Annotated in this window: 85 protein-coding genes; 48 read left to right on the top strand and 37 right to left on the bottom strand. The window is 70.3% G+C overall.

The genetic code is table 11. The annotated features are described in order from the left end of the window. The first annotated feature begins 533 nt into the window (after nucleotides 1-533). Nucleotides 534-1,259 carry a metal-dependent hydrolase gene (locus ACMCNK_RS00005; protein WP_412734268.1) on the top strand — a complete coding sequence of 242 codons (726 nt, stop codon included), beginning with the start codon at nucleotides 534-536 and terminating at the stop codon, nucleotides 1,257-1,259. 167 nt (nucleotides 1,260-1,426) lie between these two features. Beyond that, nucleotides 1,427-4,024, top strand: a complete 2,598-nt coding sequence (locus ACMCNK_RS00010; protein ID WP_412734269.1) for a LuxR C-terminal-related transcriptional regulator — start codon at nucleotides 1,427-1,429, stop codon at nucleotides 4,022-4,024. A 218-nt stretch (nucleotides 4,025-4,242) separates the two neighbouring features. Here ACMCNK_RS00010 and ACMCNK_RS00015 read toward each other — a convergent pair whose 3' ends face one another. Next, nucleotides 4,243-5,475, bottom strand: a complete 1,233-nt coding sequence (locus tag ACMCNK_RS00015) for a hypothetical protein (RefSeq protein WP_412734270.1) — start codon at nucleotides 5,473-5,475, stop codon at nucleotides 4,243-4,245. A 334-nt stretch (nucleotides 5,476-5,809) separates the two neighbouring features. On the opposite strand from ACMCNK_RS00015, the gene ACMCNK_RS00020 reads away from it, so the two are divergent. From ACMCNK_RS00020 to ACMCNK_RS00050, 7 genes are all read left to right on the top strand, one after another. Beyond that, nucleotides 5,810-6,247 (top strand): hypothetical protein, encoded by a 438-nt coding sequence (locus ACMCNK_RS00020; protein WP_412734352.1) that lies wholly within the window; start codon nucleotides 5,810-5,812, stop codon nucleotides 6,245-6,247. After that, the gene (locus ACMCNK_RS00025) at nucleotides 6,244-6,609 is read left to right on the top strand and encodes a hypothetical protein (protein WP_412734271.1); all 366 of its coding nucleotides are present in this window, start codon (nucleotides 6,244-6,246) and stop codon (nucleotides 6,607-6,609) included. The genes ACMCNK_RS00020 and ACMCNK_RS00025 overlap by 4 nt, the downstream gene beginning before the upstream one ends. Next, on the top strand, nucleotides 6,606-8,252 hold the full coding sequence (locus ACMCNK_RS00030) for a hypothetical protein (protein ID WP_412734272.1): 1,647 nt from the start codon (nucleotides 6,606-6,608) through the stop codon (nucleotides 8,250-8,252). Before ACMCNK_RS00025 ends, ACMCNK_RS00030 begins: the two co-directional genes overlap by 4 nt. Before the next feature lie 107 nt (nucleotides 8,253-8,359). Next, nucleotides 8,360-9,673 (top strand): hypothetical protein, encoded by a 1,314-nt coding sequence (locus ACMCNK_RS00035; protein WP_412734273.1) that lies wholly within the window; start codon nucleotides 8,360-8,362, stop codon nucleotides 9,671-9,673. Beyond that, a complete protein-coding gene (locus ACMCNK_RS00040; protein ID WP_412734274.1) occupies nucleotides 9,670-10,569 on the top strand; it encodes a PfkB family carbohydrate kinase in 900 nt (299 codons plus the stop codon). Before ACMCNK_RS00035 ends, ACMCNK_RS00040 begins: the two co-directional genes overlap by 4 nt. 97 nt (nucleotides 10,570-10,666) lie before the next feature. Continuing rightward, on the top strand, nucleotides 10,667-11,362 hold the full coding sequence (locus tag ACMCNK_RS00045) for a PadR family transcriptional regulator (protein WP_412734275.1): 696 nt from the start codon (nucleotides 10,667-10,669) through the stop codon (nucleotides 11,360-11,362). An 81-nt stretch (nucleotides 11,363-11,443) separates the two neighbouring features. Further along, nucleotides 11,444-12,307 (top strand): DUF6042 family protein, encoded by an 864-nt coding sequence (locus ACMCNK_RS00050; protein ID WP_412734276.1) that lies wholly within the window; start codon nucleotides 11,444-11,446, stop codon nucleotides 12,305-12,307. A 62-nt stretch (nucleotides 12,308-12,369) separates the two neighbouring features. On the opposite strand, the gene ACMCNK_RS00055 is transcribed toward ACMCNK_RS00050, so the two are convergent. After that, on the bottom strand, nucleotides 12,370-12,717 hold the full coding sequence (locus tag ACMCNK_RS00055) for a hypothetical protein (RefSeq protein WP_412734277.1): 348 nt from the start codon (nucleotides 12,715-12,717) through the stop codon (nucleotides 12,370-12,372). Then, a complete protein-coding gene (locus ACMCNK_RS00060; RefSeq protein WP_412734278.1) occupies nucleotides 12,714-12,986 on the bottom strand; it encodes a hypothetical protein in 273 nt (90 codons plus the stop codon). The genes ACMCNK_RS00055 and ACMCNK_RS00060 overlap by 4 nt, the downstream gene beginning before the upstream one ends. Nucleotides 12,987-13,200: 214 nt before the next feature. On the opposite strand from ACMCNK_RS00060, the gene ACMCNK_RS00065 reads away from it, so the two are divergent. Next, nucleotides 13,201-14,208 (top strand): ATP-dependent DNA ligase, encoded by a 1,008-nt coding sequence (locus ACMCNK_RS00065; protein ID WP_412734279.1) that lies wholly within the window; start codon nucleotides 13,201-13,203, stop codon nucleotides 14,206-14,208. A gap of 290 nt (nucleotides 14,209-14,498) precedes the next feature. Here ACMCNK_RS00065 and ACMCNK_RS00070 read toward each other — a convergent pair whose 3' ends face one another. The 7 genes from ACMCNK_RS00070 to ACMCNK_RS00100 form a co-directional block, all read right to left on the bottom strand. Next, a complete protein-coding gene (locus ACMCNK_RS00070) occupies nucleotides 14,499-14,984 on the bottom strand; it encodes a hypothetical protein (RefSeq protein WP_412734280.1) in 486 nt (161 codons plus the stop codon). A 34-nt stretch (nucleotides 14,985-15,018) separates the two neighbouring features. Next, nucleotides 15,019-15,702, bottom strand: a complete 684-nt coding sequence (locus tag ACMCNK_RS00075; protein WP_412734281.1) for a hypothetical protein — start codon at nucleotides 15,700-15,702, stop codon at nucleotides 15,019-15,021. 223 nt (nucleotides 15,703-15,925) lie between these two features. Continuing rightward, nucleotides 15,926-16,972 (bottom strand): hypothetical protein, encoded by a 1,047-nt coding sequence (locus ACMCNK_RS00080; RefSeq protein WP_412734282.1) that lies wholly within the window; start codon nucleotides 16,970-16,972, stop codon nucleotides 15,926-15,928. Between the two features lie 249 nt (nucleotides 16,973-17,221). After that, a complete protein-coding gene (locus tag ACMCNK_RS00085) occupies nucleotides 17,222-17,767 on the bottom strand; it encodes a hypothetical protein (protein ID WP_412734283.1) in 546 nt (181 codons plus the stop codon). After that, on the bottom strand, nucleotides 17,764-23,139 hold the full coding sequence (locus ACMCNK_RS00090; RefSeq protein ID WP_412734284.1) for a hypothetical protein: 5,376 nt from the start codon (nucleotides 23,137-23,139) through the stop codon (nucleotides 17,764-17,766). Before ACMCNK_RS00090 ends, ACMCNK_RS00085 begins: the two co-directional genes overlap by 4 nt. A 232-nt stretch (nucleotides 23,140-23,371) precedes the next feature. Continuing rightward, entirely contained in the window at nucleotides 23,372-23,587 is a 216-nt protein-coding gene (locus ACMCNK_RS00095) for a hypothetical protein (RefSeq protein ID WP_412734285.1), read from the bottom strand. A 225-nt stretch (nucleotides 23,588-23,812) separates the two neighbouring features. Next, complete coding sequence (locus tag ACMCNK_RS00100; protein WP_412734286.1) at nucleotides 23,813-24,067, bottom strand: hypothetical protein; 255 nt, start codon at nucleotides 24,065-24,067, stop codon at nucleotides 23,813-23,815. A gap of 676 nt (nucleotides 24,068-24,743) precedes the next feature. Here ACMCNK_RS00100 and ACMCNK_RS00105 point away from each other — a divergent pair. The 3 genes from ACMCNK_RS00105 (at nucleotide 24,744) to ACMCNK_RS00115 (ending at nucleotide 26,525) form a co-directional block, all read left to right on the top strand. After that, nucleotides 24,744-24,971 (top strand): hypothetical protein, encoded by a 228-nt coding sequence (locus ACMCNK_RS00105; RefSeq protein ID WP_412734287.1) that lies wholly within the window; start codon nucleotides 24,744-24,746, stop codon nucleotides 24,969-24,971. A 125-nt stretch (nucleotides 24,972-25,096) separates the two neighbouring features. Beyond that, nucleotides 25,097-25,945 (top strand): helix-turn-helix domain-containing protein, encoded by an 849-nt coding sequence (locus tag ACMCNK_RS00110; RefSeq protein WP_412734288.1) that lies wholly within the window; start codon nucleotides 25,097-25,099, stop codon nucleotides 25,943-25,945. A gap of 13 nt (nucleotides 25,946-25,958) precedes the next feature. Further along, complete coding sequence (locus ACMCNK_RS00115) at nucleotides 25,959-26,525, top strand: DUF6879 family protein (protein WP_412734289.1); 567 nt, start codon at nucleotides 25,959-25,961, stop codon at nucleotides 26,523-26,525. A gap of 145 nt (nucleotides 26,526-26,670) precedes the next feature. Here the strand turns inward: ACMCNK_RS00115 and ACMCNK_RS00120 are convergent, their stop codons facing one another. The 6 genes from ACMCNK_RS00120 to ACMCNK_RS00145 form a co-directional block, all read right to left on the bottom strand. After that, nucleotides 26,671-27,270, bottom strand: coding sequence for a hypothetical protein (locus tag ACMCNK_RS00120; RefSeq protein ID WP_412734290.1), 600 nt, complete (start codon nucleotides 27,268-27,270; stop codon nucleotides 26,671-26,673). 258 nt (nucleotides 27,271-27,528) lie between these two features. Beyond that, nucleotides 27,529-27,870: a hypothetical protein gene (locus ACMCNK_RS00125; protein ID WP_412734291.1), complete on the bottom strand. Its 342-nt coding sequence runs from the start codon at nucleotides 27,868-27,870 to the stop codon at nucleotides 27,529-27,531. Between the two features lie 538 nt (nucleotides 27,871-28,408). Then, nucleotides 28,409-29,122: a helix-turn-helix domain-containing protein gene (locus ACMCNK_RS00130; protein WP_412734292.1), complete on the bottom strand. Its 714-nt coding sequence runs from the start codon at nucleotides 29,120-29,122 to the stop codon at nucleotides 28,409-28,411. Then, nucleotides 29,115-30,626, bottom strand: a complete 1,512-nt coding sequence (locus ACMCNK_RS00135) for a hypothetical protein (protein ID WP_412734293.1) — start codon at nucleotides 30,624-30,626, stop codon at nucleotides 29,115-29,117. Before ACMCNK_RS00135 ends, ACMCNK_RS00130 begins: the two co-directional genes overlap by 8 nt. After that, the gene (locus ACMCNK_RS00140; protein ID WP_412734294.1) at nucleotides 30,623-31,381 is read right to left on the bottom strand and encodes an AAA family ATPase; all 759 of its coding nucleotides are present in this window, start codon (nucleotides 31,379-31,381) and stop codon (nucleotides 30,623-30,625) included. The genes ACMCNK_RS00135 and ACMCNK_RS00140 overlap by 4 nt, the downstream gene beginning before the upstream one ends. Then, nucleotides 31,381-32,970, bottom strand: coding sequence for a Mu transposase C-terminal domain-containing protein (locus ACMCNK_RS00145; protein ID WP_412734295.1), 1,590 nt, complete (start codon nucleotides 32,968-32,970; stop codon nucleotides 31,381-31,383). The genes ACMCNK_RS00140 and ACMCNK_RS00145 overlap by 1 nt, the downstream gene beginning before the upstream one ends. A 186-nt stretch (nucleotides 32,971-33,156) precedes the next feature. On the opposite strand from ACMCNK_RS00145, the gene ACMCNK_RS00150 reads away from it, so the two are divergent. Genes ACMCNK_RS00150 through ACMCNK_RS00165 form a run of 4 tightly spaced genes read left to right on the top strand, consistent with a single transcriptional unit; the run spans nucleotide 33,157 to nucleotide 35,525 of the window. Continuing rightward, nucleotides 33,157-33,729 carry a recombinase family protein gene (locus ACMCNK_RS00150; protein WP_412734296.1) on the top strand — a complete coding sequence of 191 codons (573 nt, stop codon included), beginning with the start codon at nucleotides 33,157-33,159 and terminating at the stop codon, nucleotides 33,727-33,729. A 59-nt stretch (nucleotides 33,730-33,788) separates the two neighbouring features. Continuing rightward, the gene (locus ACMCNK_RS00155) at nucleotides 33,789-34,352 is read left to right on the top strand and encodes a hypothetical protein (protein ID WP_412734297.1); all 564 of its coding nucleotides are present in this window, start codon (nucleotides 33,789-33,791) and stop codon (nucleotides 34,350-34,352) included. Further along, nucleotides 34,349-34,567 (top strand): hypothetical protein, encoded by a 219-nt coding sequence (locus ACMCNK_RS00160; protein WP_412734298.1) that lies wholly within the window; start codon nucleotides 34,349-34,351, stop codon nucleotides 34,565-34,567. The genes ACMCNK_RS00155 and ACMCNK_RS00160 overlap by 4 nt, the downstream gene beginning before the upstream one ends. Further along, nucleotides 34,551-35,525, top strand: coding sequence for a helix-turn-helix domain-containing protein (locus tag ACMCNK_RS00165; RefSeq protein ID WP_412734299.1), 975 nt, complete (start codon nucleotides 34,551-34,553; stop codon nucleotides 35,523-35,525). The genes ACMCNK_RS00160 and ACMCNK_RS00165 overlap by 17 nt, the downstream gene beginning before the upstream one ends. A gap of 137 nt (nucleotides 35,526-35,662) precedes the next feature. On the opposite strand, the gene ACMCNK_RS00170 is transcribed toward ACMCNK_RS00165, so the two are convergent. The 6 genes from ACMCNK_RS00170 to ACMCNK_RS00195 form a co-directional block, all read right to left on the bottom strand. Further along, nucleotides 35,663-35,992: an STAS domain-containing protein gene (locus ACMCNK_RS00170; protein WP_412734300.1), complete on the bottom strand. Its 330-nt coding sequence runs from the start codon at nucleotides 35,990-35,992 to the stop codon at nucleotides 35,663-35,665. Nucleotide 35,993: 1 nt separating this feature from the next. Further along, nucleotides 35,994-36,590 carry a recombinase family protein gene (locus ACMCNK_RS00175; protein WP_412734301.1) on the bottom strand — a complete coding sequence of 199 codons (597 nt, stop codon included), beginning with the start codon at nucleotides 36,588-36,590 and terminating at the stop codon, nucleotides 35,994-35,996. 136 nt (nucleotides 36,591-36,726) lie between these two features. After that, nucleotides 36,727-37,356, bottom strand: a complete 630-nt coding sequence (locus ACMCNK_RS00180; protein ID WP_412734302.1) for a hypothetical protein — start codon at nucleotides 37,354-37,356, stop codon at nucleotides 36,727-36,729. After that, entirely contained in the window at nucleotides 37,349-38,197 is an 849-nt protein-coding gene (locus ACMCNK_RS00185) for a hypothetical protein (RefSeq protein ID WP_412734303.1), read from the bottom strand. The genes ACMCNK_RS00180 and ACMCNK_RS00185 overlap by 8 nt, the downstream gene beginning before the upstream one ends. Continuing rightward, nucleotides 38,194-38,736, bottom strand: coding sequence for a barstar family protein (locus tag ACMCNK_RS00190; RefSeq protein WP_412734304.1), 543 nt, complete (start codon nucleotides 38,734-38,736; stop codon nucleotides 38,194-38,196). Before ACMCNK_RS00190 ends, ACMCNK_RS00185 begins: the two co-directional genes overlap by 4 nt. Further along, nucleotides 38,733-39,347 carry a recombinase family protein gene (locus ACMCNK_RS00195; protein WP_412734305.1) on the bottom strand — a complete coding sequence of 205 codons (615 nt, stop codon included), beginning with the start codon at nucleotides 39,345-39,347 and terminating at the stop codon, nucleotides 38,733-38,735. Before ACMCNK_RS00195 ends, ACMCNK_RS00190 begins: the two co-directional genes overlap by 4 nt. Nucleotides 39,348-39,633: 286 nt before the next feature. Between ACMCNK_RS00195 and ACMCNK_RS00200 the strand changes: the two genes are divergently transcribed. The 4 genes from ACMCNK_RS00200 to ACMCNK_RS00215 all read left to right on the top strand — a co-directional run bounded on the left by ACMCNK_RS00200 (nucleotide 39,634) and on the right by ACMCNK_RS00215 (nucleotide 43,788). Further along, on the top strand, nucleotides 39,634-40,704 hold the full coding sequence (locus ACMCNK_RS00200) for a hypothetical protein (RefSeq protein WP_412734306.1): 1,071 nt from the start codon (nucleotides 39,634-39,636) through the stop codon (nucleotides 40,702-40,704). 109 nt (nucleotides 40,705-40,813) lie between these two features. Beyond that, nucleotides 40,814-42,304 (top strand): Mu transposase C-terminal domain-containing protein, encoded by a 1,491-nt coding sequence (locus ACMCNK_RS00205; protein WP_412734307.1) that lies wholly within the window; start codon nucleotides 40,814-40,816, stop codon nucleotides 42,302-42,304. 3 nt (nucleotides 42,305-42,307) lie between these two features. Then, entirely contained in the window at nucleotides 42,308-43,204 is an 897-nt protein-coding gene (locus tag ACMCNK_RS00210) for an AAA family ATPase (RefSeq protein WP_412734308.1), read from the top strand. Further along, on the top strand, nucleotides 43,201-43,788 hold the full coding sequence (locus ACMCNK_RS00215; RefSeq protein WP_412734309.1) for a recombinase family protein: 588 nt from the start codon (nucleotides 43,201-43,203) through the stop codon (nucleotides 43,786-43,788). Before ACMCNK_RS00210 ends, ACMCNK_RS00215 begins: the two co-directional genes overlap by 4 nt. Nucleotides 43,789-44,028: 240 nt before the next feature. On the opposite strand, the gene ACMCNK_RS00220 is transcribed toward ACMCNK_RS00215, so the two are convergent. Together ACMCNK_RS00220 and ACMCNK_RS00225 are read right to left on the bottom strand one after the other, a co-directional pair. After that, nucleotides 44,029-45,099, bottom strand: coding sequence for a hypothetical protein (locus ACMCNK_RS00220; RefSeq protein ID WP_412734310.1), 1,071 nt, complete (start codon nucleotides 45,097-45,099; stop codon nucleotides 44,029-44,031). Nucleotides 45,100-45,700: 601 nt separating this feature from the next. Further along, nucleotides 45,701-46,969, bottom strand: coding sequence for a PP2C family protein-serine/threonine phosphatase (locus ACMCNK_RS00225; protein ID WP_412734311.1), 1,269 nt, complete (start codon nucleotides 46,967-46,969; stop codon nucleotides 45,701-45,703). Nucleotides 46,970-47,843: 874 nt separating this feature from the next. Between ACMCNK_RS00225 and ACMCNK_RS00230 the strand changes: the two genes are divergently transcribed. The 8 genes from ACMCNK_RS00230 (at nucleotide 47,844) to ACMCNK_RS00265 (ending at nucleotide 55,286) form a co-directional block, all read left to right on the top strand. Further along, nucleotides 47,844-48,272 (top strand): hypothetical protein, encoded by a 429-nt coding sequence (locus tag ACMCNK_RS00230; protein WP_412734312.1) that lies wholly within the window; start codon nucleotides 47,844-47,846, stop codon nucleotides 48,270-48,272. Beyond that, complete coding sequence (locus ACMCNK_RS00235) at nucleotides 48,236-49,237, top strand: tyrosine-type recombinase/integrase (protein WP_412734313.1); 1,002 nt, start codon at nucleotides 48,236-48,238, stop codon at nucleotides 49,235-49,237. The genes ACMCNK_RS00230 and ACMCNK_RS00235 overlap by 37 nt, the downstream gene beginning before the upstream one ends. After that, nucleotides 49,234-49,563, top strand: a complete 330-nt coding sequence (locus ACMCNK_RS00240) for a hypothetical protein (RefSeq protein ID WP_412734314.1) — start codon at nucleotides 49,234-49,236, stop codon at nucleotides 49,561-49,563. The genes ACMCNK_RS00235 and ACMCNK_RS00240 overlap by 4 nt, the downstream gene beginning before the upstream one ends. 240 nt (nucleotides 49,564-49,803) lie before the next feature. Then, nucleotides 49,804-50,229, top strand: coding sequence for a hypothetical protein (locus ACMCNK_RS00245; RefSeq protein WP_412734315.1), 426 nt, complete (start codon nucleotides 49,804-49,806; stop codon nucleotides 50,227-50,229). 51 nt (nucleotides 50,230-50,280) lie between these two features. Next, a complete protein-coding gene (locus ACMCNK_RS00250; RefSeq protein ID WP_412734316.1) occupies nucleotides 50,281-50,406 on the top strand; it encodes a hypothetical protein in 126 nt (41 codons plus the stop codon). A 190-nt stretch (nucleotides 50,407-50,596) separates the two neighbouring features. Further along, nucleotides 50,597-52,201, top strand: coding sequence for a methyl-accepting chemotaxis protein (locus ACMCNK_RS00255; RefSeq protein WP_412734317.1), 1,605 nt, complete (start codon nucleotides 50,597-50,599; stop codon nucleotides 52,199-52,201). Between the two features lie 614 nt (nucleotides 52,202-52,815). Beyond that, entirely contained in the window at nucleotides 52,816-53,199 is a 384-nt protein-coding gene (locus ACMCNK_RS00260; RefSeq protein ID WP_412734318.1) for a response regulator, read from the top strand. Beyond that, on the top strand, nucleotides 53,196-55,286 hold the full coding sequence (locus ACMCNK_RS00265; RefSeq protein ID WP_412734319.1) for a sensor histidine kinase: 2,091 nt from the start codon (nucleotides 53,196-53,198) through the stop codon (nucleotides 55,284-55,286). The genes ACMCNK_RS00260 and ACMCNK_RS00265 overlap by 4 nt, the downstream gene beginning before the upstream one ends. 155 nt (nucleotides 55,287-55,441) lie before the next feature. On the opposite strand, the gene ACMCNK_RS00270 is transcribed toward ACMCNK_RS00265, so the two are convergent. Then, nucleotides 55,442-55,915, bottom strand: a complete 474-nt coding sequence (locus ACMCNK_RS00270; RefSeq protein WP_412734320.1) for an NUDIX domain-containing protein — start codon at nucleotides 55,913-55,915, stop codon at nucleotides 55,442-55,444. A 465-nt stretch (nucleotides 55,916-56,380) separates the two neighbouring features. Here ACMCNK_RS00270 and ACMCNK_RS00275 point away from each other — a divergent pair, with 465 nt between their 5' ends. Next, the gene (locus tag ACMCNK_RS00275; protein ID WP_412734321.1) at nucleotides 56,381-56,686 is read left to right on the top strand and encodes a hypothetical protein; all 306 of its coding nucleotides are present in this window, start codon (nucleotides 56,381-56,383) and stop codon (nucleotides 56,684-56,686) included. Nucleotides 56,687-56,887: 201 nt separating this feature from the next. Here ACMCNK_RS00275 and ACMCNK_RS00280 read toward each other — a convergent pair whose 3' ends face one another. Together ACMCNK_RS00280 and ACMCNK_RS00285 are read right to left on the bottom strand one after the other, a co-directional pair. Next, nucleotides 56,888-57,022: a hypothetical protein gene (locus ACMCNK_RS00280; protein WP_412734322.1), complete on the bottom strand. Its 135-nt coding sequence runs from the start codon at nucleotides 57,020-57,022 to the stop codon at nucleotides 56,888-56,890. Nucleotides 57,023-57,315: 293 nt separating this feature from the next. Then, on the bottom strand, nucleotides 57,316-57,795 hold the full coding sequence (locus ACMCNK_RS00285; RefSeq protein WP_412734323.1) for a hypothetical protein: 480 nt from the start codon (nucleotides 57,793-57,795) through the stop codon (nucleotides 57,316-57,318). A 204-nt stretch (nucleotides 57,796-57,999) separates the two neighbouring features. Between ACMCNK_RS00285 and ACMCNK_RS00290 the strand changes: the two genes are divergently transcribed. Then, nucleotides 58,000-58,305 carry a hypothetical protein gene (locus ACMCNK_RS00290; RefSeq protein ID WP_412734324.1) on the top strand — a complete coding sequence of 102 codons (306 nt, stop codon included), beginning with the start codon at nucleotides 58,000-58,002 and terminating at the stop codon, nucleotides 58,303-58,305. A 24-nt stretch (nucleotides 58,306-58,329) separates the two neighbouring features. On the opposite strand, the gene ACMCNK_RS00295 is transcribed toward ACMCNK_RS00290, so the two are convergent. Next, a complete protein-coding gene (locus tag ACMCNK_RS00295) occupies nucleotides 58,330-59,070 on the bottom strand; it encodes a hypothetical protein (RefSeq protein ID WP_412734325.1) in 741 nt (246 codons plus the stop codon). A gap of 223 nt (nucleotides 59,071-59,293) precedes the next feature. Next, nucleotides 59,294-60,328, bottom strand: a complete 1,035-nt coding sequence (locus tag ACMCNK_RS00300; protein WP_412734326.1) for an HNH endonuclease — start codon at nucleotides 60,326-60,328, stop codon at nucleotides 59,294-59,296. A gap of 361 nt (nucleotides 60,329-60,689) precedes the next feature. On the opposite strand from ACMCNK_RS00300, the gene ACMCNK_RS00305 reads away from it, so the two are divergent. Continuing rightward, entirely contained in the window at nucleotides 60,690-61,628 is a 939-nt protein-coding gene (locus ACMCNK_RS00305) for a hypothetical protein (protein WP_412734327.1), read from the top strand. Here the strand turns inward: ACMCNK_RS00305 and ACMCNK_RS00310 are convergent, their stop codons facing one another. Further along, nucleotides 61,629-62,156 (bottom strand): NUDIX domain-containing protein, encoded by a 528-nt coding sequence (locus ACMCNK_RS00310; RefSeq protein WP_412734328.1) that lies wholly within the window; start codon nucleotides 62,154-62,156, stop codon nucleotides 61,629-61,631. 237 nt (nucleotides 62,157-62,393) lie between these two features. Here ACMCNK_RS00310 and lexA point away from each other — a divergent pair, with 237 nt between their 5' ends. The 3 genes from lexA (at nucleotide 62,394) to ACMCNK_RS00325 (ending at nucleotide 64,808) form a co-directional block, all read left to right on the top strand. Then, nucleotides 62,394-63,014 carry a transcriptional repressor LexA gene (gene lexA, locus ACMCNK_RS00315; protein ID WP_412734329.1) on the top strand — a complete coding sequence of 207 codons (621 nt, stop codon included), beginning with the start codon at nucleotides 62,394-62,396 and terminating at the stop codon, nucleotides 63,012-63,014. 228 nt (nucleotides 63,015-63,242) lie between these two features. Continuing rightward, nucleotides 63,243-63,743, top strand: coding sequence for a restriction endonuclease (locus ACMCNK_RS00320; protein ID WP_412734330.1), 501 nt, complete (start codon nucleotides 63,243-63,245; stop codon nucleotides 63,741-63,743). Nucleotides 63,744-63,878: 135 nt separating this feature from the next. Next, nucleotides 63,879-64,808: a hypothetical protein gene (locus ACMCNK_RS00325; protein WP_412734331.1), complete on the top strand. Its 930-nt coding sequence runs from the start codon at nucleotides 63,879-63,881 to the stop codon at nucleotides 64,806-64,808. A 105-nt stretch (nucleotides 64,809-64,913) separates the two neighbouring features. Here the strand turns inward: ACMCNK_RS00325 and ACMCNK_RS00330 are convergent, their stop codons facing one another. Further along, nucleotides 64,914-65,285: an NUDIX domain-containing protein gene (locus tag ACMCNK_RS00330; RefSeq protein WP_412734332.1), complete on the bottom strand. Its 372-nt coding sequence runs from the start codon at nucleotides 65,283-65,285 to the stop codon at nucleotides 64,914-64,916. A gap of 162 nt (nucleotides 65,286-65,447) precedes the next feature. Between ACMCNK_RS00330 and ACMCNK_RS00335 the strand changes: the two genes are divergently transcribed. Beyond that, nucleotides 65,448-67,013 carry an NAD(P)H-hydrate epimerase gene (locus ACMCNK_RS00335; RefSeq protein WP_412734333.1) on the top strand — a complete coding sequence of 522 codons (1,566 nt, stop codon included), beginning with the start codon at nucleotides 65,448-65,450 and terminating at the stop codon, nucleotides 67,011-67,013. Nucleotides 67,014-67,060: 47 nt separating this feature from the next. Here the strand turns inward: ACMCNK_RS00335 and ACMCNK_RS00340 are convergent, their stop codons facing one another. Beyond that, nucleotides 67,061-68,302 (bottom strand): helix-turn-helix domain-containing protein, encoded by a 1,242-nt coding sequence (locus tag ACMCNK_RS00340; protein WP_412734334.1) that lies wholly within the window; start codon nucleotides 68,300-68,302, stop codon nucleotides 67,061-67,063. Nucleotides 68,303-68,472: 170 nt separating this feature from the next. Here ACMCNK_RS00340 and ACMCNK_RS00345 point away from each other — a divergent pair, with 170 nt between their 5' ends. Genes ACMCNK_RS00345 through ACMCNK_RS00365 form a run of 5 tightly spaced genes read left to right on the top strand, consistent with a single transcriptional unit; the run spans nucleotide 68,473 to nucleotide 71,557 of the window. Further along, on the top strand, nucleotides 68,473-68,712 hold the full coding sequence (locus ACMCNK_RS00345; RefSeq protein ID WP_412734335.1) for a hypothetical protein: 240 nt from the start codon (nucleotides 68,473-68,475) through the stop codon (nucleotides 68,710-68,712). Beyond that, nucleotides 68,709-68,984, top strand: a complete 276-nt coding sequence (locus ACMCNK_RS00350) for a hypothetical protein (protein WP_412734336.1) — start codon at nucleotides 68,709-68,711, stop codon at nucleotides 68,982-68,984. The genes ACMCNK_RS00345 and ACMCNK_RS00350 overlap by 4 nt, the downstream gene beginning before the upstream one ends. Before the next feature lie 59 nt (nucleotides 68,985-69,043). Continuing rightward, nucleotides 69,044-70,150 (top strand): radical SAM protein, encoded by a 1,107-nt coding sequence (locus ACMCNK_RS00355; protein ID WP_412734337.1) that lies wholly within the window; start codon nucleotides 69,044-69,046, stop codon nucleotides 70,148-70,150. After that, on the top strand, nucleotides 70,147-70,755 hold the full coding sequence (gene tmk / locus ACMCNK_RS00360) for a dTMP kinase (RefSeq protein WP_412734338.1): 609 nt from the start codon (nucleotides 70,147-70,149) through the stop codon (nucleotides 70,753-70,755). The genes ACMCNK_RS00355 and tmk overlap by 4 nt, the downstream gene beginning before the upstream one ends. Nucleotides 70,756-70,759: 4 nt before the next feature. Continuing rightward, nucleotides 70,760-71,557 carry an endonuclease/exonuclease/phosphatase family protein gene (locus tag ACMCNK_RS00365; protein WP_412734339.1) on the top strand — a complete coding sequence of 266 codons (798 nt, stop codon included), beginning with the start codon at nucleotides 70,760-70,762 and terminating at the stop codon, nucleotides 71,555-71,557. Here ACMCNK_RS00365 and ACMCNK_RS00370 read toward each other — a convergent pair. Then, a complete protein-coding gene (locus ACMCNK_RS00370; protein ID WP_412734340.1) occupies nucleotides 71,554-72,114 on the bottom strand; it encodes a class IV adenylate cyclase in 561 nt (186 codons plus the stop codon). The genes ACMCNK_RS00365 and ACMCNK_RS00370 overlap by 4 nt on opposite strands. A gap of 308 nt (nucleotides 72,115-72,422) precedes the next feature. On the opposite strand from ACMCNK_RS00370, the gene ACMCNK_RS00375 reads away from it, so the two are divergent. The 3 genes from ACMCNK_RS00375 (at nucleotide 72,423) to ACMCNK_RS00385 (ending at nucleotide 76,055) form a co-directional block, all read left to right on the top strand. Continuing rightward, the gene (locus ACMCNK_RS00375; protein WP_412734341.1) at nucleotides 72,423-74,393 is read left to right on the top strand and encodes an ABC transporter ATP-binding protein; all 1,971 of its coding nucleotides are present in this window, start codon (nucleotides 72,423-72,425) and stop codon (nucleotides 74,391-74,393) included. Next, a complete protein-coding gene (locus ACMCNK_RS00380) occupies nucleotides 74,390-74,983 on the top strand; it encodes an AAA family ATPase (protein WP_412734342.1) in 594 nt (197 codons plus the stop codon). The genes ACMCNK_RS00375 and ACMCNK_RS00380 overlap by 4 nt, the downstream gene beginning before the upstream one ends. Before the next feature lie 115 nt (nucleotides 74,984-75,098). After that, entirely contained in the window at nucleotides 75,099-76,055 is a 957-nt protein-coding gene (locus tag ACMCNK_RS00385; RefSeq protein ID WP_412734343.1) for an MBL fold metallo-hydrolase, read from the top strand. On the opposite strand, the gene ACMCNK_RS00390 is transcribed toward ACMCNK_RS00385, so the two are convergent. After that, complete coding sequence (locus ACMCNK_RS00390; protein ID WP_412734344.1) at nucleotides 76,056-76,892, bottom strand: helix-turn-helix transcriptional regulator; 837 nt, start codon at nucleotides 76,890-76,892, stop codon at nucleotides 76,056-76,058. A 284-nt stretch (nucleotides 76,893-77,176) separates the two neighbouring features. On the opposite strand from ACMCNK_RS00390, the gene fabG reads away from it, so the two are divergent. Continuing rightward, complete coding sequence (fabG, locus tag ACMCNK_RS00395) at nucleotides 77,177-77,881, top strand: 3-oxoacyl-ACP reductase FabG (RefSeq protein WP_412734345.1); 705 nt, start codon at nucleotides 77,177-77,179, stop codon at nucleotides 77,879-77,881. A 52-nt stretch (nucleotides 77,882-77,933) separates the two neighbouring features. Continuing rightward, nucleotides 77,934-78,209 (top strand): helix-turn-helix domain-containing protein, encoded by a 276-nt coding sequence (locus ACMCNK_RS00400; protein WP_412734346.1) that lies wholly within the window; start codon nucleotides 77,934-77,936, stop codon nucleotides 78,207-78,209. A gap of 412 nt (nucleotides 78,210-78,621) precedes the next feature. Here ACMCNK_RS00400 and ACMCNK_RS00405 read toward each other — a convergent pair whose 3' ends face one another. After that, a complete protein-coding gene (locus ACMCNK_RS00405; RefSeq protein WP_412734347.1) occupies nucleotides 78,622-81,153 on the bottom strand; it encodes a fibronectin type III domain-containing protein in 2,532 nt (843 codons plus the stop codon). A 541-nt stretch (nucleotides 81,154-81,694) separates the two neighbouring features. Then, on the bottom strand, nucleotides 81,695-82,033 hold the full coding sequence (locus ACMCNK_RS00410) for a response regulator transcription factor (RefSeq protein WP_412734348.1): 339 nt from the start codon (nucleotides 82,031-82,033) through the stop codon (nucleotides 81,695-81,697). A 123-nt stretch (nucleotides 82,034-82,156) separates the two neighbouring features. On the opposite strand from ACMCNK_RS00410, the gene ACMCNK_RS00415 reads away from it, so the two are divergent. Beyond that, complete coding sequence (locus ACMCNK_RS00415; RefSeq protein WP_412734349.1) at nucleotides 82,157-82,513, top strand: hypothetical protein; 357 nt, start codon at nucleotides 82,157-82,159, stop codon at nucleotides 82,511-82,513. 48 nt (nucleotides 82,514-82,561) lie between these two features. On the opposite strand, the gene ACMCNK_RS00420 is transcribed toward ACMCNK_RS00415, so the two are convergent. Next, a complete protein-coding gene (locus ACMCNK_RS00420; RefSeq protein WP_412734350.1) occupies nucleotides 82,562-83,851 on the bottom strand; it encodes a S1 family peptidase in 1,290 nt (429 codons plus the stop codon). A gap of 229 nt (nucleotides 83,852-84,080) precedes the next feature. On the opposite strand from ACMCNK_RS00420, the gene ACMCNK_RS00425 reads away from it, so the two are divergent. Further along, nucleotides 84,081-84,625 (top strand): hypothetical protein (locus ACMCNK_RS00425; protein WP_412734351.1); only part of this gene is annotated, 545 nt, incomplete at its 3' end.

Consider the following 84,625-nt stretch of genomic DNA (forward strand, 5'->3'; position numbering starts at 1 on the left):
CGGCCCGCCGGAGCCCATCCGGGCTCGCCGCTGAAGCGGCTCGCGGAATCTCTATTGTGGATTCTCCACAATAGAGACGAGGCGTAGATGCGTTGCTGCGCAACGCTTTCGTGTTCGCTGAGACGCTTCGCGTCTCGCTATGCGGGCGAGGGAAGACGCCGAGGGGAGGCAACCTCACTCCCCCAAGATCCAGATCAGGCGCCGGCAGACCCACCGTCCTATGACGATGCCCTCCACGGTGGGAGGTCAACCGCGGGCTTGCGCCGGCGCGGGCTCCTCGTACCGAACCTATAACCCACTCTACCAGCCAAAACAATCAAAACAAAGCCATCTAGCAACAACATATACACAGGCAAACATCGCCACCTAGGCGCCCCCACACACCCCGCCCACCCTCCCCCACCCCTCACAGACTATGAACGAAAACCACCATAGCAATAGGTTGAATGCAGCCACGTAACTTGGCTAGCGTCAGAATCGCTCCCGCGACGTGGCCCGCCGGATCTTCCCCACATCACAGAGGACGGCACCCCATGCTCGGAACCACCCACGCCCTCACCGCCGCCACTGGCACTCTCACCGCCTGCACCCTCACCACCCTCGCCGGACACCCACCCACCGCAAAAACCCTCATCCTCGGCACCCTCATCACCGCCGGCGCCGCCTACCTTCCCGACATCGACCACCCCAACAGCACCGCCACCCGCCTCCTCGGCCCTCTCACCCGCACACTCCACTGGGCCACCACCGCAGGCTGCACCGCCGTCCACCGGCACACCCGTGCCACTGCCGACCCCCGCACCACTGACGGACATCGCACCCTCACCCACACCATCCCCGCAGCCCTCACCGCCGGCGCCATCACCGCAGCGGCCTGCGCACTCGCCGGCAAACCCGCAGCCCTCACCGTCCTGTTCCTCACCATCGCCCTGGTCGCCCGCAGCATCCTGCCCACCCGCCGCGGCATCACCGCCCTGCTGCTCGCCGCCCTGATCACCGCGGTAGCCGGCGCCACCGTCTCCGACTGCAACTGGACATGGCTCGGGGCAGCCATCACCTGGGGATGGCTCTCACACTGCCTCACCGACGCCCTCACCACCGCGGGAGCACCCCTGCTCTGGCCCCTCCCCATCCACGGACGACGCTGGCACCCCATCGCCCCACCCTGGAAACTCACCACCGGCAGCACCTGCGAACGCTGGATCATCACGCCGACACTGGCACTCACCGCAGCCGCACTCACCTACCACCTGTACTAAACAGACCTAGGCTCGTGTGCGGCGGGCCGCGACGTCGTCGGTCAGCGGTCCAGCGGGGGGCCTCTCTGAGTGGGAGTGGTCGATGATGGCTGCTGCCGGGGCAGCCTTCCGCCCAGGCCAATGGGAGGCATGAGTAACGAAATATCCATTTCGGTAGGATTCATGGCATGTCCCCTACCCGACGTAGCACGTTGGTCGGCCGAGATGAGGAGCTGGCCGCCGTGCTCAGCTACGCCGCCAGTCCCGGCAACGTGGTTATCGCCGGTGCAGCGGGAATGGGCAAGACCGAGCTGGGAAGGGCTGCGGTTAGCAGGCTGAGCCGCGGCGAGGCGACCGTAGTGCCGGTGCTGGCGACGCGATCGTCCGCGGGCTTGCCGTACGGGGCATTCGCACATCTGCTGCCCGCAACCCCGCAGGTCGCCCCAGGGGCACAAAGGTGGGTCGCGGACGCCTTGATGCAACTCGGTCACGGGAACCGTCCCTTGTTCTTCGTCGATGACGCCCACCTGCTGGACCCTGCGTCTGCCGTGCTGGTGTACCAGCTCGTCGCGGCAGGTCGGGCCCGGGCCATCCTGACGATCCGCACTGGTGCACGGGTGCCTGACCCGATCACAGCCCTGTGGAAGGCGGAACTGGCCAGCCGAGTCGACCTCGGTGCGCTGAACCGGCGCGGCACGGGCCTCATGCTGGGCACGTTGCTGGCCGGGACGGTGACCCCGGCGACGGCCCGACAGTTTCATGAACTCAGCGAGGGCAACCCCTTGCTCGTGCGGGAGCTGGCCCACGCGGCCACATCGTCGGGCACATTGACCGGACCACCTTGGCGCCTGACTAAACCGCCACCGTCCACCACCCCGCGCCTGCTCGAGCTGATCGACGATCGAATCGGCGACCTGGACGCGGCTCAGGTCGAGCTACTGGAGCTGGTCGCCCTCGGCGAACCACTCCACCTGGACCACCTGCTTGCACTCAGCACCGAGGAGGTCATTGAAGGGTGCGAGCGCCGCGAGCTTGTACGCATCAACGACACAGAGACCGGGCCTGAAGTGCGCCTCGCCCATCCGATCTTCGGAGACGTAGTCCGGCGCCGCTGCGGCAAGATGCGGACCCGGCGCCTGTATCGGGAGCTCTGCCGGACGATGCTCGTCCGGCGCGGTCCGCGCGACGTACTCAGTTGTGCGGTGTGGCAGTTGGAGGCAGGTCTTGCCGACGACCCGATCTCCTTGCTCGACGCCGCGCGCATCGCCTGGGTGGCCCACGATCACGGACTCGCCGCGCGCCTCTCCCAGGCCGCCATCTCTGCCGGCGCTGGCCCCCAGGCGGCAATTCTGCTCGCGGCCACGCACAACTATCGCCAACAACCGGACTCCGCGTGCCGAGTTCTCGATGCCGTCGAGAGCACCGTTAGCACCGAGCGGGACTTCGCCGAGTACACACTCACACGAGCCTTCGCCCTGGCCCAGCAGCCGGACGGGCTGGCCGACGCTCTGAACACACTTGATCGGGCCGCGTCCCGGGTCACCGACATTGAGTGGCAGCAGAACCTGGCTGTCTTGCGGATGAACCTCCTGACCCGACAGATCTCCGCTGTCGCTCTACTGGAGATGGCGGACGGGATCCTGGCGGCCGGGCCCTCGACGGCGGCGGTCCGGGCGCAGGCGTTGAGTAGCCGCGCCGGCGCGGCGCTCGGTCTGGGCCGATTCGACACCGCGGTGGCATCCGCCCAGACCGCGATTGCGGATCTGCCCGCCTGGCATGACGTCGTCCCAGTGCTGGTCATGCCCGTATTCATGAACTGGATATGGGCCGCGATGTTCGGCGGTCACCTGGACGCCGCGGACGCCGCGCTCGATTCACTGGTCGACGTCTACGCTGGCAGGGTCGATGTTCCCGATCTTGACAGTGCCCAGCGGCTGGCGCGCAGCCAGACCCTGCGGCTGCGAGGACGGCTGTCCGAGGCCCTGGACACCCTTGACCCGCCCATCGAGCAACGGCCCTTCGCCGCTGGACTCCATGCCCAGCATGCCCATCTACTCGCGCTGCGGGGCGACGCGGGCGCCGCAACCCAGGCGTTGACGGCGGCACAGCAGGTCGGGACGATGCGATATGTCGTGATCGAAGCGGCTTGGATCATGCTGGCAACCCCCTGGGTAGTCGCCGCCTCGGCTGGCGCCGCCGCGGGTGTCCATGCAGCCCTGGCCGCTGCAGACAACTGCGCCGAGAAAGGCATACCAGCGCTGGAACTCAACCTCTGCCACGATGTCGTACGGCTCGGCGGAGCCGAACTGGTGGTCGACCGAACCAAATCCCTGGCCGCCGATGCCGAAGGTGCACTGCCGCCGCTATACGCACAGCACGCCGCCGCGATTGTGGCCGGTGACGGTGACGAACTGAAGCGGCTCGCGGCCTGCTACCACCAGCTCGGCTACCTTCCGGACGCAGCCGATACCGCCGCCCAGGCCGCGGTGATCTACCACCGCAACCAGAGAACGAGCCAGGCACTACGTGCGGAACGACTCGCCCAGCAGTGGGCCGATCTGTCCCCGGGCCTTCGGACGTCGGCACTGGCGGCCCTTCGAACTCCCACGCTTACGTTGCGTCAGATCGAGGTCGCCAGGCTCGCATCCGATGGCATGACTAGCAAAGAGATCGCGGACCACCTCAGTGTCAACGTCCGCACCGTCGACAACCACCTTCGCTCGATCTACGAAAAGATGCACGTACCGAATCGGCGTGCGCTCCGCGACCTCTTCCACGACAGCTAGTGATACGGCAGGCATATCGATTTGGCAGACAGCTGTCGTCGCGGGCTCGAAACCGGGTGCTGGCCCAGATGACCGCCGTCAGGTGAGCGCCGACCAATCACACTGCTTGGGCCGCACCTAGGCAGCCCGTCAGAGCCATCGACCTGACCAACGACGGCGAGGCCGACCACGCTGCGCGCGGCCGGCCTCGCTGGTCTACTCCTTCAAGTCCGAAGTGGCTAGCTGCAGCAGCTGATCTCGTGGACCCGGCCGCCCGATCCGACGTAGACAACTCGGGCAGCCTGTCCCTGGCCGACCAAGTCGGTGGTGAACGCCGCCGGTGGGGTGGAGGCACCGGGGGCACCCGTGATCTGGGAGAGGTCGGCGGTCGACCAGCGCGCCGTCCGACCGAAGCTGATCTCCTGGATTCGGCCTGCGGCAGTGCGGTACACGACCCGGGCGGCGGGCACGTCGCCGCTCAGGCGGGTGGCGTAGCCGACGATCACCGCATCCTGGACCGCTGGCGCACCGGTCAACGCCGTGAGGTCCGCGGAGTGCCACCCGCCGGCGGCGTTGACGGCACTCAGTTCCTGGATGTGCCCGGTGGCGGTGCGGTAGACGACACGTGCGGCGGGGCCCTGCCCATTCAGGCTTGTCGTGTAGCCCCACGGCGATCCCGCCGCGGCCGGTGCGCCCGCCATCGCGGTGAGGTCCGCGGAGTGCCATCCGCCCGCGACCGTGACGCTCAGCTCCTGGATCCGATTGGCGGGCGTTCGGTAGACCACCCGGCCGACCGGCCCTTGCCCAGCGAGATTGGTCGTGTACGCCTGCGGCGCGGACACGCCCATCGGTGCGCCGGCTAGCGCGGTGAGGTCGGCGCTGTGCCACCCGCCCGCGACCGTGACGCTCAGTTCCTGGATGCGATTGTTCGCGGTCAGGTACACCACGCGGCCGACCGGGCCCTGCCCGGTGAGGCTGGTGGTGTAGCCGTACGGGGCGGAAGCGGCGGGCGGAGCACCGGTCAGGGTGGTCAGGTCGGTGCTGCGCCAGCGTCCGTCGGAGCCGACGCTGAGTTCCTGGATCCTGCTGGCCTGGGTTCGGTACACCACTCTGGCCACCGGCCCCTGACCGGTCAGATCAGTGGTGTAGGCGGCGAGAATGCCGGCGGCGGGTGCGGGCGCGCCGGTGATCGCGCGCAGGTCGGCGGTTCGCCATCCGGCGGAGGTGGAGACGCTGAGCTCCTGGATGCCGCCCGCCGCGGTGCGGTAGATGACGCGTCCGACGGGGCCCTGGTTCGTCAGGTTGGTGCTGTACCCGAACGGTACGCCCGCGGCCGGAGGCGAGTTAGTGAGGCTGCTCAGGTCGGCGTCGCTCCACACGCCGGCGGCCTGCGCCGACCCGGGCGACAGGAGCAGCGCCGCGGAGGCAATCGTCGCGGCTGCTCCCCGGCGGGTAAGAAGCGCTCTGGTCATGTCCGTTCTCCCTTACATGGCTGGGGTGGGGCAATTCCGTGGGAATCAGCCTGTCGAGAGCACGAAGCCAACACCTGAGTAGGAATTACTCATTTCGGAAAGGCGATCTCAGCTCACGGCCCCAGGAACGACAGGCCAGCCCGGCGATCGTCGGGCTGATCAAGCTCGGAGGTGGCCGAGCTGGGCAACCTCCCGTTCGCGTCGGGGTCAGCTCCGGCGGCGCAAGGTCGGACAAAGTTGATGCTGGGCTCGCCCATCGCAACTCAGCACCACATGCACTGTATTGCATTTTCTGCACTGCGGCGCATATGCTGTACTCATGAGTTTGTTCGATGTGGTGGCTGCGATCCGGTTTCCGATGCCTGACCGCAAGGGCTTCGCCGCGGCGAACTCCCACTTGGACGACGCCGACCTGGACCTGGTCTACAGCGATGTCTGCCAGCAAGCCTTGGATGACCGGCAGTCCTATCTCGCCCATCTGGAGCAGCTGGCCGACGCCGCGCACGAGCACGATGAGGAGTTTGACCCGCTGCTGGCCGAGCTCGAGGACTGTCGCGCGCAGATCGACGAGGCCGAACAGCGGATGCGGCTGCTGTTGGCGTACGGCCGCGAGTTCGTGCGGCCCCAGCCGTACCAGCTCAAGGACCTGGCGCGCGCGGCGGGCGTGTCGATTTCCGGGGTGCGTATCGCGTACGGCGAGGACGAGATCACCGAGGCGGCGCAGGTGACCGGCGACAAGCCGCGCCGCCCGGCACCGGGGGCCGCGCGGTGACCGGCGCTCCCGCCCCGGAGGGGCGGATACAGCTGCGGACCGAGCTGGCCCAGCTGCGTCGGCAGCGGATCGTCGACGAGCGGGAAGGTGCCCGCCTCGACGGGCTGCTGCGCGCCATCGCGGCCGTCCGCAGTGACCAGGATGCGGGTGTCAGCCCGCGCATGCGCGATCAGCGCGCCCATCTGGAGCGGGTGTGGGCCGACGCCGAGGACGTGCTGATGCTGGCGCTGCGGGTCCAGCTGCACATCGCCCAGCGCGGCGGTGACGACAGCGACCCGGCTGTCCATCGGGCACGGCGCGCCTGCGCGCAGGCCGGCCAGGCACTGGAGCAGCTGAGCGAGGCGATGGGAGGGAAGCGGTGAGGGGCAAACACCAACTTGCTCAGCAGCGGCGGCGCGAGCGGGCCGCCGCCGCCGAACTGGAGCAGCTGCGCGCGGAGGTCGCCGCCGAGGCCGCCCGGGCGACCGCCGCGCGCGACGCGGCCGGGCAGACCGAGGCAGCCGTCCGGCGGCTGGCCCGCGAACAGGCAGCTACCCGGCCGCGGTTGCGCCCCCAGGAGCAGGCGACGGCCCGGCTGGTCGCCCGCGTCGGCCCCGCCCACACCGCCCTGCTCGCTGCCCGAAGTGAGCTGGAGGCCGCGATGAAGGCGCTGCTGGCGGTCCCGGCCGCGACCGCGATCGAGCAGGCCACCCAGGCCGGGGTCATCTTCCGGCTGCCCGAGGTGCACCGCGGCTCCTCCACCCGTTACGCGAAGGCGTGGTACCGCAAACACACCGGCAGCGATCTGACCACCGATCGCCCGTTGACCATGGACGGCTGGGTTCCCGACGACGCCGGCGACGAACGGTCCGTACTGGCCCGCTACGTGCTGAGCACCGCCGCCGACCGGAGCCCCGCAGCCGCCCGGACATGGACGATTCCACCCTGGCTGCGCCACCCCGACGATCGGGAAGACGCCGCCGAGCTGCGCACCGCGCTGGGCGCCACCACCACCGACGCCCTGCAGCCACCGGCCCGCAACCAGGCGCAGCCTGGCCTGCGCCGCGATGCCACGATCACCCTGCCCTGGCGGCACTTCCCGCTGATCCCGCATGCCGCTGACGCCGCCGACCTCGGCCACTGGTACCAGCGCAGCATCGCCAGCCAGCACTGGCACCCGGACACGACGCCGGTGCCGTTCTGGCTGCCCATCGAGCACAGCAGCGCCTACCCCCAGGCCCGGGCGCTACCCGCCGGCATCGACCTGCGCCTGCCCTTCCCCCTGGTGTTCGCCGCGTTCGCCGCCCCCTGGCAGCTGCCACCCACTACCGACCCGATGCCGGACACGCTGCGCGCCCTGCTGGGACCGATGCTGTACGCCCGTGGTCACGCCGCCGACACCACCACCCCGACTCTGGAGCAGGTGCTGTTCCGGCTCCAAGGGGTTGGTGTCACCGACCGGGATCTGCTGCCGACCCCGCTGGAGGCCCTGCACCACTTCGGCGGTGCCGTGGAGGGTTTGCTGCTCACGGCCGACGCGGACGGCCGGCCCGGCGACGAGTTCGCCTGGTGCCTGCGCATCGACCACCCGTGGGGCCTGCCGCTGGCCCGCATCACCGTCCCCGCCCGCCGCAGCCGTACCCAATGGCGTCGCGAGGTGGACGCCATCATCGCCGGTGTCGCCCTGTCCAGCTGGCACGAACCGCGCCGCCTGCCGAGCCGGGCACCGATCCCCCGCCAGGCTGGCGATTCCACCCTAGACAGCGGCGTGCACATCCTCGACGTCGACGCCACCTCACCGCGCGCCGCCGGCCGCCGCACCGGTACCGGGCGCAGCCCGCGCGCGCACCTGCGCTGCGGACACTTCCGCCGGTACCCCGGCCGGGCCGACGACCCGCAAGCCCCGTGGTGCTGGGTGCGCCCCACCACCGTCAACGGCACCCCGGGCATCATCAACCAGGTCTACACCCTGTCCCGCACGAGCCGGCGCACCGACCGTGGCCTGGCCACGGGCAGCTCCACCTGACCCGCGAGAACACCAGCGACACCCGCTGACGGCGCTGACATCGCCGGCGATCTCGGGCACGATGACATCGGTCACCATCAAGCTGTGCAAGGGAGGTGGCACGCGTCGTGACACCGCTGCGCCAGGCCCGCCGGGCGATGGGACCGCACGGCTGGTCGCAGCTGCAGCTCATCGGAGTCATGCGCCGCATCGCCGCGCAATACGGCGAACAACTGCCCGGCGACACCAGCCTCAAGACCATGCTGTCGAAATGGGAGAACGGCCGGCGCAGCCCCGATGAGCGCTACGGATGGCTGCTGTGCCAGGCCCTGCGCTCCACCCCCGAGGCCCTGGCCATCCCGGCCGCCACACCGCTGCGGCCCCAGACCCACAGGACTACCGCGGGTCTGGCACTGGCCGGATCCGGCGACGGCTCGATAATCGAGGTGACCGCGATTGTCGACGGAAACGTGGTGACGATGCCGATGGAGCGACGCACGCTGCTGCAGGCCCTGCTCGCGGTCGGTGTCGGCGGGCCCACCGGACTGCCTGCCGTGGCGGAGCGTCAGCGGGTCGACCCGGCCGTGGTGCAGCACTTCGCCCGCCTGCGCGCGGTGCTCGTCGACGCCGACAACACGATGGGGCCGCGTCACCTGCTGGCCACCGTCACCCAGCAGGTGACCGCGATCGACCAGTACCGGCGCGCCGCCGCCGGCCGGCTGCGGACCGTACTGCTGGCCACCCAGTCGAGGTGGGCTGAATTCGCCGGCTGGATCGCGGACGACGTCGGTGACCGGTCCACCGGCACCCGCTGGACCGGCCTGGCCCTGCAGATGGCCACCGAGGCCGACGACGCCGCGATGGTCGGCTACATCCACGCCCGGCACGCGCAGCGCGCCCTCGCCCGCCGCGACCCCGCCCGCATCCTCGCGCACGCCGACGCCGCCCTGCACCAGCACCACATCTCACCGCTGACCCGGGCGTTCGGGCTGTCCCTGCGCGCCCACGCCCAGGCCATCACCGGTGATCTGACCGGCTGCCAGGCCAGCCTCGAACACGCGCACCAGCTGGCGCAATCAGGGCAGGACCCCCACGACCTCGGAGGCTTCTGTGTTCCGGCCTACCTGCGTATGCGCGAGGCCGACTGCTGGCTCGACGCCGGCCAGCCCAGCCGCGCCGGCCAGGTGCTGCAGACCGCGCTGGACACCTGGCCGGCCGCCTTGACCCGCGACCGCGGCATGGCCCTGGCCCGGTTGGCCACCGCGCATCTGGCCGCCGCCGAACCCGAGCAGGCCGCCGCCGCGGCACTCGGCGCCCTCGAGGTGGTCACCGCCACTGGCTCGGCCCGCATCCACGATGACGTGGTGGTCCTGGCCGCCCGGCTCTCGCCCTGGCAGGGCCGGACCGGGGTCGACGCGTTGCTCACCGCCGTGGCCGCATGAGCAGCCGCACCGACGCCGCGCAGACCGGCACCGAGCCGGTCGACGTGTGCATCGTCGGCGTCGCCTGCATGGACCTGCTGGTCCAGGTGCCCGCCCTGCCCGGCGCCGGCGAGACCGTCTTCGGCGAGCTGCAGGCCCGTCCGGGCGGTAAGGGCTTCAACCAGGCGCTCGCCGCCGCCGCTGCGGGCGCCCGCACTGCGCTGGTCGCCCAGGCGGGCGACGACGACTGGGGCCACCAGCTGCGGCAGGCCCTGCACGCACACCACGTGGACACCAGCGGTCTGGTCCAGCTGCCCGGCGCGACCGCGGCTGTCGTGGTGCAGGTCCCGCCGGATGGCGACAGCGCGGTCACCGTGACCCGTACCCCGACCACCCTGCACCGTCCCGCCACCATCGTCGCCGCCGCGGCCCTGCTGGCGCGCGCCACCGTCACCGTCATCCAGCTCGAACTCGACGCAGAGGTCATCGCCGCCACCATCGCCGCGGCGGGCGGCCGCACCATCGGCACCCTCGCCCCACCCACCGCACTGCCCGAGCAGCTGCTGGCCGGCCTCGACATCCTCATGGTCAACGCCGTGGAGGCCGCAACCCTGCTCGGCGACGCTACCGGCGAGGTCCACCGCGATCCCACCGCGGCCGCGCTAGCCCTCGCCCGGAAGGGGCCCGCAGCGGTGATCACCCTCGGCGCGGCGGGTGCCGTCTATGCCACGCCCGACGGCCACACCGGACAGGTCGCCTCCCCACCCACTCGGGTGGTGGACACCACCGGTGCCGGAGACGCCGCCCTCGGCCACCTCGCGGCCGCCCTCGCCCGCGACCTGCCGCTGGCCGACGCCGTGACCGCCGGTGTCGCCGCGGGCAGCCGAGCGGTCAGCCGGCTCGGCGCCACCGACTGACCCGACCGAATCCGCAGGCCTGCCTTCGGGGGCGGCTCCTGCCGCCGTGTCAGTGGTCCCGCGTAGTGTCAGCTGCGCACCTCGACCAGGAGTTCGGATGCCCCAGCGCCCCGAGTACCACGTCAACCTCACCGTCATGCTCCTCGTCGCCCTCGCCGACGGCGAGCCACGCCACGCCTACCGGCTCTGCGACGAGCTGATCGACCTGGCCGGGTGGCGACCCTCCGCATCCTCTGTGAACGACGTGCTCGCCCGCCTGCACCGCGACGGCTTCATCGAACCGGTACCGGCCCGCGGCCGGCAGAAGCCGTACCAGCTGACCGAACAAGGCCGCGAAGAACTCAACTGGGCGGCCGCGTTGCTGCACCGGCTGGCCCGGCTGGGCCGCGGCCGGATCCAGCAATGGCGCGAAGACACCGGCAGCACCGGTGACATCCCCGCCCGCCGGCGGCCCCGCGTCGGCGCCGACGTCACCCGCGACCTGGCCGCGTTGGTCACCGAGAAGGCCGAAGCCGCCGACCTACCCAAGTCGGCCGTCCTCCGCGAAGCCCTCGTGCAGCAGCTCGTCCTGCCCGCGCAGAAGAACGCTCGGCAGCCGGTAGAGCGCGCCACCTGTACCCAATGCGGCCGCTCCCAGCGGCTTACGCGGGACGGCCAGCGGTTCTACCGTCACATCGACCCCCGCACCGGCGAACCGTGCACCGGTGAACCGGTCGCCCTCGACACGGTGCCTGGTAAGACCGCAAAGCGAGAGAGCCGACGGGTAGGTGCTCCCAGCGGCGCGACACGATGAAGGCTCGAGCTCACAGCGGACTCGCCCGCCTTCCCTGCGCTGCTCCGATACGCGTGAAGGCGGCGACGCTACCATTTCGCAGTGAGCGACCCAGAACCCTCGACGATCAGGGTGCCGGCGCTATTTCAGCTCGGCTGGTTCCGATGGCTGCCGTCGGCCGCCATCGACGTCGAAGGCCTTCTGCACGCCTGCCCTGGCGAGCCCCGAGAAGAAGCAGCGCAGGCCCTCGCGTTGCTGCATGCGCGCAGGGGTGGCCTGGAGATCAAGGCAGGCGACGGCCCTCGGGCGCTGGCCGATCTTGAGGAGTTGTCGGCGACTCTGCCGGCCGCCCCGGCGTGGCACGACCCGACCGGTGACATCGACCTCACCACCGTTGACGACCCCGCCGAGGCGCTAGCGGAGCAGGCCGAACACGTCGAACGCGTCGCCCAATATGACGCCATGCTCGTCAAGTCAGGGCTCGAACCGGCCCGGACCGTCGATGACGTGATCGGCTTGATGATCCGGTTTGGGCTTGTCACAGCCACAGGTAACGACCAGCGTTTGACTCTTGCGGCTGACCCGCCGTTGCCGACGGAGATCCTTCCGCTCAGCGACGAGGAAAGGCAACGTGAGGACTCGCTGCGCTGGCACTCTCGATTCGGTCGTCTGTCTCAGCGAGTGCTCAGGCTCTTCCTGACCGAGGATGGCGATCTGACCCAGTCGCGGATCACCACCACAGCGGACCGGCTCGCCGCGACGTTAGATGCAGACCCGGACAGCATTCGGCAGGCGATCCTGGTGCTGATCGACGAGGGAGACTTCACCGTCGAACGGCAAGGCGCTACCGCGGATATCGAACGGCTCGCTGGCCACCAGCGGTTCGACCTGGTGGTCGATCCGGCAAAGTTCGCCGAGCGCGGGTCGTACCGATTGAACGCGACGATCGAACGCGACGAGGCCTGAAGGCGCCGGCCTTCGTCTTGCCACCGGTCGACGGCCCGGCTCGCCGAGCCCGACCGCAGTCGCTACGCCGCGGGCGGGTGCTGCACCACGTGCGCGATGGCGCGGCGCAGGTGCGCCAGCGAGACCGACTGGTCGTCCTCACTCTCGGTCAGGCCCAGCTCGATCCACTGGCGAATCAGCGCGGAGAACGGAATGCCGGCCCGGTCGGCGGCGGCCTTGATCCGCCGGTCCATCTCGGCGGGGATCCGTACTCCCCGCATCACCATCGGCTCGCCCTCGGGCACCGGGGGAAGTTCTGCCGTGCCGTCGTAGTCGATCTGTACGTCGCCGGCGAGGAATCCCTCGGCCGCCCGGGCAGCGTCGGCGTGGGCCTGCAGCTCCGCTGCGGTCTCGTACTCGTTGTCGGTCACTGCTGTGCCTCCCACCGTGTGAACATCTCCAGTTCAGCCGCGGTCATCTCCCGGACCCCGACGATGCGGGTGGTCAGCCCGTCGCGTGGCCGCAGCAGCACCATGAGCGGCCGCCCGGCGCCGGTCCGGGCGAACACCGCTACTACCCGGACGCCGCCGCTGGTGCCCGGCTTCGGTAGCCGGCGGGGCGACGATAGCGCCTGCAGGACCTCGTACGGCTCGATCCCCGCCAGGGCGGCGAGGATGATCGGCTCCCACTCATGCGGCATACCCCAGTGTAAAACACACGTTTTACATCTGCCCAGGGTTGTCGGCGACTGCGACGTCCCGCACCAGCACGGGGAGATATGTGGCCGATCGGTGCGGTCTGAGCGGTAGACGCCTCAGTGCGTCGCCCAGCGACCCCGAGAACCGGTGTTTGTGCAGGTCACAGCACTGTAAGTGCAGCGTATCGTCGGGACCTCTCGAGGGGTTGGGGGTCCTGTGCTGCGCTGGCCGGTGGAGCCGATGCGGGCGGCCGCGATGCCGTCGCCGCCGGTCCCGCCGTACGCCGACACCACCCGTTTGGAACCCAAGTGGGACGGCTGGAGAACGGTCGGCTGGGTACACCGGGACGGCGCTCGGCTCCAGTCGAGGCACGGTCGGGACCTCACCGGCTACTTCCCCGATATCTGTGCCGCCCTTGCCGAGCACCTGCCGCCCGGGGTGATCCTCGATGCGGAATTGGTGTGCTGGGACGTCGTCCGGGGCCGTACCGCGTTCGCGGATCTGCGGCGCCGGATCACCGCGGGCCGGGGCCTCGCGGCCGAGGCCGCGCAGCGCCCGGCGCACCTGGTGATCTTCGATCTGCTCCGCGACGGCCGCGGCCGCGAGCTGCTCGACCAGCCGCTGGCCCAGCGCCGACGCCGGCTGCAACGGCTTCTCGCCACTGCACCGCCGCAGCTCGTGCTCTGCCCTCAGACGACCGATCCTGACCTGGCGCAGGCGTGGATCACCGACTATGCGGTGGCCGGGATCGAGGGCCTGGTCGTCAAGGACACCGCCAAGCCGTACATGCCTGGCGCCGTGGGGTGGAAAAAGGTGCGCCGCAAGACCACCACCGAACTGATCATCGGCGGGGTCACGGGCACCGCCACCAACCCGTCCAGCCTGCTGCTCGGCCGCTACGACACCCGGGGGCGGCTCCGGCTGGTCGCCCAGAGCCACCCGGTCAAGGCTGGGCAGCGCAGTGAGCTGGCCGTGGGCCTGCAACCGATGGTGTTCCAGGGCAACGGCGCCGGGCACCCCTGGCCTCGTCCGCTGCCCGCCGGCTGGTCGATGCACCTGACCGACCGCAAACCCCTGCCGTACGTGCAGGTGGAGCCGCTGCTGGTCGCGGAGGTCGAGGTCGACGGCGTCATTGACGGCCCCGGCCGGCACCGGCACTTGTGCCGTCACGTCCGGCTGCGCCCGGACCTGGCACCGGGTGACGTGGCCCCGATCGCCTCGTAGCACACCCGCGGGTGATGGGCCGCCTTTTCCACAGCAGACGGTTGTCCCCAACATCCCAGCCGAGTCCGGGCCCGTTGCCTCATGCTGGGCGGTGTCGGCGCGGCCACTCCCCGCCGGGCCGGCCGCGGCCACGCGCAGGCGGGGCACGGGCGGGCAGCAGCGCCACCGACAGGGGCAGGGCCGCGCCGACACCGGCGTGGCCCTGCCCGCAGGAAGGGCCGCCCGGTCATCGAGCGGACGGCCAGTGCCGGGTGCCGAGGGACTTCATCGCGGAGGCCAGGCCGCGGCACTCAACTCGAGTCTGAGGTGCCGGCCAGCGTGAACGGCGGTGCAGCCTCATCCAGCGACTGCACGTCTCCCCCAGGTACCGCCACGTAGGCGTGGCCGTCCTGCACATAGAAGTTCAGCCACGGATGCAGGGACAGCTCCTCACGGGCTTGCCCGATCCATCCCTGGGTCAGCGACCGCGGGGCCAGCCACGCCGGCACCAGCCGCATCAGGTCGTACATGGCGTCGTCGAGGACGAACGTGCGCACGAACAACCCGAGGGAGCCCGGCCGATTCAGATAGGGCTGTTGCGCGACCAGCGACCGGACACCCCCACCGGGCAGGTGATCGTCCGGCTTCATGAGCAGACACGGCCAGTCGATGCCCAGCTCGGGATTGTCGGGTAGCTGCTCGGCCAGGCCGAGGTGGAAACGGAGCTCCTGCAGGAACGACTCGGGCGCGTCGGGTCGCAGGCGCAGCGAGAGCGTCCATTCGTAGTGCAAGCTCACCGACTCACCGGCCCTGTCCGGCGCCTCATGTCGCTCACCGCGCGACCCGCGGTGGGGTGAGCATCTGGGTGAGCGCGGCGGCGACCAGCAGCCGGTCGCGCTCGTCCAGCTCAGCGGCCTCGGTCTGCAGCCGGACCGGCAGGCTCCCGGCGACGGTGGCGGCGATGCGCAGCAACGCCAGCGCCGACCGGGGCTGACTGGTCAACGGTCCCGGCCGCCGGTACGCCGCCGGCGCGTCGGACGGGTTGAGCCACTGCCACAGCGGCTCCTCCACCTCGGGCGGCAGAAAGTGCTCCAGCATGAGTACCGCGTCGGCGGGTGAACCAGCCAGCGTCACGCCGCCGCCCCACGCCACCTCCACGACCAGGTCACCGCGGTCGGACCAGCTCGTGGTCAGGTAGCGGCTGTCGCGGAACTCCGGTTCACTCAGCCAGAATCCGTGCGCGATGAGCAACTGCGTTCCGGCGGCCCGGCCCGGATCCTGCGCCGGGTCGGGGATGCCCCGGTGCAGGGCCGCCGTCAGTTCGGCGACCGACAGCGCCTGCAGGATCGGCGTGGACACCGCCGCCAGGTGCGGGCCGGGATGTTCGATGTCCGGGGCGTCGGAGCCGTAGAACCCGCCGGCGCCGCAGGAGCACCGCCACGGGACACGGTCACGGGGGTCGTCCGGAGGGCGCTGCTCGTCGTGGATGAGGTGGGGCTGGAGCGTGGACGTCATCGGCTGCCTTCCGGGTCGGACGCCCACCGACGAAGCTGGTGGGGTGCCGCCGAGGTCGGGGACGTTCGTCACCACAGTAGGACTGCACTCCGACAATCTCGTTCGCGGACAACAGCGGCAGAGGGCGCCCAGCAACGTGGCCGACGACCGTGTGTTGCTCCAGCGGGACAGCTGTTACCGACCCTGACCAAGGCGACGCCGGCCGGCGCGACGCTCAGCGCAGCTACTGGGGCCTGACGGTCTCCTCGGTGCTGTAGAGGAAGAAGTAAGGGTGCTTCTCGATTTCCCGCAACGCCTTGCGCCGGTCCTGAAACGCCTTCACCGTCGGCGCTGCCGCCGCCGCGCCGATCACTGCGGCAGCGCCCAGCCAGGCATCCATGCCGGCGGCGAAACTGAGGCTTCCGAGTCCGGCGGCCGGCAGCGCCGACTTGAGTGGGTCGACGACACCGGCAGTGAACTTCCCGGTGAGGGCGCGCAAGGACGCATCCTGTCGGACCCGTTCCTCGATCTCATCCAGGGCAGGTTGCACCTCCTGGATCCAGCGGGCATTGAGCACGGCGCCGAACTCCGGGTCTTCGGGGGGCACGTCAAACCCCGACGACAGGCCGGCTACCACCTTTCGGAATCTGCCCAGCGGAGCACGCAACTCCTGCCGGATGTCAAGAACCTCGGACATGTCCGCGAAGGGGAAACTTGGAAGCCGGTCGATGAATCCGGTTCCGGCAGCGGCGTTCTTGCCACGAGCCAGTGTGGCTTCGGTCCTCGTGAAGTAGCCTGCCTCGAGGCCAAGGCGTGCGAGGTCGCCGGTGCTGGCGTCGAACAGGGGATAGCTCTGACCGGCCGACAGCGATCGGTCCACAACGTCGACGTATCTTTCGAGAAGGACGTCGGAGGGAAGGTCGTCGAACTCCTCCTCGGTGTGGACCAGAGGTTCGAGCGTCAGGACGCCCTCCTGGATCGCCAGGATCAGTTCATCGCCACCGAGTTCCGCGATGTTCTTGCGGGCTGTCTCCCGGATGTCGTCGAGACCTTGGTCAAATCGTCGCAGAAGGGACGCTTTTTCGCGTCGCTGGGACGGGCTGAGTTCATGACGGCTGGGAAGGGAGTCCAAGGCCTCGCTGAGCTCGCGTACGGGCTCGGTGGCCGCCCGCATCGTCTCGCCGCCGTCACGGACAGCGCGTTTCATCACGTCGTGGAAGGTCTGTGCCGTCACCGACACGATGCCCATCGCCGCGACCAGAGCGAACAGCCGCGGGCTCGCCAGAGTCACATGATCCGCGTACAGCAAGGCAGAGCGGCAGGTAGCCACTTCCCGATCGAGTGCGGCCCCTCCGTGCCCGACGCCGAGCACGGCGACGACATTCAGCTGGGGTGTCTTTGCCGCCGACGAGATCGGCCTACGTTTGCCACGCCTACCCATCGTTGTAGCCCTCACCGGTTCATGGGCCAGTTACGGCCGTCCTTGCGGAGCCCCACGTGCGCCATCGCAGCCACCGACGCCGTGACGGTCCGAACCTTGCTATCGCACCTCGATGTGGCTGACCTTCGACCACTGGAACGAGTCGAAGTATTGGTCCCCATGCTGGTTGATCTCGTCGAGGGCCCCGGTCGCGCCGTGGTCGGCGAACGCCGTCCGCAGCCGCTCGTACTGGCTGGGGGTCAGCGTGAGGTCGATCGGCGGCCGCGGCCGTTTCGAGTGGTCGGAGTCGCCGATGATCGGGCCGCCGTTGCCGGTCACGGTCAGGCGCATCTGTTTGCCGGGCCGGGCCGGTTTACCGCCCGCGTCGACGGCGACGCGGCGTAGCCGCTGGTCGCTGCTGAACTCGTCGCGGATCTTCTCGGCCCGGTCGGCCTTGACCGTCTTGACGTCGCCGGCCATCAACCGGCGGGCCTGCCGCGGGGACACTCCGAAGTGTTCGGCGATGGCCTTGGTCTTGTCGCGGCGCCCGCCGAACAAGGCGTCGCGCATGAGCCGCATGGCGGCGCCGAACGCCTTGGGGTCGCGGCCCGCGTCCTTCATGCCGGCGAGTCCCTCGAGGAACGGGTCGCGGCCCGTGCTGCTCATGCCGGCCTCCACAGGGTGTCAGGGGTGATCAGGTCGGTCAGCGGTGGTGTGCCGCGGCGGTGTTCGGCGGCCGCGGCGAGCCGGGCGCTCAGCCAGTCCCGGTAGACGGCCATCGGGATCACGGCCTTGGGCTTGTAGGCGCCGTTTCGCTGCAGATACTCCCCGCCTTCGAGGGAGCCGATGCGCATCCCGGCTGGGGCGGCCGCGAACGGGTCCGCGGTGTCGGCGGCGAACAGCACCAGGTCGGCGTCGACGAGCAGCGGCTGACGGCCGCTGGTCTCGGCGATGGTGTGCAGGCCGCGCCACTGGTTGGCCGCTGCGACCGCCTCGATGGTGGCCTGCCAGTGTGGGTTGACGTGCCGGTGGCGGCGGTAGGCCACCAGGTCCGGGTCGTGGTCGTTACCGACGTGGCGGGCCTTCTCCCCGAACTTGCCGATGCCGTGCTTGTAGGTCAGCTGCAGCGTGCGGCGCAGCGCGTCGTCGTCCGGATCACCGCTGCCCACCAGGTCCTTGATGGAGTCGCTGAGGATCTTGTACCAGTCCTCGCAGTAGCGGGTGGTCCGGGACCACACGTGCGCCTCGCGGACCTCGATCCGGTAGCCGGCCTCGGCGGCCTGGGCCAGCACCGGCGTCGGATACCAGAACCACTCGCTCACGCTGCGGGAGCGGTCGCCCTCGGCGCGGGCCGCCTCGATGCGGGCCCGCTCGGCGCCGCGCGCGCCGTTCGGGTCGAGCAGGTGCGGCAGCCCCCACCAGGGGTTGTCTTGCCAGCGGGCTCGCCACAACCCCGTCACCTTCGGGTCGAACACGACCTCGCTGGTGAGGTGTTCGGCCTCACCCAGGCCGAGCTGGGCCTGCCCGGCGGCGGGCAGGAACTGCCGGTTGATGTCGTAGGCGACGACCAGGGGCGTGGATTCCTCTTCGCTGGTCAGCGGCCGCTGCCAGGAGAACTGCCAGCGCACTACCCGGTTCGCGCTGACCCGGTCCAGCAGCGGCGCGGGCGGGGTCACCGGCTCCCCCTGACTGATCTTGCTGCCCTTGGTGGGGCGGAGCTTGCCCAGCAGCCGCAGGCCGCTCTCGCCGGGCGACAGGATGTACGCCTGATTGGTCGCCGCGGCGTAGCGCTGCAACCGGCCTGCGAGGGTGGCCGGGGCGGGGTCGTCGTCGAGCAGCGGCGGCCGCAGGGAGTCGCCCACCAGCAGGCCGGGGAACACCAGCCATGCGGCGGTCCGGTCGCTGTCGGCGGGCAGCACCTCCATCCAGGGGGCGAACGCCTGGCCGCGGGTCTGGACCCGCCAGCCGGCGGCGACGGCCGCGTCGACGAACGGCTGGGCGGCGGCGCAGGCCTCGGCGAAGGCGTCCTCGCCCTCGTCGCGGTCCCGGGCGACGGGCAGGCCCAGCCGCCCGGCGAGTGAGGGGGTGACCCACACCTGCCCGGCGTCGGGAACCAGCTTGCGGGTGGGATCGCGCCAGCCGACCTCGTGCGCGACCGCGATGGCGGCCAGGTCCCCGGCGTGCGCGACGGGCGGCAGCGGGATCACGCGGCCGTCCGGGAAGTACACGCCGTCGACGTCGGCGACCACCGCGGCCGGCCGCGGCGGATCGGGCTCGCGGCGCGTCCGCCCCGCAGTCCGCCGCGCGGCCGGCGCCGGGATCACGGCTGTCTCGGGCGTACCGGCGGCCGGGCGGGCTGGGGCGACCGGGTTGACCGTCGGCGTCGCGGCGGCCGGCCGGCGCTCGGGTGCTGCCGGGGCGGCCTCGCGGCGCGCGGCCGGGGGCCGCCAATCGGCCGGCGGGTCGTCGTCGGCCGGGACCATCGCGTCCATCTGCTCGATGTCCAAACCTGCCCACAGGTCATCCTCGCCAGCCTCGGTGACCGAGGCGGGAGCGGGGGCGTCGACGAGGTTGCCGTCGGCGTCGAACCGCAGCCCGGGCAGCGGCGCGCAACTGATGTGCAGCGCGATCGTGCGGGCGGCACCGTAGACGGTGCCGCAGGCCGTGCCGCACGTCAGGCAGGCGGGCAGCTGCGGGCCGCCCTGCGAGGGCCGCGGCAGGTACACCGTCTCGAGCACCTCCGCCGGGTGCCGGTCGCAGAACAGCATGGAGGCCTCCTTCCTCGGGCTGGGGATGACGGCCACGGGCTGCAACACCGGCCGCGCCCGGCGCCGCGTGGCCACGGCCGCCGGGGCGGCGGGTTCCGCACCGACGGCCACCGGCAACTCGACCTCGGACGGCTGCTCCTCCGGTACCGGCTCGGCCGCCCAGTCAGCAGCCGGCCACCCATCGGGGTAGACCGGCGGCAGGACCGGGTTGGGCCGGTCACCCGGCCACGCCGGCTCACCGCCCTGATTGTCGATGTCGAGCAGCCACGCCAGGCTCATGTCCCACAGCCGGTCCCGCCCACCGGACGGCAGCGTCACCTTCGGCGGCCGCGGCCGGCCCCCCTCGGTGCGCCATCGGATCAGGTCCCGGGAGACCAGCCGGGAGAACAGCACAGGCTCGGTGATCTCGAAACCGCGGGCGACCTCGGCCGCCAGTTTGCGGGCCACCGCGAGCGCCCCGGTCGGCTCGACCAGGATCCGCTCGGCGTCCTCGTCGACCCAGCAGATCACGTCGCCCTGCCCGTCGTAGATGAAGTCCGTGCCGATCTCGCTGGTGTGCGACATCTTGGGCCGGTATCCCAACGACATGGCCAGCGGCATGGCCGGCATTCCCCCCCCGGCGCGGGTGACGGCGCGGATCTCGCCGCGCCGCAGCGCGGAGCGCAGGTAGGTGCGCAACCCTTCGATCTCGTCGCTGTCGGCCCACACCGCGGCCTGCGCCTGCCCCGCGTCGCGCAGCCCCCGGTAGGCGGTGACCCACAGCTCGTGCAGCCGCTGTCCGGGTACGCCGAGCTCACCCAGGTAGGCCAGGAACAACAGCCACCCGCAGGCCATGTAGGACAGCGGCGCGGCGACCCGGTTCGGCAAGCCCTCGTCGAGCAGCCGGATCAGCAGCCGCTCCCGGCCTTCCGGCTGGTCGCGCAGCCGCTTACGGTGCCAGTCCATCAGGTCGCGGGCCTGCGCGAGCCGGTCGCCGGTGGCCAGCCACCGCAGGAAGCCGGCCATGTTGGTGCCGAGCTGATCCCCGAGCTCGTGCAGCTCGGCGAGGTGGTCGATGGACACCGAGTCCGGGGTGAACGCCAGCTCGAAGAACCGCTCCTGCGCCGACCCGGCCCGGGCCCGCACCTCACCGGAACTGATCAGCGTGGCGCGCGGGGTGCCGGAGCGGCGCGGCTGCCCCTTGATGTCGAGCTTGTCGCGGCGGACCCGGTTCGCGCTGGCCCGGCCGATGTCGTTGAGCTTGACCTCGGCGTCCTTGATCCCGTGGTCCGGGGCCGCGTCGTCGAGGAACAGCACACAGTCGGCGCCCCGGCACATCGCATCGTTGATCCGCAGCGGGGTACCGCCCACCGACGCGGCCGACATCATGCCCTCGTCGAAGCCCAGCCGCGGGGCGAAGTGCTTGTTGAACAGCGACCCGATGGACGTCTTCCCCGAGCCGGGCCCGCCCTGCAGGTGCAGCACGTTGCCGTTACGCCGCACCGGCGCCCCGAACACGGTGCCCAGCAGCGGCGCCGCATACGCGGTGGGCAGCTCGTCGAGCAGCCGCAGCGAGGCCTGCGCCGCCGCCACCGCGGCCGCCGTACCGTCCGGCGCGGCCGGCAGGTGAACCCGCTCGTAGACCTGGTCGAACGCGGTGCGGACCTCCACCGCCCCGCCCGCGGTGACCGCCCCACCAGCGTGCACGTACATCAGCCCATGCCCGGGATGTTCGCGCCAGCCCGGCGACACGTACACCGGCACCCGCACCCGGTGCGGCTCGACCGCCAGCCGGATCGCGGTGACCGCGTTCTGCCGGCCACCCTTGGTCGGCGGGTAGTACACGTCCGGCCAGGGAATGTCCTGCAGCCACACCCCGTCGGTCCAGTCGTCGGCGCTGACCCGCTTCTCGGCCGAAACGAGCTCCTCGCCGGTGTCGGGATCCTCCCGCCACAGCCGCACCACCCACGCCGAGGTCGGCGGGGTACCAGTGACCGGGGTGCCGTCGTCCTCGTACTCGATCGCGACCACCTGCGCGGCGCAGCCCAGCAGCACCTGGTAGTGCACCTCGCCGCTCGGCCGAACCTTCCGCTCGACCAGCTCCCCGCGGCGCAGCAGATACACCGGCCGGGTGTTGTCCGGCTCCGGCACGGCCTCACCCTGCGGACCACCGCCACCGTCACCGGGCGGTGCTCCCCCGCCGCCGCCCGCCTCGCCGTCGAGCAGCCGGCCCGGCAACGGCAGGTGGACCAGATTGTCGAACCGCTGCGCACGGGCCGGCTTGAGCACCTGCAGCGCCCGCAGCACCTCGGCGGCCTCGACCGCGACGACCTGATCCAGGCTGCGCCCGGCCTGCAGATGGTCGGTGATGTCCTTGCCCACCGCGGCGACCACGATCCGCACGTCGGCGGCCACCCCGCTCAGCGCGTGCGCCACCTCGAGGGCGTGCTCGTAGCCGGTGGCGTCCCGGTCGGCGACCACCACCACCGTCCGCCCGGCCAGCGCCTCACTGTGCGCCGGCTTCCACTTGCCCGGCCCCTCCCCCATCGGGTTGGTGGTGGCCACCTCACCCAGCCCGACCAGACTGTGGACGTCCTTCTCCCCGCCGACCACCCACACCGTCGCATCGGGGGACGCGCCCGCCAGCTGCCGCGCCCGGTACAGCGGCAGCTCCAGGCCGCGCAGCCCGTAGCCCTTCCAGTGCCGGCCCCGCCCAGCCGGGACACCGGCACGGCGCTGCCGGAACGTCTTGGCGCCACCGTCGAAGTCCGGCTCGATCCGGTCGACGTGCGCCACCACGGTCCACTGCCCGTCGACGACGTCCTCGTAGTCGTAGGTGGCCACCACCGCCGGCTCCCCCGCCGCCGGCGGCCGCGGCACGGGGGCCGGCGGGACCAGCGCCGCAGGGATCGACACCTGCGGCGCTGCAGCCGCGGCAGCCCGCGGGGAACGCGCGCGGCGACCCGGACCGGTGCGGGCCCGAGGCGCCCGCACCGCAGGCTTGGGCTCGAGCGGCTCGTCGAACAGGTCCGCGGCGCTAAGCCCCAGCGCCGCGATCACCTGCGAGGGGTCACCCTTACCGCCGGCACCATCAGTGCAGCCAGCATGGCAGTGCAGCAGAGTTTGCCCGTTGCGCCAGTCGATACTCAGCGAAGCGGTACCGTCGTCGTGGGTAGGGCATTGGGCCTGCAGGTGGTCACCGCGCGCGGTGACTTTCAGGCCAGCCTCCCGCAGCCGGTCGTACACCAGATCCAGGGAAGCGCGCAGGCCGATACCACGACGCGCACCCAAGTTTCGGGCACCCGAAACTTGGGCAGCACTCAGGGCATCCTGTAGCCTGCTCACTAGAAACGCCTTCCCAGGCATAGCAATGGCACCCCGTGGTGCGGGGTGTGCACAACCGGGATCTCAGCGGCGCCAACCGCGACGATCCCCGAATATTCACTGAGCGAATGCGCCCCCCGATGACCGATTGCCGCCGGTTGGGGGGTGCTCCTCTTTCCGGGCCCTGCCCGTACCCCTGCTACGCGCTCTGCGCCTCCAGCCGGTAGTACGCCTCGAGAATCTCCGTCAGGCGCACCGCATCCGACTGGCCGCGACTGTCCGCGTCCTGCTTGAACCGCTGCGCCAGTGGTGTGGGTACCCGTCCCTGCACGAGCTCCGGCTCGATGCCCTCGAACGGTGTGCCCGTGAAGCTGGGCGGGCGTCCACGGCGGCGCCGCTTCGTCTGCTCGCTCATGACGCACATCTTTTCGCATCAAAAAACCGGAGGCATGCACCCGGGTCGGCGTGTCGGCATCTTTGATCGCCATTTTCGTCCTGTTTGCCCAGCTCCCCCCTGGGCCCGGGCGGCACCGCTCGGGCTCGCTGCGGTCCCGCGCCGGTGTGCGTGGCGACGTGGGCGCGGTCACGGCGGGCTCTCCTTCCGGTGTAGTTGGCCAGGGGTGCGGACTCCTCGCAGGACCTACCAGTCGGCGTCCTCTGCGGGCAGTTGGCCGGCGGCGTCGTCCAGCCAGAACACGACGTGGACCGGTACCGGCTCAGTCCCTGCCAGCCAGGCCTGCACCTGGACCCGGGGAACCTCGAGCCAGTCGGCGACGACGGCCACGCCTCCCAGCAGGTCGATGTAGGCACCCAGTAGATCGCGGCTGGAGGGGCGGGCTGCACTCACCATGGCTGTCTCCATGCTCATCGCCTCCTCGAGGTCGTTGATCGACAAGGGCAGATGACCCATCCACCCTGCATGGCGGTGATCTCCTCTGGTAGTTGACGGGGGTTGACGCGCATCCATGGATGTCGATCAAGCCGTGTCGCCTAGCGCACGGTCATGACCGACCCATTGGCGTCGATGCGTCGGCCAGCGCTTCATCGAGGGCGCGTTTGGCACCACATCAGCGCCGCCGGGAAGCGCCTTCGTCGTGGAGGCGCTGATAATGCAGAGCTCGTAGATAGCGGGCTCGGCGGTCGGTATAGGGCCGGGACTCGCTGTCGACTGTGGCGAGCAGGCGCGTTGTTGCCGGGTCGCGGCGCCGGTTTCGCATCAGCGGTTCTGCTGGTGGACGGGGGTCGGCTGCCCGCTGCGCCCGCACGTTGGTCTGCTGCCGATGGCGTTGCGCAAGATCCCGTCGCACTGGGGCCGTTGCTGGTAGTCCGACACCGTGACACCTCCCGGGCAGTTGGCGGTCTTGCTACCTCATCAACGCGCATCTACCCAAACATTGCGTGCATTCGTGCAAGTTGTCAAGACGTTCGCGCAACTTGCTAGGACGTCACCGCCAGGTGGTAGCCACTGGGGCGCTGGACTGCGGGCCCCCGAGCGTCAGGGCTGTGCAAATGCACGCATAGATGCGACGATCGGGTAACAGTTGCTCGTCATGCCCGCAGGAGGTAATGACATGGACGAGATGACCTTGGAGTTCCTCTTCAAGGACCATGGTTCCGGCGGCGGCGGGTGCCCCGCGGCGTACCGCACAGACCGGGACACGTTCGTCATCCAGGGTTGGCAGCTCACTGAGCGCGAGACCGCGCAACTGCGCCAGCTGGCACCGGATGAGGCTGGCGTAGAGATACCAGCCAACATCGTCGACCAACTTGTGCGCGCCCGTCTCGACGGCAGGATCTGATCGCCGAAGTCAGGGGTTCGCTTAGGTGAACCCCTGGGTAGGGCCCACCTTCCAACACATACGGAACTACCAGTTCAACCCTCGGGCTACGAACCTGGCCGTCTACGAACCCGAGGAAGCGGATCATGAAGACACCACAGGTAACTGAGATGCTGACCCGCCACGACGGGCTCGCTACTCGGCTGCGTACCGCGCGCGGTGAGATGCCCGCTAAGAAGCTCGCCGAGAACCTCAACTGGCACCAGTCCAAGATCAGTCGGATTGAGGGCGGTAAGCAGCTACCGACGAGCGAGGAACTGGCCCTCTGGGCGGCAGTGACCGAGGCTGGCGAGGCGCAGCTGGAGCAGTGGCGCGCCATGCTTGCCGAGGCCCAGCAGCTGCGATCAACTTTTGACCGACGCTTCCGCGACGGCCAGCAACCAGTGCAGTCGGCCTACAACCAACTGATCGAGTCATGCACGACTTTCAGATTCGCAGAGATGGTATGGATTCCGCGATTTCTGCAGACGCCCGACTACACCCGAGCTGTGCTGCAGCTGATGCACGGCAAGTACGGATCGGTCGATGACGTAGCGGAAGCAGTCGCCACCCGGCAGGCGAGCGTCCGCTTTCTCTATGAGCCAGGACGTCGGTTCGAGTTCATCCTGCACGAGAGTATTCTGCGTTCGGGCTGGCCGACTGCGGAGATTATGCAGGGCCAGCTCACCCTTCTCCAGGCCGCCATCGGGCTACCCAACGTGCGTCTCGGCATCTACCCCCTGGATGTTGCGGTAGGGCAGCCGATGACCGGATCATTCGAGCTCTACGGCGATACCTGCTACGTCGACATCGTCATCGACGACGAGAAGCGCACGCTTGCTGACGAGGTGGCTAAGTTCAACAGAGAAATGGACGTGCTCTGGGAATCTGCGGTCGAGGGTGACCGTGCACGGGCCCTCATTAACGACGCTCTGCAGCGACAACGACGCACCTGACTGGAGGAACCCCATGGGACGTGCCCTAACCGATGCCGGACCAGAGACCGAGTTCTGGCAGCAGCTGCGCGACTACGACCACAGCGCCTGGCGCTTCGAGCAGCAGCGGCAGTACGACATCGGCTATGAGGAGACGCAACTACGGGCTTTCCTGGATGGACACCCTGAGTCGCCCATGGAAAATCCTGAGTTGGGGGCGTGGATGCGTCAGGTGGCGGCACAGACACGAGCAGGGAAGACCATCGGCCGAGTGCGCATCGTCGACACCCCGATCACCGACTATCAGCGGTGGATGGCATGGATGGACCGGTGGAACACAGAGGCGGGCGAGCAGATTGACTACCTCCTGCGTTCGATGCTGAATCAGCTTCCACCCGCGCCTTTCGGTGACACCGACTGGTGGCTACTCGACGAAGGTACGTCCCAGGCGCGAGTTATGATCATGCATTTCGATGAGTGCGGGTATCGCCGCCTAGTCGAGTTGGAGACCGATCCAGCCGCTCTGTCCGCCGCATCTGAATTCCGGCGGCGGGTCGTGTCACTTTCGCGTAGGCAGGCAGAACGGCCAGCAGCGCGCTGACCTACCCATTTGTAGGGAGAACCCCCGCGTATGCGGGGACTGTTGCCGTCCTCGCCTTGTAAAGCGCCGGGCAGGGATGACCCCCGTGTGTGTGGGGACGACGTGCCGAGGAAGGCTCCTACAGTAGCCGAACGGGCCGGCGGGGTTAGTGGAAGAAGGCCACCACCGATCGCCGCGACTGATGGGCTTCGCTGAGCCACTGGAACACGTCGTACGCGGCGTCCTGGAACTCCTCCGCGATGTCGGCCGCCCCGGCGCCGGCCAGGAGCCGCGCTGGCTCTTCGAGAGATCCGTACTCCTGATAGCCGATTCCCGGGAAGCCGTCGATTCGCGGCAGCGGTACGGGTGAGCCACCGAACACCAGGTTGAAGGTGGAGAAGCCGTCGGCGAGCAGTCCCGCGCCGGCGAGTGCCTCGTCGACGCGCTGGCACCAGTCGACCGGGACCGGCATCCACCGAGGGTTGTCCAGAAAGGTGCCCTGCAGGTCGCACAGGTGCTCGAGGAAGTAGCCGTACGCGAATCCGATTCGTTCGTCGTACGGCTCACCCATGATCATGTGTCGGGCGACCTCCGAGAGCGTGATGGCCGTCCTGTCGCCGGTCACGTCGTCGATCAACGCCTGCACGGCCGGGTGGCGCTCGGTGAAGCTGGCACCGTACCGCTGCGCCAGTGTGGTGTCCCCGCTTCCGATCTCGGCCCGAACACGGTCAAGATCGACTGCCCATGCCATCACCCCGTAGCCCATCGCGGTCCTCCCCCGTGGTTGCTGATCATCCAAAGGGCCCGATCGTAGCCGTGGCCTGTGACGCATCGCCGCGCCTCGAGTGCGGATGGGTACAGGCAGCGTCAGCCGAACGGGACGCGCACGCTGTCCGGTCCGCTGACATGCGGCACCTGTGCCGACGGTGCCCCTGCGCCGGGACAACTTCACGCGGACGCGTGGCCGGCAATCGTCCGGATCATGTCGGCACTTCGTGGCCGGCCTTACTGTGCGGTTTCGGTGTCAGCGTGGGGCTTGCTCGATGCGGTACTGCTCGGCGACGGTGTTGAACTCCTCTCCGGCGCCAGCTGTCACGCTGACCGTCATCCGTGGGCCGACGTGCGCCTGTACCCGCTTGGTGACCTCGTCGGCGGTGTCGCCGGTGGTCCACAGGAGCAGCAGCAGTACCGGCTGTCCCGCCTCGTCCTCGGTCTGGCTGAAGCTCCAGGGCACGGGGCACGGCGGCGGATGGTCCTCTTCGGGACAGAGCAGCCGGGCCAGCGGCTGCTGGAGGTCCTGGGCGGCGTCGATATCCGCGCAGCCGACGATGCGGATCTCGTATCCGCGGGCGATGTCGTTTGGCACCGCAACGACCCTAGCCGGGCGGGAGCAGGGCCACATCGGGAAATGCTCCTGCGGGGAATCCGCCGCAGACCTCCGACGAGGCGCTGGCCAACTTCACGCGGACGCAGGCCACACCGTTGGCCAACCTCGAGCGGACTGGCCAACTTGGGCCGGACTGGACGCACGCGGCGGCGCGAGGGCGCCAAAGCCATATGGGGGATTCGTCGCCAAGGTGGGGGCAGTGGGGGCAGCAGGTGAGTCCTCACAGGTCAAGGACATGTTCAGGCCGCCCCGCGCGGTGAGGGCTGGTGGGGCACTACACGGCGTGTCACACGGCGTGTCGCGGCGGAACTGCAGGTCAACGTGGGTGCGGAAAGCCGCCGCTTCGGAGTGGGGGCAGTGGGGGCACTCCTCGGCGTGTCGCACGGCGTGTCGCGCCGATCGTGTTGACCGACAACTTTTTGTCCCGGTCGCCGACGACTTTCTGTCCTGAGTGCCGACGACCTGTTGTCAGGGTGGGGTAGGCAACGACGGGTTGTCCGGGGACCAGCCGTGATCGCTACTGGTAGCGGCTGAGGCTGAAGACGACGTCGGGGTGGAGTTCGGCGTGGTGGGGGCCGTTGATGCAGCGCAACAGGCCGGCGGTCTTGAGTTGCTGCTCGGTGTCGAGGTGCTCTTGGCGCCAGCCGGCGTAGTCGGGGGTGTTGCCGAGGGCATGGGCGGCGAGCAGCACGTTGGCTTCGTTGACGGTCAGGGCGTTGCGGTAGCCGGCGGCTTCGGTGACGGCTTGCTGCTGCTCGGTGGTGAGGATGTCGCGGCGTGCGGTGATGGTCCAGGTCGCGGGTGGTATGCGGCGCAGGGCGACGGGGCCGGCGAGGCTGGGCTGGTCGGCGGCGTGGTGCAGTGCGGCCGCTACCCGGTCGAGGGGCCATGTCAGCGCGGTCGCCAGTTCCTCCGCGGTCAGCGGCACGCTGCTGGTGGCCAGGGCGGTGAGTACGGCCAGGGCGTCGGTGTCGAGGTCGGCAGCCCGTGCTGCGGCCGGCGGCTCACGCCGGTTGGCCAGCACGGGTTCCAGCGCGGGGACCAGGTCGGCGGGGTGCAGGTCGAGCCGGGCGGCGAGTTCGATCAGGGTGCGGACCGACTGGCCAGCGAGCCCACCGGAGGTGTCGTAGCGGTGCAGGTGGTGCGGGTGGACGCCGAGGAGGTCGCCGAGTTCCCATAGCGACAGTCCGGCGGCGTGCATCCGTTGCTGCAGCGGGTCGTCGTCATTCATCGCGGGCTGCCTGGTAGCGGTAGGCCGGGCGGCGGGCGGCCGCGTACCGGTCGAGCTGGGCCAGGGCCAGGCCACGCTCGACCAGCCAGCCCTGGGTGCGCCGGGTCAGACCGACGTCGGCGCCGTACTTGCACGGGTCGCGGTGTAGCCACGGCGGGTTGAGGTTGAGCCGGCGGCAGGTGCGCACGGCGGCCTCGCGCAGCATGGCGGTCGGCTCGCGTCGGGGGTCGAGCCGGTGGACGAAGTACGGGTCGTGGTCCTCGGCACCTTGACCGCGGCGGTAGGCCAGGTGCGCGGCGATGATCGATCGGGCGTGTCGGGGGATCAGGATCGTGCCGGCGCAGGCACGTTCGGCGATCCCGCTGGGGCTTTCGGCGCTGAGCAGGGCATGGGCGAGTCCGTGGTGGTGACCGGTGCTGCTGTCCGGCGGCCCATCCAGGTAGGAGCCGTCGTCGGCGACGTGGCCGACACGGAGGCAGTGCAGATGGATCGGGGCAAGGTTGAGGTGCAGCGCCAGCGCGGTGGCTGCGGCGCTCGCTGTACGTGCGCCCGTGTTGATCGCGGCGGCGGCGGTGCGGGTGAGGTCACCGGGGAGCCGTCCGCCCGGGTCGGGGCCGAGCGCGTCCGGGGTCCAGCGCAGCAGGATGGCGTGGCCGAACAGGGCGGCCTGGGTAGCGCGGAGGGTGATCAGCGCGGTCCCGGCGTCCGGGGTCGGGCCGATCTGCACGTCGCGCAGCCAGCCGACCAGCGGCGCGGCGACGTCGGTCAGCGCCGGCGGCAGGATCAGCAGGTCGTCGCCGGGATGTAGGTGCCGCAGGTGCGCCATCCACTGGTCGGTGCGCTCGACGGCGCCACGGTACTCGGCGTCGACGCGGGTGAACGCGTCCCGGCCTAGGTGGCGGCGGCAGGCGGCGCGGAAGGTGGTGAAGTCGGCCGTGGGCAGGGTGGGCGACGCCGGTGCCGGCGCGGCGGCCAGCTTCGTCGCGGGGTGTGGGTCCGGCATCCGGCTGTGCATCGTGGTGACCGACATCCGCGCGACGTGGTAGCCGGCAGCGGTCAGGTTCTTGACCTCCAGGGCGGCGGCCTCATCGTCCGGGCCGCTCCAGATCATCCATGGTGTCGCGGCGGCCCGGGTGGCGGCTGCGGCCAGGTCGAGTAGCCGACCGCGCGGCAGCTGGTGGGCGCGGTCGATGACCAGGTCGGTGATGCCGGAACCGATCAGCCACGCCACGGCGCTGTCCCACACGTCGGGTTGGCGCAGCCGGAACTGCTCGTGTTGCATGACGTGGGGCAGCTTGCCGAGTGCGGCCAGCAGGTCGAATCCTGTCGCGGTCCGGTCGCCGCCGCCGGGGGTGGGTCGCACGACGACGGGCTGGTAGTCGTCGCGGGCGCCGGGGCTGCGCCGGTAGCTGTCGACGATGCGCAGATACCTCGCGGTGTCCGGGGGGTCGTCGCCGTTGTCGACCCAGCCGAGCCACGGCCCATCCCCCTCGGAGACTCTCACTGCAGCCCGCCCAGCAGCGCATATGCGTTGCCGGTGACGTCGGCGTCGAGAGTGTCCAGCTCTGCCTCGCGGCATAGCGCCGCGGCGGTGTGGGTGAACACGGCCCAGTCGCGCAGGGTGCCGTGGGCGTACACGACGTCGATGTCGGCCAGCAGCGCCTCGTCGGCGTCGGCGTAGATCGGGTGGTAGCCGCGCATCAGAGCAGGCACCTTCTCCCGGGTCAGGGGCTTGAACGGCAGCCGGCGGAACACCCGCGAGCGCAGCATCGGCTCCCGGGAGAGCACTTCCCAGCAGCCGTCGCCGCCGACGTAGAGCAGCGCGAACCGGGTGTCGGTGTGATCGTGCAGATGGCGCAGCAGCTCGATGCACTCGCCGTTGAGCCGCTGCGCCTCGTCGACCACGACCAGCCGCGGAGTGCCGGACAGCAGCCCGATCAGCTGGTTGATCAGATTGAAGCGGTTACGGGCGTTCGGCACCGGGCTGCCGGTCAACGCGCGCACCAGCTCGGCGGCCACCCGCAGCATGGTCGGCTTGGACGGGAACGCCAGCGAGCAGGTCACCACCCGGTGTTCCCCGGCGTCGCGCAGCCGTTCCAGGTTGGCGTCCACCGCGAAGGTCTTTCCGGTGCCGGCCGGGCCGTGGATGACGCCGGTGGCGAGCTGGTCGACCAGGTCGTCGACGACGCGGGCGGCGAGTTGGTACGTCGGGGTGGGCAGCGTGGTGGCGCCGGGCAGGTTGAGGAAGTGGGCGGGCATCAGCTGGTGGTCTCCCTCGCCGCCGTGGGGTCGATCAGTCCGAGCAGGTTCGTCTTGGCCCGGCGGCGCAGCAGCTCGTCGGCGGCCCGCCCGGTGAGTTCTCGGGCGCCGCCGGCCGGGATCAGGCGCGACTCGGCCGCGCCGACCTCGTCCCCGGTCAGGGGGGCCAGCTCGGCGCGGGTCCGCGCCGCCGCCCGCCGCCGGGCCGTACCGAGCCGCTTGGTCTCGGCCTTGGCATGCAGGCGGAACGCCTCGACCTGCTCGGCCGACAGCTGTCCCTGCGGGTAGGCCGTGCACAGGTGTGCCCCGTCCAGGTAGACCTCGACGAACCGGTCGTCGTGCGGCATGAACCGCACGTGCACGGCCTGCCCGCCGCGGCCCTGCAACTCGGGAGCGACGTAGGCCAGGCCGTTGAACCGGACGCCGTCCTTGTTCACCGTCCGCTCGACGCCGGCCAGCAACAGGTGCCGCAGCGTGGCGGCCTCCACGCGGTGCAGCGCACCTGGGTCGTCGGTCCACGCCTGCGCCGGCGTTCGCCCGCCCAGCATGCTGTGCGGACGCTCGGTGTTGTACCAGCTCACCCACGGGGCGAACCGTTCCGCGACGAACCGCTCGATCCGCATCGGAGTGACCGCGGCGCCCTCGGCCGCTGCCCGGTCGACCGCCCGGTCGGACAGCGGACCATGCAGCCGGCCGGCGGCGTCCCGCGGGCCCTTGGTGTAGCCGGGCAGCCCGCATAGCAGCGTCTGCTCGATGCTCTGGTGGATCCGCTCGATCTTGCCTTTGCGGTGCGCGTGGAAGCCCGGTAGCCGGTGCGAGTCCACGCACAACGCGGCCAGGGCGTCCTTGACCGCTTGGGCGGCGAACTCGAGTCCCCGGTCCACGCGCACCATCGCCGGGATCGCGCCGAACGGTCCGCGGGTCTCGTCGACGAGCAGCGCCATCCGCAGCGCGGTCAGCACGGTGCCGGTGTGCGGGGTCAACGCGATCGTCCACCCCACCAGCGCCCGGGTGCCGTCGTCGATGATGCTGGTCAGCCACGGGCACACCGCTGGCCCGCGCGGCGGCAGTACCAGGATCGGCAGCTGCTTGTGGTCCATCTCCCAGACCACGTTGCGGCCGGTCACCGGCCGGGTCAGGTAGACACTTGCCGCCCGACGACCCTCCTCCCCGGTACGCCAGGCCGCCAGCTCCGCCGGGGTCAACTGGCGCTCGAACGCCCGCTGCAGCGTCCGCTCGCTCACCGTCGCCGCCCCCGCCCACCCGGCGACCAGGAAGTCCGGCACCGGCGCCCCCGCCACCCGACCCAACCCGGCCACCACCGCGGCCCGGGCCCGGGCCACCGCAGCGACGTTGCCCCGATAGTGCGCGAACGCCTCCCGGTCAGTGTCCGACAGCGCGTACGCGGCGAACCCGCGCGGCCCCGGCTGCCCGCCCTTCGGATCGATCCACCGCCGCACCGTGCGGGGGTCCACACCCAGCCCGCCGGCCGCCAGCCGCACGTGCGCCGGCGTCAACGAGCCAGCCGCCCGCAACGCGACCAGCCGCGCCACCGTCGTCGCCCGCTGCTCCGGGTCGACCTGGCCCACCACGGATCCTCTCCGGCGCGTCCGCGGCCCCGGGCCGCTGTCGGAAAACACGAACGGTCAACCACACACAGAGATCCACTAGCCACTGTCCGCAGTGACCACGCCGCACCCTAGTCAGAAAACCGTCAGAAAATCAACGTTCAGGAATCCGCACTCACCAACGGACGAACCGTACAGTCGAGGGCCATGACGGCCATCGGCTACGCCCGCGTCTCCACCCGCGAGCAGAACCCCGCCCTGCAGCACGACGCACTCACCAAAGCGGGTTGCGCCCGGGTGTTCACCGACACCGCCTCCGGCGCCCGCGCCGACCGGCCCCAGCTCGCCGCAACCCTCGACTACCTACGGCCGGGCGATGTGCTGGTCGTGTGGCAGCTCGACCGGCTCGGCCGCAACATGCGCCACCTCATCGACACCGTCAACGCCCTCCACGAACGCGGCGTGCAGTTCCGCTCCCTGCGGGAGAACGTCGACACCACCACCGCGTCCGGGAAGCTGACCTTTCACCTGTTCGCCGCACTGGCCGAGTTCGAGCGCGACCTGCTCCGCGAGCGCACCACCGCCGGGCTGCAAGCCATCGCCACCCGCCGGGCCCGCGGCCGCCGAGGTGGCCGGCCCCGCAAGATGACGCCGGAGAAGATCGCCGTCGCCCGGCAGATGTACGCGTCGCAGACCTTCACCGTCGACCAGATCGCGGCCACCCTCGGCGTCACCCGCGGCACCGTCTACGCCCATCTCAACCCCACCGCCGCACGCTGACCATCCACCTGGCCGCTGGCGGCCCCATCCCTCCACTCCCTGCGTGAGGAGCCGAACCGGTGACAGTTCTGGATGTGTACTTCCTCGCGGTGCACGAGCCGTACCGGGCGGCAGAGCACCCCATCCCCATCAACGCCACCATCGTCCACGCGCAGACCCTGCTGCACCGTGCCGTCCCGCAGCCCGACGGCGGGCTGATGTACCGGTGTCTGACCGAGTTCCCCAGCCGTCGCCCGGGCTGCGTGGTGCCCCTGTCGACGCTGACGTACGAGCTCAACGGCGGCGCCGGCTGGATCCACATCGGCGACTGGGAGGCGGTCGTCAACGCGGTCGTACGGCTGAGCCGTCAGCGCCTGTGCGATGCGATGCCGCTCGGCCTGCCCGCGGCGGCCGCCAGCCTGTTGGCCCAAGGGCCCCACACCGAGCACACGATCTACTACGCCGACGCGCCCCCGGCACGAGTCGGACCGGCACAGCGGCAACACCAGCTCGACCAGCTGACCGACGCCGTCCGCGGGTTCGTCGCGCAGGGTCCGTTCTGGCCGGGTAGCGACCTGGCGCCTCCACCCCGCGAGCCTGCCACCCTGCCATACCAACCCTGGTCACGCAGCAAATCTCGGTGAGCCCGACCGAGCCCGCCAACAGGGGACAGAAAGTCGTCGGCGTGGAGGACAACAGGTTGTCGCTCACCCCGATCAACGCCACCACCGTCCGCGCGCAGACAGCCTTTTGGTTGGTTCAGGCCATCGAGAATGGTGGCGTCTTCCCGGCGATGCAAGGCTGGTACTGCCACTCAACCTGCGGCTCCGAGGAGAATCCCGATGTGTCCCGCCGCTGACGGCGCCCGAGCAGGCGATGCCGTCCCGGTGCGCCGGTTCGAACTGGCCACCGATGAGCCGGAGCAGGCCGTCGAGATCGTGCGCGCCACCTACGCCGGCACCCGGATCAGGATCTCCGGCGATGCCGGCGCCTTCCGCTACCGGCAGCGCACCATCGAGGCCGGGCCGCTGGCCGTCGACGACATCACCAACCCGATCACGGTCGGTGTCGACTGCCCCCCGTACAGGTATCTATGCGTGGCCACGGCCCGCCGCGCCCAGGCCAGCTTCCACGCCCACGGCGACGAGCTCCAGATCGGCGCCGGCGACACGATCGCCTATCCGGTCGGTGAACCGTTCACCGGGACCACCCGCGACATGGACACCAGACTGCTGCGCCTGTCGCTGGCGCCGGTCGCCGCCCGCGCCGGCATGGACCCCGACACGTTCCGGCTCACCGCGCTGACCCCCACCTCGCCCGCGATGGGCCGCCACGTCCGTGCGACCGTGCACTTCCTGCACCGGGCCCTGGCAGACCCGGACACCGCCTTGAGCCATCCGCTGGCCCTGACCAGCGCGCTCGACGTGGCGGTCAGCGCCGTGCTGGCGGCGTTCCCGCACACCAGCGATCCCACCGCCGTCGGCTCCCGGCGGGTCCGGCCCGCCGTGATCCGCCGTGCCGTGGCGTTCATCGACGCCCACCCCGACCAGCCGATCACCCTCGCCGACATCGCCGCCGCAGCCGGGATCAGCGTCCGCGGCCTGCACCACGGCTTCCGCCGCCACCTCGACACCACCCCCACCGTCTACCTGCGCCGGGTCCGGCTCGCCCACGCCCACCACGACCTGCACGCCGCCGCTTACGGCGACGCGGTGGCTGCGGTCGCGCGCCGATGGGGCTTCGGGCACCCGGGCCGGTTCGCCGGCTACTACCGCACCGTCTACGGACGCCCACCCTCGGACACCGGGCACGACTGATCATCCGGGGGGCCTGCCACCTGCTCAGCAGCGGTGTCGTTGTCTCACCAGTACGGTGGGCCGGCCGCTGGCGGACACTCACCTATCCGCCAACAAGGGGTGCCGGCTTCCAGCGAAAACATCGCTAAGCGGTTGATCTAGGAGTGAGGCGGCGGCCCGTCGAGCACGTCGAGCAGCCCGGTGACGTCCAGGACGCGCTCCACGATGCCGTGGACGCCGGTGACACGCAGCGTGCAGCCCTGTTCCGCCGTGGTGTGCTTCGCGGCGATGAGGGCGGCTATGCCGGTCGAGTCGAGGAACGTCACTGCGGTCAGGTCGATGATCAGGTGGGCGGGTGTGTGGGTGGTCAGGGCTTTGTCCACGGCGGCGGTGACCTGTTCGGCGCTGGCCATGTCGATCTCACCGGTGGCGAGCAGGCGGACGGTGCGATCGTTGTCGGGTTGGGTGCTGATGGCGAGGTCGGTCATGTCACGCCGCCGTGGTGGTGGTGGTGGCTTGGGCGCGTTCGAGGACGCGGTACACCGTCTGCCGGGACACCTCGAACAGCTCGGCCAGTTCGGCGATGGTGTGCTCGCCGGCGGCGTGCAGTTTGAGCAGGTGGGTCTGCCGGGCGGTGGACAGTTTCGGCTGCCGGCCCTTGAGTTTGCCCTTGGCCCGGGCGATGGCCATGCCCTCGCGGGTGCGCATCCGTAGCAGGTCCACCTCGAACTCGGCGAACGTGGCGAGGATGTTGAAGAACATCTTGCCCATGGGGTCGGTCGGGTCGTAGATCATCGTGCCGAGCTGCAGCCGGATGTCGCGGCCGACGAGGGTGTCGCCGATCTGCCGGGCGTCGGGTACGGAGCGGGCGAGCCGGTCGAGTTTCGGTACGACGAGGGTGTCGCCGGGGCGTACGGCGGCGAGGGCCTGGTCGAGGCCGGGCCGGGCCCGGGTGGTGCCGGAGTAGGCCCGGTCGAGGTAGATCCGGTCGGCCGGCACGGCGAGGTCGAGCAGGATGCGCCGGTTGGCTTCCAGGTCCTGTTTGTCGGTGGAGCACCGGGCGTACCCGATCCGGACGGCGGTCACGGTTGGTGAGCGTACCGGATAGCCCCCGCTCATCGGACAAATCTCCGGACACCCTATGTGGGACAGGTCGTGTGACCTTCGGCGGTAGACGGCGCTGATCCTTCAGCGGTGAATGGCGCAGACCGCGCGATATCCGTCATACCAGCTGAGGCAGCACCGCCCTCCAGGCCGCCAGCTGACTCGCAACTTGGGGATCTTCGACTTGGTCCTGGTGCCAGCCAGCGGCGCTGACCAGCTTCTTAGCCTGCCGGGATCGGCGCATGGTCTCTATGTCCAGCAGGCGGAGGTCTGTGGCGTCGGGAATGGCATCGATCGGAATGGAGATCTGGCTCAGACAGTCCCGGACGATCGAGTCTGCAGGCGGCAGGACGTCGGCGACATCGCCGGCGATCTCTCGATAGCGCAGCTCGGCGACAAACGACGCGACCTGGATCGCAGCCTCGTCAGACGTGAAGACACCCGTCTGAGTGGCGTGGTCAACGGCCCAGAGATACAGGCGCGCCCAGGCGCGACGCCGCATTTGCGGCCGCTCGTAGACTCCGTCTTTCACCAGCAGGAGCAGATGAAGCCACCAGTTGGTCCGGTCGCTGGGGGCAGTGGGTCGACGCTGCGCTACCCAATGGGCGCGCTGCTCGTCGTTCGTGTCGAGTAGATGCCCCCGCAGCGCCTGCTCGAGCGACGCCGTATCTGCGTGACCGCCGCGGGGTGGGAGTTCGTCCGCCGTGGTTGGTGGCGGGCTTTGCTGGTCGTACGGTTGCTCAGTCATCGGCGGCCACCACCAGGGTGAGGGTGCGGCTGGCACGGTCGATGAGCACGAATTCGTGGAACTCGTTGTGGACACCGCCCCAATCGTGGAAGGCGGCTCGGCCGAGGTCGCGTAGCTGGTACGCCTGCTCGGCGGTGCGCAGCGGCTGGTACACCTCCCGCTCCAGTTCAGGCAGCAGGTGTTCCGGCACCGGAGCGAACTGCTCGGCCCAGGACCGTAGCCGCCGCGCGGCAGTGTCGGGCTCGATCGGGTCGTAGCAGCCAGGGGTGATCCGGTCGCGCCAGTACGGGCCGTGCCGGAGTGGGTCGCCGCCAGGGTCGCCGCCAGCGTAATTGTCGCCGTAGAGCTCGTGGTCAATCAGCAGCGCCAGGATCGACGTGTCGTCGGCCCCCGGTGCAGGTAATGCGAAACGCTGGATGTCGACCCACTGATAGGTCCGGTTCTTGAAGTTGATGAAGGCGTGACCGGCGTGCGATAGCCGGGCCGCTCCGGCAAACGGAACGTCTGCGGCGGAGGTGTCCCGACCTGCGGTGGTCCCGTCCGGGGAGAAGAGCAGTCGTAGCTTGACCTGGTGGTTGTGCTCGGCATGCCCGACCACCTCGCCGGTGACTATCAGGCCGATCTCGGGCAGGGACAGGTCTCGGGGCATCGCGGTGATCTCGACGAGCCCGATCGCGTCAGGCACCCCGTCGATGCGGATGAACACCCCGAACCGTTGCCGGGCGACGACCTCGCCCGTGACCCGGGCCCCGACGGGCAAAGCGGTGACGGTCGCCGGCCAGGCCGCCTGCAGGCGATCCGGGTCGTACGTGCCCGGGTCGGGCCAGGAGTACTCGGTCATGGTCGGTCCTGCTGCCGGCTGGAGTCCAACCACTCGGCGTCGTTCCACATCACCGGCATCGCGCCCACCGGGTTGAACCGGATGGCCGGGTCGTCGGACTGCACCAGGCAGCACATGCGGTGGCCGATGAGCGCCGCTGCACGGGCCTGATCAGCGAAGATGTCCAGGACGACCTGCGCCGCCCGGGGACAACGGCGGGTGAAGGCGTCATAGCCGATGAAGACCAGCACCAGCCCGGTCGCCTCCCGGCTGGTGCCGTAGTCGCAGGTGACCACGTTGCGCAGACAGTCGTTGAGCGCGTCGAGGTTGCGGCCGTAGTAGTCGGGGAAGTCCAGCGCGGCGGCGATGTCGCGATGCAGGTCCGCCTCCCGCATCCAGCCGACGGCGTCGAGCCGGACTACCTGGTAGCCACGCTCGCGCAGCTCACCGACCGCGGTCTGCAGCACCGACGTGCGCCAGAACAGGCGCACGAACGAGGGCGCCATGAGCCGGAACGCCACGTCGCCGGACTGCTCGGCGTCGGGATCGAACGCGCTCACGCCGGTTCCGCCGCGGCCTGGCCCACGAGGTAGCGGTGCAGCGACGTCTTGGGTATACCGGTCTTGGCGGCGATCTTTCCCAAGCTGGTGCCCTGGGCCTTGAGCAGCCGGGCGTATTCAATCTTGTCGGCGGGATGTGCGACCGGGCGGCCGACACGCCGGCCCGCGGCTTCGGCGACCGCGCGGGCGTGCGCGGCGCGTTCGGCGGTGAAGGTGCGCTCCATCTCAGCGAACAACGCAAGGAGCAGGAACGCGATGCGGCCCATGCCCTCATCGGCGGTGTTGATCGGTAGCGGGTCGGCCAGGGACCGTACGCCGATGCGGCGCTCCGCAAGATCGTGGACGAGGTTGAGGACCTCGCGCAGGTTGCGGCCCAGCCGGTCGAGGGTGTGCACGACGATCGTGTCGCCGGGTCGGGCGTACTTGAGGAGTGCGGCGAGGCCCTCGCGGTCAACGGTGGCGCCGGTCCTCTTGTCGGTGAAGATCCGCTCGTCCGGGATGTCCGTGGCCGCCAGGGCGTCGAGCTGCCGCTCGAGGCTCTGCCTGGTCGTGGAGACGCGGGCGTAGCCGAGGTCGAGCCCGGCTGGCGGGTGCGGTACGGCGGCAGTCACACCCTGATCGTACCGAAATTCGTCCCCGTACCATCTTTTCGGAACGTCAATTGTGGAACTAATTGTGGAACGGTGAACGGCCGGTTCCGGACCCCACGAATGAGCCTGCGGACCGCTGTTCCACTTCCTTGGATGTGGAACGCACCTCGGCGTCCGGTGCCAGCCATGGCGCGAGGTCGAACGCCATCCGCCATTGTTCGGTCACGCGACCAGGCGCCGGTGGTGTCGAATGATCTGAACGGCAGGACGTGCGTCAGCGATGCCGGCGGTCGAGAGGTGCTCGGGGATGAAGGTGCTGTTGGACGAACCGCGGGTGTTCGTGACATACGGCTCGGCGTCGGTAGCCAGCGGCGAGGACCCGTACGAGATCGCGTACGACCTGGAAGAGGCCTTTTCGGATGAGAGCAACGGCCTCTGCGGCGCCGGAGTCGAGGGAGTCCTCGTGCTGACCACCGGCACGCACACCGGTTGGCTCCCGTTCCGGGTCGAGCTGCACCCCAGCGCCCCGGCGCTCGACGACAGCTGGGACGAAATCGTGGAGGTGTCGTTTACTGCGTTGTCTGACCGAGTCGTCCTGGCTGGGCTGGACGGCGACCCCTTCGAGTTCGACCTGCCCCGCAACGACTACCGGGTCCGGTACAGCATCCGCGGGATGGACGAGGCGGACACCACCGACGAGACCCCTGACGCCTACCTGCTGCAGTTTTGGCCTGCCCCGCCGGCCAGCGGCAAGATCGTGAAGCAGAGCAGCAAACGGGCGGCATACTGGCACCGGGCCCGGCGGACGCTGACACCCCAAGAGCAGCAGGAAGACGAGCAGCGCGAAGCGGCGGAGCAGGAGCAGCAAGCCCGGGAACGGTGGGGCGACCGGATCCCGAACGACCGGCTCCGCCACGCCGAGGGCCTGTACCTCAGCGCGATCTCCGAACTGGACATCGATCTGGAGTTTGCCGTCGCCGACGCGGACGACGCCACGCAGCGGCAGATCGCGACCTGGGCGACGCTGCGGTCACTAGAGCAGGCCGGCCTCGTTGATCTTCCACAGATCGCTCCGGCAGTCGCCGCCCTGCGCAAGGGCAGGAAAGTACCAAAACCGTTCGACGACAGCGCGATGGTCTGGCCGATTCTGGGCGCCGCGGACATCGCCCGGACCAGCGTTCCCGTGCCACCCAATGGGGAGTACGAGCAGTCACCGCAGGACTGGGCGATCAGCGCCCTGTTCCACTCGGCGATGGAGGACTCACTGGCAGCGGCGCTCGAAACGCTGGTGTGCCTGGCATACGTCCACGGGCGCCACGGATACCGGCAGGCGTTCACCGCCGTGCGCGAAGCCTTTCCTCAGCTAGCAGGGGGGTAGAAGCTGGACCGCCCGGCGGAATTCTGGGCCTTGTGGATGACCGGGTACCGCAGCGACACCGTCAGGTCCCTCCGCGTGACATCGACAGGCTTAGACCTATTCTGATGTGGTGCGCGGCTCGCCCGCCCCGTTGACGGCCCACAGTCTGGCCGAGTTGCCAGATGCCGTGAGGGCCCAGGCGTTGCGCCGGTGGCGGGTACTGCGTCCGCACCTGGAAGACGGGGTGCCGCTCGCCCGCGCGGCGGGAACGGCAGGGGTGGCGTTGCGGACCGCGCAGCGGTGGCTGACCCGCTACCGGGCTGACGGGCTGGCCGGGCTTGCGCGTTCGGCGCGCAGCGACCGGGGCACGACGCGGTTGCCCGAGGATCTGCGGCTCTTGATCGAAGGCTTGGCGCTGCGCCCGCCAGAGCCGTCGGCGGCGCATGTGCACCGCGTCGTTGTCGACGTGGCCAAGAACCAGGGCTGGCCGGTGCCGTCGTACGCCACGGTGTACGCGATCGTGCGGGGCATCGACCCGGCGATGCGCACCCTGGCCCTGGACGGCGATAAGCGGTACCGGGAGGTGTTCGACTTGATCCACCGTCGGGAGGCGGCCGGACCGAACGAGATCTGGCAAGCCGACCACACCCAGCTGGACCTGTGGGTGATCGCCCCCTCGGGAAAGCCGGCACGGCCCTGGCTGACCGTCATCGAGGACGACCACTCCCGAGCCATCGCCGGGTACGCGGTCAACCTCGGCGCCCCGTCGGCGATCCAGACCGCACTCGCGTTACGGCAGGCGATCTGGCGCAAGGGCGAGCCGGGCTGGCACGTCTGCGGCATCCCGGGCACTTTCTACACCGACCACGGCTCGGACTTCACCTCCCAGCACATGGAGCAGGTCGCCGCCGACCTGAAGATCCGGCTGATGTTCTCCGGCAAGGGAAGGCCACGTGGTCGCGGGAAGATCGAGCGGTACATCGAGACGATCAACCAGATGTGCCTGCCCGCCCTGCCCGGCTACGCCCCACGGGGCACCAAGGACCGGGCCGGGCAGGCTCGACTCAGCCTCGCCGAGCTTGACGTGGCGATCGGCCGGTTTGTCGTCGCGCAGTACAACCAGCAGCCGCATAGCGAGACGGGCCAGCCGCCGCAGGCCCGCTGGGACGCCGCCGGGTTCCTGCCGCGCCTGCCCACCTCCATGGAGCAGCTCGACCTGCTGCTGCTCACCATCGCCAAGCCCCGCAAGGTCCACCCCGACGGGATCCACCTGTTCGGCCTGCGCTACCTCGACGTGACAGTGCTCGGCGAGTACGTCGGCGAGCCGGTCACCATCCGCTACGACCCTCGGGACGTCGCCGAGATCCGCGTATTCCATGACGACCGGTTCCTGTGCCGGGCGATCTGCCCAGAATTGGCCACGCAGACCATCGGCATCAAGGAGATCTCCGCCGCCCGTAATGCCCGCCGGCGCGGGCTGGCCCACGGGCTGACGCGGCGCGCCAGCGTCGTCGACCGGCTCCTCGCGGTGCACCAGCCATCCGATCCCACCCCGGCGGCGCCGGACCCCGAGCCGATCCGGCCCGGCGCCGCCGCGCTGAAGCTCTACCGGGAGGACTGAACGATGGCCGACCTCGTCGACGGCGGCGACACACCCGCGCGGCGGGCGAAGGAGGAGACTCCCGTCGCCCTACTGCCGGAAGTCGAGCCCCAGTCAGCCACCGCGGCGCCTTTCGTGGTCACCAAGGAGTACCGGCGTTTCGCCGAGTTCGCCGACGCGGTACGCCGGGAGCGCTACATCGGCCTGTGCTACGGCCCGCCCGGCGTCGGCAAGACCCTGTCCGCCCGCCGCTACGCCCGCTGGGACCTGGTCGAGTACGCCGTGCAAACGTTCAAGTTCTTCGAGGCCGACCACATCCCCCGCGAGATCCTCGACACCCGCAGCGCGGTCTACACCCCCAAGGTGCACAACAGCCCTGGTCGGGTGGAGAAGGACCTGGCCTACATCCAGGACCGGGTCTCCTGGATGGTGCAGAGTCTCGAACACCCCGAGCACGGCCCACCGCTGCTAACGCGCCACCAGGGCCGATTCGCCGAACTGCTGATCGTCGACGAGGCCGACCGGCTCAAGACCGCCACCCTCGAACAACTACGTGACCGGCACGACCGCACCGGCGTTGGTCTGATCCTCATCGGCATGCCCGGCATCGAGAAACGCCTGGCTCGCTACCCGCAGCTCTACAGCCGCGTCGGATTCGTGCACCACTTCCGGGTGCTCTCGGCCGAGGAACAGGCGTTCGTGCTCGCACGCCACTGGCCCGAGCTCGCCCTGCATGACCCGGACGACTTCACCACGGCCGAAGCGCTCGCCGCGATCATCCGCGTCACCAGTGGCAACTTCCGGCTCACCGCCCGCCTGGTCGCCCAGATCAAACGGGTCCTCGACATCAACCACCTCACCGTGATCACCAAGGAAGTCGTCGAAGCCGCCCGCGAAACCCTGGTCATCGGCGTGCCGTGACCGTCATCGGCTACGCCCGCACCCGCGCCGGCGAGGACACTGCGGCCATCCGGGCCGAACTGACCGGCGCCGGATGCACTGCGATCTACTGCGACGAACGGATCCCTGTCCGCGCCGAGCAGCCCCAGCTCGATCGCGCGCTCGCCGCGCTTCCGGCCGGCGGAACCCTCGTCGTCTGCCGCCTCATCCACATCGGGCGCTCCCTGGAACACCTGGCCGAGCTGCTCATCCGCCTCGACCATCGCGGGATTCGGCTCCGCGCCCTGCACGAGCAACTCGACACCGTCGAACACGGCGAACTCCTCCGCCAGATCACCCAAGGCTTGATCGACACCCGCAACGTCTGGCGCTCCGAATCCACCCGAGAGGGGCTCGCCGCAGCCGTCGCCGCCGGCCGCAAGATTGGCCGGCAACCAGGACCACCCCTACTCAGCCCGGAGCAAGACGAACTGGCCCGCCAACTCTGCGACCGCGGCGTACCTGTCGTCGAGGTCGCCGAGCTGATCGGCGTCTCAAGAGCCAAGCTGTACCGCGCACGGCCACCCGCCGCCCTGCCGACTACTGGCGAAGATTCAGCGCCGTAGACCACTGAAGGTCACAGACAGGTCAGGGCGCTGGTCCCCGGCGTGCGCCGGTGCCGGTTGCGGGTGTCCGTTGGGGGCCCCTAACGGACAAGATCATCGCTACCGCTAACGCTGCACCGATCTCGCTCGCCCCGAGCTCGGCTCAACTGTGAGGGGGAGCGTTCTATCGGGCGAAGCTCGTCATCGATCTCCCGCTGATCCATGCGGGCCTCGCGCCGGTCGACGGCCCGCTCGCGCCTGTCAGCGGCGGGTCCGCAATAGCGCGTGCAGGATGACGCGCAGGGGCTTTCGCCGCGGGGAGGTTCTGCGGGCGGCGATGGATGCGTTCTGCGCGGCGAGCGCCTCGGTGTGCTCGCCGCGGGCGGCGTGCAGCTCGGCCTTCTCCTGGTACACCTGGGCCAGAAGTTCGCGCAGGCCACGCTCGGTGCACAGCGTGTGGGCGGCGTCCAGGCTTGCCAGGGCCCGGCCGGTCGCGCCGAGAAGACGCTGAGCCCTGGCCAGGGTCAGCAGGTACTCGGCCAGCTCGTCGGCGTCATTCGGCCCCGCGCCCTTGTAGCGGGCGATGCAGACCAGCATGGTCTGCTCCGCCTCGGCGTAGTCGCCGTTGGCGATCTGGATCGCCGCGATCGTGTCCAGCGCGTCCGGGTCAAGGTGGTAGGCGCGGGCGACGGCGTGGTCCTGCATCCGCCCGGCGACCTCCCTGGCCCGCGGGAGGTCACCGGCCCGGTACTCGGAGTAGGCCCAGTTGTTCAGCGTCACGGTGAGCTGTTCCCACTGATGAAGCTCGCGGGCCAGGTCCTCGGCCTGGCGGTACCGCGGCCGCGCCGCGTCCATACCGCGGTACTCGGCCAGCGCATCGGCGAGCTTCAGACGGTGCCAGACCTGCATGTGCGCGGTGGCCGTCTCATCGAGCAACTCGACCGCGTCCAGCGCGTGCCTCAGCGACTTGGCCCCGTGGCCGCAAAGCCGCTCGATACTGGCCTGCACCAGGTGGGTACGCGCCCGCATCCGGCGGTCGCCGGACCTGCGAGCCCACGCCTGGACGCCCCTGGCATGCCGTGCGGCTTCCCGGAAATCGCCGGTGCGCCGGAGCATGTCGATCCAGCACAACCGGGCCCGCATCAGCAGGGCCTCGTCCCCCAGCGCCTCCGCCCGTCGTTCGAGGTCCACCGCGGCCGCGTAGCCCGCGGCGGCGTCCACGGCGACCCGGTCCTCCAGCCTCAGCAGCGCAGCCGACAGCTCCTCGGCGCCCACCGCGCTGCCGTGCGCCCCCTGTACCCGAAGCCGGTTCACCCCGGTCTCATCGGCCATGCGCCCGTGATGATTGCCGCCTGGTGACGCACCCCACGGCAGCGCACGGCAGCCGGCTGAGCCAGAACTACCAGGACGGCACCGGGGCGATCGGCTGAACACGCTCCCCCACCGTCCGGGGAACCCCAGGGCTCCAGGCGATACACCGCAGATCGCACAATCGCCGCGGCGATCGATGCAGCCTTGCTGGCGCACAGCTGGTCCGTGACGGGGCCCCACGGACCGGTCACCCTGGTGGTGCTCTGTGACAGCGGGGTGATTACTCGGGCGCGGCGCCCACCCCTCTTCGACAGGCCCGGGGTGCGCGCCGCTCCACCGCCCGGGGTGCCGTGCGGGGTGGCGGTCCCGACCACCCTGAGCGGCGGGCCCGGGGCTCTGACGGCTGTCAGGCCCGGGCCCGCCGCCGATCACAGACACACACCCCACCTAGCCAAGCCGGAGAACCAGCGAAAGCTCAAGCGTCTGCTCGGCAAGCTGCATGCCCGCCGCTTGACCGAACTGACCGGCCGTCGGGGGATCAGCTACGGACAAGATCATCGCTACCGCTAACCGCTGTACCGGTCTTCCTCAACCCTGGCCCCGGTGCGCGGGCATGACGAGGCTACGGTTGCCCGCGGTCTCCCTTGTCGGGCAGGTCGAGCGGGGCGCCCGGCGGCGTGGTGATGAGTTCGGTGTCGGAGGCCGGCGGTGCCGGGGTGAGCCATTCGGCGAGCAGCACGGTCGCGTCGTCCTGCAGCTGATCGTGCTGGTAGTCGAGGATGGCGTGGATCAGCTTGCGGGCCGTCTCGGGTGGGTGCAGTTGGTCGGCGGCGGCTTTGACGGCGAAGTCGATGAGCCGCTCGAGGCCGAACTGGGTGCCGTCGGTTGAACGGGCCTCGATGATTCCGTCGGTGTAGAGCAGTAGCCGGTCGCCGGGTTCGAGGGCTTCCTCGACGACGACCGGGGGCTGCTTGTCGCCCATGACGACGGGGAGCGCGGTGGGGGTGGGCAGGGCTTTGACGACCTTGCCGGCACGGATGACGATGCCGCCCGGGTGTCCGGCGGAGATGACCTGCAGGGTGCCGGTGTGCTGGTCGAGTTCGGCCAGTACCGCGGTGATCAAGCCCGTGCGGTCATAGCCGCGGACTGCGGCGTCGATGTGGTGGTAGGTGGCGGGCAGATCAAGCCCGGCGCGGCGGGCGTTGCGGTAGGCGGCCAGCGCGAGTGAGGCGAGGACGACCGGGCGCATGCCGCCGGCCGAGCCGTGCCCGACGGCGTCGAACAGGGCCAGGTGGGCGGTGTCGGCGTTGACGGCGTAGTCGAAGGCGTCGCCGGCGACGTCGTAGGCCGGTTCCAGGATGCCGCTGATGATCAGGTGGCCGGTGGAGAAGGTCAGCGGGGGCAGTTGGGCGCGCAGCATCTCCGCGGCCAGATGCATCGGCTCGCGGCGCCGCAACCGTTCGATGGTGTCGCTGTAGAGGCTGCGGGTGACCACCAGCTCGGCCAGCAGCGCCGCGACGGCGGCGCAGTCCTCGACGACGTCCTCGTCCGGGCGCCCGGCGAGCACGACCTCCAGCACGCCCATGCGTTCCGCGCCGTTGATCAACGGCAGCCACAGCCGGACCCCGTCCGGTTTGGTGTCGCTGAGGCTGGGCGCAACCTGGGTGTACGCCCGGCCGCCGAGGGTGCCATCGATAGGGAACGGTGCGAGGTGCGGGGCCGTGCCGCCCAGCAGCGGCAGCAACAGCGTCTGCTGGTGATCGACCAGGTAGACGATCATTGCGGTGGCGTTGACCAGCGGCGCCGCCCGCATCGCCATCTCCGGCAGGTCGTCGGGTCGCGCATGGTGCGACTGGCGCAGCAACTGCCGCAGCGACTCGAGAGCGCCCATGGGTATTCCTCCCTGGCTGTCGCACGCCGTCACCCACCATGACGACGTCGTCACCCACCATGATGGCCAGCGCCGGTCGACGCCGCGGCGCAGGGCGGCTGTCGTTGATCACTATCGGCGGTTCCCCTCCCCGCTGGCTTGCCCGTCCTTGGAGCTTGCCCTTGAACCTGTTTCCGCAGGTAGGGGCTGCTTCCGGCTGGGGGCGGCGCGGTGACGGCGTTCGGAATGGCGTCACTGTGACGCTGATCCGAACGCGGTGAGGTCGGTGTGGAGGCCCGGTGCCGGTGTCTTGGCTGAGCGGGGGGCGTGCAGGGGCTACCCGGCGTGCAAGCCACGATCGCGTGATCCATCGACAGCATGCAGTAGCTGGCCGGCCTCAGCCAGCGTGGCCTGCAGTTGATCCAACGCGGCGTGTATCGCGGCGACTTCCAGGGGCGGAAACCCCTCCGACGCCGCATACCTCAACTGCGCCCGGAGCACCGCAAGCTGCGCCTGCGCCACGATCATCATGGCGGCGGTCTCCGGGTCACACCGCCGGCCCGGCTGCACCACCTCACCCTAGGACCAAACCGCTACGGCGCGGCCAGGATCTGCCGTCGAGCCACACACGGTGCCCGAGTACGACCGGCCCGAACCCGATCTTGAAGCTCAAGGACAAGCCTGGAGTTGTTCTTTCGCTGGAAGCTACCGGCACCCCAACAAGGGGGACAGAAAGTCGTCGGCGCCGAGGACAAAAGACTGTCGGTCAACATACCGCGGCCGCGGCGAGTGGTCGAAGGTGACGGTGGCAGCGGGGATCATTACGCACTAAGGAGTTCGTCGCGTGTCGATCTGAGCCCGGTCTGAGGTCCGGGCGGAGAGGGTGGCGTCGTGAGTGATCAGCCACGGGAGCCGTCCGTGCTGGCCGGCCTACCTGGCCACCCTCGACGAACAGTCCGCCTCCGGCTACCGGGCCTGCGGCCACGCCGAGACCGCCGTGAACATCCTGGAACGCCAGATCGCGGCAACACCTGCCCACCTGCACCGCGACAACGGCCACCAGCTCGCCAAACTCGCCAACACCGTGCTGGCAACAGCCGAGCCGGACCCCGAACGCGCCGCCGGCCTCGGGCCTGACTCGTCGCAGGAAATGACCCATTCCCCGCGACAACCACACCATCGGGTGACATCGATACCAGCCCTGACCGGCCGAGGGTCGAAACCGTCGTACCGCCCTGGCATCCTCGACCCGTACACGTTTCCTGCGACAACCGGTGAGGGGCGGACGTGGGCCAGGTCCACAAGATTCGCGGCGCGGACGTGACACCGACCTTCGCCCACGCCGTGGAGACATTCCTCGTCGCGCACACCCTCGCCGGCGCCTGGTCGACCGGCACCGCCGCCAAATACCGGCAGACCCTCACCGCGATCGCCGCCCGGCTCGCCGGCAGCCCCGCCGGCGCCGACGTCGCCGCTCTCGATACCCCGGCCGGCGCCGCCCGCCTCGCCGAGGCGTTCACCGCGGCCTTCGGCACCACCGCCCCAGCCACCCGGCTGCGGCACCTATCCACCCTGCGCTCGGCGTGCGCCTGGTGGCGGACCAACGCGCGCTGGATCAGCACCGATCCGACCGCGAACTGGGCCCGTCCGAAGGTCGCCGTGGACACCACCCGGGCGCTCACCCGCGACCAGGTCGCCGGACTCTGGCGCCTCGACGCCAGCGTCCGGGACAAGGCGCTGTGGCGGCTGCTCTACGAGACCGCCGCCCGCGCCGAGGAGATCCTCAACCTCGACATCGGCGACCTCGAACTGCCGAACAAGCGCGCCCGCGTCACCTCCAAGGGCGGCGCGACCGAGTGGGTGTTCTGGCAGACCGGCACCGCGCTGCTGCTACCCCGCCTACTCGCCGGACGCGGCCGCGGGCCGCTGTTCCTCGCCGATCGCCGACCCACCCGCGCGGTCGCCACCAACGACCTGTGCCCCGTCACCGGCCGCGCCCGGCTGTCCTACCGCCGCGCCGCCGAAATCTTCGAGCACACCACCCGACCGCTCGCCGACCCAGCACACCAGACACAGGGCTGGACACTGCACCAACTACGGCACTCGATGCTCACCCACGAAGCCGAGAACGGCACCGCCACCCCCACCCTGCTCGCCCGCTCCCGGCACGCCTCCGTACGCTCCCTCGCCCGCTACGCCCGCCCCGGCCCCGAAGCCGTCGCCGCGCACGTCGCCGCCACCGACCCCGCCGCCCGCAAACGCCACCGCCGACCCCTAGGAGAGCCGTGACCACCCCCGAAGAGCAGCGCTGGATGCCCCCGCACAACGACCCGAAAAACATCCTCCTCATCAACCCGCACGGCACCCGTCACCTGTCCTTCGACCAGCGAACCGGCACCTGGTGGCGGCTATGGCAACACCGCCCCGCCGAGCCCGTCGGCGCCGACGGCGCAGCACTGCTGCGCCCCAGCGATATCGACACCATCATCAAGATCAGCAACATCTGGATCATGCGGAACGCAAACCAGCAACGCGCGCACCAACTCACCGACGAACTCGCCCGCGGCGCCAAAGCCCTCGTACTTCACTACGCCGAACTCGCAGGTGCCCACTGACATCTGACTGTCGTTCAACAGCAAGCTGACGGACGCCGTGGCGGTGCCGCTACCGATAGCGGCACCCACACCGGGGCACGCCGAATCGAGGGCGCGGAGCCGGCGCCAGAAGCCACGACGGCGCGCTGCCACCCACAGCGCCCGTCCCGGGCCGGGGCCCACGCTCATCGATGGGGTTCCTCGGCGAGTGCCACTCGCGATTACGTGAGAGCCGCCGACCGGCAAAGGGGGAAGACGCGCGTGTTCACCACTACCCAATCCGTGCCCGGCGAGGTCATGACGCCGCTGATGCGAGGGCTCATCGACGACACCGCGCACAAGACGCTGCGGGACTGGCACCGTGGTGATCCGGATCGTGAACTGGCCCGCCTGGCGGGACTGGATCCGCGCCGTCCTCATCTGCACCTGGGCGACCCGTTCGGCAAGGTGCTCGTATGGCTGTGGCGCACCGATCCGCACCATGCGGTCAGCGTCGTCGCCGACGTGGTAGCGCAGATGCGGCACTTCGACGAACTCGCCACCAAGCAGATCACCCTCGACGATCTGCTCGACGCTCTGCCGTCGGCGTTGCAGGGCCTTGAGGAGCAAGAGGAAGACGCGCTGATCGACCGGCTGCGCCACGACGTTCCCCGGCAGTTCACCGTCGATCCCAACCTCGTCGAGTAGGCCACAACGGCGCCATCATCCACAGCGCCCGTCCGGCGTTGCCCTTTCGTGTTGAGCGGACATGATCTTGTCGCCAGGCAGGACACGAACCTGTCGCTCAACATCTGGGACGGGCACAGCACCGAGACGAAGAAGTACCACCGCATCGCCGCGTTCCTGCGCACCGGCCGCACCTGACCGGCCTTGTCGAGTCGCCCCGCCCGTCCTGCACTCGGCGGGAAGGACGGGCTTCGACGTGAAACATCCGGCCCCGGCCGTGACGTGCCTTACGTCCGGCCTAGCCCGGGGCATCGTTCGGTTCAGCGCCGGGGCAATGCCTGCCGATTCACTACACAGACGGGGTCGGTATCGGGAGATTGCTGTGCGCATGATCAGGAACTTGCGGGTGGGTGCCCGGCTGGGCGCGGCGTTCGGGCTGCTCGGGCTGCTGCTGGCGATCAGCATCGGGATCGGGCTGGCCGGTCAGGCCCGGATGAACACGGCCACCACGAGCGTGACCGAGGCCGCCCAGGTCCGCTCACACGCCCAGACCGTGAAGTTCCGCACCGCGGACTTCGCCGGCTGGCAGACCGGATACGCCTTCGACTTCGTGCGCGGGGTACCGCACGCGGCCGACGACACCGTGGGCCAGCGCAAGCAGTTCCTCGCCTCGACCGCGGCGTTCCGCACCGACCTGTCCGCGCTGGCCGCCGATCCGCTCACCGCCAAGGAACGCGCCACCCTCGCCGACCTGCAAAAGGCGTTCGACGGATTCCTGCAGACCGACCAGAAGATCATCGCCGGATACCGGGCCGGCACCCCCACATCGATCGCCGCGTCCAACGATCTGGCCTCGAGCGAGTCCCTGGACTGGATGACCAAGATCGTCCAAGCGGCCGACACCCTGGTCGACGAGGCCACCACGCAGGCCGACCAGGCCCGGGCCGACTTCGCCACGATCAGCAGCAGCACCCGCATCCTGATGGCCGGCACGGGCGCGATCTGCCTGCTGCTGGCCGCCGTCCTGGCGGTCCTGACCACCCGCACCATCACCGGCCCGCTGCGCAGCATGGTCGCCGCGATGCGCAAGGTCGCGGACAAAGACCTCACCGTCCGGGTCGGGCTGGCCGGCCGCGATGAACTGGCCGAGCTGGGCCATGCCATCGACACCACCCTGGACCGGCTGCGGACCTCGTTCGCGGTGATCAGCACCGACACCACCACCGTGGCCCACGCTGCCGAGCAGCTCGCCCAGGTATCCACGCACCTGGGAAACGCGGCCACCGCGACCTCCACCCAGTCCGATCACGTTGCCTCCGCCTCCGAGGAGGTGTCCCGTAACGTGCAGACGGTGGCCGCGGGCACCGAGGAGATGACCGCCGCGATCGCCGAGATCGCCGGCAGCGCCGCGCAAGCGGCCCGGTTCGCCGCCGCGGGCGTCGACGATGCCCGCGAGGCCTCGCAGGCCATCTCTCAACTGGGAACGAGCAGCGCCGAAATCGGCACCGTGGTCACGCTCATCACCGAGATCGCGGAGCAGACCAACCTGCTGGCGCTCAACGCCACCATCGAAGCCGCCCGCGCCGGCGAGTCCGGCAAGGGCTTCGCGGTGGTGGCCGGTGAGGTCAAAGACCTCGCGCAGGCCACGGGCAAGGCCACCGAGGACATCGTCCGTCTGGTGCAGACCATCCAGCAGGACACGGCCGCAGCGAACGCGTCCATCACCCGGGTGGATGACGTCATCAACAAGATCAACGACTATTCGGTGACGATCGCCGGGGCGGTCGAGGAGCAGACGGCGACCACGCAGGAGATGAGCCGCGGGGTCGGCGAGGCGGCGTACGGATCGGCGCAGATCACCGAGAACATCTCCGGTGTGGCCAGCGCTGCGCAAACCACCTCCGCCGGTTCCGAGCAGGCGCAACAGACCGCGGAGGAACTCACCCAGGTGGCAAACCGGCTGCGCGACGAGGTCGCCCAGTTCCACACCTGACGGGGCGCCGCTATTGCCGGTTTCCGCCGTGCCACGACACCCGGGGCGCGGCGCCGGCATGTCGACGAGAAACCCCGGCTACCAACCAGCCTGGCCGGACCGCAACCGAGGCCACAACATGCAGAAGCGTCACTGACTGCGCATTCCGGCCTGCCGCCGGCGCCATGCGGCGGTGCGGCATCGTCGGCGAGCAGTAGACCGCGCTCGGCCGTTTCTGCAGCCCGGCCGTCCACGTCGTACCGCACTGCGGGCAGACCACCCGCCGCTTGGCCGCCTGCTGGGCCAGTACCACCCGCACGCGGGTGCGCCGCACCAGCCGCCAATGCCGGGAACGGCACGCCGCCGAGCAGAACCTCGCCGAGGACCGCCGGGACGCCGGCAGTCCCTGGCCGCACATCTGGCATCGCTGAAGGTCGGCCGACCGAGCCTGACCGCCGGCTGGAAGCGGCGGCCGACCACCCCCGGAGCGGCGCTCGCCGCTGCCCACCGGACCAGCCTAATGACCGGGCTGCGTTTGCTACCGGGCTGTCACCTGCGGGCACCGGTACGGCCCACGGTGGCCTGCCATTCTCGGTGTCACCCCCCGGGTTGTGGCAGGTAGGCCAAGGGGGTGCATGGTGCAGGTGCTGGTCGTTGATGACGAACTCGACATTCGTGACCTGCTGGAGTGCTGGCTGCACGCGGATGGGCACGAGGTGCTCGCCGCCGACAGCGCCGAGACGGCCCTGGCCGCGGTGGGCCGTGAGGGCCTGCCGCAGGCTGTAGTGCTGGATGTCGACATGCCCGGTATCGACGGGGTCGAGCTGCTGGCCCGGTTGCGGGAGCGTGCGCCCGGGTTGCCCGCGCTGTTCGTGACGGTCCTGTGGGATGCCCGGAATCGGGACCGTATGCGCGACGCCGGCGGGGTGGTCCTGCCCAAGCCGTTCAGGCGCACGCAGTTATGCACCGCGGTGCGACAGTTGACCGCTGGTACGGCCGTCGCCAGGAGTGAGCAATGATGCGGGGGATCCCGGCGTCGTTGCTGCGCACGGCCGGGTTCGCCGGATTGTTCCTGGTCATGGAGTTCGTGAGCCGGGCGGCGATGGCCCAGCACAGCGACGTGCCGGTGGTGTGGCCGGCGGCCGGGGTCGCGGTGATGTGGTTCGTCGCGCAGCGCGCAGCGCGGATGCGCTGGGCCGACCCGGTCGCGCTGGTGGCGGTGATCGTGGCCGTGAACCTGGCCGCCGGTGCCGGGGCGGCGGTCGCCGTGGTCTGCGCCGCGGCCGGGCTGGCCCAGGTCGAGGTGTTCCGGCGGCTGCTGCCGCGCGCGTACCGGGGCAGTGACGGCGCTGCCCTGCGGCCGCGGGACCTGTGGATGCTGCTGGCGGTGGTCGCCGGCGCCGCCGCGGCGGGCGCTGCGGTCGGTGTCGCGGGCCTGTGGCTGGTCACCGGCGCGCTGCCCGGGTCGACGGCGGCGATCTGGTCCTTCTGCGACGCCGGGAACATGCTGCTGTTCGCGGCCGGCATGCTGCACCTGCAGGCGGTGGCGGCGACGTACCGGGCCCGGTACGGCTTGGTGGCTGCCGGGTGCAGGCGCTCGGTGCGCGCGGTGAGCGGTGCCCGCGCCGCCGAGTACGCGGCGGTGACCCTGTGCGCGCTGGCCGGGTACGGCGTCGCCATGATCTGGCCCGGCGTGTCGATGGTGTTCCCGCTGATCGCGCTGACCGTGTGGGCCGCGGTCCGGCTGTCCACCACCTACGTGATGGCCCACAGCCTGGGCGCCGCCGTCGTCACCGCGGTGTGCACACTGCACGGGTACGGCCCGTTCACGCAGCTCGGCTCGCCCAGCCACGCCGTCCTGGTCGGGCAGGTGTTCATCGCCACGATCACACTCGTCGGCCTGGCCCTCGCGCTGGGCCGCGACGAACGAGACACGCTGACCGCCGAGCTCGCCGGGGAGAAGGAACGCGCGTCGCAGCAGGCCGATCTGCTGAACGCGGTGGTCGACTCCATGGCCGATGGCCTGGCGGTGGTCGACGAGCGGCAGGGCATCGTGCGCCACAACCCCGCCGCCAGGCGGCTGATGGGCCGCATCAGACCCGCCGACGAAACCGGTAACAGCAGCTACTACGGGCTGTCGCGCCTCGACGGCACCCCCTTCGCCGATGAGGAACTGCCCTACCGGCAGGCCATCGCCGACGGGCAGGTCCACATCGTGGACCTGCTGACGAACAATCCCGACCTGCCGCAGGAGCGGATCCTGCGGTTCATCGCCACCCCGCTCACGCTGGCCTGCGGGGCCCGCCAAGCCGTGGTACTGGCGCACGACATCACCGCTGAACGCCGCCACCGCGACGAACTCGCCAGCTTCGCCGGCGTCGTCGCCCACGACCTGCTCAACCCGCTCGCCACCGTCGAAGGCTGGACCGAAGCCGTCGCCGACGCGCTCACCGACGCCCCCGAACACCCCGCCGTCGCCGAAGCCAACTCCGGGCTGGCACGCGTCGAACGCGCCGCCGCCCGCATGCGCGGGCTCGTCAACGACCTGCTCGCCTACACCACCACCCGCGACGCCACCATCAAACCGGCCACCGTCGACCTGCACCCGCTGGTCACCGACGTCGCCGACGCGCGCATCGACACCGCCATGGCCGCCGACACCCCAGTACCCACCTTCACCGTCGGCGACCTCGACCCGGTCCACGCCGACCCGGTGCTGCTGCGGCAACTGCTGGACAACCTGATCAGCAACGCGGTCAAGTACACCGCCGCGGGCGTGACCCCGCACATCACGATCACCGGCACCCGCCAGGACGACACCGTCGCGGTCACGATCGCCGACAACGGCATCGGCATCCCCGCCGGCCAGCACGACGCCGTCTTCGACACCTTCCACCGCGCCCACCGCGGCAAGGGCTACGGCGGAACCGGTCTCGGCCTGGCCATCTGCAAACGCACCGTGGAACGCCACGGCGGCACCATCACCGCCACCGACAACCCCGGCGGCGGCACCCGCTTCACCTTCACCCTGCCCGCCGCGGCAGACACCGCCGTGACCGACCCCACCACAAACCACACGACCCAGACACCCGAACTGGTTGCCTGAACCAGCGCCTCGGCCCGGTGCGGTCACACGGCCAACTGCCCGGCCGAAGGCATCCGGCCGGGCAGGTCCTCTGACCTCAACGCGACCGGCAACAACGTGATCCCATCCAGCCAGAACGGCCCTAACCAGCATCAAATACCCTTGAAAACAGACACTCAGGAGACGTAGAACCCGTTCTCCAGGTAGACCGAGGTCCCCTCGGCGCGGGCCCGTATCGCGGCCGCGACCCGTCGGGCCAGCAGCTCCGATAACCGCGTTTCGGCCTCCTGCGCGGTGCACCACGCCCAACTGCGCAGTTCGTCGGCGGGCAACCGGATGTCGACGGTCTGCTCTGGGGTGAGCACCCCGCCGTCGAACACGATCATCAGGCCCTCGGTGCGGTCCGGGCGCGGCGGCACCCAGTCGGTGACCAGCACCCGGCCCGGCTGCACCGGCAGGCCCAGCTCCTCTTTCAGCTCCCGGACCGCCGCGGCGTGCGGGGACTCGTCGGCCTCGACGCAGCCGCCCGGCACTTCCCAGTACGGCTTGTACTGGGGCTCGACGAGGAGCACCCGGCCTGCCGGGTCGGTCAGCAGCACCCCGGCACCCATCCGTTTGCGGGGCAACGTCGCCGTGAAATCGTCGGTCACCGCGTCAGGCTAGCCACCCGGCGCTCGGCCGGAACCGACTCCGGCGTTCCCGCCCGGGTGAACTTCCGCGCCTCCGGCAGTGGAGACCCTGAGCGCCGACACACGTCAGATGGGGAGGGGTAACCGGCCAGTCGTCGATGCAGGGTCGCCGGGATTGTCGGAGTCGGCGGCTAGCCTGGCAAAGTCAAAACCCCGGCGGCGTACCCGCGAGGGGCAGAGGCGGACCGGGGCCTTCGTGAGCAGCATACCGCGTTTAAACGGCGCCTGGGGGTTGCGGGTGGGGTGCGATGGGGCCTGCTGAGCTGGCGACGCTGGATCTTGCCTGACATTTGGTGTCGGGGCCACTGACATTCCTCTGTCGCTCAACACGAAGGTGACGGTGGCAGCGGGGATCATTAAGCACTAAGGAGTTCGTCGCGTGTCGATCTGAGCCCGGTCTGAGGTCCGGGCGGAGAGGGTGGCGTCGTGAGTGATCAGCCACGGGAGCCGTCCGTGCTGGCCGGCCTACCGGCCTTCGCTTGGGATTCGGCGCGGTCGGTGAGCTACGAGGTGGCCGTGGAGGCGATCTCACAGGCCGCGGCCGCGTACACCGTGCTGATCCAGCACGCGCAGCACCGCGGTGACACCGCCGAGGCCGAACGGCTGCGGACCGCGCGCACCGCGTGCTCGCGCGAGCGGGACCGGCTGGACGGCGCTGACGACGCAGCCGTGCGCGCCGCCACCGCGACCTACCGCATGCTTACCGAGGACTTGCGGGCTCGGGTCCGATAACTGGTCCGGCGTTGTCGTCGCCGAAACCAGCGCGGAGACATGAGCTCCATGCGCGCGGGGAGAACGTCACCGCGCTGCCGCGCGCCGGGGGTACCTCCGCGAGCACCCCCGCGTATACGGGGAAGTCATCAGTGTTCCGACCCGGGAGACCCTGACGGGATTACCCCCGCGCGTGCGGGGAAGTCGCGGCCGGCTTTCTGGTCAGCGGCCGCGGTTGACCGACAAGACCAGCAGTAGGAGCAGGAACCCGAACCAGAAATTCCAGATCGAGTTGAGCCGGTAGTGGCTTCTGACCTTGGTTCCGTCCGAGCGGCTGTAAGGCTTGACGAAGGGCATGAGGCAGACCTCCTACACGTCGGGGGGCTGGTCGCGGCCGCACGGGTGAGCGGGATGGATTGGACGCATCGCCGGCGGAGGCGCCCGTCGGCTACGCCGTGCACGGCTCGCGCAGAGGCGCGTGATCGCCCCTTGTATTACGCGTGTCCGTGACCAATTGATGTCTGTCAGTGCATCATGGTGGCACGGCCCTCCGACAGAAACGCGCGCGTCGCAGCGTCGGCCAGGGTGGTTGGCACAGATACCCGGCGGCCTCGGCAAACGGTGATGGTCGGCAGCCGGAGTTCAGTCGGTCAGCCGGACGTCACCGGGCTGGTGGCCATGGCCGCACTGCTGCGCTCGATGTCGTTGCGCGCCGCCAACAGTGCCCGGGGTGGCCCGATCGCGCTGCTCAGGGCGTGGAAGAGCACGGTGTGGCACGGGATGATCTCGAAGGTCTTCTCGCCGCAGCGGATGCGCAGGAACCAGCGTCGCCAGACGTGCTCTAGCTCGATCGCGGTGATCTCGGCGAAGGGGATCCGGTAGCTGCGGGTGATCCAGTGCTGGGTGATGCCGGTGTCGTCGACGACCGTGCGGACCCGCCAACTGAGCACCAGGAAGGCCGCGAACGCGAGCAGGAGCAGTACGCCCAGCATGGCCCGCAGGATGGAGCCGAGGTCGGGGTGATGTGCGGCCCAGGTGAGGATCTGGCCGATGCCGGCGGCGTCGAGGAGCAGGCACGCCGCGCAGAGGGCCAGGAAGGGCCGGTGCCGGTAGACGCGCGGTGTGCTCACATTCCGATCATCGCGAACGGGCGCCAGCTCACGCTCCTGGCCGGAGCCCATGATGAGCCGGTTCAGACGATGTCTACAATTGTCTACAAGCTGATCGGGTTCCGCTGGTCGCCTGCGAGCGCGACGTCGGCCCCGTCACTGCCACTGCCGGGGTGGCGTGCGCCGGAGTCTGGCCGTTGGCAACGAATCGGAAGGCGAGGTCGGATGACGACTCGCGACGAGCTGGGCGCCGCGATGACGCAGCAGGACTTCACCGACGGCAACGTCGCCGACGCGCCCCGCGGATCGGCGGTGTTCTCGTTCCGCGCACCCGCCGAGTGGTCGCAGGAAATCCTCGCCGAGATGCAGCGCCGTGGACTGACCAACCCGAGCCAGCTCATCAAGGCAATCGTGCGTGAGGGCCTCGACCGGGCTGCTGTCGGCGGCGACCAGGTCGTGACAATCCGGATCGACGACCTGAACCGCGCCATCATTTCCGCCGCCCGGCCGCCGAGCGACCCGGCCGGCTGATGTCAGGTGCGGCGCCTTCCAGTTCTACGCCACCATGCCGCTGCGGCAGAGGAGCTTGAGCTGATCCAACGTGAATTCCTGCGTACGGTCGGCCGCTGCGCTGCTGACCCAGTTCAGCACCTTCTTGTCGGGCATCCCGGGGCGCGGCGTACCCGCGCTCACGTCCTGGCCGTCCGAGCGCACGATCTTCTCGATCATGCGGGCCAGCTCGGTGGGGCCTCCCCCGCGGTACCCCACCTCGTATCCGTTGCTCTGCCGTTCCGGCAGGATCTGCAACGTTTCATGGTCGGTGCGGACCCAGAACAGGCCGGTCTCGCGGTCGATGACCAGCACGGTGAGGCGTTCGTTCTCGGGAAGTGAGAGCGGCGCGTAGGTGTGGTACTGCCAACGTTCCTGGGCTCGGCCCAACGGTAGTTCGTGGTTGGCGGCGACAGGGAGCCCGGTCACCGGATCGTAGAAGGTCTTCCAGCAGTCGCACCCGTCACCGATGGCCGCCGGCGACTGGGGATCGTCGTAGACGCAGGGGTGCCACAGCTCGGGAGCGTTACTCTGGCCGGCGAGCATGACGTGCAGGGCGTTCGGGGTGCACGCGATGAGCCGGTCCCGCCACTCCGTGGCGTATCGGCTGGTGGAAAGCCAGAACAGGCGGCCGGCGTTGATGGCCGACACCGGCGGTCCCGACGGTTCGACGTACAGGACGAAGTTCCAGTAGCCCCGCGCCGGACTGTAGGTGAGATACAGGTCGTTGTTGTGCTGGTACGTCATGACGAACTGCTCTCCTTCAGAGGGCCGCTGGCGGTGCCGCGCAGGGTGGGGGGATGGCCATGCCTGGCCGACACATTTATAAAGATCACCACCTTTGCCGGGCTTTGCCCGACCACCGTACGGAATGGGTGTGACAACCAGCGACGACGCCCTGAAGGGCATCCCCGGGAGCCGGACGGTGGAAGTCGATGGCGACTTGTTGGGCCGGCTACCGGTGCCCAGCTCAATCGCGGCCGTCCCAGACCTGGAATTCGTCGAGGTCCAGGTTCAGTAGTTGCACGGTCGCCTCGGGGGTGGCCGTCTCTGTGTTCAAGTCCCAGCGGGCAATCAGCTCGAAGTCACCCTTGATCTCCGCGTACCTGTCCTGCCTGGCCAGGGGGTCATCGCGTCCGATCGGGTCGGCGTCGGTGATTGCGGCGTGTGTCTCGCCGATGGCCCGGCCCGTCGACTGGGCGGCGATCGTGGTGCCTACGCGGCTGAAGTCGAGGCTGCGGACTGTCACGACGAACGGGCTGGTCGTGATGCGAGGATCGTTGGCCTTGTGGTGAGGTGTGCGGAAGTGGTCGGCGACGCGCTGGTCGATCAAGGCTTTCAGGGTCGGGATGCCCGCCTCGAGTGCCGTGTCCAGGTCGCTGCCGCAGATGTCCTCGATGACGGAGAGGGCGACTCGGCCGCGGGCGTTGAGCATGACGCGGACGTACTGGTTGTCGGGACGCAGGTGCAGGTGGCGCACGGTGGTGTAGTCGGCGACTCGGTCCTGGTCGAGCAGGGCGAGCGCTTGAACGACTGGCTGCGCGTTCTCAATAAACGTCTTGCGGGTCAGCGGATCGCTCAGGTTCGCCGTCGCCACGCGGTTGAGGTCACGGGCCACGGTATTGGTCGTGTGATGGCTATTGACCCGACGTACGACCTCGGGAGCGTGGGCCTTGGCGATGTCTAGCAGCGTCGTCGTCGAGCGGGCGTGCAGCAACCGACGGTTGGACTTTCGCCCATTGCAGGGGCGGCAGATTGGTGCCAGGTTGGCGGGGCGGTCCAGGTCGAAGTCGCTGGCAAGTCCGTGCTGGGTGATCAGGTCCGCCAGGTCACCGGGTGTGGTGGTGCGAGGAATGATGTGGTCGATCTCGGTTTCAGTGAACAGGAGCGGTTCCTCACAAGCGTGGCAGCGCCGGTTCCAGACTTCGGACAGCGCCTGCCGCAATACGTCGTTCGCTGCCCCTACGCGGTACCGAACGTCGACGGGGCGGTGGCGGCGCATCATCGACCGCCGGTGACAGGGGCGGCCAGGACGTCGGTGACCCTCCGGTTGCGCAGGCAGACCTCCAGCACTCCCTGTCCCACCATGCCGGTGGCGCCGAAGACGACGATGCGCATGACGTTCCTGTTCCGTGGTTGGTGCTCGCGGATCAACTATCTAGCGGCGGGTCGCAAGATCCTTAGCGACACCCCGAGGCAGAGGCGCAGGCGGTAAGCCCGGCCATCTCGCCGATAAGCGTCCGCAGTCACACAGACTTGGCTGCAGCGCCGCCACCTGCCATTATGCTGCAGATTAGAACACCTGTTCGCCACGCCTTCCCCCGTGGTGTACGGCTGCGGACCCGCGTACACGGGGAGGGCACACGATGGCGAGCGCCGAACGCGCCTGGGCCGGCGCCGGACGGATCGCCGGCCCAGCCGATGTCGCGCGGGTGATCGCCGAGGTCAACGCGGCCGGTCTCGGCCGGGACCGCACCGCGGCGCTGGCCCGCAGCGTGGCCACCGCTGACGACGTCGCGCTGACCGGCCCGGACGCCTCCCGGACCTTGCCGGTGCTGCCGGAACTCGCCGGCCTGTTTCCCGCGGGTGGGCTGCGCCGTGGCAGCGTCATCACCGCGACGGGCAGCACGTCGCTGCTCATGGCGTTGATCGCCCCGGTGGTCGCGGCCGGGTCGTGGGCCGCGGTGGCGGGGATGCCGGGCTTCGGGGTACTCGCGGCGATCACGGACTATGGCATCGACAGCGGCCGGCTGGCCCTGGTGCCCGCGCCGGGCCCGGACTGGCCCACGGTGGTCGCCGCGCTGCTCGACGGCGTTGATCTCGTCGTCGCTGCCACCCCGGGCGGCCCACCGGCCGATGCGGTGGTGCGGTCGTTGGCGGCTCGTGCCCGGCAGCGCGGCAGCGTCCTGATCGCGGCGAGTCCGTGGACCGGGACCGATCTCACGGTGGAACTGGTCGATCGGCAGTGGATCGGGTTAGGGGCGGGCCGGGGCCGATTGCGCCGCCAGGAGGTCATTCTCCGCGCTACGGGACGCGGGCGCGCCGCGCGGCCCCGCACCGCGACGTTCACGTTGCCGCCGAACGAGGGTGTATTGCAGCCGATGCCGCAGCCGGCCGACGGGCCGGACGTCGGACAGGTATCGGTTGCGGCCGTGCCGCCCGCCCTGCGCTGCTTCGAGGCGGTGTCGCAGGCACCGGCTGAGGTGCCCGCTGATTTGCAGCGGCACGAGGTAGCGCCTCCGGCTGACCCGTGGGGTCCGCTGGTCCGCAGCGTGCCGCGGCCGGAGCGGCGCAAGCGGCGGTGATCAGGTCGCGGGGTCGCTGCGCCGGGTGGCCGCGAGGGCGAGGACCAGTTGCGCGGACGCGGCGCATCCGATCGAGTTGTCCAGCGCTGCGGTGACGGCCTGCTCCATCGGCATCGGCACGGGGACCGGCTGGGTCGCCGGGTCGCGTGGTGTCCCTTCCGGATCGTCAGCCAGATCCTCCGCGCTGAACAGGTGCACGCGGGCCGGGGTCAGCCCCGGCATCGGCCACACCGCCCCGTACGAGCGCCACCGCCCCGCGATCACACCGGCCTGGATGGCCAGCGCCCGGGCGGCTGCGGTCGCCGGGTCCTCTCCGGCGGCGACGGCGCCGCCAGGGAGCTGCCACATGCCGCGGCGCGGCAGGTATTCGTACTGGTAGACCAGGTGAACCTCGTCGTCGGGGGTCACCGTGGCGACCCGCACCAGGTCTGGGGTGTCGACCCACTCGTAGGTGCCGGGTCGGCCGGCCGGGTCGGTGACCTCGTCGGTGTAGGCGGTCCACCGTTCTGTGTGCGTCAGTCTCGTCATCGCGTGCCAAACCCATGGTCCGTGCTGTTCGCTGCCCACGACACCGCACCGTACGGGCCTCGCGTCCGGCTCGAAACTCGGTGAGGGTCGGGGCCGCCGCGCCGATGCGGCGACAAGTCGGTGCGTTTCGCCGACATCGAGTCCCGCCCGTGCTGGCGGACCGGTCACCTCGCCTGGTTCTCCGCCAGGCCGCCAGCACTTTCGAACATATGAGCTAAGACGCGGTAGGGTCGGGCCATGGCGAGCCCGGCGGAGTCCGAACCGGCGCTGACGGCACGGCAGCGCAGCATCCTGGCCGTGATCCATAGGTCCGTGGAGGAACGCGGATACCCGCCGACCTTCCGCGAGATCGCCGTCGCGGTCGGTCTGGGCTCGCCGTCGTCTGTGGCCCATCACCTGGACACCCTCGAGCGGCTCGGCCTGCTGCGCCGCGGCGCCCGCGCGCCCCGCGCCGTCGACGCCCGCGCCGGCCGGGCGGCTCAGCACAGCACGGTCGTGCCGCTGCTGGGCACCATCGCCGCCGGAGCGCCGATCCTCGCCCACGAGGACGTCGAGGATCACCTCATCCTGTCGTCGGCGATCGTCGGGTCCGGCCCGCACTTCGCGGTACGCGTGCGGGGCGATTCGATGACCGGGGCGGCGATCTGCGACGGCGATGTCGTGGTCGTCCGGCAGCAGCCCACCGCGGAGACCGGCGACATCGTTGCCGCGTTGATCGACGACGAGGCCACAGTCAAGACCTACCGTGCCCGCGGCGGGCATGTGGAGCTGGTGCCGCAGAACGCGGCGTACGAGGTCATCGCGGGTGATGAGGCCGTGATTCTGGGGAAGGTCGTCTGCGTCCTGCGGCGTCTCTGAACCTGCGTGGTACACCCCGGGTCTGCACCAGGGACAGCAGGCGCCCAGCAGGTCCGTCCGGTATGGATGACCGGAGAGTGTAGTACCCGACCCCTACATTGTGTGCACGGTGTCTCACACATCGTTGACCTTGGGGAGGGTGGAGTGGCCCGGAAACGGCGCAGACGCAAGGGCAATGATGGAGCGGTCCTTGCCGCGGCCGGTGGCGGCCTGCTCGCAATCTCCGTCGTGGTACAGGCAATCCGCCACCACCCGATCATCGCCGCATCGATCGCGCTGACAGCGCTCGCCGGGGCGGGCGTGTGGTGGTGGCTGCGGTGGGCAGCCGCGCGGCGGATGGCCGAACACGAGCGCGACGTGGCGGTGACCGACCACATGTCCGGGCCGGAGTTCGAACAGTTCGTGGCCCGGCTGCTGCGCGCCAGCGGGTACCGCGGGGTGAACGTGTCTGGTGGCGCCGGGGACATGGGTGCCGACGTGATCGCCCGGACGCCGGACGGGCGCCGGCTGGTCGTGCAGTGCAAACGGTTCGCCGGGAACCTGGGCAGCCCGCACGTGCAGCGGTTCGCGGGCACGGCCCGCGACATCCACCGCGCCGACGTAGCTTTGCTGGTCACCACCGGGCGGCCCACGGCGCAGGCCCGCGAGGTGGCGCGGCGGTGCCGGATCACGCTGGTCGACCGACCGGAGCTGGCTCGGTGGGTCAGCACGCAGGCCTTCGAATGCTGACCGGTCCTCGATCGCGTACGCCGACCGGTCCGGCGCCGGGCGTCGAAAGTGTCCGATCTGGGCGCTAGCTTGACCGCGTACACCCGGCTCGGGCCATCGGCCCGGGCATGACCGCGAGCGGACAGGGGTGATCGAGTGGACGGCTACGTGGCGGGCTGGACGCTGCTACCGGACGTCAAGGGTCCGCGGGCACACCACACGGACCCGCAACGGCACGGCCGGGCGTTGTGCGGGCGCCGACTGGACCCGGGCGCCCCGGTCCACCCGACCCGGCACCGTGACTTCACGACATGCCCGACCTGCCAGAACCGTGCGCCCACACTTCCCCGGCGCAGCCCCACCCCCGAGGCCGCACCCCCACGGCACCCGCAGCGGGTGGACGGGCGCCGGCTCGGCTGGGTGCAGCTGCGCGGCCAGCGCGTGCTGCACCGCCCCGATCCTCGCCAGCCCGACCGGGTGCTGTGCGCGCTGGAACTGCCGGTCACCGTGGTCATCCATCGCCGCCCACCGGCGCCGTGGCCACCGTGCCCGTTCTGCCAGCAGGAGATCCAGCTGCACCGGCAGGAAATCCAGTCCAGCGTTTCCACCAGGCCCTCCCCCTCCCCCGCACCAGCACCGGTCCCCCGGCCGACCCGGGCGGCGCGCGCCACGGCCCGGCGGAGCCCCCAGCCGCCGGCCGCGCCGACGGTCTCCGCCCGGATCCGGCGGCTCCTGATCGCGCTGCCGGTGCTTGGCCCGGGGCCGACCGGAACAGCCGGCACCTGGCAGGTGCCCGACGGGTGGGTTCAGCTCAAGCCCGGCGGCGTGTGGCACCGGCGGCATCCGGAGCGGCCGGACCGGATGATGTGTGACCTCCTGCCACACGGGGCGCCGGTCTACCGACGGCGGACCAATGCGGATCCGGCCTGCCCGGATTGCGCGGCCGTACGAAACGCGGCACTGTCCGCGCTCCGCGCCCAGCCAGCCCCACAGCGAAAACCGCCGGCCCGCCCACCTGCTCCGGCGCGGCTGCCGCGCGCCCAGGTCGTGCGCGGTGGACTGCCCGGCCTGGGCCGCGACCGCTGACACCGGACCGTGCAAGCCCCCCGTCAGGCCGCACCACCATGACCCTCTACAGACGGCGCCGCACCCACCCCGGCAGGCGAGGCAGGCGCGGCGAGGTGCCCAACGTCAGGCGTATTCCTTGGCCCAGCGCAGGGCCGCGTCGATCAGCTCGGGCAGTTCACCGGGGATAGGCAGGGCGGCCACGTCGCCGAGGGCGACCCAGCGGGCGTCGCCGACCTCAGCGAGCTGCGCAGTGAGCTGCCCACCGGTGGCCCGGCAGACGTAGACGAGGTCGATGTGCCGATGCGGGCCGTGCCGCCGGTCTTCCACGTCCATCTCAATGATGGCCCACGGGGTCGGGTGGCTGGTCACGGCCGGGTGGGTGAACAGCGGCGGGTGCAGCACCCGGGCGTGGATGCCGGCCTCCTCGGCGACCTCACGGACAGCTGCCTCGGCCGGGGCCTCGTTGGGGTCGACGTGGCCGCCGGGCGGAGCCATTTGCCGGCCTTGCGGTGGTGGACCAGCAGGACGCGTTCGGTGTCGTCGATGACGATCGCAGTGGCCGTGAAGTGCCGGATGGTCGTGCTCATGCGGTGCTCTCCCTGGAGTCGGAGCGCGGGCCCCTTCGATGGTGGCGGGGTCGTGTGCCAGCCTGGGGCGGTGCGATCACACGATTTTGTCGCGTACCCCGGGGATCAGCTGCGATCGGCCGAGCGGCGCGTTCTGGTCAACGAAGCGGACGACACGTTGATGCAGCGTGCGGCGGCCGGGCTGGCGGTGGCCTGCGCACGCCTGCTGCGGGACGCGGCCGGTGGGGTTGCCGGCCGGCGCGTGGTGGTGCTGGCGGGGTCGGGCAACAACGGTGGCGACGGGCTACTGACCGGCGAGCTTCTGCGCCGTCGTGGCGTGCAGGTCACGGCGGTGCTGCTGGCCTCGGCGGCGTACACACCCGGTGTGGACGCGGTGCGCCGTGCCGGGGGCCGCCTGGTCGACGCGTCCACACCGGAGGGCCTGGACGCCGCCCGCCAGGCTCTGACAGATGCAGACCTGGTGGTGGACGCGGTGGTCGGCATCGGTGGCACCACGGGGTTGCGCGCGCCGGCGGACGAGGTGGTGGCAGCTATCCCGGCGGGCGCGCCGGTGCTGGCCGTGGATCTGCCCAGCGGGGTGGACCCGGAGAGCGGGGAAGCGCCGGGCGCGTATGTGCGGGCGGACGTGACGGTGGCGTTGGGGGCGCCGGCGCCGGGCCTGCTGCTGCCGCCGGGCTGCTACGCGGCCGGGCAGATTAGCGTGGTGGACGTCGGTGTGCGGGGGCATCTGGAGGGCGAGCCGGTGGTGCGCCGCCTGAGCGGTGCCGAGGTGGCGGCGCGGTGGCCGGTGCCGGCGCGGACGGCGCACAAGTACCTGCGCGGGGTGCTGGGAGTGGTGGCCGGCTCGGACCCCTATCCGGGAGCGGCGGTGCTGGCCTGCGCGGGCGCGGTGCGCGCAGGGGCGGGGATCGTGCGCTACCTGGGGCCCGCGGGGGTGACCGACCATGTGCTGCGAGCGCGCCCGGAGTGTGTGCCGGGCGACGGCCGGGTGCAGGCGTGGCTGCTCGGCTCCGGGGTCGAGGACGACGCGGGGCAGGACGCGGCGATCGCGCGGGCGCTAGAGTCCGGGCTGCCGTGTGTGGTGGACGCCGGCGCCTTGTCCGCGTGCGTACGGCGGCGGGCCGCCGGTGACCGGCCGGCCCCGGCCGGGCAGGTGCTGCTCACCCCGCACGCCGGGGAGCTGGCCCGGATGCTGGAACTGTTGGGTCACGCGGTGAGCCGGGAGCAGGTGGAGGCCCGGGCGTGGCATCACGCGCGGTGGCTGGCCCGCGAAGCCGACGCGACGGTGCTGCTGAAGGGCTCGACGACGCTGGTGGTGGGCCCGGACGGTGAGGCGTACAGCCAGGACGACGGTCCGGCGTGGATGGCTGCAGCCGGCTCGGGCGATGTGCTGGCCGGCATCGCCGGGGCGCTGATGTCTGCGGGGCTGGCGGCTGCGCCGGCCGGGGCGGTGGCGGCGAGCGTGCACGGCCGAGCGGGGGCCCGCGCCGCGGCCGGCGGCCCACTAGCGGCCTCGGACATCGCGGACGCGACCCCGAGAGTGGTCGCGGAGCTGCTCGCCGCCCGCGCCGCGGCGCCCAACGGTGTCCGTTCGCGGCGTGGTGAGCGTGCCCGGCGGGGTGTCCGGCTGCGGTGACGACGCCGCCCCGGACCGGGTGACGGACCGGGGCGGCGGAACGGGGTTCAGGCGGCGATGAGCCCGATCCGGCGGGCGAGGGCCTGCACGTGCTTGCGGGCGCGGGCCCGGTCGCGGTGCAGCAGTTCGCGCAGCAGTTCGTGGACGAGGCCGGAGTCGCGGACCTCGTCGGTGGAGACCTCTTCGGCGTCGAGCAGGACCAGGATCGCGGCTTCGTCCTCGCCGCGCTGGACGTGGCCGCGGGCGGTGTCGATCAAGACCCGGGTGCGGCGCTCGACGCTAGGCACGCTGTCGATGTTCAGGCGCCTCGACAGCTCGACGACGTCGTCGGCGCGGCCGAGTTCGGCGTTGACGGCCAGGCCGTGGATGTCGACGTTGCCGTGGCCGAACATGGTCCAGGGGTGGTAGCGGTCGCCGAGGGCGCGGGCGGCGCCGTTGGCGACGTTGTGCAGCGCCCAGGCGCGGGTGTCCTCGTCGGATTGGGCGGCGCTGATCGCGGCGGCCAGATGCAGCATCCCGTAGGCGGCGAGCAGGTCGGTGTCGGGCCGGCTGTCGTCGAGGCGGGGGCGGAGCTCGTCGGCGGCGGCCAGGCACAGCCGGGTGGCCTCGTCCTGCTGGCCGGCGCGGCGGTAGGAGGCGGACAGCGCCCATGCGCCGAGGGCGATCAGGTGCGGGTCGTCGGCCTCCCGGGCGGCGGTCATGGCCCGGTCGGCGGCGATCCAGGCCAGCTCTCCGTCGGGGATGTGGTGCAGCCACTGCCGGGTGATCTGCCAGGCGCCGGCCAGCACGCGGGCGCCGGCGCGGCGGTCGGGTGCGGTGTGGTGGACGGTCATCGCGTCGGTGAGCAGCTGCGGCAGCTGCGCGCCGAGCGTGCTGTGCGCGTGCGATGAGCCGTGCCAGGTGCGCCAGGCGTCGCTGACCCGGGCGTCGACGTCCTCGAGCGCGGGAAGCTGGTCGGGCACGCCGACCAGGGCGGGCATGGGTGAGCGCAGGACGACCGCGCGGACGGCGTCGACGTCCTGGGCGCGGGGCCTGGTACCGGGAGCGAGGGTGTCGACCGGGCGGCCGATGAGGTCCTCGACCTGGCAGCCCACGGCGGCGGCGATGTGCAGCAGGTCGCTGAGCCGGTCGGCGTGCCGGCGGCCCTGTTCGACGGCGGACACCCACTGCACGGAGCGGCCGATGCGCCCGGCCAGATCGGTCTGGGTGACCCCGGCCGCCCGGCGGTGGGCGGCGATGTTGCTGCCGATGCCCCGCAGCAGGGTCGGCGCTGGCTCGATGCGGTCCATCCGTCCACAGTAGCCCGAACTACTACCCACGTAGTAGCCCCCACATAGGACGGTTACCTAACGTCAGTGCCATATCACCCGTTGATCAATATGGTGGCGCGTCCCGGCCGTCCGCGCCACGTCACGGCACCGATGTCCGTGGAGGCGGCCGTGGACCGACAGGGGTCGTGATGCGTCACCGTCGCCGCACCGTACGAACCGATCTCGTGCACCGGCCGCAGCGGCGGTGGATGTTGCGGCGCCGGTGCGTGTGCGGGCTGAAGTGGCCGTGCCTGGACCTGCGGCTGCAACCACAGCCACTGGTGCGCCCGTCCTGGGCTGACGCACCCACCGAGGTGCTGCCGCAGCGGGGCTGGGTCGTGCGGCTGACACCGGCCCAGGCGTGGCGCGCCAACGGTGGCCGCCGGTGACCGACCACGTGAACCCGCCGTGCATCGGCGGTGTGCTGCTGCGCGCGGGGCTGCGGCTGCACGTCGGCGAGGCGGACTACCGGTACGGGCTCGGCGACGTCGATCTGGTCGTACGTGCGGTGCGGAGCCTCATCACCGCGGACGACGAGGCATGGGTCGAGCTGGAGACCGACCAGGTGTGGGACGGCGGCACCCGGCCCCGCCTGATCCAGGTCCGAGCGGCCGCGCTGCGCACCGCGGTACGCCCCGGCCCACCCACCGACCTGCGCTGACACCCCGCTTCCCCCGTGCCGCGGGCCTGCGGCCCTCCCCACAACCCATGGAGCGCTCCGTGAAACGTCTCATCGTCGACACCCACGCCTCGTCCTGCTACTTCCGCACCTCCATCGCCGGTGAGGGCCGCAAGGCCCTCGTGCAGATCACTGAGCGGTGCAACCTGCACTGCGCCCACTGCTTCGTGTCCTCCACCGCGGTCGGCGCCGACCTGTCTTTGGCCGCGTTCACCGACCGGGTGCTGCCCCGACTGCTCGCCGCCCGGGTCGAACGCATCACACTGACCGGTGGTGAGCCGTTCGTCCACCACGATGTGCTGGGCTTCTGCCGTGCGGTGCGCGCGGCGGGACTGCCAGTGGGCATCTGCACCAATGCCACCCAGACCAGCGACGCGCAGATCACCGCGCTCACCGAACTCGGCGGCGTGCACATCAATGTGTCGTTCGACGGGTTCCGCGCCGGCAGCCACGGCAAGTTCCGCGGCGACCGGTCCTCGTTCGCCACCACGCTGGCCACGACCCGCGCCTTCGCCGCCGCCGGTCTGCTGCAGGGACTGCTGTCCACGCCGAACGCGCTGACCGACCCGAGCGAGTTCGCCGACCTGTGCGCCTTCGCCGTCGAGACCGGCGCGCAGTACGTCCTGATGAACCCGCTGTCGTCGTTCGGGCGGGGCGTCAGGAGCCAGGGCCGGATGGCCGCACCCGATCAGGTGATGCGCGCCATCCGCGCGGTCACCGCACGCTTCGCCGATGCTCTGGACGTGGTGCAGATCCGCTTTCCCAACGACACGCTCCCGCTGGGCGGCTGCGACGCCGGGAAACTGATCTACGTCTACACCGACGGGCAGGTCGCGGTCTGCCCCTACCTCGTGTTCGCTGCCCGGACCCCGATCTCGCGGTACCCCGACAGCGACTTCCTCGTCGGCAACATCCTGCACGAGCAGGACATCGCGACCGGCCTGGACGGCTACGACTTCCACCGCCGCTACACCGTCGGCGCCAACCCCACCTGCGCCGGCTGCGACCTCAGCAGCGGCTGCGGCAAGGGCTGCCCGGCCGCGGTGATCTCCCGCGGCGGACTGATCGGCGACCTCGACGACGAGCAGTGCCCCGTCCCGCCCGGCCCTTCCCGGCGGCGACTGCCGCTCACGGTGGCCGGCCGGTGAGCGGCCTGTTCCTCGCCGTGGAGGGCCCCAACGGCGTTGGCAAATCCACGATCGCGGCGCTGCTGGCCACCCGGCTGACCGACATCAGCCCCGCCGGTACGTTGCTGACCAGCGAACCGAGCCGCACCCCGCTCGGCGAGCTGCTGCGCCGCAGCGAATCGGTGCTGCGCGACCGCGCGCTGGCCCTCGCCTTGGCCGCCGACCGCACCGCCCACCTCGAACGCGAGATCCTGCCCGCCCTGGCCGCAGGACGGCACGTCGTCACCGACCGGTACGTGCAGTCGTCGCTGGTCCTGCAGCGCCTCGACGGCCTCGACCTCACCGAGATCTGGTCCTACAACCGGCACGTGCCACCCGCCACCACCTTCTACCTGCACGACGAGCCCGCGGTCATCGCGGCGCGCCTGGCCCAGCGCCCGCACCGCACCCGCCTGGAACACGCCGGGACACCGGAGAAGGAACTGCAGCTGTACCGCGACGCCGCCCGCCACCTCGACCAGTACGGCTGGCGCCAGCACGTCGTCGACTGCCGCGGCTCCACCCCCGAGCAGGTCGTCGCCGCTATCCTCGCCCTGCTGCCCGACCACCACGCCGACCGGAGCTGACCTCGTGCTGTCCGTGCTGACCCTCAACGTGCAGGCCGCCGCCCTCCCCCGCGCCCGCCGCCTGCTGGCCTGGCTCGACGCCCGCGACGACGGCCTGCTCATCCTCACCGAGACCAGCAACGGCCCCGGCACCGGGCACCTGCTCGACCAGTGCCGGGCCGCGGGCCTGCACGTCGCGCACCGCCCGAGCGCCGACGGTGACCGCGGCTGCGCCATCGTCAGCCGGATCCCGGCCCGCACCCGCACCGACCTGCTCACCGGGGTCACCCTGCCCGGCCGGGCGGTCACGGTCACCGTGGACACCGACCCGGCCGTCACCGTCGTCGGCCTGTACGTGCCCTCCAGCGACCGGGCCCCCCACAAAGTGGAGAAGAAGCGCGCCTTCCTGGCCAGCGTCCTGGACGCGCTGACCGGCCTCGACGAGCAGCAACGCGCACACCTGATCATCGGCGGGGACTACAACGTCATCGGCCGCGACCACCAGCCCCGCTACCCGGGCTTCCTGCCGTTCGAGTACGCGTTCCTCGACACCCTCGCCCAGCTCGGCCTGGCCGACCCGCACCAGCGCCTGCGCCCCGGCGTCCAGGCGCACAGCTGGATCGGGCGCGGCGGCAACGGCTACCGCTTCGACTACCTGCACATCGGTGCCGCCCTCACCGACCGCGTCACCTACTGCGCCTACCTGCACGAGCCCCGCGAACAGGGGCTCAGCGACCACGCCGCCCTGGCCGCCACGCTGCGCCTGCCCGTCACCCAGAGCACGTCGGCCCGAGCGCCGCTCGCCGCGGCGGCCCTGTTCTAGGCCGCGGCCGCGCGGATCAGCGAGTCGTAGGTGTCGGTGGTGCGCTGCACCGGCACCCCCAGCGACCGGATCATCCGATCCAGGTGCGCCTGGACCCGCTCGCCCGACTCCTGCGCGCCGACCAGCTTCTCCAGCTCCACAAAGGTGCCCAGCCCTTCGACGCTGTCCAGGCACAACGCGGCGTCCGCCCATCGGCCGGTCCGCCGGGTCTTGACGATACGTACTGTCGGGACGAAGCCCATCGTCACCAACGCGTCGTGCATCTGTCCGCGATCAGCGACGACGGTCTCGTGCTCCAGGCACGCCATCTCGTTGTCGACCGGCCGCTTCACCGTGAACAGATGCGCATTGTCCTGCGTGCGCAGCCGCGCGAACGGCACCCCCACCTTGCTCATCCCGTACCGCCACCCTGCCGGCGCGTAAGCCTGATCGTCCTGCCGGACCGGCCCCGACAACTGCACCCCGTGGCAATGCAACGCCTCGAGTAACTCCGGCTCCTGCCCCACGCGGTACTTCACCTCGACCTCGTGGACCGCTCCCGGCACGCTCGTCTGCACGGCCGACAGCCTATCGAGCACCACCGGTCAGCAGCCGCTCCCGGCAAGCCACGTCCTGGTGACCCAGTGGATGTGGACGGTCGCCCCGCCATATCCCCCACTGCCCAGCCAGCGCAGTACGCCCTCCACGCTGCGGCTTCAGCCGGGCGAGCGAGAGTCATATCCGAACGGGTGTACGACGGTCGCGTCCGGCGCTTGACCCTCCGCCGCTGCGGTATCCCTGGACTCTCCGCACCGCGGCGCTCGCTGGATCCACGCACTGCTATCACGATGGTCGATGGATGTCCGAACGGAGAGGAGCGGCACAGTTGACTGCCACCACCGGTCAGGCCCACACCACTGAGGTTCCCCGCCAGGCTGATCCGGCCGACCCGTTGGTCCTGCCGGAGCTGCGCAGCGCCTGGTGGGAACACGGGGTACGGCGGCGCGCCGAAACCGGCGTGCTCGGCGTGTTCGCGGAGCTGCCGTTCCTGATCCGGCACGCCGTCGCGATCGGCTGGCGCGCGGACCGCGCCCGCACGATGGTCGTGATCGCGGCGACCCTCTGCGCCGGGGCGATGTCGACGTTCGGGCTGCTGTCCACGCAGCGACTGCTGGTGGAGTTGTTCAGCGCCGGCCCGACCCCCGAGCGGGTGAAGGCGGCACTACCCGCGCTGGCGGTGCTGGCCGTGGTGACCGCGGTGCGCGGCGGGTTGGGGATCGCGGTCGGGTACGCGCAGAACGGCCTGACCCCGCGGGTGAACCAGGCCGCGGAGCGGCGCCTGTTCGAGGTGACCACGGCGGTGCGGCTGGAGGCCTTCGACGCGGACGCGTTCGCCGACGACATGGAACGCGCCACCCGCGGCTCCGACGCCGCGATCTCACTGGTGCAGGACACCGCCAACGCGTTCGCCGGCGTGGTGAACCTGCTCGCCGTGGCCGTGGCCGTCATCGTGATCAACCCGCTGCTGCTGGTCGCGCTGGTCGTGGCGACCCTGCCCAACGGGTACGCGGCGCTGCGTGCGGGGCATCTGCGTTTCGCCACGTACCTGGCCGGGTCGGTGCGCCGGCGCAGGTTGTGGGTGCTGCAGCGGCAGATGGCCGAACGCGACTCAGCGCCGGAGCTGCGCTCGTACGGGCTGCGGGGGTTCCTGCTGCGCCAGTACGACATGGTCATGCACGCCCAGACCGCCGAGGACCTCGCGCTGGCCCGGCGGGTCACCACGACCACCAGCATCGGCGCGATGGTCACCGGGCTGGGACTGGGCGGGGTGTGGGTGCTGCTCGGTGTGCTGCTGGCCGGCGGCCGGATCCCGCTGTCCGCGGCGGTGACCTGCGTCGTCGCCGTCCAGGCAGGGCAACGGGCCTTGGCGGTGGTGACGTTCCAGCTGGATCACCTGTACAGCGACGGCCAGTTCTTCAAGGAGTACCTGGGGTTCCTCGACCGCGCCCAGCAGTACCTGCCCGCCGGCGACACCAAGACGGACGACGTTCGGGTCCCGGCGCTGCAGCGGCTGAGCGTGCGCGGGGTCAGCCTGCACTACGCGGACCGCGACACCCCTGCCGTCGACGGGGTGACGTTGACGATCGAGGCGGGGCAGACCATTGCCCTGGTCGGGGAGAACGGCTCCGGCAAGTCCACCCTCGCCGCGATGATCTCGTCCTTGCGCGCGCCGACCGATGGGGTGATCGAGTGGAACGGGCGCGCGCTCGAGGACTGGGACCGGGCGGGGCTGCGTGCCCGCATCGGGGTGGTCCTGCAGGAACATCACCATTGGCCGTACACCGCGGCGACGAACATTGCGATGGGTGACCTCACGGGCGCGCCGAAGCAGGATCTGATCGAGGCGGCCGCGGTCCGGGCCGCCGCGCACGACACGATCCTCGAGCTGCCGCACGGGTACCAGACGCTGCTCGACCGCACGTTCAAGGACGGCCAGGACCTCTCCGGCGGACAGTGGCAGCGGATCACCGCCGCCCGTGGCTTCTTCCGCGACGCCGACCTGCTCATCATGGACGAACCGTCCTCCGCGCTCGACCCGCGCGCGGAGGACACCCTGTTCCAGGCCATCCGGGACCGGCAAGGCAAGCGGACCACCATCCTGATCACCCACCGGCTCGCGAACGTTATTCACGCCGACCGCATCTACGTGATGCACGACGGCGCCGTCGTCGAGACCGGCACCCACGCCGAACTGATCGCCGCCGCGGGCCGGTACGCCAGCCTGTTCACCCTGCAGGCCGCCGGCTATCAGGCACGGCCGGCTACACCCACGGCCGGTATGGGGGAACGCGAGTGACCGCATCGCACCCGGCAGCCCCGATTCTCGTGATCATCCGGGGCAACTCCGGCACCGGGAAGACCACCGTGGCGCGCGAGGTCCAGCGCCGCTACGGGCGCGGCTGCGCGCTGCTGGAACAGGACCACCTACGCAGGATCGTGCTCCGCGAGCACGACAGCAGCAAGATCAGCCCTGTCGCGCCGGCGTTCATCACCGCGACCGCCGCCAACCTGCTCCAGCTCGGCTACCACGTCGTCCTCGAAGGGATCATGTACCGAGACCGGTACGGCGACGCCCTGACCCAGCTCATCGAAGACCATGCGGGCGCCAGCTCGGTGTTCTACCTGCACGCGCCGTTCGACGAGACGGCGCGCCGGCACCAGAACCGTGCGGACACCGTCACCTTCACCGCCCAGCACATGAGGGAGTGGTACGTGCACCGCGACGTCCTGGGCGTCGCCGGGGAACAGATCATCGACGAGACGTCGCCCATGGAGCAGACGGTCAACACGATCCTGCACACCAGCGGCCTCGCCGCCGCACCACCGGCTACTCCCTGCCCGACGTACTGCCCCCGTTGCGCCGCCCCGACCGACGGCACCAGCTGACGCCGCGACGCCGGCAGGGAAATGCCAGGGCCCTCCCCGCACCGCGTTCCGGTGCGTACTCGCAGCTGGGTGCCCTCCGTTTGTGCGGGCCCGGGCCGTTCGTCAAGATACTGCGGTGACCGTGATCCCGTTTTCGTCCGGCCTGCACCGACTTGGCCGTGACACCTACGCCTATCTGCAGCCGCCGGGCACGTGGGGGTTCAGCAACTGCGGTGTGATCGTGGACGGCGACCAGGCGCTGCTGGTCGACACCCAGTTCGACCTGCCCCGCACCCAGGCGCTGATCGACACCCTCACGACCCAGCTGCCAGGGACCCGGGTCGCCACGGTGGTGACCACCCACGCCAACGGCGACCACTGCTGGGGCAACCAGCTGTTCGCCGACGCCGAGATCATCGGGTCAGCGGCCACCGCGCACGAGATGGCGCACGAGGTGTCACCCGAGGCCCTGCGCCAGCTCAGCGGCCCGGACGCCCCGGACGGAACGCTGGGCGACTACATGCGCCGGCACTTCGGCTGCTTCGACTTCTCCGGCATCGCGCTGACCCCGCCCACCCGGACGTTCACCGGCCAGCTCGACGTACGCGTCGGCGGCCGCATTGTCGAGCTGGCCGAGGTCGGGCCCGCGCACACCGACGGCGACGTCATCGTCCACGCGCCCGACGCCGGGGTGGTGTTCACCGGCGACATCCTGTTCATCGGCGATCACCCGATCATGTGGACCGGGCCGGTGGAGAACTGGCTGGCCGCCTGCGACCGGATCGAGAAGACCGGGGCCCGGTACGTGGTGCCCGGCCACGGCCCGGTCACCGACCTGGCCGGGGTGCGCCAGTTCCGCCGCTACCTGGAGTACGTCGCCGACCAGGCCCACCGCCGCTACGAGGCCGGGACACCGTACTGGCAGGCCGCCGCGGACATGCCGCTACCGGAGCGGTACCGCGGCTGGGGTCACCGGGAACGCCTCGTGATCACGGTGGCGGCGCTGTACCGGCAGCTCGGCGCACCACCCGCGCCGCTGATGGAGGTACTAGCCCACACGGCGGCCGCGGAGCAGCGGGCACCGGCCGGCTGATCAGCGGCCGCCGTCGAGCGGCGGCAGCATCATCAGCCGCACGTTCGCCGCGCGCAGCGGCGCCAGCGCGACGATCTCGATGTCCTTCACCTGGTGGTGGTAGGGCAGGTGCAGCCTGCGGTGATCCCCGTCGGGGTGCACATACACGGTGGTCTCGTGTTCCCACAGCCGCCGCGCGTCGGGGTTCACCCGGCAGATTTCGCGGATCAGGTTGGCCAGGCGCATGTTGCTGGGGTTGCGGGCGTTGGCCACCCGCATCTGGGCCAGCATCAGCGGCGCCCAGGCGGTCTCCCAGTCGACCAGCTGCTGGCGGGCCTCGTTGTAGGTGAACACCCAGCGCATGACGTTGGACTCGTAGCCGACCCAGGGGAACCAGTCGGCCATGTGCTGGTTGTAGGCCACCAGGTCCCAGGCCTCGTCGGAGATGTAGGCCGGCCAGGGCTGGGACTCGATGATGCGCTGCAGGACGTCGGTGAGCTCCACGGTGGTCGAGCGGCGCCGGGCTGCCGGCTCCCGGCCGACCGCGTACAGGTAGAGCATCATCCGTTCCGGCTCGCTAAGCCGCAGCGCGTACGCCGTCCGGTCGAGGAAGTCGTCGCTGTAGTTGACCCGTTCGCCGCGCTCGAGGTTGCCGTACCAGACGGCGCTGACGCCGATCAGCCGGGCGATCTCCTCCTGGCTGACCGTCTTGCGGCGGCGGGTGGCGGTGACCAGACCGGGGATGCCGGTGGGATCCAGTCGTTCCCGCCACGAGCGCACGAGGCGGGCCAGCTCAATGCCGGGTTCACCGGCCAGCACGTTCGGGCCGTTCCTGGGCGGGTCCTGCTTCGCGGTCATCGTCCCCCCACCGTGGCTTGATCGCTGACTTTGGGAGGTCCGCGACGGTACCAGGCAGCGGCGACGGCGAAACCCCAGTTTTCACGGCCTGACCATCGGCCGGGCGTTGACGGGCACGCCAGGGCGTCGATGAGCAGCATCAACTGGGACTTTGGAAAGTCGCAGTTTATAGCGAACCGTCGATCACCGGGGCAAGCTAGGACCTCGATCAATACGCAACGTGCCCGCCCGCTGACCGAAACCGCCGCGGGTGGGGCGTCGCCGACAGCCCACGGGAGGGCGCATTGAGTAGGTCTGTTCTGGTCACCGGAGGCAACCGCGGCATCGGCCTGGCGGTGGCGCAGGCGTTCACCGCGGCGGGCGACAAGGTCACCGTCACCTACCGCACCGGCCCGGACCCAGCCGATCTGTTCGGTGTGCGCTGCGACGTCACCTCCAGCGCCGACGTCGATGCCGCCTTCACCGCAGCCGAACAGCAGCACGGTCCCGTCGAGGTCCTCGTCGCCAACGCCGGCATCACCCGCGACGCGCTCGTGATGCGGATGAGCGAGGACGACTTCACCGCCGTGCTCGACACCAACCTGACCGGCGCCTACCGGGTCGCCAAACGTGCCACTCGGGCGATGCTGCGCGCTCGCGCCGGCCGGCTCATCTTCATCTCCTCGGCGGTGGCGCTGCTCGGCGAGACAGGCCAGGCCAACTACGCCGCCTCCAAGGCCGGGCTGGTCGGGCTCGCCCGGTCCCTGGCCCGGGAACTCGGCTCGCGCGGCATCACCGCCAACGTCGTCGCCCCCGGCTACACCGACACCGACATGACCTCGGGCCTGTCCGAGCAGCGCCGGACCGCGATGCTCGAGCGCATTCCACTGGGCCGTGCCGCCACCCCCGACGAGATCGCCGGCGCGGTCCTGTTCCTGGCCGGCGCCCAGGCCGGCTACATCACCGGTGCGGTGCTGCCCGTCGACGGCGGCGCCGGTATGGGGCATTGACCGCTCCCGCGGAGCACGGAATGACACTGAAGGATCTTGAGGACGGCCGGCGATGAGCCAGAACGGCATCGGAGCGCAACTACGGCGGCTACGACACGACCGCGGTTGGTCGCAGCAGCAACTGGTCCAGGCGATGGTGAGCGCGGCCGCCCGGGACGGGCTGGTGCCCGCCTCCCCGGTGAGTCTCAAGGCGATGCTCTCGCGCTGGGAGAACGGTCACCGCGCCCCGGACGACTACAATCGGCGCCTGCTGTGCCTGGCTCTTCAGGTCTCCCCCGACGCCTTGGCCCCGGAGACGGCGGAGCCACCGTCGGCGCTCCGCGCGTAGTCCACTCCCGACGTCCCGTGCCGCTCGGTCCCACCATGCCGCCTCGCACCTATACGGTGATTGAGAGGTTGCATTCAATCGACCACGCGGGGAGGCGCCATGAGGGCATGGACGTCAGGAATGATCGAGCGGCTGGCCCGGTTCACCGTCGGCCGGCGCACGCAAGGGTCGCGCCGGCAGGGGTACCGCAGCTCACTGGAGACCGCAGCGCAGGCGAGACGCACGGAGAAGCACCGGCTGCTCGGGCACGACCGCTCGGTGGCTGGTGTTAAACGATGACAGCCACCCGCGGCAAGTCATCGTTAACACCAGCCACCTAGATCCGTAACGCGTCAACTGAAGCCCGACAACGACCTTGTGGTGACCTGTGTGACCTGTGCGACAGCCACCGACAACGACCGCCAGGTACGCCCTAGACCCCCCGATTGTTCGCCCAGACCGCCAGGTTGCCCGGTGCGTAGACCACCACGTTCCTGTCGTCCTGGACCGTGAGCACACTGTCGGGCCGGTTCGTTCCGGTGGCCCAGACAGCGCGGTGGCCCGCTGCGTAGATGACGAAGTTGCCGTCACGCTGTGCCTCGAACGTGCTGGCGCCTATGCCTGCAGTGTTCGACGCCCACACCGGCGTCCCGCCGTCGTACTCGACCAGATTGCCGTCGCCCTGCATGACGAGTACATACCGACCGTTCGCGCTAATGAGTCGTTCGTTCGGGAACAACGTCTCTCCTGGGTAGAGCTTGCTGCGATTCACCGGTGCGCCGGACGTGAAGAACGAGGTCTGGCCAGTGCGGTCGATGAGGACGTATCCGCCCTGGGCCGGCGCGATCGTCACGATGGGACGGGTCGAGCCGGTCTGTCCGAGCGACCCGACGAATGGCGCCACCCCGAGGGCGAACACGCCGCCATCGCGTCCGGCGAGCCAGTACCCGCGACCGCCAGGCGCGGCGCTGATCCCCACAATCGCCCCATTGAGGGGCTTGCCGGCCATCGAGCCTGCGAACACTGCGTCGCCGTAGGCGAAGACGCCGCCGTCGGCCGCGGCAAGCCAGTAGCCCCGACCGGAGGGGGTGGCGGCGATGCCCACGACCGGCGCGTTGAGCGGCTTGCCGCCCATCGAGCCCGCAAACACGGCGTCGCCGTAGGGAAACACGCCACCATCGGCCGCGACCAGCCAGTAGCCCCGACCGGACGGGGTGCCCGTGATCCCTACAACCGGGCGGTTGAGCGGCTTTCCGGCCATGCTTCCGGCGAACACGGCGTCACCGTAGGCGAACACGCCACCATCTGCCCCGACCAGCCAGTACCCCTGGCCGGATGGGGTCGCGGCGATGCCAACCATGGGCGCGTTCAGCGGCTGTCCGCCCATCGAGCCGAAGAACGGCGCACCGGCGTAGGCGAATACGCCACCGTCGGAGGCGACGATCCACTGCTGCTGGCCGAAGCCGGGCCGGATCGCCCCGCCGGTCACCGGCACCACCGTCATAGTGACCGCGATGCCTGGCCCGGTCATCCAGGTCGTACCTTCAACGACTGGGCGGTACGTTTCCCGGATGGTTCGCGACGCGGAGGAATCTGCGGCTTCTGGCGCGGTGATAGAGAACTGAAAGCTGCCCTGGCCGCCCGGCGCCACAGAGGCTTGCTGCAGGACCGCGGGCCGTGTCGATGAAACCCAGCCTGGTCCCTGCAATGTACCGGGGTGATCGCGTGGCTCGTCGGTGCCCAGCCGAACCGGGTTCGCGCCGCCGGGGGTCCACGTGGTGTTACCGACGTTGTTGACACTCACCCTGACGGTGAAGTTTTGTCCCGGACGCGCGTGGCCCAGGTCCGCGGGCTGCCCCGTACTGTCCACGACCTGTTGGGAGACAACGTTGTACGCCCAGAGCTGGGTCGTGTCGGTTACTGCGTTGCTGGGGCCGGACTCGCCCGAGGCATTGACAGCGCGCACGGTGAAGGTGTGCGTCGAACCACTGACCAGACCCGGTACTGTCACCGCATTGCCCGTCGTGGAGACCTTCTGAGTGGCGCCCTCATAAACGCGGTACGAGGTGGCTCCGGGAACCGCGTTCCACGCCAGTGAGATCGATGAAGTTGTGCTTCCCGTTACCCGAAGCCCAGTCGGTGACGCTGGGACCGGAGGGGGCGGTGGGGTCGACGGCCCGGGCGGATTCGAGGTGCCAGGCGTACTGGTGATCGTTGCAGTGAAGAGGATCGGCCTCGGCACGTGATTGCCATTGCCACTCAGCCTGAACCACATCGAGGTGGGCGCGCTGCCTGCCGGGCGGGCGGGTATCGGCACAGTAATCGTCGCATCGCGTTGGCCCGGTTGGAACGTAACGCTACCTGTGATGGGATGGAGCATATCCGCAGTGCCGCCATTCGCCTCCTGCACAGCGTTAATGACGAAAGGATTCGGGTTGTGGTCTTTAACGATTGGCGGCGCGTCTCCGGAAAGGTGCACTTTGAAACTGAGCGTACCAGTTCCGCCGACCGGAGCGACACCCGTTCCAGCGACCTGTGTCGCGGTAATATCCCGCTGATAGGCGCAAAGATCACTCTTCACAAACACAAACATCTGCGCGGAGGTTTTGTCCTCGAAAGGCACTCCATTCACTTTGAGCCCGAACTTATGCATGGACGGAGATTGAAACAGGTCCGCCCTCGGGAAGCTGAACGTATGTTTCGAGGAATCTGCCGGGCTAGGTCCAAGCACGGTGGTCTGCACTGGACCATTCTCCGGAGAAAAAACCACCGTTTCTGGTAACACGTTCGGGTTCGATACTTCAAGAATCGCCGGGTCGCCAACGAACACTGAGTAGTCCCCCTCGGGAGAACCGGAAATATCATCTCCGGCCAGCCCGGCCATCGCGCAGGCCTGGGTAGGGTCAGTGCTGGCAGCCTGCGCGGCCGCGGATGGAAGCAGGCCGGCCATGCCGACAAGTGCCATCGATAACGTCATTCTCACCGCTCTAACAGCGCGCACTGCCAACCTCATTTATTCGTTTCGAAGACCCGCAGAAAGCCCTGCGAGCGTAGCTGGTTTGACAGTTAGAAGGACTGGCCCGAACTGATAGCAAGATCGTCGAACGGCTGATCCGATCAGCGGCTTCCGGGTAAGAAAGCTGGTCTCATTGACGCGAATTGGTTGATCAACGCAATGCCGGTGTAAGGGTCGAACCGGGCAGAATCGGTCAGTCAGCCGGAAATCGGTTAGGTCGCCGAGCGCCTTACCGCCAACACTGCCCCATCTGGTTCTACGCTGACACGACATAGCGCCGAGGTGGAGAACAGGGCGTTGTCCTCGAGTCCCTTCACTGGACAATCGGCCGTGATCATTTGTGGAGCAGCGTTGCGCTCGACCCGTTGCGAAGCTTCGCGCCGAACCGTTCCCGCGATGCGGAACAGTGAATGGACAGCCGACCGACGCGACAGTCCAGCCTCGGAGGCGATGCGCCCACGGCGCAGCGGAACCGGGCGCGCCCGACGGGCTATCGGGTGGCAGGCTCCGGTGCGCGGTACGCGGCCGGTGCTCCCGGGTGCCCGATCACGTCGATGCAGCGCCGGGGGCTGGCGGCAGGCGGCCATTCACCCGAGACGAGCAGCCCGGACGCGTAGCAGCGCGCCACAATCTCGGCCCGGTTCGCGGCGCACAGCCGGTGCATCGCCCGCACGAGATGCGTCGCCACCGTGTGCCGGCTGATATGCAGACGCCGCGCGATCTGATCGTTCGAGCGGCCTGCGGCCACGTGCGTGATGACCTTCATTTCACTCGACGTCAAATGGTCCTTGTGGCAGCAACATCCCCGCGTGTCCCCCGCAATTTCCACCACGCCATCATATCGTCATTTGTAAATGAAGTGTGTCGGGAACGCGCGGCCCCAACGCCGCGTCCAACCGGGATGGGAGCGAGAATGCGTACCGCGGCCCGACCCTGCTGTGCCCTCGCCGTCATGGCGGTGGCCGCCCTCGCCGCCTGCACGCACCAGGCGCCGCCGGTGGACCGGCCGAGCGCCCCCGTGCCGGTGCTGTCGCCCATGTCCGGACCGGCTCCGGGCCTGGTTTCCCTGCCCTGGCGGCAGAGCAGCATGGACTCCACCGGCAGGCACCTGCTCGTCGAGCTTCCCGGCGGTGCCTGCCGCCGCGCCACCGGCGCGCAGGTGGACACCGGCCCGGCGCAGCTCACCGTCACCATTTGGGGGGTGGCGTCGAGTGACTGCCCCACCACGGGGGTCGGTGTCAGCACGATCGTGGGCGTTGACCTGCCCGAGCCGCTGGGTTCGCGCCGGCTGGTGCACGGCGCCACGTGAAGTGCGGCAGCCCGGGCCGAACCCTGCCCGGGCTGCCGCACTCGGTCGTCAGGGATTGCCGGACGCGACCGTCGCGCCGAACGTGGATGAGAAGTCCTGGATCTGGGTGAAGTTCAGGTGCAGGCCGTTGGAGCTGCCGCCGCTGATGATGCCCAGCCCCACCGCGCGGTTGGGGTCGCCGGGGTGCCGCAGCACCGGGCCTCCGCTGTCGCCGTGCTGCACGATGACGTCCGTGGTGGAGTCCGCGAGTGCCTGGTTGCAGACCCGCACCGTGGTCCCGTTGTCGTTCAGGTTGAGGCACGCGTTGATCGCGCTGATCCGGCCGGCGCAGCTCTCCCGGGTGACCGAGCCGTCGGAGCAGACCGTCGACCCGACGGCCGCCGCCTGCTGTCCGTCCAGGCCCCATGCCGTGGTGTCCAGCTGGCCGCCGTAGACGGCGCCCGGCCAGTACGAGCCGCCGTCGAGGGTTTCGGCGTCCATCCGGTTGTTGCCCCACTGCACGGCCCGGACGGTGCCCATTGGGCCGGTGACGTAGATCGTTTGGGTGCCGGTCTCGAAGTAGCCCTGCTGCCATGCTGTTCCGGCCGGGCCGCAGTGCCCGGCGGTGGACATGAGCCGCGTCGATCCGGACAGCACGGTGAACGACCCCGTGCACCACCAGATTGAGGTGGTGCCGTCGGGGTTGGCCTGGGTGCGGATGATCCGGTCCCCGCCGTAGTACGGCCTCGAGTCGAGCAGCCTGGTGGGGGCGGCCGCGGCGGCGGGTTCTGGGGCGCTGCGTAGCGCGGCAACGGAGTGTGCCCGGAGCCGGCCGGTCCGCACGACCGCCTGGCCGGCCATGCTGTGGTGCTGCTCCATCCGGGTGAGCTCGACCGCGTCACCGAACGTTGCCCGCGCCGCCGCCCGCATGGCGTCGGTGATCTCGCTCAGCCCGACCGTCACCTTGTTGCTGCGCGGATTGACGTACCAGGCGCTGATCCGCCCGCGGGCAGCCGACGCCCACGGCTGCCGCGCGCTGATCTGGCCGAAGACCGTATCCAGCTCGGCCTGGCTGCGTGGCACCGGCACCAGCCGCACCGTCAGCCGCGGCGCGGCCGGAGCCAGCGTCGGCAGCGTGGAGAGGTCGGTCCCGGCGCGCGCCTGCTCACCACTGGGCACGAAGACGTCAACGGTACGGGCCGCCTCGTCGACGGCCACACCGGCGAACCGGTGCGGCGCGCTGGTCACGATCCGGTTGAGCGCGGTGAGATCGTCGGCGGACACGACCGGAAGCTGCCGGACCGGGGCCGCCTGGGCGGCCGCCCCGCAGGTGACGACCGCCAGGCAGAGTGCGGACACGGTGGACAGAATGAATCGTGGTGATCGCATGAGTTCCCTCTCGCGAGCCCGAGGTGGACCTCAGCAGGCTGCCCGCCGGCCTCGGCGGCGCCCATCCCTCAAACTGACCCCACCGTCCGCGTGAACGAGCGTCGCCGGATCGGCCGGGGATGACGGACAATGCGGCGGCTCCGGTGGCCTCGGCCTCCGTACCGGACGCGGGGTCGGCTGGCGCACCTATGCTCGCCGCATGAGCAGAGCCGAGTCGGACGCGTCCGTAGCCGTTGCGCCGGCACTGAGGCAGCTGGTCGGGACGCTAGAGTCTCTCGGAGCGGTACCGCTGCCGTTGGCCCGATACCGCCGCCCGCCCGGTCGGGTTGCGCGCTTTCTGGACCGGGCAATCGGCAAGCCGCCGGCAGGTGACGGCCCGAGCTACCGGGTCACCGGCGACCGGGCCTGGCCGCTGACCGACGGCGGGGACCATCGCCTCGACCTCGCCCTCGCCCTCAGCGGCGAGCTGCTGCTGGCCCCCCTTCGCCGGTCGCGTGGGGTGGGCGAGGGAGGTCCTGGGGACCACCTGCTCGGCCACGAGGCCGGTACGCAGTTCCTGGCCTGTCCCTACTCGGCGATGAGCCGGGCATACTGCAGCGTGCTCCCTGACGGGTCGGCGCGGGTCATCGTGGAGATCGCTTCCTGGGGCGGCCCGGACCGCGGCGAGTATCTCCTCGGCGACCTCATAGCGGCGACGGTGCGCGCGTACACGTCGAATCCCGGGTGGTATCGCGCTGGTTTTGC

The sequence above is a fragment of the Krasilnikovia sp. MM14-A1259 genome, assembly GCF_047159535.1.
Classification (GTDB): Bacteria; Actinomycetota; Actinomycetes; order Mycobacteriales; family Micromonosporaceae; genus Actinoplanes.

Coding starts and splice junctions, on each gene's coding strand:
- ACMCNK_RS00005 (WP_412734268.1), top strand. CDS start 534: ATGCTCGGAACCACCCACGCCCTCACCGCCGCCACTGGCACTCTCACC.
- ACMCNK_RS00010 (WP_412734269.1), top strand. CDS start 1,427: ATGTCCCCTACCCGACGTAGCACGTTGGTCGGCCGAGATGAGGAGCTG.
- ACMCNK_RS00015 (WP_412734270.1), bottom strand. CDS start 5,475: ATGACCAGAGCGCTTCTTACCCGCCGGGGAGCAGCCGCGACGATTGCC.
- ACMCNK_RS00040 (WP_412734274.1), top strand. CDS start 9,670: ATGAGCAGCCGCACCGACGCCGCGCAGACCGGCACCGAGCCGGTCGAC.
- ACMCNK_RS00045 (WP_412734275.1), top strand. CDS start 10,667: ATGCCCCAGCGCCCCGAGTACCACGTCAACCTCACCGTCATGCTCCTC.
- ACMCNK_RS00060 (WP_412734278.1), bottom strand. CDS start 12,986: ATGCCGCATGAGTGGGAGCCGATCATCCTCGCCGCCCTGGCGGGGATC.
- ACMCNK_RS00075 (WP_412734281.1), bottom strand. CDS start 15,702: ATGACGTCCACGCTCCAGCCCCACCTCATCCACGACGAGCAGCGCCCT.
- ACMCNK_RS00085 (WP_412734283.1), bottom strand. CDS start 17,767: ATGAGCAGCACGGGCCGCGACCCGTTCCTCGAGGGACTCGCCGGCATG.
- ACMCNK_RS00095 (WP_412734285.1), bottom strand. CDS start 23,587: ATGAGCGAGCAGACGAAGCGGCGCCGCCGTGGACGCCCGCCCAGCTTC.
- ACMCNK_RS00105 (WP_412734287.1), top strand. CDS start 24,744: ATGGACGAGATGACCTTGGAGTTCCTCTTCAAGGACCATGGTTCCGGC.
- ACMCNK_RS00110 (WP_412734288.1), top strand. CDS start 25,097: ATGAAGACACCACAGGTAACTGAGATGCTGACCCGCCACGACGGGCTC.
- ACMCNK_RS00115 (WP_412734289.1), top strand. CDS start 25,959: ATGGGACGTGCCCTAACCGATGCCGGACCAGAGACCGAGTTCTGGCAG.
- ACMCNK_RS00120 (WP_412734290.1), bottom strand. CDS start 27,270: ATGGGCTACGGGGTGATGGCATGGGCAGTCGATCTTGACCGTGTTCGG.
- ACMCNK_RS00130 (WP_412734292.1), bottom strand. CDS start 29,122: ATGAATGACGACGACCCGCTGCAGCAACGGATGCACGCCGCCGGACTG.
- ACMCNK_RS00140 (WP_412734294.1), bottom strand. CDS start 31,381: ATGCCCGCCCACTTCCTCAACCTGCCCGGCGCCACCACGCTGCCCACC.
- ACMCNK_RS00150 (WP_412734296.1), top strand. CDS start 33,157: ATGACGGCCATCGGCTACGCCCGCGTCTCCACCCGCGAGCAGAACCCC.
- ACMCNK_RS00165 (WP_412734299.1), top strand. CDS start 34,551: ATGTGTCCCGCCGCTGACGGCGCCCGAGCAGGCGATGCCGTCCCGGTG.
- ACMCNK_RS00170 (WP_412734300.1), bottom strand. CDS start 35,992: ATGACCGACCTCGCCATCAGCACCCAACCCGACAACGATCGCACCGTC.
- ACMCNK_RS00180 (WP_412734302.1), bottom strand. CDS start 37,356: ATGACTGAGCAACCGTACGACCAGCAAAGCCCGCCACCAACCACGGCG.
- ACMCNK_RS00185 (WP_412734303.1), bottom strand. CDS start 38,197: ATGACCGAGTACTCCTGGCCCGACCCGGGCACGTACGACCCGGATCGC.
- ACMCNK_RS00200 (WP_412734306.1), top strand. CDS start 39,634: ATGAAGGTGCTGTTGGACGAACCGCGGGTGTTCGTGACATACGGCTCG.
- ACMCNK_RS00210 (WP_412734308.1), top strand. CDS start 42,308: ATGGCCGACCTCGTCGACGGCGGCGACACACCCGCGCGGCGGGCGAAG.
- ACMCNK_RS00220 (WP_412734310.1), bottom strand. CDS start 45,099: ATGGCCGATGAGACCGGGGTGAACCGGCTTCGGGTACAGGGGGCGCAC.
- ACMCNK_RS00225 (WP_412734311.1), bottom strand. CDS start 46,969: ATGGGCGCTCTCGAGTCGCTGCGGCAGTTGCTGCGCCAGTCGCACCAT.
- ACMCNK_RS00255 (WP_412734317.1), top strand. CDS start 50,597: ATGATCAGGAACTTGCGGGTGGGTGCCCGGCTGGGCGCGGCGTTCGGG.
- ACMCNK_RS00260 (WP_412734318.1), top strand. CDS start 52,816: ATGGTGCAGGTGCTGGTCGTTGATGACGAACTCGACATTCGTGACCTG.
- ACMCNK_RS00265 (WP_412734319.1), top strand. CDS start 53,196: ATGATGCGGGGGATCCCGGCGTCGTTGCTGCGCACGGCCGGGTTCGCC.
- ACMCNK_RS00280 (WP_412734322.1), bottom strand. CDS start 57,022: ATGCCCTTCGTCAAGCCTTACAGCCGCTCGGACGGAACCAAGGTCAGA.
- ACMCNK_RS00290 (WP_412734324.1), top strand. CDS start 58,000: ATGACGACTCGCGACGAGCTGGGCGCCGCGATGACGCAGCAGGACTTC.
- ACMCNK_RS00295 (WP_412734325.1), bottom strand. CDS start 59,070: ATGACGTACCAGCACAACAACGACCTGTATCTCACCTACAGTCCGGCG.
- ACMCNK_RS00300 (WP_412734326.1), bottom strand. CDS start 60,328: ATGATGCGCCGCCACCGCCCCGTCGACGTTCGGTACCGCGTAGGGGCA.
- ACMCNK_RS00305 (WP_412734327.1), top strand. CDS start 60,690: ATGGCGAGCGCCGAACGCGCCTGGGCCGGCGCCGGACGGATCGCCGGC.
- ACMCNK_RS00310 (WP_412734328.1), bottom strand. CDS start 62,156: ATGACGAGACTGACGCACACAGAACGGTGGACCGCCTACACCGACGAG.
- lexA (WP_412734329.1), top strand. CDS start 62,394: ATGGCGAGCCCGGCGGAGTCCGAACCGGCGCTGACGGCACGGCAGCGC.
- ACMCNK_RS00330 (WP_412734332.1), bottom strand. CDS start 65,285: ATGGCTCCGCCCGGCGGCCACGTCGACCCCAACGAGGCCCCGGCCGAG.
- ACMCNK_RS00340 (WP_412734334.1), bottom strand. CDS start 68,302: ATGGACCGCATCGAGCCAGCGCCGACCCTGCTGCGGGGCATCGGCAGC.
- ACMCNK_RS00345 (WP_412734335.1), top strand. CDS start 68,473: ATGCGTCACCGTCGCCGCACCGTACGAACCGATCTCGTGCACCGGCCG.
- ACMCNK_RS00390 (WP_412734344.1), bottom strand. CDS start 76,892: ATGACCGCGAAGCAGGACCCGCCCAGGAACGGCCCGAACGTGCTGGCC.
- ACMCNK_RS00400 (WP_412734346.1), top strand. CDS start 77,934: ATGAGCCAGAACGGCATCGGAGCGCAACTACGGCGGCTACGACACGAC.
- ACMCNK_RS00405 (WP_412734347.1), bottom strand. CDS start 81,153: ATGGCACTTGTCGGCATGGCCGGCCTGCTTCCATCCGCGGCCGCGCAG.
- ACMCNK_RS00415 (WP_412734349.1), top strand. CDS start 82,157: ATGGCGGTGGCCGCCCTCGCCGCCTGCACGCACCAGGCGCCGCCGGTG.